A 115,343-nucleotide genomic window follows, 5' to 3' on the forward strand; every position below is an offset into this window, starting at 1 on the left:
GTTTACCTCGACATCGACACCCGCCGGGCCGACGGCGAAATGGATGTCGTGGAATACACCTACGAAGAGGGAGAATTGGCCCGACATAAGGACATGGCTGCATATCTCAAGAGCAATTACGACGAGGTGCGCGAGTGGATCAAGGACGAGAAGGGGGCGGACGCCGGTCCGGACCCCAAAGAGTAACCAGGGATTCCAGATGACGTCTCCCGCCCTCCTGACACTGCCTTCCCCCGGAGATCTCGACTCTCCCCTGCTGGAGATCGGGCTCGACCTCACTATCTATGCAGAACGCCTATCGGTACCTCAATGGGAGGCGGTTCTCGATATCTACCGAAAATACGCGCCGGCAGACGTCTGGACGAAGGTTAAGGCCTCTCCCGATATCGGCTTCAGCAGGCTGCCTGCCGGCAACTATATCAACGCTCCGCTTTCGGATGGCGCAACCTTTCCGTTCCTGCACCGGATCCGTCATCGGACCATCCGAGGATGGCGCACGGAATTTCGCATCTGGGACGGCAAGCTCTCGCAAAGCTGGAGCGCCTGCATATACCGCCTCGCGCATCAGGCCAACGAGCCGGAGCACGCCTTCTACCGGTTTCTCTTTCCCTGGGACACGGCACCGGCTCTGGTGGCAAGCCTGGCCAACGAAGTGGGAAAACACATCCAATATCTGTCCGGCCATGCCGGATTTTGTCACCTGTACGATCCCTACTTCAAGGCAGCCGCTTTCGCCCAGATTTTCCCGTGGGCGAAACGCTACTGGGCTGTCGATGTCGAGGATTTGAACGCGGCTTTGCCGTTCATGCACAACGGCATGAAGGCAATTTCCTGGCTCACATTCATCGGCGCCAAGTTCCTGGCCGATCCAAAACTCGCGCGCCAGCGACAGTCGTTGAAGACGATACCCGGCGCGGTGCTCAAGCCCTGCGGGTCCGGCGCACTGCTTCAGCTCGGGGAGAAGCCCATCCTGGGCGACCGACACCGCCGGGAACCTGAACTGGCCTCCTATTTCACGGCCGGGTCTCTCCTCGATCCGGTATTGCTGACGGACATCACCGAATTCGAAGGACCGTTCGCCGAGAGGGCCTGCACAGTGGACTGGATCCATCGATTTGCCGCGCCGAGCGCCTGGACGTCCGCATAACCTCGTAACCGTGACCCGGCTCAGTCAGCCAAGCAGGGCAGCCGCCCTTCCCCAGGCCTCCACCTTGTCGGCCACCGGCACATTCGGGCCGAAATCTCCGAAATGGTCCTCGAATGCCTGGCCGATTTCCGCGGGCTCGAGCGTGAAGAGATCCGCGTTGCGCGCCTCCGGAAAAAGCTCGAGCAACGCGCCGCCCGCCGCCACGGCGAGCGCAGGATTGCGCATCTGATGAATAAGCCAGTTCAGGATCGTGCGGTCACCCAGCATGCCGGCCCCGCGCACGGCAAGCGACGCGGTGTCAGGCGACTTCAGCAACCCGCCCATCCAGGCGCGGACATCCTTGTCCGGCCCGATCTTCACAATGGTGCGCAAGGCAATCAGCGCGTCGGGTCCGTTAGCCAGGACCTGTTTGTGCAGTTCGGGCTTTGCCAGAGCGGCGTGACCGAGTTCGTTCAGCGCCAGGGCGCTGGAAAGGCGTACCGCCTCATATTGCGATTCCAGGGCGGCAGCGATCTCGCGCACTAGGTCGGCGCGCCTCGCCTTGCCGGCAAGGCGCAGGCTTGTTGCGCACACGCGCATATCTGGATCGCGGACAAGGCGGACCAGGACGTCCTTGGGATCCACGCCGTGTTCCAGGCATGCGGCAACCGCGAGATAACGCTTGAACCCATCCTCGGACGCGATCCAGTTGCGCACCAGCGGTCCGATCGCCTTGGCGTCATGCCATGCAAGTGCGCCCACCAGCCCGTGCACTTCGTCGTCCCGTGTGCGGCCCAGCTCCACGGCTTCGAGAATACGTCGCCCATCCGTCTGTTCTATTGCCGTCCAGCCATAGACGAACAGTTCGCCCCTCTCGGGAAAGTCATCATAGGCTGCGGTGATGAATGGCCAAGCGGCAGCTCCGGCGACGCGCACACCGTCCAGATTAGCCTCCAGTCGCCGGTCGATACCCACGATGGCTTTCTCGTCCGGCGGCTTCTGGGCCGCCAGCATGTCGCGCTGCGCCCAGAGGAATGCGGCCTGCTCGACGTGCTGGCGTACGATATCGGGGACGATCTGCTCTTGCGCCGCGATAGGCGGCCGGTTCAATTTCGCCGCGCCCGCCATCTGACCTTCAATTCAGGCTGATCGACCCGCCGCGCATGCGGTTGGTCGCGCTCGCATGGCTGGCGACATAGGTGCCGCGGATAGTGATGCGGCCGTCCGCCTCCATCAGAATCGTGGCCTTGCCACAGCGCAGTTCAAGCCGCTCCTCGGCATGGATCCGCACGCGCTCGCCATCGCGAAAGACCTGAGCTCCTGTTGGCTTTTTGGCAGGCTCCACGATACGGCCGACGATCAGCGGCTTTTGCGGATTGCCGTCTTCGAACAGCAGCGCGACCTCCTGTCCGATCATGTCGGAACTCAAGGAGGCCAAGCTGCGTGCCGGCAACGCGGTTTCCCAGGGATTGCCGGGAAAAACGACCAGCGGCTTGTCGCCGTCAAAGCCAAGAAACTGGCCAATGACGACACCTTCGATGCGATTACGAAGCTTTGCCATGCGCCCTCCTAATTCTCCGCAATCTTCGAGCCCTTCATGGTGATGTCGCCCGATGCTTTAATAACGATCTTACCCGATCCCTTGACCGAGATATCCTTGCCCTCGATCGCGATCGAGCCGTCTTTCTTCATCATGATCTTGGCCGACCCGGTCTGGATAAGGATCTCGTCGCCGGCATTGATCACCAGCTTCTTGCCGACATTGATCGCGCTGTTTTGGCTAATGCCGATCGAACTGTCCTTTGCGACAGTCAGCGAATGGGCGCCACCGACATTCGTCGAGTCGTCGGCGCCGATGCTGGCGCTGCGCGCAGCACCGACATTGAACGACTGGGCGGTGCCTATGGTCACGTTCTGGTCGGCGCCGATGTTAACGGCCTGACCGGCTCCGACGTTCCAGCTGTCGCCGGCCCCGATGTCATGGCTCTGGCTGATACCGACGCTGACGGCGCGGGTCGCCCCAATCGTATTCGTCTGCGAGGCACCCACGGTCCTCGCTTCGGCGGCGCCCACCGTGTCGACGCGCGCGATACCCACCGTGACCGTCTGGTTCAGCCCCACCGTCTGCGAATGGTTGGCGTCGATGTTCTCCGTCGAGTTGGCGACGACGTGTATGGTCTCGTTTGCCATCACCGTCAGCGAACGATTCTTGCCCACCGTCTCGGTGTCGTTCGACCCGATATTCGTCGTCTGGTCGACGCCGATCTTGACGGTCTTGTTGTTGCCGACGTCCTCGTCGAGGTTGTGGCCGACGGAGTGCTTGGCGTCGTGGTCGATGCGATCGGACTGGTCGTGCTGGACCGTCTTGTTGCGGTCGTGCTTGATCAGCAGATGGTGGTCCTTCTGGGCCTGGAAGTTGACCAGCTCGGAGCCCGCCTTGTCCTCGAACATCAGCTCGTTGTAACCGCCGCCGCCTTTCGAGGAATTCGACTTCCAGCCCGATTGCGTGGCGTTGCCTGGCAGGCCATAGGGTGGCATCTGCGACGCGTTGTAGACGCGGCCGGTGATAATCGGCAGGTCCGGATCGCCTTCGATGAAATCGACGATGACCTCCTGGCCGATGCGCGGGATCTGGATGAAGCCCCAACCGCTGCCTGCCCAGGTTTGCGAGACGCGCACGAAGCATGAGGAGTTCTGGTCCTTCTTGCCGAGCCGGTCCCAGTGGAACTGCACTTTCACGCGCGCATATTTGTCGGTGAAGATTTCCTCGCCCGAAGGTCCGACGACGGTCGCCGTTTGCGGTCCGCGCATGATCGGGCGCGGCGTGATGCGCGGTGGGCGATAGGGCAATTTGGTGGGCGCCACACCGAGCACCACCTTGAAATTCTCGCTGTGGGCCTCGTTCTGGGTCCGGTAGCCCGGATCGAACAACCGGTATTCGGCGCTGACCACCAGATAGTCCTGGTTCTGGTCGTCGCGCGGAAAGCTCTCCAGCGTGAACTTGCACCCGGAAAAAAGGCCGCGCACCGTGCCAACCGCCGTGCTGTGCTGGTGCACCGCCTGGAGTTCCTCGCGGCGGATCCCGGCAATCTTGTCGCCGCGCCCGACATCGAGATGCGCGCCGGGCTGGCGGTAGTTCTCGCCCGAGGCTTCCTTATGAGCGAAGGGCTGGGCGGATTTCGCCATCAGATCGGCGCCGGGCTTCTCGAAATCATAATCCGTATGGACATAGGCGCCCGGCCGCACCGCGCTGCCAGGTATCCATTCGGTGATGTATTCGACATCGCGTCGTGAGGCTTGGCCCTCGAAGTTGTAAAGCACCTTCTCGTAACCGGGCGCCGGCTTAAGTTTGCTCATCGCATCGCAGAGAATGAGCGTGTGCTTGCCCTCGTCATGCTCGAAGAAATAGAAGATGCCTTCGTGCTCGAGCAGCCGCTGCACGAAATCGAGGTCGCTCTCGTCGTACTGGACGCAATATTCGCGCTGGGGATAGGACCCCTGCAGCCGCTTCTCGAATTTGGCGATGCCGTATTTCGAGAATATCTTCTCGACGATCTCCACCGCCGTCATGTTCTGGAAGATACGGCAATCGGTGGTGTTGCCGAGGAACCAGAGCCATGGCCTGACGGTCGCCTCGTAGAAGGCCAGCCGGTCCTCGATGCGGGTCAGCTTGAAATCCGACACGAGGCCGCTGAACCAGCGCTTCGGATCGGATTCGCCTTCGACCGAAACGACGACGCCCAGCATCTTCAACGGGTCGACGTCGCGATTCTTTGAGACGAAGCCGACCGTATAGGCAAAACAACGGCTGATCTCATCGCGGCCGATGAGATGGGTGAAGGTCAGGTCGGCGCCAGCCGGCGTCTGCACAACCGTGGCGCGTTCGTTCGGCATGGTCGTGCCCCTCCTGGACGCGGTCGCCAGTATGATGGATTGAAGCCCCCGCTATGTTAACCGCATCACGTTCGGGAACTTTTCACGCCCACCGCACCGGACCGCTTTCAGCCTAGCATATGTTTGGCGGCGGCCAAATAACAGCTGTGGCTAAACTGCCCATGCGCCGGTGTGAAACGCTCCTCTCCCGCCGCGCTCGCAAGCTGCTAGAATGCCAAGGCAATTCCAGGAAAGGTGCGTTGGCGTTTCCGCCTGGAATTGCGCGGAAAATAAGCATTTGTTGACCAAGTTGGGCGACGCTTCCGGATGTTCATCTCTCTCCAGATCAGCAATGTCGACAGGCTGCCGGCCGGCACCGCCGCCAGCTACGCCGCCCGCGACCGCAGTTTCGAGATCGGTCGCGAGAATTGCGACTGGACGCTGTCCGATCCGGACAAGTTCATCTCGGGCCGGCATTGCGAGGTCCGCTATCAGGCGGGCTCGTTCTGGCTCTACGATGTCTCGCGCAACGGCACTTTCATCAACGGTTCCAGCCAGCGCATGAGCGGGCCGCACCGGCTGGCCCAGGGCGACCGGCTGCTGATCGGCCGTTATGTCGTCGGCGTTTCGATCGAAGACGAACGAGCCGCGACCGGACATCCTCAGGCCAGTACAGGATCGACGCAACGTGAGCTGTCGTCCTCGACCGGCCGTCCCCTGGATCCCGGCCATGAGCCGTTCTTCAATCCGGCGGAGCAGCGACCAACCGGGGCAGCGCCCGTCTCGACATCCTCGGCGCTGCAGCCCGGCCCGGCGGTTCCAGCCAACCGGCCCGCGGAGGCGGACGCGATATTGCGGGAGATCGCCAAGGCGGCGGGCATCGCGCCGGAGTTGCTGCAGTCGCGTGATCCGCACGATGTCGCGGCCGAGATCGGCTCCGTGCTGAGGACAACTGTCGAGCAACTGTCCCTGCTGCTCAAGGCGCGCGCGGCGGCAAAGGTGCTCGCCAAGAGTTCGAACCGGACGATGATCGGCGCCGAGGACAACAATCCGTTGAAATTCGTGCCGGGCATCGACGACATATTGGAGATCATGTTCGCCAAGCGCAGGGCCGGCTATCTCGACGCCAGGCATAGTGTCGAAGACGCGTTTCGCGACCTGAAGGCGCATGAGATCGCGACCTACGCCGCCATGCAGGCCGCGCTGTCGCGGTTGCTCGACGACCTGTCGCCGGAGGCGATCGCCAGGAAAATTCCGCCGGCGTCCTTCTCGTCCAGGAAAAGCCAGGCCTGGGATGCGCTTGTCGCGACATGGCGGACGATGGAAGACAAGCACGAGAACGGCATGCTGGATGTCTTCCTCGCCTATTTCGCCGAAGCCTACGCCAAGGCCGACAAGCAGAAATAGACTGGATCGGCACGGACCGCGCCGGCTGTATGTGACGGTTCTCATAGAAGAAGCCGCCTCTTCGATCATCTTGCTTTCCGATTTCAATCGGCGGCCCCGTTTCAATTGAATGCCCGGGCGATTAGAATGGGCAGGGATGCTTGCCTGGCGGGCAACGCGGCGTGGCTTGGGGCGTGTGCAGCAATGTCATGTTTCGGCGAGATGTGCCTTTCCATGCGGCCCGCCGAGGCTCAGCCTGAAGCGCGCTTTGCCGGGCAAAGACATGCTCGTTGCAATTCGACGGCGGGTCGTCGCCGATGAGCTCGAAGGACGATCCCTCCAGGCCGCTGGACAAAACCGTCATCCGCGCGCCGCGGCCGAAGCAACGACCGCTCGCGGCTGCCGGGAGTTCCGGTCCGGAAGGCGTTCGGCCCGCTCCATCGCCTTCCCGCGAATCGACGGTGTTCGATCCCGGCGGCGGCCGGCAGATGCCCACCGGCTGGTCGTCTGGAACGGTGCTCTTTCAGGGACCTACCCCGGGAGCAGAGGCCAATGCGGCGCCGGGGGTGCAGCAGGATGCCCTGCTCGACGCCGCCGGCGGCGTGAGATACGCCGCGGCTAATCCGATCCTTGCCGCCGCGGCGCCGCTGCTGATGCTTCTCGGCCAATTGCGGCTGATGCCGGTCGAACGGCAAGCGGCGCCCTTGGCGGGGCATATAGCCGAAGCGATCGACACCTTCGAGCTTGCAATCGCGAAAGCCGGCGTAGCCGAGGAAGACGCGCGAATCGCGAAATTCGCCCTTTGCGGAACCGCCGACGACCTTGTCGGCAATCTGCCATGGCCGAGCAAGAACAGCTGGCTTCAGCACAGCCTTGTGGCGCAGTTCTTCCAGACCCAGCCGACGGGCGCCGGCTTCTACGAAGCGCTGAACAACGTCCTCGCCAGGCCGGAAGCGCATTACAACCTGCTCGAACTGATGCATGCATGCCTTTCGCTGGGTTTCGAGGGCCAGTATCGGGGGCTTGCGGGCGAGCGAAACACGCTCGAACGTGTCCGGCGCGACGTCTACGACACGCTGCGTTACTTCAAGCCGCGCGCCGCCGACGACGTCTCGCCCCGCTGGCAGGGCATGGCTGCGGCATTGCCGAAGCCAAGGGCGCGGCTGCCGCTCTGGGCGGTCGCGGCCGCCGCGGCGACGCTGGTGACGGCGGCCTTCTTCGGACTGCGGGTGCTGATCACCGATGAAGGCGATGCGACCGCCGGCGAGTTGCTGGCGCTCAACCCCTCGACGCCCGTCACCATAGAGCGCGCCAGCGTGGCGGCGCCCACTGAGCCGGCGCAAGCCAGCCCGCCGCCGCCCGTGGTTCCGGATGCCACCCAGATCGACCGCATCCGCGCCGCACTTGCCAAGGAGATCGCCGGCGGCGGACTGAGCGTCGGCGAGAAGGGCGAGTTCATCGTCGTCGAGATCAACAACCAGCTTCTGTTTGCTCCCGGCCAGGCGGAGCTGAAGCCGCAATTCCAGCCGATCGCGGCCGACATCGCCACGGCGCTCGACGCCGAACCCGGGCCGATCAAGATCGTCAGCCACACCGACAATGTGAAACCAAAGAAGTCGAGCACGTTCAAATCGAATTTCGATCTTTCCGTCGCCCGGGCGAAGGCCGTCAAGGCGCTGGTGGCCACGCAATTGAAGGACCCGTCGCGGCTCAGTGCCGACGGCAAGGGCGAGGACGAGCCGATCGCCGACAATGGCACGGCGGACGGCCGCGCCAAGAACCGCCGCGTCGCCATGATGATCCCGAAACAGGAGACCTTGCAGAACGACTCCGCGGAGAACGGCAACTGATGCGCTGGACGCCGCGGATCTTCAGCCTGCTTGCGCTTGCCGGTTTCTCGGCGGCGGTCTGGTATGCCGGGCCGCTGATCCGCTTCGCCGACACACGCCCGTTTGCGCCTGCGTGGCTCAGGGCCACGATCATCGGCGTCACCATCGTGGCGCTCGCGCTGTTCCACGGGGTCCGCTTCTGGCAGCGGCGCAAGGCGCAAAAGGCGCTCGAAAAGGCGATCGTGCGCAGCGACGAGCGCAACGACGATTCACAGGTGCTCGAAGCGCGCATGAGCGAAGCGATCGCGACGCTGAAGCGGACGAGCGGCAAGCGCAATTTCCTCTATGACATTCCCTGGTACATCGTCATCGGCCCGCCCGGCGCCGGCAAGACGACGGCGCTGGTCAATTCCGGACTGAAGTTTCCGCTTGCCGGCTCCGGCAGCGCGCAGCCGGTGGCCGGCGTCGGCGGCACGCGGTCCTGCGACTGGTGGTTCACCGACGAGGCGGTGCTGATCGACACGGCCGGCCGCTATACGACGCAGGAGACGGACCGCGAGCACGACAAGGCAAGCTGGCTCGCCTTCCTGGGATTGCTCAAGAAACACCGCACCAGGCAACCGATCAACGGCGTGATCCTTGCCATCAGCCTTGCCGACCTGATCGGCTTCGACGACCGGCAGCTCGACGCGCATGTCACCGAGATCCGAACCCGCCTGCGCGAACTGCACGAGACGCTGAAGATCCAATTCCCGGTCTATCTGCTCTTTACCAAGGCCGATCTCATCCGCGGCTTCATGGATTATTTCGGCGATTTCGACGAGGCGCGCAGGCGCAAGGTCTGGGGCGCGACATTCCAGACGGCCGACCGCACCAGGAACATGGCCGGCGAGGCGCCCGCAACCTTCGACGAACTGGCGAAGCGGCTCGCCGAAGAGATCGCCGACCGCCTGCAGGAAGAGGCCGACCCGGTGGCGCGGATCACGCTATTCGGCTTCCCGGCGCAGTTCGGCGCGCTGAAGAACCGGATAACACAGTTCGTCGGCAGCCTGTTCGACACCTCGCGGTCACAGGTCAATGTCAGCCTGCGCGGGCTCTATTTCTCCTCGGGCACCCAGGAAGGGACGCCTTTCGACCAGGTGCTGGGCGCGATCGGCCGCAGTTTCGGCAGTGCTTCGCAAGCGCATCTCTCCGGCGCCGGCAAGAGCTTCTTCCTGCATGATCTGCTGGTCAAAGTGATCTTCCCGGAATCGGGCTGGGTCTCGTTCGACAGGGCCTCCGAGCGGCGCGCCAAGCTCGCGAGGTTCGGCGGCCTCGCCGCGATCGCGCTGGCGGCTTTGGCGGCGCTCGGCGTGCTGGGCCTCAGCTTCTTCGCCAACAAGCAGCTGATCGCCTCCACAAGGCAGGCCATGGCGCATTATCGCGACAGCGCCGATACGCTGCTGAAGAGCACGACGGTGACCGACGTCGACCTCGAAAACGTCATCGGTCCGCTCGACCAGTTGCGCAACCTGCCGGCCGGCTTCGAAAACGGCGACCAGGCAAAGCCGATCGAGGAGACGTTCGGGCTCAGCCAACGCGAGAGGCTGTTGTCGGCCTCCAAGACCGCCTACCGGCAAGCGCTGGAGCGAACCTTCCGCTCGCGGCTGCTGGTGCAGGCGGAGCGGACGATCCAGGCCAGGATGGCCGACCCCGTCGCGCTCTACGAGCCTTTAAAGATCTACCTGATGCTGGGCGGCAAGGCGCCGAAGGTCGACGACGAACTGGTTGTCTCCTGGATGAAGCAGGATTGGGAGGAGAACCGCTACCCTGGCGAGAACAACCGCGAGGGCCGCGCGCAGCTCGAAAAGCACCTGCGCGCCATGCTTGCGCTCGACGACGCCTATGATCCGGTCTTCGAGCTCAACCAGCCGCTGGTGGAGGCCGCGCAGCGCTCGCTCGGACGCATGAGCCTCACCGACCGCGCCTGGGCGCAGATCAAGTCGGCGGTCTACGCCGCAAGGCTCAAGGACTTCTCCATCGCCGCGAGAGCCGGTCCGGAAGCGCAGTTGCTGTTCGAGCGCACGGACGGCAGCGAGCTTGCCGATCTTCAGGTCACCGGCCTCTATACGCGCGGCGGGTTCAATAGCTTCTTCCTGCCGCAGCTGTCGCGCATCGCGCAGATGCTCGTGGACGATCAATGGGTGCTTGGCGGCGGCGGCGAACAGGGCGGCATCGACCAGGACCTGCCCAAGCTCGGCCCCGAGCTCATCGACCGCTACGGCAAGGAATTCGCCGCCGCCTGGAACGGCGTGCTCGACCAGCTGAAGCTCAAGGCAATGCTGAAGGACAAGCCGCAATATCTGGCGCTCTCGGCCGTCGCCGCGCCGGACTCGCCTCTCGACCAGCTCTTCACCGCGATCGCCGATGAAACCGCATTGACGAAGGACAGCGCCGCCGAGGGCGATACCGGCACGGCGCAGCAGGACCCCGCCAGCATGGCCAAGGGCCTCGCCCGCATCGGCCTCCAGATCGCCGGCGGCAAGTCGCAAAGCCGCGCCGGCGCAAGCTCGGCCGTCGCGCAGAATGCCGGCGCGAGCGTCGAGGCGCAGTTCCGCTCGTTCCAGGCGCTGGTCGGCGGAGCCGCCGGACGCCGCCCGCTCGATGCGCTGACGCAGAACTTCCACGACATCTTCCAGAGCCTGAAGCTCGCGGCCGATGTCCCCACACAGACCGAGCGCGTCAACGCCAACCTGCAGCTGCAGATCTCGACATTGCGCGCCAATGTCTCGCGCCTGCCGAAGCCGCTGGCGCGCATGGTCAACGCAGCGGCGGACGAGTTCGAAGGCAATGTCGCCGAGACCTCCGTCGCCAACCTCAACCAGAACCTCGACCAGACGGTGACGCGCGCCTGCGAGGAGGCGGTCAATGGCCGCTATCCTTTCACCCGCGACGGCACAGACGAGATCTCGATGGCGGATTTCACCAAGCTGTTCGCGCCAGGCGGGCTGATGGACCGTTTCTTCGCGCAGAATCTTGCGCCGCTGATCGACATGACCGGCCAGGAATGGACCTGGAAACAGGACGCCCGCTCCAGCCGCGATCTTGCGAAGTCGACCTTGAAGGCGTTCCAGTCGGCCGCGGAAATCCGTAACGCCTTCTTCCCTTCCGGCGGCTCGGTGTCTTCGGTCTCGATCACCATCACCCCAACCTCGGTGAACAGCGAAGTCGACAGCGCTGTGCTCAACGTCGACGGGCAGACGGTCCAGAGCGCCCAGGCCGGCAACGCGCCGAGCATCGTGACATGGCCGAGCGGCGCCGCTTCCGGATCGGCGAGCCTCAGCCTCGTGCCGGAAATGCCCGGCCGCGAGTCCGCGCTCAAATTCGAAGGGCCGTGGGCGTTGAAGCGGCTTTTCGACAAGGCGACCATCACCGGCGACGGCGCCAACACGGAAGCCCGCTTCGTGATCGGCGGACGCGATGTCGCCTACACGATCCAGGCCGGCTCGGGCGCCAATCCCCTGCTGCTGCCGGCCTTGTCCGGCTTCAGCTGTCCGAAGGCGTTCTGACATGGCTGGAGCGAGCCTTCATTTCGGTACTCTAATGTATACGCTTGTGGCAGAGTGGCCTGGGCACGCGGCCCGTGGCTGGTCACAGAGGACGCCTGCTGAGCGCTTGGTGGCAAATTGAGCACTGTCGCCCTCCCCATCGAAAGCTTCGGCGTGAGCCACAAGGGCTGCGTGCGCGATCACAACGAGGACAATTACCTCATCGAACCGCAGACCGGGCTCTGGGTGGTGGCGGACGGCATGGGCGGGCATGAGGCCGGCGAAGTCGCCTCGGCCAGCATCGTCGACCATCTGGCAACGATCGGCATTGCGAGCTCCGCGCCGGACCTTCGCGCACGCTTCGAGGACCGGCTCAGCCGCGCCAATGCCGAGATCCGCGACATATCGCGCTCGCGCGGCATCACCATCGGCTCCACTTTCGCGGCCCTGCTTGCCATGGATGGACGTTTCGCCTGCCTGTGGGCCGGCGACAGCCGCATCTATCTCGTGCGCAACGGCTCGATCTTCCAGGTTTCGAAGGATCACACCGAGGTGCAGGAATTGCTCGACCGCGGCATGATCAGCGCGGAGGAAGCGCGCACCTGGCCGCGCCGCAACGTGATCACGCATGCGGTCGGCGTCAGCGACGAGCTCGAGATCGATTTCCAGCAGGGCGAGCTGATGGCGGGCGATGTTTTCGTCCTGGGCACCGACGGACTGACCGCGCATGTCAGCGACGCCGAAATCGAGGCCGCGGTCAAATCCGCCACGCCGCGGGCGGCCTGCCAGATCCTGCTGGACATGGTGCTGACGCGCGGCGGAACCGACAATGTGACCATCGTACTCGTGAAGATCGGCGGCGGGCGCAACGGCGCGCTCCATCCGGATCGGTCCGCAGTGGAGGGCCAGGCCAGATGAGCGACGACGACAAGACGCGGATTTCGACGAACGTCATCTATACCGGGGTGGGCACGCAGCTCAGCGGCATTTACGAGCTCGACGAGAGGATCGCCTCCGGCGGCATGGGCGAAGTCTATCGCGGCCACAACATCCAGACCGGCGACCACGTGGCGATCAAGATCGTGCTGCCAGAATTCGCGCGCGACCAGACGATCCTGTCGCTGTTCCGCAAGGAGGCGTCGATCCTCAACCATCTGTCGCATGACGCAGTGGTGCGCTACCACGTCTTCACCATCGATACGGGGATCGGCCGTCCCTATCTCGCGATGGAGTTCGTCGACGGCGAGTCACTGTTCGACGTCATGCGGCGCGGACCGATGCAGGGGAACGATGTGCGCCGGCTTTGCCATCGCCTCGCCTCCGGCTTGAGCGCCGTGCATCAAGCGGGCGCCGTGCACCGCGACCTCTCGCCGGACAACATCATCCTGCCCGGCGGCCGGGTGGAGCGCGCCAAGATCATCGATTTCGGCATCGCGCGCTCGGCGACGGTCGGCGGCGAAACGCTGATCGGCGGAAAATTCGCCGGCAAATACAACTATGTTTCGCCCGAGCAGCTCGGTCTCTATGGCGGCGATGTCAGCGAGCAATCCGATATCTACAGCCTTGGGCTGGTGCTGGCCGCGACACTGCGCGGAAAGCCGCTCGACATGAGCGGGTCGCAATACGAGGTCATCGAGAAGCGCCGGACCGTGCCGGACCTGTCGGATATCGATCCCGATTTCCACGACCTGATCTCGGCCATGCTGCAGCCGGATCCGCGCGACCGGCCGGCCAGCATGAGCGAGATCGCCCGGGCGACGCGCGGCGAGGATCTCGAGGCGACATTGCCGCCGCCGGTGTCGTTTGGAGCACGCGAACGCTCCGGTTTGCCGCGCGCCGGGTGGACGGCGCCGCCGGACTCCCAGCCCCAGCCGCCGATGCCTCCCGGCGAGCCGCGCTTCGTCGAGCATGTGCGCCCTGCATACCTGTCGGAGCAACGGCCCGCACCGGCTGCCGCTCCGGCGAGCGCACCTGCGACCGCACCGGCTGCGCCGCGAAAGGCTTCACGGATACCCGTCATCGCCGGCGGCGTTGCGGCGCTGGCTGTGCTGGCCGGGGGCGGCCTTTATTTCAGCGGCGTCCTCGCGCCCCCGCCGGTGACGGAAAAATCCACACCGCTGACACCGAAGCCGGTCGCCGAAGCCGCCAAACCAGTGGCCGAAGCGCAGCAGCCGGAAGCGCCGAAACCCCAACCGCAGACGCCGTCCGCGCCTCAGCTGGAATCGCCGAAAACTGACGGGGGCGCCACCGTCGAGAAGCCGACGCCACCTGCCGCTCAGCCGAAGAGCGAGGCAAAAAGCCAGACGCCTCAGGTCGGGACCAAACCCGTGCAACCCCTGGCGCAGCAGTCGCCGGCTCCCGCACCAACGGCCGCCGAAAGCCAGAAGCCGGCGCAGCCGACGAGCGAACCGGTGGTCAAGACGCCGGAACCGAGCCAGGCGGCTGAGAACAAGCCGGCGCAGGAGGCGAATCCGCCGGCAGCCAAGCCCAGCGTAAAAGACCTCGTTGACATGCTTTCCAAGCTGCCCAAGCCGAACGCTTCCCCGCCCCCCGCTCCGGAGAGTCCGGCGCCGGCGCAGCCGACCACCCCGCCGGCCGAGCCTAAGGCGCAGACCCCGACAGCCAACCCGCCGGAAACGCCGACAGCGCCAGCACAGCCGGCGCAGCAACCGCAGCCGCTGGCGACCAAGCAGCCGGACACTGACGTCGCCATCAATGTGCCAAAGCCGGCGCTTCCGTCACTGGAAGAGGACACGGCCAAGTGGAACGACCAGCGCTCCTGGGTTCGCGATTTCAGCGGCGGCAGCTGTTTTTACGCGAACGTGACATCGGGACCGGGCGCTTCCCCCGCGATCGAGGGATACGGGACGGCGGTCCAACCCTTCGAACAATTGCTCAGCGATTTCCAGACCAGGTTCCATATCGAGCCGCACATCAGCGTGCGCCTCATCACGCTCTCCCAGTGCGGAGTGCCCACCTTCCTTCGCTTCCTCGACCGAAGCTCGGCCGCGAGGCCGCAGCTTGTGCTGGACCGGACATCGGTCCCGGACGGCTCGCCGGTCAGCGGCGCGCTCTATACGGGCGGCGGGCTCGTCTCGAACATCATGCTGATCGACCACAAGGGCGTGGCGTTCAATCTCGACGACCGCATGGTGCCGCAAACCGACAAGGTGACCTTCAACATCCCGATCGGCCTCGCCGCCGCGGACAAGGCAGCCGGCAAGGCGGTGCCGCAGATCATGCTGGCGATCACCGGACCCAAGGACATCCAGGCCGCCATGTTCTCCAGGCCGACGCCGGCCTCGGAGCTTTTGCCCAGGATCCTCGAGGAGATCGAGGCCGACGGATCGCAGTTCTCCGCCACGGCCACCTATTTCCGGCTTGGCGGATAGCATGAACGCCGATGAACCTTCGCACCTTGCGTTCTTTGCACCAGCCCCCGCCACGCAAGCAGCGTAGCCGGCTCCGATTGCCGTTCCCGGGCCGCATGACGCTTGCCGCGCTTGGCGCGGCGCTGTTCTCGACCCTTTCGCCCGGCAAGGCGCATGCCGAATTCACCGTCTGCAACCAGACGCTCGACGTCGTCAATCTCGCCGTCGGACAGAAGGTCGACAATGCCGACCAGACGGACGGCTGGTGGACGATCGGCGCCAACCAGTGCGTCAACGTCATCCGCGAGGAACTGACCAACCGCTATATCTATCTCTACGCGACAGACGTCTTCGGCCACGCGATCCTCAACGGCTCGACCGAGATGTGCATCGACCGGCGGCGTTTCTCGATCCGCGGCATCGACGAATGCTGGCAGCGCGGCCATATCGCGGCACGCTTCGTCGAGGTCGACACGCTCGAGCAGGTGCGCTGGACCTATTTCCTGACCGGAAACAGCCCGTGACGCACTCGATCGACACGAGCTTCAGACAGAAGAAGCAGGCGCGCCTGGCCGCGCAACGGCGCAAGCTTTGGCGGCGGGCCCTTGCCGGCCTTGCCACGCTCGCAGTCGTCGCCTTAGCCACCGGCTTCTATCTGACCAGGGACTACTGGTCGTTCGGCGACGAGGACGAAGAGTTGCATCCCGTCGAGGGCATGGAAGACGTGCCGCCCGATGCCTCGATCTATGTGCCGGCGATCATCGATCTCGCCGGCGATCCGATGTGGATCACGCTGGCGCCCGATGCCGACACTGCGACAAAGGGCAAGACGGTAGCGCGTCCAGCCGAGCTCGACAGTTCCGGGGCTTCGCCGCAGATCGAAATCCTGTCCGACGTGATGCTGAGCGCCAGCGAAAAGTTCATGACGACGATCCCGTCGACGCAGGAGGATTTCGCCTTCTTCCAGGCACAGCGGCAGGCCGCTCCGAAGCCTTCGGCAACGGAGCCGGAAGATGCGCAACCGGCCCCACCCGCTCCGGCCGCGGCGCCGGACGATCAACAGGGCGATCCGCGAGGCGACCTGCAGAATGATCTCCAGGCGGCGCCGGACGAAAGCGATGCCGGCTCGGCGCCCAAGGCAGACGCCGACGATCCAGAGGCAGGCTGGGGCGAGACCATCGACCAGGGGGAGGCAGCACTCCCGGCTTTCACGAAAACCGCGATCGAGAACAACACGACCGTTGCGACCGTCGCCAGCGAATACCAGCGCTTCGAGGCGACCGAGGACACTTTCGTGAAGATCCTCAACGACCGCAGCCTGGACAGCGTGGCGCTCGACGCGCATTTCTCCGCCGACGACGCGAAGCTCGCTGGCGAAGCGCTGAAGACGCTGTTCAACCGCGACGGGCTGGAGCCCGGCTTTGTCGTGGCCATGCGCGGGTTCCGGCCGAATCGCGAGACGACGACCATGTCGCTGATGCAGGTCTCCATCTACGCGAGGAACGTCTATGTCGGCACGCTGACGCGCAATGCAGCCGGCGCCTTCGTGTCGGGCGTCGACCCCTGGGTGCGCGAGGACCTCTTCAACTATTCCGGCGCTTCCGACCAGGGCGGGCCCAAGCGGCAGTACCGCCTGCTCGACGCGATCTACTCGACCGCGGCGCGCAACAAGGTGCCGACCAGCGTCATCGGCGAGGCGATCATGTATCTGTCGCGGGGACAGGACCTCGACGCCTTCGCCAGCGAGGACCAGCGCCTGGTGCTGATCTATTCGCAGATGCCGCGCGGCCAGGGCGAGATTTCGGGACGGGTGCTCTATGTCGGCGTCCAGGGCACGGACAAGAGCCTCGACTGTTTCGTCTTCCAGCAGAGCGACGGCCAGTATGCCTGTGTGACCGGCGACGACCAGGTCCGCTCGCTGACCGTCACCAACGGCATGGTCACGCCGGTCGCCGGGGTGATGACCTCGACCTTCGGCCCGCGCAAGCATCCGATCCTGGGCACGGTTCGAATCCACAAGGGCGTCGACTGGGCGGCGCCGGTCGGCACGCCGATCATGGCCGCCTTCGACGGCGAGATCTCGTTCCAGGGCGATGGCGGCAGCTATGGCAATCTGGTGAAGATCACGCATGCCAACGGCCGCGAGACGCGCTACGCGCATATGCAGAAATTCGCCAGCGCCAGCGCCGTCGGCACCAAGGTGAAGGCCGGCGACGTCATCGGCTATATCGGCACTACGGGGCTTTCGACCGGCCCGCATCTGCATTTCGAGCTCTACCAGAACGGCGAGGCGATCGACCCGCTGGGCACGGTCACCTCGGTCGCTACCGCCGTGTCCGTCAGTTCCGGCGGCTCCGGCGATGCCGCGGTCGAGACGCTGACCGACCGGATCGTGCATGTCGAAAGCGGCGGCAGCGCGCGAGCCAAGAATCCGCTTTCCTCGGCAACCGGCGCCGGCCAGTTCATCTCCAAGACCTGGATCCGGATGATGAACACCTATCGGCCCGACCTCGCCCGCTCGCTGTCGACCGCCGATCTGCTTGCGCTTCGCTACGACGCCACGCTGTCGCGTGAAATGGTGCGCAACCTGGCGCGCGAAGGGGAAGCCTATCTGCGCGCCCGCGGCCACCAGATCACCGCCGGACGCCTCTATCTTTGCCATTTCCTCGGCATGGAAGGGGCGCATCAGGTGCTGGCGGCGCCGGGTTCGTCGCAATTGACTGCGGTTCTCGGATCAGCCGTCATCCAGGCCAACCCGTTCCTCACCGGCAAGACCGCCAGTTATGTCGTGGACTGGGCCGAGCGGAAAATGGGGCAGAAAGCGCCACGCGTGGTCACCGACCAGGGCCAGCCGACGACAACCACGACCGAGGTCCGGCAGACATCGCCGGAGTTCGAGAAATACAAGCAGGCGATCGCCGCGTTGATAGGTTCGATCCAGAATACGCTCGAGCCCGGCTAGTTCTCGGTTTACCAAGCAACAGCGTTTCGACGCGCGGTGACTAGTTTGACGAACCTGCGCATGGACGGAAACCGCGCTGCCTGCCTGAATTGCGCCGCACCATCCACAAAATCTCCATTAGAATTCACTCATGTTATGGTGATCCGCAGAGCAACAATGTCATTAACGGTTCGGGTAAGTGGCGAGGCTCACATCTGAGGCTGGAACATTTCAGCGAATTCGACGTTGCCCGCCATGGTCAAAAAGCAATCCAACGACAACGGTTCATACTTCGAATTCGACGTCATGCGCGAAGCGTTCAAGCGCTGGGTCGACGAAGACAAGGTTCCTGAAGATCAATGGCGGCCGCGCGCAACGAAGCTGGTCCGTATCGTGACCGGAGACGATTATGTCGACCCCAACATAGTCGAATGGATCATGCGTAAAAAGCCCCAGCGCTGAAGGATCGGCGCTAATGCATGTCGCGCAAAAGTGAACTCGGTTTTGCGACAACGACATGCATCAAGTAACGACCTAAAGCGCGTCGCGTGAATCCGTTTCGACGCGACGCGCTTTAGGGCTTTTGGCATGTACGCTGTACCAGCATGACCGAATATCAGGTTGCGCTAATATCGTGAATGAGTGGTAAATCGCTGCACGGTCCAATGCCGCGGAGGCTTCGGCTGTGCAAGACCGCCCGGCTATTGCGGTGGGCGGTGCACTCAAGAACCGATCGAAGATGAGAGCTAGCCTGTCGGCAGCGCCCGCATCGGCAATTCGCTATGAGCTGACTGGCCTGGGCCGGCCGCCCTATTGCGTCCTGATCCGCATTTCCACCCGGCGGTTGACCGGATCGTAGGGATTGGCGACGCGCGGATGCGACTTGCCCAGGCCGATCGGCTCGAGCCGGGTAGATTGAACGCCGTTCGCCGCCAGGAAGGCCGCCACCGATTGCGCCCTTCGCTGCGACAGGTCCTGGTTGTAGCGATCCGTACCGGTCGCGTCGGTGTGACCTTCGACGACGAAGCTGAACGTGCTCAGCCGGTTGTCCTTCAGCGCCTTGGCGAACTCGTCCAGTTCCGTGCGCGCGGTCTGGTCGAGCTGGGCCGAATCCAGGGCAAAATTGATCATCATGTCGAGGCCGGCCTTTTGAGGCGCCTCGTTCTTCTCGGCCTTGCTCTTGCACTCTTCCTCGGTGCCGACGCAGATGCCGCGTGACGCGCCAAGATTACCCTGGCCGGCGAAGTATTTTACGATGTCTTCCGATTTCTGAAGCGGATCGGCGTAAACGTGCGTTGAAAAAAGCACGGTCGCCAATGCCAAGGCTGAGCTGCCCCACCGCATGACCGTCTCTCCTGTTTGAGCGGGTTTCGCTGACGCGAACTATATCAAATCTTGAAACGATTGTCTGTGACCAAGCGCACGTTGCCGACGGCCGCCACCTGCTAGAAGCTAACGCTTGACCGGCTCTCGGCTAAAGGCTTGAGTGCTTGTCAGGTGGCTCTCGGGGTGTGGCAGCCATGGCCAACGAACTCGGATACAGAACCGCAAGGGATTTGTTTCTTGCCTGTCCCGCGATCGCCCGGGACATGAAATCGCCTGCCGCCAATCAACCCCCGCTGGAATTCTGCCGCGCCCTGCTCGCCGGACGCGTGCCGGAGGAGGCCGTCACGTTCTGCGCCTATCTCCTGCCCGATCGCGCCGCGGTCTGGTGGGGGCATGAATGCCTGAGCCATCTCTCAGAACTCCTTGCCGATAGGGAACTCGGATTGCTGGCGCTCGTCAACGATTGGGTCGGCGAGCCCGGCAATCCCCGCCATCGAGCGGCGCTCAGCAGTGCCGTCGATCCGTCGCCAGCGACGCCGGCTGCATGGATCGCGCTGTCGGCAGCGTGGCGTGACCCGGCCTTCGACATGCTATCGACCGGATTCCCCGCCGCTCACGCCGTCAACGCCGGGATCCTGGCGGGGCTGGCGCGCGTCTCGACCGCGGACCGCTTTGGCGTGCTTTCCGCCTTCGTCGAAATGGGCGTCCAGATGGTGGAGATGGAGGCGCAGCGGCAATCTGTCGACGCGTATTAGGGCTTTACGCCGGACAAGACTCGGAAAGTCCTTAACTCAGCATCATTTACAGCCGCCTTGCGCCCACCTGGCCAAAGCGACCTTGAAGCGGGTACCAAGCGGATGTTGCAGGCGCAGGACGGAGACGTCATTGGCGGCGAAATTCTTCGCCTGCTCGCAGAGGCGGGTCTCGTTCCACTCGTGGCAGCCGTCGCAGTGCTTGCCTTGCCAGACCGACTTGTCGAGCCCTTCGACCGGACTGAAAAGCGGCTCCCCCTTGATCAATTGGGCTATGCTCTTGCCGTCGATCGCCGGGTCGCCGAACTTGACCGGGCGATCGAAAAGGATCGGGCCGTCCGTCTCCAACTTCGGAATCTTTTCGCGCAGCGCATTGAGCGCAAGCTGGTCGTCGGTCTGGCCGGACGCGGCGCCGGTGTTGCGCGTCTCGGAGCCCGCTTCGGCCTGCGGCGCGCTTGCCTCGCCGACGATCAGCGGCGCATTGAGATCGACCCTGTGCAGGACGACCTCGGTGGTCAGCGAGACGTTGATCCAGGGGCGCTGCTTGCCGGCGGTGGCCTTGAAGACGTCGCTGGTCACCCTGTTCATCGCTTCGGTGATGGAGACGTTGGATTCGCCGACATGCTGGAGCAGCGCCGTGGTGAAGGGCGAGTGGTCGCCCGACCCGTCATAGGCAAGCTGGTTCGGGCTGGCGGCGAAGGCGACCAGCGTGCCGGCGCCGCCATTCTCGATCGGGATTTCGGCAAGGCCGCTGCTTGCGCCTTTGATGCCGGCGGCCTTCGCCAGCACCTCGGCAAGCGGGTTGTCCCGGCATGCGTCCAGGAAAACCAGTCTTATGCTCGTCTCGCGCGACATCTGGCGCAGGATGAAATCGACCGAGACGGCCTCGAAATCGAGCGAGGTCTCGTCCTCGAGCGCGGCATCGACGGGAAGCAAATAATTCTTGCCGGAGACCTGCAGGCCATGGCCGGCATAGAAGAAAAGCGCGATGTCGGCGCCCCGCACCTGCTTGGCGAACTGCGCGACCGTAGCCTGTGTCTGCTGCTTGGTGAGGTCGAAGCCGGAGACCACCTCGAAGCCGAGGTCCTTGAGCCGATCGGCCATGGCCTGCGCATCCCGCGCCGGATTGAGGAGCGGCGCCGCGTGCTGGTACTGCGAGTTGCCGAGCACCAACGCAATCCGCCGCTCGGCGTTCGCGGCCGTCAACGTCAGGAGCAAGGCCAGCGCCACAAGCCCGGCGGCGCGAAACACGTCACCGCAAAAGGCGATTGGAGCGGAATTCACCGCCACCTCAATTGGCGAGCTTGCTTGCGGAGAATTCGATCCGCCGGTTGAGCGCCTTGTTCTTGGGCGTATCGTTGGCGGCGACAGGCTTGTCCTCGCCATAGCCGGCCGAGCTGATCTGGTTGCGCGGGACGCCGTCCGCAACCAAAGCATCGGCGACCGCCTGGGCGCGCCGTTCAGAGAGCGCTTTGTTCGCCTCGGGCGATCCGTCGGAATCGGTGTAGCCGGACACCTCGACCTTGAGGGCCGGGCATTTGCCGACGACACCTTCCACCTCAGCCAGCAGCGGACGGCTCTTCGCGTCGAGCCTTGCGCTCGCCTGACGGAAATAGATGGCGCCGGTGCGCGAGAGCACGGCAAACCGGTTGAGGCACTCCTCGTCGCTGAAATTGGCTTTCGCGGCATCGGTGGCGACGGGGCCGACCTCGGCGGTGCTGGCCGCGACGGTCTGCACGGCGGCCGGCTTGCCGCCGTCGGCGGTGAAGACGAAATCGAACGACACCGAAGCGGTCGGCACGATGTTGGTCACGTTGGCGGCCTGCTGCAATTTGTCGATGTTGGGCAAGAGCCCGAAATCCTCGACATGGACCGCGACGGGCGCCTCCGAAGCGACGGAAACCTGGGTATCGCTGATCATGGTGACGACGACGCTTGCCTCTAGATCCTTGTCGACGCCATGCAGGCTGAGGCGGAATGGCAATGTCGTCTTCACCCGGCGCTTGGTCGGCAGGTCGGCGAACGCCGCCGGGTCCACCTTCGCTGTCACCTCGGCCGTCGGATAGGTGAAGGTCTCGAAAAATAGGAAGCGCATGCGGACATTGCGCAGGTCGACGCCCGTGTCGACGGAATTGAGGTCGAAGCTGATCTTGGCATCGCCGGCGGAACTCAGCGTGCCGGTGATGTTCCTGATCTTGTTGGTCTCGACGATCGTGTTCTTCTTGACCGACTGGTAGGTGAGCACCGAAGCGGACGGATCGAGCGTCCAGTTGTGCGCGGCGCTCGCAGCCTGCGATCCGAAGACCAGCAGCGCGACAACGATCAAGCCAAAAGCCGCAGCCTTGGTTAGCATTTTTCGCCAGAATGCGACGACTTCGAACATGGAACGCCCCCGCCAGGACAACCCGATCTCGATACCGGCACGTAACGGGAGCATAGAGCAATTGTCCGGGCTTGGCGAGCGGTTCAAGGTGAAGTGAGAGCGGGATCAACTATTCAGAGATCGGCTTGTCTCCATCGATCCTCGTCACCAACTGTGACCGCCTCCCGCGGAACCTCCACCTGTGCCACCTCCCCCCAAAGGCGCAATGACAGGCGGCGTTTCGTTCTGAACGGGTTCGATCGGTTTCTTAACAGTCACCTTTTTACGCTTGATGACCTTCGGTGCGGTCGTCGTACGAACGACCTTGGTTCGGTGTTTCGCTGTCGGTGCCGGCTCAATCTTAGGGGGTACGGTGGTGCACCCGGCGGTCGCCAAGACACCGGATAGCATCGTCGCGATGATTGCCTTTTTCAATGCCCTGCCCACCACCTTGTCTCCTTATTGATCAAAACAAGTCTCGACGCGGGTTGGCTTGCTCCCAGACAGCTCTCGCCGTCTTGATCAATTGGTCGTCGACCGAACCACCCGTTGGGATTTTCGATTTGAGCTCCGAGCGCAACTGCTTGAGGGCAGCAGCCTTCGGCTTTGCTCCAAATTGCGCTAGAGTTGTCTGGGCACTCGGCAGTTCGTCACGAAGATCAAGCCCCACCGCGAATGCTAGATACCGGACAGCCACAACCTGGTCGGCCTTGTTACCCTTCTGCATCTCAAGAGCTGCTCGGTCATAGGCACCGGAGTAGTCGCCGCGGGCAGTCGCCAATTCGAACAGCCTTTGGGCTTCGTCAAAATCCTGCGCCACACCAACACCGTCCCGGTACATACGTGCAAGGCTAGCAGGGGCATATGGCTGGCCAAGATCCATCGCCTTCTGGAAAAGCGCCTGCGCCTGTTTCGGATCCTTTTCAACGCCCCTTCCGGTGAGATAGTTGCGCCCCAAAAGATTCATCGAATACATGTCCTGCCGCTCTACACCCGCCTTGAGGAAGGCTACTGCGCGAGCATAATCCGCAGGCACACCATTGCGGCCATCCGTAAAAATCGAAGCAAGCTCGTTTATGGCATAGGTATGCCCCATAGCCGCGCCCTTGAGCAGCAGGTCCAATCCCTTGCTCGGGTCGCGCTGGACTCCGAAACCGTTGAACAGAGCGCGGCCCCATGCGGTCATCCCGTAAGGATCTCCCTTGTCGGATGCTGCGGAATAGAAGATGTTTGCTTTCGTGGGATCGACAGCTGTTCCTATTCCGGACGCGACGAGATAACCAAGCTCGAACACCGCGCGGACATGTCCCTTGTCGGCGGCCTCCTCGATCGCCTTCTTCGCCTCGTCGACCTTGCCGGCGGCGAGCAGAGCGCGCCCGAGCTCGTAATGGAAGCGCGCAACATCGGGATAAGCCTTCACCGCCGCCTGGCAGGCCTCCACGGCTCCTGCGCCGATCTCGTTCGGCAACAGGCCGGGGACGACGCCCTGCAGGTCCAAAGGTTCGCCGGCCCGCGTGTCGCAAGGATCGACGCTCGGCGACAGCTTCATCGTCGCCGGCTTTGACGGTGTGTTGTCGGCTATGATGTCGAAGCCAACGATCAACGGTTTTGCGGCGCCTATCTGCGGTTCGTAGCGCAGTTTATCGACTTCATCGGCCATCAGGCTCGATTGCGGCGACAAGGTGCGATCCGGCAGGGACAGCGTTCCGGTTGCCGGATAGCTCGCGAGCTTCAAGCTGACGCCGGGATCCTTGGTCGGGACATCCAGTTTCAGCGGCACAGGGCCGACGCCGACGGGTATCTTGACGTCGCGGTTGTCGATCGCTTCGGCGGCGCCGGCGATGTGGATGCCCCGCTCCATCACCTCCTGCTTCTGCTCGGACTCCAGCGAGGCCACAAGCTGCTTGCCCGCGGCGCCATCGCCATTCTTGACCCGGAACACCAGGATGCCCTGCGATCCACCGCCCCATTCGTCATGCGTCGCATAGGCCAGCATATCGACCTGGTCCTCGGCGTCGGCGCCCTTCGGCACATCCATCTGAAGCCGCGGCAGATCCTTGCCCTCTATCGGCTCGCCCGTCGCGACCGGCTTGCCGTCCAGGATCAGGCGCCCCAGCGCCGGCGGCCTTTCGATGCTGATGCTGACGGCGCCGCCGTCGACATCGACGGGCACCGGCAGGTCGAGCGCGACCGGTCCGACGCCGGACGGCACGGTCTTCTCCAGCACCGGCGGCAAAGCCGGCCGATTGGCGCGGCGCATCAGCACCACCTCGTCGATCAGCGAGGAGTTCTCCCACGGTACCTGCGCGCCCTTGGTGGCTTCGACCACATCGCGGCGGACGGCCGCCATGACCGAGCGTATCTCCTGGTTCGGCGCCAGGGCGCGGCGGGAGAAGGCGGATGAAAACGGGCTGAGATCGCCGGAGCCGTCATAGGCGACCGCGCCGGGCTCGGTGGCGAAGGCAATCAGCGTGTTCAGCGAACTTTTCACCTGCGCAAGGCCGGTGCCGCCGGCCGCGATCAACTGGTCGCGCAACCAATAATCCTTGCGCGGGAACGGGTTGTTGCGGCAGGCATCGAGGATGATCACCTGGATCTTCGATTTGGCGCGCAATTGCTGCAGGACATCGTCGAGCTTGACCGCCTGGACCTCGATGTCGGCCGCAGCCTTGAGCGACGCATCGACCGGGATCAGGAAGTTCTCGCCGCCAATCTGAAAGCCGTGTCCCGAATAGTAGACGACCGCAAGATCGGCGCCGTCCGCCGCCGCGAGATAATTGCGGAATTCCTTCTCGAACTGGAGCTTGGTCAGATCCTTGGCGACGAACACATCGAAGCCGGCCAGCCGGAACGTGCTCGACACGTCTTCCGCATCCTTGTCGGGATTCTTGAGGGCCGGGATTTCGCGGTATTCGGAATTGCCGATGACAAGCGCAACCCTTCGATCGGCATGCGCCTGCACCGTCGTGAGGCCCACGAGGATCAAGGCTGCAATCAGCGCGCAGCGTCGCAGCATGGCAAAATCCTTAACCGCTATGACCTGTCGGCCACAAGAACGCAGCTTGCGACGCGGAGGTCTGTTAAAGAGTTCACAATCCGCCCAGGCAGGATGGAACCCTTGCACTAACGACAGGATGCATGCGTATCGTCCAATCCGCCTGAGATTACCGCAGCGGCTTCGGCACCGCAACGGCAGAACGGATTCGCAACAACGAACCGGATCGCGATCATCGACGTGCTCCCAGCCCGACCATTGCCTCCGCGCCGCACTGCGCGTTTATTAAAAGCGCCGAAAGCAGCAACCGAGAACCAGATGCTGATAGAGACGAAGCTCCAGCCGCCTCATTTGCGCGACGCCCTGGTCCGGAGGCCGCGGCTGCTGCGCACGCTGGACGCCGCGACGGCGGGTAAGCTGACGTTGGTGACGTCGCCTGCCGGTTTCGGCAAATCGACCCTGCTCTCGCAATGGGCGGCCGGCATATCCGGCGGCATCGCCCAGGTCGCCTGGCTGTCGATCGACCGGCTGGACAATGATCTCGCCCGCTTCCTCAAATATCTTGCCGCCGCCTTCCACTGCGTCGACCCCGATATTGCCGGCAACGCGGAATCGCTGATCGACTCCAGCCCGGTGACGCCGGTCGATTCCATCCTCACCGCCATCATCAACCAATTGTCGCGCCGCGCCGCGCCGATCTACCTCGTTCTCGACGACGCCCATCTGATCGTCTCCAGCGAGATCGCCGCCTGCATCAACATGCTGGTCGCCTATGCGCCGCCGGCCTTGCGCATCGTGCTCGCGACCCGAGGCGAACTGCCGCTCGAGCTCGCCCATATGAAGATGAAGGGACATGTCGTCAGCCTCGGCGACAGCGACCTGCGCTTTTCGCTCGACGAGACCGAGGACTATCTTGCCAATGTCTGCGGCCTCGACCTCGCCGTCTCGGCCGTGGTGGCGCTCCACCACAAGACCGAAGGCTGGCCGGCCGGCCTGCAGCTGGCCGCATTGGCGCTGGCGCATGAGGGCTCACGAGAAGCCTTCATTGCCGAATTTTCCGGCAGCCAGCGCGACGTGGCGATGTTCCTGACCCACGACGTGCTCGCCCGGCAGGCGCCCGAAATCCAGGATTTCCTGCTCAGGACCTCGATCCTCGACCGCTTCTGCCTGGGCCTCGTCGAGGCGGTCTGTCCCGGACGTGACTGCGCCGCGGCACTGGCGACCATCGAGCACTCGAACCTTTTCCTGATCGCGCTCGATTCCACGGGACAATGGTTCCGCTATCACCACCTGTTCTCCGAATTCCTGCGCGACAGGCTGGATGCCTGGGCGCCGGAGGCACGCAAGGACCTGCATCGCGCCGCCGCTGCCTGGCTGGCGGCCCGGGGCCATATCTCCGACGCGGTCGACCACGCGCTTGCCAGCGGCGATGCCGACCATGCGGCGCGCCTGGTTGAGGAATGCGCCATGCCGCTCACCATGCAGGGCCACATCCCCAAGCTGACCGAGTGGCTGAACCAGCTTCCCCCGGACCTCATCACCGCCCGCCCTCGCCTGCTGCTTGCACGTGTCTGGGCGCAGTTCCACATGAGCCGGCCGCGCCAGGCGGTCCGCATGCTCAAACAGGCCAAGACCCTTGTCGGGCAGCTTTCCGAGCGCGGCGAGATCGACCGCGCGACCACCCGCTCGCTCAAGGCCGAATTGCAGACGCTGACGGCCGGCGTCGTCAGCGCCACCGACCGCTCCCGCACCGCAATCCGCGTCGCCTCGCGCTGGCTGGCGGACTTTCCCGAAGACGAGCCTTTCGCGCGCGGCACGCTCGCCAATATCTGCGCCTTCAGCCACTATTCGCTCGGCGAGCTGGACGCCGCGCGGCTGCGCAGCCTCGCGGCGCGCGACCATCACGCGGCCGCCAATTCCGTCTTCGGCATCGTCTATTGCGACCTGTTGCTGGGGCTGGTCGAGATTTCCGCCGGCAACCTCGCCGAGGCCCACCAATTGCTCGACCGCGCCTGCCGGCTGGCCCGCGAGCGCCTCGGGTCGGGTTCCTACACGGAAGCGATGACGGCGATCTTCCATGTCGAGCTCGCCTATGAATGGAACGACCTGCAGGGTGCCGAGCGCATCCTGCACCAGCACCGGCAGGTCATCGAGGAATGCGGGCTCGTCGTGCACGAGATGGCGTGCAAGCTGCATCTGGCGCGGCTCTCCGCCGCGCATGGGCGACATGACGAGGCCATCGTCTTCCTCGAACGCGCCGAACGGCTGGGCATCGAGAAGCGCTACCGCCGGCTGACGGCCGCCGCGCTGAACGAGCGGGTGCGGCTGCTGTTGTCGCGCGGCGACGTCCGTGCCGCGCGGCTGGCGTTGCGCTCGCGCGGCATCGAGCCTTCGGCCGAAAGCCGGCCCGCGCCGATCCATCCGCTCGACGAATATGCCCATATCGGCGCCGCGCGCGTGCTGATCGCCGAGGGCCACCCGGCGAAGGCCATCGCCGTGCTCGACCGTATTGCCGAACGCATGCGGCGCGATGGCCGCCTGCGTGGCTTCATGCAGGTGCGGGCACTTGTCGCGATCGCCGCGCACAGCGCGGGCGAAACGCTGCTGGCGCTGGCGGCGGCGGTCGACGTCGTCACCCTGGCGCTGCCACAGAACGCATTGCGCTCGCTGATCGATGAGGGCTTGCCGATGCGCGAGGTGCTCGAATTCGCCCGGGCACGAATTCCGGCCTGGTCGCGCAATTCCAGCACTGCCACCTTTGTCGACACGCTTCTGCGCGAGCTGGGCAAGACCGCGCCCGAACGCGTGCGCCCGATTGCAATCGCCGGCAGGAAGCAGATGCTGAGCAGCAAGGAAACCGATGTCGCCGCCCTGCTTCTGCGTGCCTACACAAACCGCCAGTTGGCCGAGACGCTGTCCATGGCGCCCGACACCGTGAAATGGCACCTGAAGAACATATTTGGCAAGCTCGGCGTCTCAAGCCGGACGGAAGCCGTCCTCAAGCTGAAGGAAATCGGGCTCGACGCCGCCACGGAGCGGCAATTGGCGGGATAGAGCGGTTCACCGTTTCACGGAAACGGTGAACCGCTCTATCTCTTTAATTTTACGCAATTCCGTACGGAAAACCGTCCACACTTTTCCTGGAATTGCTCTAACCACCCGAAAGGGTGGGCTCAAAAAGACCACCCATTACCCGAAGGTGTCGGGACAGCGCCAATGTAGCGGGCCATCATCCGGTCGAAATACGCTGGGTGGGAGCCGCATGGCGACGGGTTTCGTTTTCCACGAACTTTATCTTTGGCACAACACCTGGAACTGGAACCAGGTCTTTCCGCCGAGCCTGACGGTTCAGCCCGGCACCCATGCCGAAAATCCCGAGACCAAGCGGCGCCTGCGCAACCTGTTGGAAGTGAGCGGCATCCTTGACCATCTGGTCGCCATCAAGCCGCGGCGCGCCACTGTCGAGGAACTGTCGCGGGTCCACACGCCGGCGCATATCGCCAGGATCAGGGAGATCAGCGACCGTGGTTATGGCGACGCCAGCTCGCTGACGCCGCTCGGCGCCGGCAGCTATGAAATCGCACTCCTGGCAGCCGGCGGCGCCATCAAGGCGATGGAGGCCGTCATCACGGGCCAGGTGGACAACGCCTATGCACTGATCCGTCCGCCGGGCCATCACGCCACCGCCGATGTCGGCATGGGCTTCTGCCTGTTCTCGAATGCGGCGATCGCCATCCGCCATGCGCAGCAGCTGCACGGCCTCACCCGCATCGCCACCGTCGACTGGGACGTGCATCACGGCAACGGCACGCAGGCGATCTTCTACGACGATCCGAGCGTGCTTTCGATCTCGCTGCATCAGGACAATCTGTTCCCGGCCAATTCCGGTGCGATCGGCGAAAATGGCGAGGGCAAGGGCAAGGGCTTCAACATCAACGTCCCGCTGCCGCCGGGGTCTGGTCCCGGCGCTTACGCCGCGGCGTTCGAGCGCGTGGTGATCCCGGCGCTGACGCGCTTCAAGCCGGAGCTGATCGTGGTGCCCTCGGGCTTCGACGCTTCCGGCGTCGATCCGATGGGGCGCATGCTGATGAATTCCAGCGGCTACCGCAGGCTGGCGCGCATGCTGCTCGACGCGGCGCGCGAGTTGTGCGGCGGGCGCCTGGTGATGACGCATGAGGGCGGCTACTCCGAAATGTACGTGCCCTACTGCGGCCTGGCCGTGATCGAGGAGCTTTGCGGGCACCGCACGGGCGTCGAGGACCCGTGGGATCAACTGATGGGACAATGGGGTGGAATGTCGGCGCAGCCGCATCAGACGGCGATCATCGACCAGGCGGCCGAACTGGTCAAAAACATAAACTGACAAAAACCTATAAGGGGAATCGAGATGAAGCGCAGTTCGAAACTCACCACGCCGAATGTGGTTGCCGGCTCTCGCCGCAACTTCCTGATCAAGGGCGGACTTGCGACCGCCGCGACGCTGACCGGCATGCCGGCCATGCTGCTTGCGATGAACAACGAGGCGCGCGCCGAAGGCGACCCGATCCCGGTCGGCCAGTGCGGGCCGACCACCGACTTCGCCGCGCCCGACGGGATAGAGTTCAAGAACGGCCTGACGCTCGCCTGCGAGGAGATCAACGCGCTGGGCGGCATCCTTGGCCGGCCGCTCGAACCTTCCTTCGAGGACACCGGGCAGATGGGCGACGCCACCAACGTGCAGGCGGCGCAGCGCCTCGTCGACCGGCATGGCGTGCACGCCATCCTCAACGGCTACAATATCGGCTCGGGCGCCGCGATCCAGGAGGTCGCCGCCGACAACGGCATCATCTACGTCCACTACGACACCACGATCGGCCACAACAATCTGGTGAAGTCCAACCCGGACCGCTACTGGGGCTCGTTCCAGGGCGATCCGGCCGAATACTGGTACGGTCCCGGCTTCCTGAAGTTCCTGCAGGGACTGGAGGAGAACGGCGAGTGGAAGCGCAAGAACAACAAGATGGCGGTGATCCTGTCGGCCGGCGTCTATGCCTCCAACATCGCCAACGCCGTCAAGGAACAGGCCAAGAGCTATGGTTGGGACATAAGCCTGTTCGAGACCGTCAGCGTGCCCGCTTCGGAATGGGGACCGACGCTGGCCAAGATCCGCCAGGATCCGCCAGCGGTGATCTGCATCACCCACTTCCTGCCTGCCGATCTCGGGCAGTTCGCGCTGCAGTTCGCCTCCAACCCGACGCCGAGCCTGGTCTATATGCAATACGGCCCGTCGATCCCGGCCTTCCGCGATATCGCCAAGCAGGCGGCCAACGGCATCATCTACGCGACCGTCGTCGGCGCACTGCAGGACGAGATCGGCACCGCCTTCGAGAAGCGCTACAAGGAAAAGTTCGGCCCGAACGCAGGCCACAATTCCGGCGCGCAGCCCTATGACGGCGCCTATGTCTGGGCGACTGCCGCGGCGCTTGCCGGCGGCACGGGCGAACCCGGCAACAACGACCAGAACCGCAAGGTCGCGGCCCGGATGAGCACGATGATATGGCGCGGCGTCACCGGCACGACCCGTTTCATGCCGCTCGAAAACGCCGCCTACACCTATCCGACCCAGGTCAACGATTCATCGCTCGGCATGCCGCATCAATTCCTGCAGATCCAGGACTACACCAAGGGTCCCGGCCTGATCGCGCCGGCACCTTACGGCACGGCCAAGTTCATGATGCCGCCATGGATCAAGGCCTAGCCGGATGACGGGAGACGCCGCCGCGACGCCATTGCTGTCGTGCAGGCATGTCGGCAAGTCCTTCGGCGCGCTGGCGGCGGTCCGCGATCTGTCCTTCGATGTCGGGGCTGGAGAAATCCTCGGCATCGGCGGACCGAACGGCGCCGGCAAGACGACGCTGTTCGAGGTGATATCGGGGCTGAACCCGGCCACCACCGGCGCGATCGTGCTCGACGGCCAGGACATCACCGGGCATGCGCCCGAGCAGATCTGCCATGCCGGCGTTGCCCGAACCTTCCAGCTCAATGCCGGCTTCGACAGCATGACCGCGCGCGAGAACGTGCTGGTCGGCGCCTATTTCGGCCGCAGCAACCGGGCCGTGCCGACGCTGCGCGCCGGCCGCGCGGCGCATGAGGCCGCCGATGCCGCGCTTGAAATACTGGGCATCGCCGACTGCGCCGACAAGGTCACCGGCAAGCTGCCGGTGCTTGACCGCAAGCTCTTGATGATGGCGAGCGCCATGGCGACGAAGCCGAAACTGCTTCTCATGGACGAGCCCGTCGGCGGCCTGACCGCACGCGAGGTCGACCGTGTGATGGACGCAGTGCGCGCCATCAAGGCGGCGGGCGTCACCATCATCCTCATCGAGCATGTGATGCGCTTCCTGGTACGCCTCTCCGACCGCATCATGATCATGCATCACGGCGAAAAGATTTTCGAAGGCCTGCCGACAAAGCTTCTCGACGACCGCACCGTCGTCGACGTCTATCTCGGCCAGGGCGCCTCCGAGCGGCTGCGCTCCTTCATGGAAACCACGCATGGCTGAGGCGGCGCTCGAGATCGTCGACGCCAGCGCCGGCTATGCCGGCCGCATCGTGCTCGACGCCATCAAATTGTCGGCAAGGAAGGGCGAGCTCACCGCCATTGTCGGCCCCAACGGCCATGGCAAGAGCACCCTGCTCAAGGCGATTTCCGGACTGGTGCCGGTGACGTCGGGCGAGATCCGCCTCGACGGCCTGCGCATCGACCGCCTGCGCCCCGATCAGATCGTCGAACGCGGCGTCATCCAGGTTCCGCAGGGCGACCTGCTCTTTCCGGCGATGACCGTGCACGAGAACCTGCTGATGGGCGCCTACGCCAACAGCGGCGGACTGGCCGAGCGGCTCGACTTCGTCTTTGCGCTGCTGCCCAAGCTGAAGGAGCGTCGCAACCAGACCGCCGGCACGCTTTCAGGCGGGGAGCGGCGCATGTGCGGCATCGGCCGCGGCTTGATGGCGGGCGGCGAGGTGCTGATGCTTGACGAGCCCTCGCTGGGACTGGCGCCGATCGTCATCGAGCAGATCTACGAGGTCATCTTCAACCTAAGACGCGAGGGCCGCACCATTCTTCTGGTCGAGGAGAACGCCGAGCGGATCGCCGAGCATGCCGACATGATCCACCTGCTCGACAATGGCCGCATCGCCTGGTCGGGCCTGGGCGCGGAACTGATGGCGCGCCCGGAAATCGTCGAAACCTATCTCGGAGTGTGAGCGATGGACGTCCTGATCCAGATCGTCGCTTCCGGCCTGACGCTCGGCGCCATGTACGCGGTCGCCACCATCGGCCTGTCGCTGGTCTACGGCTCGCTCAACATGCTCAACATGGCGCACGGTGCCATCCTGACGCTCGGCGGCTATATCTGCTACGCGGCCATCGTCCATGCCGGCCTGCATCCGGTGCTCGCGCTTCTTGCCGCAGCATTCGTCTGCGCGCTGGTCGGGCTGCTGATCTATTTCAGCGCGGCGCTGCCGTTGCTCAGGGCCGAGAATTTCGAGACCAACATCTTCATCGCCACGATCGGCATCGGCAGCGTCATCGAGAACCTGATGCTGAAGGGTTTTGGACCCTATCCGATCCCGCAGCCGCTCGCGGTTGGCGGCCAGGTCGTCATCGGCAATGTGCACATACCGCTGCAGAACGTCTTCATCCTCGGCGTCGCCATCGTGCTGATGGTGGCGGTGGCAATCCTCCTGCAGCGCACCAGCGCCGGCCGCGCCATCCGCGCCACCTCGATGAACCGCGAAGCGGCGCAGCTTATGGGCGTCAGGGTCGGCCGCGTCTATGCGCAGGTGCTGGCGCTCTCCGGCGCGCTCGCCGCCGTTTCCGGCATCTTGATCAGCTCGATCGCCACGCTGACGCCGGTGATGGGCGGCGACCCGATGCTGAAAGCCTTCATCGTCTGCGTGGTCGCGGGGTTGGGCAATGTCTACGGCGCCGTGATCGCGGCGATCGCGCTTGGGCTGCTCGAGGCCGCCACCCAATATGTGCTCGGCGTGCGCTGGAGCTTCGCCACCTTGCTGCTTCTCGTCATCCTCGTGCTCATCTGGCGGCCCTACGGCCTGTTCGGCAAACAGCAGGTGGTGCGCCTATGACATCGATCCGCCGCGACATCCTGATCGGTATTATCTGCCTGGCTTTCGCCATCGCGCTGCCGCTCGCCATGCCCGGGCGCTACGTCATCACCCAGTCGACGCTGTTCTTCATCTGGGCGATCGTCGTGGTGCAGTGGAACCTCGTGCTCGGCATAGGCGGCATCTTCTCGCTGGCGCAGATGGCGCTGTTCGCCACCGGCGCCTACGCCACGGCGATGCTGGGCTTTTACTGGAAGGTGCCCATGCTTGCCGCCATCCCGATGGCGGGTGTCATTACCGTCGCGATGGGCCTGCTGATCGGCCTCGCCTGCCTGCGCCTGCGCGGCCCCTACGTGGCGCTGCTGACGCTGGCGATCGCGCAGGTCATGTATGTGCTCATCGTCAACGACACCGACTGCTTCACCACCGTCGGCGGCTGCATGCCGCTGTTCGGCGGCGTGCGCGGCATCGGCCAGTTCGGCGATATCGGCCTGCGCGCGCTGTTCCCGTCGAAATGGTACATCGCCCACTATTATGTCGGGCTCGCGCTGCTGGCGGTCGCGGTGACGATTTCGATCGTCGTCATCCGGGGACCGCTCGGCCTGGCATTCCGGGCCTTACGCGACAATCCGGGCTACGCCATGTCGCGCGGCATCAGCCGTTTCAAATACCAGCTGTGGATCTTCGCGGTCTCCGCCTTCTTCACCGGCATCGCCGGCGGCTTCTACGCCATCCATTTCCGCGTCGTCGGCCCGACGGTCTTTTCCTTCTCGACGCTGCTGTTCCTGATCGCGATGATCGTCATCGGCGGCCTCGGCTCGATATGGGGCCCCCTGCTCGGCGCCGCCGTGCTGATGCTGGCCGACGAAGGCATGCGGGAGTTGTCCGACTACCGCAACATCGGCCTTGGGCTGCTGCTGGCGGTCTTCGTCATCGCATGGCCGAACGGGTTGAACGGCTGGCTGCAGCGAAGCCGAACCAGCCGCAATTGACGACGGTTTTCATCGCCGCCATCGGCATTCGCGACGGCAAGTGCGCGTGATCCCGATGATAACACCCGGTCTGGACCGGGCATCCTCTGTCACGCTCACCCGCCTGGGCGGCATTTATTTCTCGGCGTAAGTCGGCTTGCCGTCCGCGCCCTTCTTCCATTCGTAGATGACATAGTCGGGGCGCGTGATATCGCCCTTCTCGTCATAGCCGATGTCGCCGATCGCCGTCTTCCACGGGCCGCCTGCCTTGATGGTCGCGGCGACCTTTTGCGCGTCGTCGGCCGAGCCCGCCTTGTCGATCGCGGCGGCGACGATCTGGACCGCCGCGTAGGAGTAGAGCGTGTAGGCTTCCGGCTCGAAACCCGAGGCACGGAACTTTTCGACGATGTCCTTGGCGGCGGGGTTTTTCCGCGGGTCCGGCGAGAAGGTGTTCAAGGTGCCGATAACCGAATCGCCGGCGATCGAGGCAAGCTCGTTCGAGACCATTCCGTCGCCCGAGAACAGCGTCGCCTTCAGACCCTGATCCGCCGACTGGCGCATGATCAGGCCCGCCTCGGTGTGGAGACCGCCGAAATAGATCAGCGTGACGCCGGCCGCCTTCATCTTGGCGATGAGCGCGGAGAAATCCTTGTCGCCGACATTGATGCCTTCATACATCACCTCGGTGATGCCGTCGGCGTTCAGATCCTTCTTCGCGACATCGACGAGGCCCTGGCCGTAGGGCGTCTTGTCGTGGACGATGGCGATCTTGGCGTCCTTGAAATTCGCGGCGATATAGTCGCCCGCGACCTTGCCCTGCTGGTCGTCGCGGCCGCAGGTGCGGAAGGTGTTCCAAAGGCCGCGCTCGGTATATTGCGGATTGGTCGATGCCGGCGATACCTCGAGCACGCCGTTTTCGGCATAGACTTCCGAGGCGGGGATCGACACGCCCGAGTTGAAGTGGCCGACCACATATTTCACGCCGTCCGCGACGAATTTGTTGGCGACCGAAATGCCCTGCTTCGGATCGGAGACATCGTCGCCGATCTCGATCTTGATTTTCTGGCCGAGCACGCCGCCGGCCGCGTTGATGTCGGCGGCCGCTTGTTCGGCGCCTTTCTGGAACTGCGCGCCGAAAGCCGCGTTCGGACCGGTGATCGGCCCGGCGACGCCGATGACGATGTCCGCCCAGGCGTTGCCCGCGAAGGCGACAAGCGCGGCCACTGCTACCGCCGACAAAAGATATTTTTTCATATGAGACTCCCATTTTCGTGGTGGGCACTGGTTGCGGCTTCGATGCGATGCCCACGTCCGACGCATCGAGCTGACTTGAATTGGGCGGGCCGGTTTTTGCCGTTGGGCAAGGTCAGGCCCAGGCGAGCGGGTCAGGACATGAGGCCGGAGCAGGCCCCGTCACCAGAGATGTCTTGCCTTCAATCCGCACCCAAAATGCCCCGTCTTCAGGGCATATTGGCTGCAAGCGAAGTGGCATACGATGACCGTAAGACCCAGATTTTGTGATCGATTTTGCAATGTTTCGGGAATGCGTCGCTCGCCTGCTAATTCGCGGACGCATTGTCGCGCGGATCGGCGTCGGACGAGGCCTCGCGGCGGAACAAGGCCGGGCTCTTGCCGGTCCATTTGTGGAACGCGCGGTGGAATGCGCTCGGCTCGGAAAAGCCGATGTCGGCGGCGAGATCGGCGACGCTGCGGCTGCCGTTGAGCAGGGCCTCCATCGCCAGGGCCCTGCGCATCTCGTCCTTGATCGAGCGATAGTTCTGACCCTCGGACTGAAGCCTACGACGCAAGGTCGGCGCCTGCATGCGCATGCCGGCGGCAAGCCGCTCGAAGCTCGGCCACGCCGCCGGCGCAGTGGCGTGCAGGCGTCCGCGTATGGCCGCCGAGAGCCCCTCGTCATGACGGTAGCGCACCAGAATGTTGGCCGGCGCCCTGCGCAGGAATTCGCGCAGCGCGCAGGCGTCGCGGATGACCGGCAGCTTCAGGAATTCGGCGTCGAAGACGAGGCGGCTTTCGGGCTGGTCGAAGCGCACCGGCGCGCCGAAGAACAGCCGGTAGTCGCTCCCCGTCGGCGGGATATCGCATTTGAAATCCACCCAGCGGATCGGGAGACGCCGGCCCACCAACCAGCAGTTCACGCCGTGGACGATGATCCAGAAGGTGCGATAGGCGAAGGCCGAGCGCAGCGGTCCGGAATCGCTCAGTCTGATTTCGGCGAGCCCGTTGCCGACGGTCAGCTCGCCATGCGGATCGTCGAGCACGGCGCGCAGGAAGCGCAGGCCCCTGCGCAAGGCATGCTCCAGCGTCTCGGTGGTGAGCAGCGCCTGGCAGAGCAGCGCGAAACTGCCGGCCCGCATCGGTCGGGCGCCTTCGCCGAAGAATTCGTCATCCATCTCCTGCGCGACGGCGTGCCAGAGCGCGCCATATTGTTCGGCCGAAATCGGCTCGGAAATCACCGGCGGCAGCCCGACGCGAGCCAGCAGAGGCTCCACCTCGACGTTGTGGCGGCGAAGGCATTCGAGCGTGTCGTCCATGAAACAGGGGGCGATCATCCGGCGCTGCATCGCGTAGGTCTCCGTCCTCCTTCTGCCTGCGTTCGACCTGGCTAGCGCTCGCCCCGATCGAATGTGGCGGCGCCGACACCCTGCTGGCGCAGCGCGGTCCTGGCGATCTTTTCCGTCGGCGTTCGCGGAAGCGGCGTGTCGGTGATCTCGATGTAACGCGGCACCATGTGGCGCGGCGCCATTGCCCTGAAATGGGCCAGCAGTTCGGCCGCCCCCAGCGTGGAGCCAGGCCGCCGCTGGGCCACGACCATGATGTCTTCCTCGGTGAACTCCGACGGGATGCCGAATGCGGCGCTTTCGACGATGTCGGGGTGCTTTTCGGCGACGGTCTCGACCTCGTAGGCGGAGATGTTCTCGCCGCGCCGCCTGATCGCCTCGTTCAGCCGGTGCTTGAAATAGAGCCAGCCATCCTCGTCCAGGCAGCCGGCGTCGCCGGAGTGATACCAGAGGTTCCGAAGCGTCTGCACCGTCTTGGCGTCCGCCCGGTAATAGCCGGAAAACATGCTCCAATTCTTGCGCGGGCGCGATACGATCTCGCCGACGGACCCATGCGGCAGGGGCCGGTCCCGCTCATCGACGATCGCCACCTCCCAATCGGGGTGCGGGCGGCCGCAGGAACCCGCTTTCGTATTCCCCACCGTGTCGAGGGTGACGAAACCTGTCTCCGTCTGCCCATAGCCGGTGACGAGTTGCATGCCGAAGCGCCGCTCGAACGCTTCCTTGTCCGGCACCATGGGAATGCACTGGCATATGCGCACCGGATTGGCGCCGTCGCCATCGGACGGCGGCTGGCGCGACAGGATGACCGCCATGGCGCCGAGCAGGTTCGTCGCCGTGGCGCCGCTTTCGCGTAGCTGATCCCAGAACCGCGAGGCGCTGAAACCGTCGACCAATGTCGTGCGGGTGCCGTAGATCAGCGGCAGGTAGACGCCGAACATCTGCGCGTCGGTGTGGAACAGCGGCAATGCCGAGAAATAGCTGTCGGCGGCCGTGTAGCCGAGATTGAGCGCCATCGCCGCCGCCCAGGAATAGCAGTGATGGTGGGACATCAATGCGCCCTTGGCCGGACCGGTGGTGCCCGAGGTGTAGAGGATCGCCATCGGGTCGGAGTAATGGATGTCGGCGAGGTCGAAATCCGGCTGCCCGGCCATGCATTCCTCGAAGCCGACGATGCGGCCGATCCGGATGCCGGCCGCCCGGGCTTCGCTCGGATCGACGCCGACCAGGATGAGGGTGCGCAGGTCCGGCAGGCGGTCCTGGACCCTGGCGAGCTCGTCAAGCGCGTTGGCGTCGGCGACCAGGACTTCGGCGCCGCAATTGTTCAGATTGTGGCAAAGCAGGTCGCCCTTCAGGCCCGGATTGCTGGGCACCTCGATGGCGCCCAGGCTCGACACCGCGAAACACATCGCGACCAGCTCGAAACAATTGGGCAACAGCATCGCCACACGATCGGACTTGCCGATGCCAAGGGCGCGAAGACCTCGCGCCAGCCGCCCTGAAGCGACCTGCATCTCCTCGAAGCTGGCGGAGCGTCCGCAAATGTCGATGAACGGGCTGTTGCCCAGGCGCTCGGCCTGCATGCGCAGGATTTTCGGCAGCACCCGGTTCTCCAGATCGTCGTCATGCTGGCCGGGGATGTAGAAAGAAGGGGCGCGTTCAAGCATGGTCATGGATCAAAAATTCTTTGCCCGCGCCTGCGCATCCGGGGAGAGGAAACCGCTCACGGTGGCCCTAGTCTCGAGCGCCATCGCATCGGCAAGGGAAGAGTGGAAGCCGTTGTTGATGGCATGCTTGATGTCTGCCACGGCGCTTTCCGGACGCTCCGCTATCGCCAAAGCGAGTTTTTCCGCCTCGTCCAGCAACTGCGCCTCGGGAACGAGTTTCCAGGCGATGCCGACCTCGAGCGCTTTCCTGGCATCGTGCTTCTCGCCCAGGATCATCAGTTCCTTGGCGACCTGCGGCCCGGTCTGCTTGGTCAACAGGGCGGTGACGCCACCTGTGACGAACAGCCCGTAGCTGACTTCGGGAAAGAACCAGCGCGCATTGTCGGCGAACAGCGTGAAGTCGCAATTCACCGCCCATTCGAGCGCACCGCCGACGCACCAGCCATGCACCGCGGCAATCACGACCTTGCGCGACTGCATGATCTGCAAAGTGATGTTCTGGATGGCGTCCACCCAGGCCTGCGTCGTGGCCTCGGAAGTGGTCTGGGAGTCGAGATCCTTGAGGTCGTCGCCGGAGCAGAAGGCGCGTCCTCCGCCGTGCAGGATGACGGCACGGATCGACGGGTCCGCTTCGGCTCGCGCCAGCGCCTCGGACAGGTCGTCGACGAGCTGCCTGTTCATGGCGTTGAGCCGTTCGGGACGGTTGAGCTTGACCCAGGCGATTGCGCCGTCGTGCCTGGAAATGACTGCGCCCATCTTGGCATCGCCCATCTTGGCGTTCCTCCTCAAACGATCATCGGTTCGGCGTAAGCGCCCCAGACCTCGCGCAGCGCGGCGCAGATCTCGCCAAGCGTCGCCTTCGCCTTCACGGCCTCGATGGTCTTCGGCAAAAGATTGACGTCGTCGGATCTCGCCTGCTCGGCGAGTTCCTTCAGCAGTTGCCGGACACGGGCGTTGTCACGGTCCGCCCGCGCCGCTTGGAGGCGATCGATCTGCAACTGCGTGCACGCTTCGTCATAAGGATGGATGTGCACTTCGGCCGATCGGCTGGTCTCGTCGACGTACCGGTTGACGCCGACCGAGATCTTTTCGCCGGCATCGATCTTCTGGAACGTGACGTAAGCCGAGTCCGCGAGCTTCTGCTGGAACCAGCCGTCCTCGACCAGTTTCACGGCGCCGCCGCGCTCGTCGACTTCGTCCAGCAGCTTCCAGATTTCCGTCTCCATGTCGCGGGTGAGGCGCTCGATGAAATAGGAGCCGCCGAGCGGATCGATCACGGAGGTCACGTTGATCTCGTCGCGGATGATCTGCTGGGTGCGGATGGCCAGCTTCATGGCCTCTTCGGTCGGGATGGCGAAGGCTTCGTCGAGACCGTTGGTGTGCATGCTCTGGCAGCCGCCCAGCACGGCGCCGAGCGCCTGGATGGCCGTGCGCATAAGATTGTTATGGTGCTCGACCTTGGTCAGGCTCATCGCCGCGGTCTGCACATGCACCCGCAGCCGCATGGACTCCGGCTTCCTAGCCTTGAAGCGCTGCGCCATGATCTTGGCGTAGACCCGCCTTGCCGCCCTGAACTTGCAGATCTGCTCGAAGAAGTCCTGGTGGCTGATGAAGAAGAAGGACAACCGAGGCGCGAAGTCGTCGATGTCCATGCCGGCGCCGGTGACCTCCTCGCAATAGGCGATGGTGAAGGCCATGATGAAGGCGATCTCCTGCAGCGCGTTGCCGCCGACATCCGAGAGGTGATAGCCGCTGAGGCTGATCGGATTGATCTTCGGCGTCGCCCTGGCGCTGTACATGATGAGGTCGCGCAACAGCCTCACCGCGGGACGTACCGGATAGATCCACTCCTTCTGCGCCACATACTCCTTCAGCGGGTCCGCCTGCAGCGTGCCCGCCAGCTTGTGGAGGTCATAGCCGCGCCGTTCAGCGACGGAGACATACATGGCGTAGACCACCCAGGCCGACGGATTGATGGTGAGCGAGACCGAGATCTTTTCGAGATCTATTCCGTCGAACAGCCGGTCGACATCATCGACGGTGTCGATGGCGACGCCGACGCGCCCGACTTCGCCGAAGGCCCTCGGATCGTCCGAGTCCAGGCCGAGCAGCGTCGGCAGGTCGAAATCGGTGGAGAGCCCGGTCTGACCGGTCTGGATCATGTATTTGTAGCGCTGGTTGGTGGCCTCGGGATTGCCGAAGCCGGCGACTTGCCGGATGGTCCAAGGCCGGCCGCGATACATCGTCGGATAGGCTCCGCGGGTGAAGGGATAGGCGCCGGGAAAACCCAACTCGTCGGCGGGAATGTCGGCGATGTCGGCGGCTGTGTAGACGCGCTTCAGCGGAATGCCGCATTCGGTCGCGTAGGCCGGCTTTTCCTCGGGCCTGCTGCCGAGCGCGGCGGCGAGTTCCTTTTCCTCCCACGCGGCCTGCTTTTCGCGGATGTCCTCGATCGCGGTTTGCGAGAACAGGTTCATGTCGCTTGCCCCTCGTTCGTCCAGCCGAGCAGAAGGCGGGCCGCGCCGGCGGGGTCCATGTCCCTGTTCACGACGGCCTGGATGTGCTCTCCGACCTCGCCGGCCCGCTCATCGAACTTGCGCTGGAAAAGATATTTGGCCGCGCCGAGAATCCGCGTCCGGCAAATGCCCCGCTGCCGCTCGGCCAGCTCGCCGCTGTCGCGCAGATGCGACCAGTGCCTGGAGATGGCGTCCTTCAGCTCGCCGATCCGCTCGCCCGAGACCGCGCTGACCGGCAGGACCGGCGGCGTCCATTTCGACCCCGTCCGTTCGGTACCGAGGGTCATCATGCCGCGCAGGGCCGAAACGGTCGCCGCCGCTTCCGGCTTGTCGGCCTTGCTGACGACATGGATATCCGCGATTTCGAGAATGCCGGCCTTGATCGCCTGTATGTCGTCGCCAAGGCCAGGCGCCGAAAGAACGACGATGCTGTGCGCCGCCGTCACGACTTCCACCTCGTCCTGGCCGACGCCGACGGTCTCGATGATGATGGGCGAGTAGCCGGCGGCGTCGAGGACGTCGACCGCCTGCAGCGTCGAACGGGCAAGGCCGCCCAGATGGCCGCGCGTCGCCATGCTGCGGACGAAGGCCTGCGAGGACGAGGCCGCCTCGCTCATGCGCACCCTGTCACCGAGGATCGCGCCGCCGGAGAACGGGCTGCTCGGATCGACGGCGACGACGCCGACCTTGCGCCCCTCCGACGCAAATGCCCGGATAAGGGAAGACACAAGCGTGGATTTGCCGGCTCCCGGAACGCCGGTGATGCCGACGACATGCGCCTTGCCGGTATGCCTGTAGATCTCCGCCAGCGCGGGCGCTGCTTCCGGATAGCCGGCCTCGGCGCGCGTGATCATGCGGGCGATGGCCGCAACGTTGCCCGCGAGGATTTCGGGCACGAGCTCGATCGAGGGCTTGTATGCCGCGCGCCTCACGGGTCTCGAGGGCGTGAAGACGGTCATACCCGGCCACGAGCGGCGATCAGGTCCCTGATCGTCGTCACGATCAGTTCGGCCCGCGCCTCCTGCGGCACGATCGCGTCGACGCCGCTGTCCCACAAAGCGGCATAATCCTGCTCGGGGATGACCCCGCCGGCGACGACGAAGATGTGGTCGGCCTTCTGCTCGCGCAGACAGCGCCCCAATTCACGAAAGAGCGGAACGTGGGAGCCGGAAAGGAGGCTGACGCCGACGACGTCGACGTCCTCCTGGACCGCCGCCGCCACGACCTCGTCCGGAGACTTGTAGAGGCCGGTGTAGACGACCTCCATGCCGGCATCGCGCAGGATCCGCGCGACCACCTTGGCGCCCCGATCGTGCCCGTCCAGCCCGAGCTTGGCGACAAGCACGCGGATGGTGCCGGTCATCGCGTCCCGGTCCGGCGCATCGCCCGGCGCCTGTTCGGTCATGTTCGCTTCGTTCATCGGTCGCTGCCCGTCACTCCGCAGCCATGCGGCCGCCGCTCGCAGACAGCACCGCTTCGATGGCGTCGCGGATCGTGCGCAATCCGAGGTCGAGCTCTTCTTCCGAAATCGTCAGCGGCGGGGCAATGCGGAACACGCCGCCCATGCCGGGGAGCTTGACGATGTTCATGCTCAGTCCGCGCTTGAATGCTTCCGCGGCAATTTTCGCGCCGAGCTCGTGATCGGGCTCGCGGCTCTCTCCGTTCTTGACGATCTCGACCCCCAGCATCAGGCCGCGGCCGCGTACGTCGCCGATGCACTCGAAGCGCTGCTTCAGGTCGGACAGGCCGTCGAAAAGCCTTCTTCCGAGATGGCGCGCGCGCTCGACAAGGCGCTCCTCTTCCACGACATCGAGCACGGTCACGCCAACGGCGGCCGGCAGCGGATCGGATACATGGGTGGTGTAGAACAGGAAGCCCCGCTCATGCGCCGCTTCCTCGATCTCGGCCGTCGTCATGACCGCCGCCAGCGGTAGGCCGGCGCCGATGGTCTTCGACAGAGTGAGGATGTCCGGCGTGACGCCGTCGCGCTGGAAGGCGAACATGTCGCCGGTGCGGCCGACGCCGGTCTGCGCTTCGTCGAGGATGAGCAGCATGCCGCGTTCGCGGCATTTCTGCTTCAGCGCCGCGAGATAGCCCTGCGGCAGCTCCAGCATGCCGCCGCTCGACAGGATCGGCTCGGCGATGAAGGCCGCGAGGTTGCCGGTCGACTGGCTGTCGACAAGGGCGAAGGCATCGTCGAGCTCGGTTGCCCAGTCGAGCGAGCCGTCGGCTTTCTTGAAGCGTGGGCGAAAGCTGTTCGGCGGGGGAATCGCGATCGAGCCGACCGCCGCGGGACCGTAGCCCTTGCGCCCGGCGCTGTAGGTGGCGGAAGCCGCAACGCCGGTCATGCCGTGCCAGCTTTTGGAGAACGCGACGATCTCGTGCTTGCCGGTCACCAGCTTCGCCATGCGGATGGCCGCCTCGTTCGACTCCGCCCCCGTCGAAAGCAGGAGCGCTCTGTCGAGGCCGGGCGCCAGCGCGGCGAGGCGCTCGGCAAGCTCGACAACAGGGCGGGACAGCATGCCGCTGAAGAGATGCGCGACCGTTTCGACCTGGCGGCGCACCGTCGCGACGATCCTTGGATGCGCATGCCCGAGCAGCGCGCTCATCTGGCCGGAGGTGAAGTCGAGTATGGCCCGGGCATCGGCGTCGTAGACGAACGAGCCTTCGGCCCGCTCGATGATGGCTGGCTCGAAGGCGCCGCCATATCGGATGAGGTGCTTTCGCGCCGACGACCAGAAGGCATTATCCAGATTTCTTGACATCTCGCAGCCTCGCCAAAACGCAGGCCCGAAGATTAGCGTCTGGCGCTACAGCAGTAAAATTGATAGATATCGGACTCCGATATCAATGGAATTGATATGCCCGCACCCCTCGATCTCAGATTGCTGGCGACCTTCGTCCGCGCGGCGCATTCGGGAACGCTCAGCGCCACCGCCCTGCAGGTCGGGCGGACGCAATCGGCGGTGACGATGCAGATACAGCGGCTCGAAGACGCGCTCGGCGGCCAGAGCCTGTTTCATCGAAGCGGCAGCGGCGTCCGCCTTACCGGCAGCGGCGAGCGCTTCCTTGCCTATGCCGAGCGTATCCTCAAAATCCACGATGAGGCGGTTTCGGCTTTCTCCGGCAAGGGCCTGCAGGGATCGATCATTTTCGGCAGCCCGGAAGACTATTTGAGCGCTTTCTTTCCCACGCTCTTGAGAAGCTTCGGGAGCCTTTATCCAGACATCGAGATCAAGGTCGTGTCGGCGCCGACTGTCGAACTGCACAATTTGCTGCATGCGCGCCAGGTCGATCTGGCGCTGGTCTCCATTCCGGACGCGAGCGCCTCCAGGGAAGTCGTGCGCACGGAAGCGATGGTCTGGGTCGGCAGCAAGCCGACATTGGAGCTGCACGAGTTCGGCGAGACCGTGCCGCTGGCGCTGCCGGCATCGAACGCGATGGACCACAAGGCTGCCTGCGATGCCATGTCGCGCGCCGGGCTGCGCTACAAGATATCCTATGCCAGCAACAGCCTCACCGGCCTGATAGCGGTGGCGCGGTCCGGCCTTGCGATAAGCGTGATGACGCAGAGGGCCGTCCCGTCGGATCTCTTCATCCTCAACGCGCCGCTTCCGAGATTGTCCCGGCTCGGCGTTCTGGTCGCCTTCGCCGAGACCACGAGGTCGCCGGCCGTCGAGGCGTTTGCCAGCCACATCCGGGGTGTCCTGCCGTCACTGTAATCGACTTGCCCCCGTCAAAATGGGGCGAGCAATGCTCCAACCATCAATTGGCTCTCCCAGAGATAACCAATCCCCGCTAGATAGCGGTCGCATCGGACGAGTTATCGGGAGCAAAAATGATCTTACTGACGAGAGCTGTGGTTCAGCCCTGGAATTGCGACATGATGGGCCACATGACGACGCGGTTCTACGTCGCCTTTTTCGACGACGCCATCAACATCCTGCTCGGCCAGGCGACCGGATGGGCGCCGACGACGCCCGAATGGGCCGACAGGGGATGGGCGGACGTCCGGCACGAGATCGACTTCGTCGGCGAGGTGGCGTCCGGGGTCATCGTGGAAATCTTCGGCACGATCCGCGCTATCGGCCGCACGTCCATCCAGACGGACTACGAGATGCGCAGGCTGCATGGCGGCGAGCTCGCGGCGAAGCTCACCGCCAAGACGGTCTTCTTCAACCTTGCGGAGCGGAAATCCACCCCGCTGACGGAGCCCATGCTTGAACGCCTGAAATCCTGGATGCCGACCACTGCTGTGCCTGGTCACAACGGCGCCTGACGCCGGCGGCGGCTCGACTGGCGGGGCGACCACGCCGGCCTCCTTCCCGGGTCAGGCGCCGCTCCACATCGCATCCGGCACCACCACCAGCTTGCCGACGAAGTCCTTGCCCATGAAGTCGGTCTGGGCGCGGTGGAAATCCGACAGCTTATAAACGCCGCCGACCAGCGGCTTGATCTTCTTTTCCTCGATGTAGCGCACGATGCGGCGGAAATCCGCCCGCGTGCCCTGGCTCGAACCGTGGAGTTGCAGCTGCTTCAGATACATGGTGCGCAGATCGAGCTGCACCACCGGTCCGGCAATGGCGCCCGCCGTGGTGTAGCGACCCTCAGGCCGCAGGATGCGCAGCAGGTCGTTGAAGATGGCGCCGCCGACCAGGTCGGCGACCACATCGATGGGCTGGCCATTCGTCGCTTCGTTGACGGCGGTGAGCAGGTCGGCCACGCCGCGCGTGATCACCTTCTCGGCGCCGATGTCGAGCACGGCCTGTTCCTTGCCCTTGCCGACGACAGCATAAGGGATGGCGCCGCGCGCCCTTGCCAGTTGCACGATACCGGAGCCGACGCCGCCGGAGGCGCCGGTGACCAGCACACGCTCGCCGGCCTTCAGCCCGGCGCGTTCCAGCATCTGCTCGCCGGTGAGATAGGCGCAGCAGAAGGTGGCAAGCTCGACATCGCTCAGATCAGTGTCGACAACATGCGCGTTCTCGGCCGGCAGCGCCTGGTATTCGGCATAACCGCCATCGCGGCCGTGGCCCATATAGTCGATGTCGGCGAGCGAATCGTCGTCGCGATTGTAGATCGAGAAGTCGACCATGACACGCTCGCCGATGCGGTCGGCAGGCACGCCGTCGCCGACTGCGACGATGGCGCCGACCGTGTCGGTGCCCTGGATGCGCGGGAAGGTGAGCGTGTTGCCCTGCCGGCGCCAGGTCGACACGGCAGCCGCATCCTCCTCCGTGCCATAGGCGCCCTGACGCACCCAGACATCGGTGTTGTTCATGCCGCAGGCGCTGACCTTGACCAGGACCTCGCCGGCGGCCGGCGCGGGCACCTTCACATCGGTGCGGTAGACGAGTTTCTCCAGGCCGCCATGGGCCGTAAGCTGCACGGCGGCCATCGTGGCGGGAACGGTTCTGGTCATGGCATTCATGTCACTTCTCAGATGTCGCTTCTCAGATACTGGCAAACACGCTGTTCACCGCGTCGGCGGTCTTTGCGACGATGATGTCGGCCTCCTCGCGCGTCAGGCAGAGCGGCGGGGCGAAGCCGAGGATGTCGCCCTGCGGCATGGCGCGGCCGATGACGCCACTTGCCGCGAGCGCCGTGGCGATCTGCGGTCCGACCTTGAGTGCCGGATCGAAGAAGACGCGGTCGTCGCGGTCCTTCACAAACTCGATCGCCGCCAGCATGCCGTCGCCGCGGACCTCGCCGACATTTTTGTGGCCACCGACGGCCTTGGCGAGCTCGGCGCGGAAGTAAGCGCCGGTCTCGCCCGCATTCTTCACCAGGTCCATCTCGTCGATCAGTTCGAGATTGGCGACACCGGCGGCAACGCAGATCGGATGCGCCGAATAGGTCCAGCCATGGCCCAGCGAACCGAGCTTGTCGGAGCCTTGCACCAGCACCTGCCACATCTTGTCGGCGACGATGACGCCCGACAGCGGCGCATAGGCCGAGGTCAGGCCCTTTGCGATGGTGATCAGGTCCGGCTTGATGCCGTAATGGTCGGAGCCGAACATCGTGCCAAGGCGACCGAAGCCGGTCACCACCTCGTCGGCGACGAGCAGAACGTCGTATTTGTTCAGCACGGCCTGGATCTTCTCCCAATAACCGGCCGGCGGCGGCACGATGCCGCCGGTGCCGAGGATCGGCTCGCCGATGAAGGCCGCGACCGTGTCCGGGCCTTCGGCGAGGATCATCTCCTCCAGTTTGTCGGCGCAATGTTGCGAGAACTGCTCCTCGCTCATCGAACGGTCGGCGCGGCGGAAATAATAGGGCGCTTCGGTGTGCAGGATCGGCGCGCGCGGCAGGTCGAAGGCGTTGTGGAACAGCTCGAGCCCGGTCAGCGATCCGGTCATCACGCCCGAGCCGTGATAGCCACGCCAGCGCGAGATGATCTTCTTCTTCTCGGGCCGGCCCAGCACATTGTTGTAGTACCAGATCAGCTTGATGTTGGTCTCATTGGCATCTGAGCCTGAGAGTCCGAAATAGACTCGGTTCATGCCCTTCGGCGCGCGGTCGATGATCATCTTGGCCAACGTGATCGAGGCTTCGGTGCCGTGCCCGACATAAGCGTGATAATAGGCGAGGTTCCTGGCCTGCTCGGCGATAGCATCGGCGATCTTCTGGCGGCCATAGCCGACATTGACGCAATAGAGGCCGGCGAAGGCATCGATGCTCTTCTTGCCGGTGTTGTCCCAGACGGTGACGCCTTCGCCGCCGGCCATGATGCGGGCCGGCGATTCACCGCGCGCATGCGTGCCCATATGCGTCGAGGGATGGAAGAAGTGGTCGCGGTCCCAGGCGGAGAGTTCGTTGGATTGTTCGAGCATTTTTTTGACTCCTTGTTCGGATCCTGTCGGCGCGCTCAGGCAACGTCCAGGCAAAGGTATTTCAGATCGGTGAAGGCTTCGAGCCCGTGGCGCGAGCCCTCGCGGCCGATGCCGGATTGCTTGACGCCGCCGAAGGGGATCGGCGCGCCGGTGATCTTGACCCGGTTGATCGCGACCATGCCGTAGTCCAGGGCGCGGGCCATGCGCGCCTGGCGACCACCGTTCTCGGTGACGACATAGGCGACCAGGCCATATTCCGTGGCATTGGCGCGGGCGACGACTTCCGCCTCGTCGTCGAACGGCGTCACCGCGGCGACCGGGCCAAAGGTCTCTTCGCGCATGATCAGCGCCTCGTCCGGCACGTCGACGAGCAGCGTCGGCTGGTAGAACAGCGGCCCGGCAGCGTGGCGCTTGCCGCCGGTCAGGCAGCGCACGCCGTGGTTAAGCGCATCGGCGACTTGCTCCTCCACTTTCTTGACGGCACGTTCGTGCATCAGAGGCCCGATATCGGCATCCGCGGATAGACCGTTACCTACATGGAGTTGCTCGACGCGGCGGGCAAAAGCGGCACAGAAGCGATCATAGATCGGCCGCTGGACATAGATGCGGTTGGCGGCAAGGCAATCCTGGCCGGACGTTGCAAATTTGGCATCCAGCGCAATCGTGACGGCCCTGTCGATATCGGCGTCGTCGAACACGATCAGCGGCGCATGGCCGCCGAGCTCCATCACCAGACGTTTCATAGTCGGCGCGCTCTGCGCGGCGATCAGACGGCCGACCTCGGTCGATCCGGTGAAGCTCATGGCGCGAACGCGGGCGTCGGCGCACATCGCCGCGACGATCGTGCGCGCATCGCCGGTGACGACGTTGAAGACGCCTGCCGGCAGCCCGGCGCGCTCACCGAGCTCGGCCAGCGCCAAAGCCGACAGCGGCGTTTCCGAGGACGGATGCGCCACGATGGTGCAGCCGGCGGCAAGCGCTGCGGCGGCCTTACGGGTGAGCATGGCCGACGGAAAATTCCACGGCGTCACGACGCCGACCACACCGAGCGGCTCGCGGCGCACCGACATCTCGGCATTCGGCAGATGGCTGGTTACACTTTCGGCGTTGAGGCGCTTCGCTTCCTCGGCATACCATTCGACGAAGGAGGCGGCGTAGTCGATCTCGCCGAGCGATTCCTTCAGCGGCTTGCCCTGTTCGAGCGTCATCAGCAGCGCCAGATCGTCCTTGGCCGCGACGATCAGATCGAACCATTTCCGCAGGATCTTCGAGCGCTCCTGCGGCAGTGCCGAGCGCCAGGCCGGCAACGCGCGGGACGCGGCGTCGATCGCCTTCATCGTCTGGGCGGCATCGAGCGCGGCCACGAAGGCGACGGTAGCGCCGGTCGCCGGATCGGTAACCTCAAAACTTGCCGCCGCATCGCTTGCCGTCCAGTGGCCGTCGACATAGGCCAGCGCACGCAACAGCCGGCGATCGGCGAGCCGGTCGAGCGCTTCATGGTGGTTGGTGCGGGCAAAATGCGCGGACATCAGTCGGGTCTCCCGGTGCCGAGGCGATGTGAAGAGACTAGTCGTGCAATCGGGACAAAGAGGCTGTTTCGACAGGCTGATAGAGAGAGATTATCTCTGTTGGCGTGCGGAAGCAGACGATCTCTCTAGCTTACCAGCCGCCGGATGCCACCAACCGGTGAAATTGGCCGCCTCCACAACTTCGTCATCCACGGGCGGAGCGGAAGCGAAGCGGACGCGTAGACCCGAGGATCCATTCCGTGACCTTGATCGAAGGGCGCAGCGGAGCAGAATTCTGCACCGTTGCAACGCCTTGGCGTTACGGAATGGATCCTCGGGTCTGCGCCGCGTCGCTTCGCTCCTTGCTCCGCCCGTGGATGACGAAGTGACGGACGTTTCGGCTAATCTCCACGCTGATCGTGAGACCGACTCACCCTTATTCCGGCAGCAGATCGGCCACCGGCAGCACGGTCTCGTCCTTGACCGTCTTGGTGACGATGTAGGTGAAGTAGCGGTCGATGCCGATCTCGCGCTCAAGCAGGCTGTCGACCAGCCGCTGATAGGCGTCGATGTCGCGCGCCATCACTTTCAGCACGTAGTCGACGCCGCCGCCCACCGACCAGCAGGCGACGATCTCCGGGATATCGCGCACCACCCGCTCGAAGCGGTCGAAGTCAGCCTGGCGATGATTGGCCAGGGTCACCTCCATCAGCACCGTCGCCACCGGCGCGATGACACGCATGGCGATCGCGGCGTGATAGCCGGAGACGATGCCGGCCTTCTCCAGCTTGCGCAGCCGCATCCAGCACGGCGTTGGCGACAGGCCGACCTTCTCGGCCAGCGCGAGCTTGGTGATACGCCCGTCGCGCTGGATGGCATCGAGAATCCTGAGGTCGATCGGGTCGAGTTTCGCTGCCGCCATGCGGGTCCGCCTTTCGTTGCGGACACCATGACGATGCATTATTTCGATTGTCAATTGCACTGATTTCGATCTCTAATAAGTCATGACATTTTGGCAGCCAGATCCTGCTCTCATCCGCCGGCCGGCCTATCTCTCGCTGGCCGACCAGTTCGCGCGCGCCATCCATGACGGGCGTCTGGCCAACGGCACGCGGCTGCCGACGCATCGCCGGCTGGCGGACGATCTGAAGCTTTCGGTGCAGACCGTCAGCCGCGCCTATGAGGAGTTGATTCGCCGGGGACTGATTTCCGGCGAGGTCGGCCGCGGCAGTTTCGTGCAGACGCAGCGCCGCGAGCCCGAGCCGCCCTACATCCCGGAGCGGCTAGGCGAGGTCATCGACCTCTCCATCCTGAAGCCGGTCTGCGAGCCGATGCATCTGGAGAAACTGAAGCAGGCGCTGGGCTGGCTGGCCGAGAACCTGCCGTCGAGTTCGGCGCTGTCGTTCCGGCCGAACATGGTTTTCCCGCGCCACCGCGCGGTCGCGGTCGAATGGCTGAAACTTTGCGGCCTTGAAGCCTCGCCGCAGAACATCAGCCTGACCAACGGCGCCACTGCCGGCATGACGGTGGCGCTGATGAGCGTCGCGCCGCCCGGCTCGACGGTCGCCACCGAGGCGATCGGCCACCACACGCTGATCCCGCTTGCGCGCTATCTCGGCTTCAACCTCGAGGGTCTGCCGATCGACGGCAACGGGCTGATCCCCGAAGCGCTCGACGAGGCCTGCCGCCTCTCGGACATTCGCGCTGTGTTCGTGCAGCCGTCGGTGATCAACCCGACGGCGACGCTGATGGACGCCACAAGGCGCGAGCAGATCGCGGCGGTCGCGCGCAAGCACGACATTGCCATCATCGAGAACGACGTGCTCGGGCCGCTGGTTGAAGGTAGGCCGCCGGCGGTTGCCGCCTTCGCGCCGGAACGGACGCTCTACGTCACCTCCTTCACCAAAATCGTCGTGCCAGGCCTGCGCATCGGCTATCTCGCGGTACCGGACCGCTATGTCGCGGCCGTCGCCAACCGCCACCTAGTCTCGAACTGGATGGCGACGCCGATGGTTGCAGAGATCGCTACGCGCTGGGTGACCGACGGCACAGCGATGGAGCTGGTCAACTGGCAGCGTGGCGCGCTGAGGCGCCGCCAGGAGATCGCCGCGGAAGTGCTCACGGGTGTCGACTATCGCTGTCATCGCGACGGGCTGCATCTGTGGCTCGAGCTGCCGGGCGACCGCGCCGAGGAGAGCTTTGTCGCGCAGGCGCGCCTGCGCGGAGTGGCGATCGCGCCAGGCACCTCGTTCCGCATCGCCGACACGCCCTGGCATCCGGCCGTGCGCATCTCGCTCGGATCGACCACCGAGGGGGAACTGCGGGCGGGCCTGAGCGTTGTCGCCAAACTGCTGCTCGGCGATCCGGAGCATCTCCTGCTCGCCATCTGATCACAAGCGGAGCGAAGATTGCCCTGAAATTGTGCTGTGCCGGAAATATTGTTATGATATTATTTTCCCAATTGACATGATTTGGCACGTTTCGCATCGTTAAGGACATAGGCTTCTCCAGAACGGGGACATGGATTGCCCGCGCCCATCATCAAGGTTGATGCGATTTCGAAGAGCTTCGGCGCCTTCAAGGTGCTGGACGGCCTGTCGATGCAGGTCATGCCGGGCGAGAAGCTGGCGCTGATCGGTCCGTCCGGCTCAGGCAAGACGACGATCCTGCGCATCCTGATGACGCTGGAGAAGATCGACGGCGGCCATATCCAGGTCGATGGCGAGCAGCTCTACCACATGGAGCGCAACGGCCAGCTGCTGCCGGCCGACGAGCGGCATCTGGCCAGGATGCGCCAGAAGATCGGCATGGTCTTCCAGCTCTTCAATCTCTTCCCGCACAAATGCGTCATGGACAATGTGACCCTGGCGCCGATGCTGACCAAGCGCGTCGCGCGCGCCGCCGCCGAGAAGCGGGCGATGGAACTGCTCGACATGGTCGGACTCGCCGACAAGGCGAAGGCGATGCCGGCGCAACTCTCCGGCGGCCAGAAGCAGCGCGTGGCGATCGCAAGGGCGCTGGCGCTGTCGCCCAAGATCATGCTGTTCGACGAGGTCACCTCGGCGCTCGACCCGGAGCTCGTCGAGGAAGTGCTCAACGTCATGCGCAAGCTCGCCGCCGAGACCGACATGACGATGCTGCTCGTCACCCATGAGATGGGCTTCGCCCACGACTTCGCCGACCGCGTGCTGTTCTTCGACCGCGGCAGGATCGTCGAGGAAGGCAAGCCCGATGAGATTTTCCGCCATCCCAAACAGGAAAGAACGCAGAGCTTCCTGAAGAAGATCATCGCGGCCGGACATCGCGTCTGACCGCAATGCAAACGGGCGGCGTAAGCCGCCCACGGTCGGCCAAAGGCCGTCCCGAACCAGGCAAACCAAGAAGACAAACAAGGAGTTGGGAACAATGAAGAAACTTGGCATTCTGGCTGGCGTCGCCGGCCTCGCGCTGACCTCCATGCTCGCCGCCACCAGCGCGGGTTCGGCCGACGACAGCAAGCTCGAGCAGTTGAAGGCGCAGGGCTTCGCCCGCCTCGCCATCGCCAACGAGCCGCCCTATACGGCGGTGGCCGCCGACGGCAAGGTTTCGGGCGCGGCTCCGGACGTTGCGCGCGAGATCTTCAAGCGGCTCGGCGTCGCGGATGTCGTGGCCTCCATCTCCGAATATGGCGCCATGATCCCCGGCCTGCAGGCGGGCCGCTTCGACGTCGTCACCGCGGGCCTGTTCATGAAGCCGGAGCGCTGCGCGGCGGTCGCCTATTCCGAGCCGGTGCTTTGCGATGCCGAGGCGCTCCTGGTGAAGAAGGGCAATCCGAAGGGCTTCAAGAGCTATGAGGACATTGCCAAGGATACGTCGGCGACCGTCGGCGCGCCTGGCGGCGGCACCGAGGAGAAGCTGGCGCTGAATGCCGGCGTGCCGCGCGACCGCGTCATCGTCGTGCCGGACGGCCAGAGCGGTCTGAAGATGGTGCAGGACGGCCGCATCGATGCCTATTCGCTGCCGGTGCTCTCGATCAACGACCTGGTCAAGAAGGCCAACGACCCGAACCTCGACGTCATCGCCCCGGTGGTCGGTGCGCCGGTCTATTGCGACGGCGCCGCCTTCAAGAAGGGCGACGAGGCGCTGCGCGACGCCTATGACGTCGAGCTCGCCAAGATGAAGAAGTCCGGCGAGTTCGCCAAGATCATCGAGCCCTACGGCTTTTCGGCCGCGGCCGCGATGTCGACGACGCGCGAGAAGCTCTGCTCGGCGAAATAAACGCTCTTTTGCCTTCTCCCCGCCTGCGGGGAGAAGGTGGCTCGAAGAGCCGGACGAGGGGCGGCGCAGCATTTCAAGGTTCGCGCTGCCCCTCATCTGCCTACCCGTCCTACGCAGCAGCTGCGCTGAAGCTACGGAGGGTAAACCGGCATCTTCTCCCCGTTAACGGGGAGAAGGAAGCTAACCGCAAACGTTGGAACCCCATGACCCAGTGGTCCGGCTATCTCGGCCTGATATTGCAAGGAGCGCTTGTCACCATCGAGCTGACGCTGATGGGGTCGGTGCTTGCGCTGATCATGGCCTTCCTTGCCGGCATGGGGCGCGTGTCGCGCTTCTTCATCGTGCGCGCGATCGCCACCGTTTACATCGAATTCTTCCGCGGCACCTCGATCTTCGTGCAGTTGTTCTGGGCCTATTTCGTGCTGCCTTTCGCCGGCCTGTCGCTGACGCCGCTGCAGGCCGGCGTGCTGGCGCTGGGCTTGAATGTCGGCGCCTATGCCGCGGAAGTCGTGCGCGGCGCCATACTGTCGGTCGGCCGCGAGCAATATGAGGCCTGCACGGCGCTCAATCTCGGCCGTTGGCAAGGCATGCGCCATGTGATCCTGCCGCAAGCGCTGCTGGTCATGCTGCCGACCTTCGGCAACAACGCGATCGAGCTGCTCAAGGCAACCTCGGTCGTGTCGCTTATCTCGCTCGCCGACCTGACCTTCCAGGCGCAGGTGGTGCGCTCGCAGACCGGCAGCACGCTGATGCCCTTCGTCTCCGTGCTGGTCATCTATTTCGCCCTCGCGCTGATCATCTCCTGGGGTATTCGCACGCTGGAGCGCCGCATGGCGCGCGGCCTCGACGGAGTGCGCGTCTGATGGAATGGGATTGGAACTTCGTCTGGGAGATTATGCCGACCCTTATCCAGGGGGTGAAGATCACCATCCTGGCGACGGTGCTCGGCTCGGTCCTGGCGGCGATCGTGGGGCTTGGGATCGCGCTGGCGCGACGCTCGGAGAACCGGTTCGTTTCGCGCAGCGTCGGCTGGTTCGCCGAGTTCATCCGCGGCACGCCGCTCCTGGTGCAGCTCTATTTCATCTTCTACGTGCTGCCCGATATCGGCATCCTGTTGCCACCGCTGGTGGCGGGCGTCATCGGGCTTGGCCTGCATTACTGCACCTACACGGCCGAAGTCTATCGCGCCGGCATCGACAATGTGCCGCGCGGCCAGTGGGAAGCGGCCAAGGCCTGCAATCTCAATGGCCGCCACACCTGGACGCATATCATTCTGCCGCAGGCGATCCCGCCGATGATCCCGGCCTTGGCCAACTATTTCATCGCCATGTTCAAGGAGACGCCGCTGCTTTCGGCGATCACGGTGCTGGAGCTGATGAACCAGGCCAAGAGCGTTGCCAACACCTATTACCGCTACATCGAACCGATGACGCTGGTCGGCGCCTTCTTCCTCGTCATCAGCCTCTGCTCCGTCGTGCTCTTGCGCTGGCTGGAGCATCGCTACGGCAGGATCGAGAGATGAAAGTCATGAAACCTTTGCCTGAGATCCACCTCGAAACGGCGCGCCCCGCGCTGGACGCGCGTCCGCTGCAAAAGCGCGTCGGGCTGATCGTCCTGGCCACCGACCACACCAGCGAGGTGGATCTCCGCCGCATGGTGGCGAGCGAGCGCGTCGGCGTCTATGTCGCGCGCATCCCCTACGCCAATCCGACGACGCCGGAGAATCTGCGCAAGATGCAGCCGTCGCTTTCGGCGGGCGCGGCGCTCATCCTGCCGGACGAGCCGCTCGATGCGATCTGCTACTCCTGCACCTCGGCCTCCGTGGTGATCGGCGATGCCGAGATCGAAGCTGCCATCAAGGCGGCCAAGCCAAGCGTTCCCGTCGTCACCCCGCCGATGGCCGGCATACGCGGCCTGAACGCTTTCGGCGTGAAGCGCATCAGCATCCTCACGCCCTACACCGTCGAGACCAGCCGGCCGATGGCAGCCTATTTCGCGTCACACGGCTTTGACATCCAGAGCTTCTCTTGCCTCGGCTTCGAGGACGACCGCGAGATGGCTCGGATCGCGCCGGTGTCCCTCGTCGAGATGGCGCGCAAGGTCATGCATCCCCAGGCCGATGCGCTGTTCGTCTCCTGCACCGCGCTGCGCGCCGCGCTCGCCGTTCCCGGCATGGAAGAGGCGATCGGGCGTCCGGTCGTCACCAGCAACCAGGCCAGCGCCTGGAACTGCCTGCGGCTGTGCGGTGACGACACGCCGCGACCGGAGTTCGGCCGGCTGTGGACCAAGCCTCTGGCGCAGTGATCGAAATGCCAGTTACGCTTCAGCATATTCGCGCAGCGCGCGAACGCATTGCCGGCAAGGTCGAGCGGACACCCTGCGTGCTGTCGCAAAGCCTGTCGGAGCGCACCGGCAGCCCGGTGCATCTCAAGCTGGAACACCACCAGACCACCGGCGCGTTCAAGCTGCGCGGCGCCTCCAACGCCATCGCCGCGTTGAGCGCAAAAGAAAGATCGCGCGGCGTCGTCGCCGCCTCGACCGGCAATCACGGCCGCGCGCTGGCGCATGCGGCGAAGCTTGAAGGCATCCGCGCGGTAATCTGCATGTCGAAGCTGGTGCCGCAAAACAAGCTCGACGCCATCCGTCGCCTTGGCGCGGATGTCCGCATCGTCGGCAACAGCCAGGACGATGCCCAGCAGGAGGTCGACCGCTTGGTGGCCGAGGAAGGGCTGGTCATGCTGCCGCCCTTCGACCATCCCGGCATCATAGCCGGCCAAGGCACGCTTGGCCTGGAGATCATGGAGCAGGTTCCAGATACCGCGGCGGTGCTGGTGCCGCTCTCCGGCGGCGGGCTGGCGTCCGGCGTCGCGGCGGCGGTCAAGGGGGTGAGCCCAGGCACCAAAGTCATCGGCATCTCGATGGCGCTGGGTGCCGCGATGAAAGCCAGCCTCGATGCCGGCCGGCCGGTGCAGGTCGAAGAACTGCCGACACTGGCGGATTCGCTCGGCGGCGGCATCGGCCTCGACAACCGGCTGACCTTCGCCATGTGCCGCGACCTGCTCGACGACGTCGTCCTGCTTGCCGAGCACGAAATCGCTGCCGGCATCCGCCATGCGTATGAAGAGGAGCGCGAGATCGTCGAAGGCGCCGGCGCGGTCGGCATCGGCGCGCTGCTTGCCGGCAAGGTCTCGACGAATGGCCCGATCGTCCTCATCCTCTCCGGCCGCAACATCGACATGGCTCTGCATCGTCGCATTGTCTGCGGCGAGGCGGCCACAGCAACGGAGCGCGCCGCATGAGCCGGATGACAATTCTCAGCGAAAGTGATCTGCGCAAGATCGTGACACTCGACCTCGACGCCGTTGCCTGCGTCGAGAACGCCTTTCGCGCCCTGGCCACGCTGCCGGTGGCGATGCCGCCGATTCTCAGGCTCGACATTCATGAACATCGCGGCGAGGTCGACGTGAAGTCCGCCTATGTGCCCGGCATAGACGGTTTCGCCGTCAAGATAAGCTCCGGCTTCTTCGACAATCCGACGCTGGGCCTGCCGAGCGGCGGCGGCATGATGGTGCTGCTTTCAGCAAAGACCGGGGTGGTCGAGGCGCTGCTGCTCGACAATGGCTATCTGACCGATATCCGCACCGCCGCCGCTGGTGCGGTCGCGGCCAAGCATCTGTCGCGCGAAGACTCCAAGGTCGCGGCGATCTTCGGCGCCGGTTTGCAAGCCGGCCTGCAATTGGAAGCCCTGCGGCTCGTGCGGCCGATCGAGGAAGCGCGCATCTGGGCGCGCGACGCCGCCAAGGCGGAGGCGACCGCCGCGCGCTTGCGCAAGAAACTGGGCATTGCCATTCGGGCCGAACCGGATGCAGCGAAGGCGGCAGCCGAAGCCGACATCATCACCACCACTACACCCTCGACCGAACCGCTGATCAAGGCCGGCTTCGTCTCCGCCGGCCAGCACATCACCGCCATGGGTTCGGACGCCGAGCACAAGAACGAGATCGCGCCGGCGATCCTGCGCATGGCCGACCTCTATGTCGCCGACAGCGCCAAGCAGACGCGACGCCTGGGCGAGCTTCACCACGCCATCGAGGCGGGCGTGATGACAGCCGACGCCGAGGTCACCGAACTCGGCCAGATCATTGCCGGCGAGAAACCCGGCCGGCGCTCAGCCAGCGACATCACCATCGCCGACCTCACCGGCACCGGCGTGCAGGACACCGCGATCGCCACTTTGGCTCGCGACCGTGCGCGCGCCACCAATGCCGGGCTCAATTTCGAAAGTTGATGCTGGCCGCCAGGCCCAACAAACGAGGACAACAAAATGCAGCCAAATTTGAAATTCTCGCGGAGCGAATTTGCCGATCGCCTCGCCAAGACGCGAAAAGCCATGGAGGCTAAAGGCGTTGATCTGCTGATCGTCAGCGATCCGTCCAACATGGCCTGGCTGACAGGCTATGACGGCTGGTCATTCTATGTGCATCAGGCGGTGGTGGTGCCGCCTTCGGGCGAGCCGGTCTGGTACGGCCGCGGCCAGGACGCCAATGGCGCCAAGCGCACCGCCTATCTCGCCCATGACAACATCGTCGGCTACGCCGACCACTACGTGCAGTCGACCGAGCGGCACCCGATGGACTACCTCGCCAGCGTGCTGGCCAAGCGTGGCTGGGACAAACTCACGATCGGCGTCGAGATGGACAATTACTGGTTCTCGGCCGCCGCTTTCGCGGCGCTGCAGAAGCACCTGCCCAATGCCCGTTTCGCCGATGCCACCGCGCTGGTGAACTGGCAGCGGGCGGTGAAAAGCCCGACCGAGATCGAGTACATGCGCAAGGCCGCCCGCATCGTCGAGGCGATGCACCAGCGCATCGTCGACAAAGTAGAAGTCGGCATGCGCAAATGCGATCTGGTCGCCGAGATATACGATGCCGGCACGCGCGGCGTCGCCGGCATCGGCGGCGACTATCCGGCGATCGTGCCGCTCTTGCCGTCGGGCGCCGATGCCTCGGCGCCGCATCTCACCTGGGACGACAAGCCGATGAAAGTGAACGAAGGCACGTTTTTCGAGATCGCCGGCTGCTACAACCGCTACCATTGTCCGCTGTCGCGCACCGTCTTCCTCGGCAAGCCGACGCAGGCCTTCCTCGATGCCGAGAAGGCGACGCTGGAAGGCATGGAGGCAGGCCTTGCCGCGGCAAAGCCGGGGAACGCTTGCGAAGACATCGCCAACGCCTTCTTCGCCGTGCTGAAGACGTACGGCATCGTCAAGGACAACCGCACCGGCTACTCGATCGGTCTGTCCTACCCGCCGGACTGGGGCGAGCGCACCATGAGCCTGCGCCCCGGCGACCGGACTGAGCTCAGGCCTGGCATGACCTTCCACTTCATGACGGGTCTCTGGCTGGAGACGATGGGGCTGGAGATCACCGAGTCGATCCTGATCACCGACACCGGCGTCGAGTGCCTGGCCAATGTGCCGCGCAAGCTCTTCGTGAAGGACTGAGCCGATGTCCGCTTTGCGTCCGTCGCCGATCGCGCCGACCGTCGACTTCGAGCGCGACGGCGTCCAGCATGGCTTCCTGCGCCTGCCCTACAGCCGCGACGATTCCGCCTGGGGCTCGGTGATGATCCCGGTCTGTGTCCTGCGCAACGGCAAGGGGTCGACAGCACTACTGACCGGCGGCAATCACGGCGACGAATACGAGGGGCCGTTGGCGCTTTACGAACTCGCGCGTACCCTCGATCCGAAAAATGTCTCCGGCACGGTCATCATCGTGCCGGCGATGAACTATCCGGCGTTCCGGGCCGGCACGCGCACCTCGCCGATCGACAAGGGCAATATGAACCGCTCCTTCCCCGGCCGCCCGGACGGCACGGCGACCGAGAAGATCGCCGACTATTTCCAGCGCGAGTTGCTTCCCCGCGCGGACATCGTCTTCGACTTCCATTCCGGCGGCAAGACGCTGGATTTCGTGCCCTTCTGCGCCGCGCATACGCTGCCGGACAAGGCGCAGGAGAAGAAGGCCTTCGCGGCGGTCGAGGCTTTCTCGGCGCCATTCTCGATGCGCATGACCGAGATCGACGCGGTCGGCATGTACGACACGGCCGCCGAGGAGATGGGCAAGGTCTTCGTCACCACCGAGCTCGGCGGCGGCGGGACCTCGCGCGCCGAGACGGTGCGGATTGCCAGGCGCGGCATCCTCAACGTTCTTCGCCATGCCGGCATCGTCGATGGTGCGGTCGAGAAGAGCAGAACCCAGTGGTTGGACATGCCTTCCGGCGATTGCTTCGCCTTCGCCGAGGAGGACGGCATGATCGAGACGATGGTCGATCTCGGCGAGCCCGTGGAGGACGGCCAGGTTGTGGCGCGCATCCATCCAGTCGGGCGCACCGGACAGGCGCCGCGGGAGATCAGGGCCAGGATGTCGGGGCTGCTCGCCGCGCGTCACTTCCCGGGCCTGGTCAAGGCGGGCGACTGCGTCTCGGTGCTCGGCGTGGCCGTTCGGGGATAATCTTGGCGCGGCGTCGGACGGGCGCCGTGCAGCGGATAGGCCGGCCCGGTTTAACCGGGCCGGCCGCGTGATCAGAATGCCGGTTCGACCGAGCCGACATTGTCCTTGGTGACGACCGTCAGCGGGATCGGCAGCCGGTCCTTGACCTCCTTGCCGTCGATGATCTCGGCCATGGTGTTGATCGCGAGGCGGCCGTCCTCGACCGGCGACTGCACGATGGTCGAGTACATCTCGCCGCTCTTGATCGACCCGAACGCATCCTTCTGACCGTTGATGCCGACGATCGGCGGCGTCGGCTTGGACGGATTGGCTTCCTTCCAGGCGTCGATGAAGCCGCGCGCCATGGTGTCGTCATTGGCGTAGACGCCGGTGATCTGGTCGCCGAAGCGGGTGATCAGGTCGCGGCTGACGACCAGCGCCTTCTGCTGGTCGAAGTCGGCGTTGACCGTATCGAGCACCTTGATGTCGGCGTTGGTTTCCTTGAGGCGGTCGGTGAAACCGTTGACGCGGCCGATGGTGGTGCCGTTGCCGGCCTGGCCGGCGATGATGACCACCGAGCCCTTGCCGCCCAGCGCCTTGCTCAGCGAATCCGCCGCCAGCTTGCCTTCCTCATAGACGTCCGGTCCGGTGAAGGACTTGATGAACGGCTTGGCATCGTCGCTCATCGGCGAGTTGATGAGGATCGCCGGGATGTTCGCCTGCTGCGCGCGGGCAAGGCCCGGGATGTAGGCCTGCGGGTCGAGCGGCCACAGGATGATGCCGTCGACCTTGCGCGCCACGCAGGTGTTGAGCTGCTCGGTGCCCTTCTGTACGTCGAAGTCCTGGCTGAGGCTGAGGATCTCGACGCCAAGCTCCTTGGCGCGGGCCTCGAGCGCCTTGTTGGCCGGCGTCGCGTAGGCATGCGAATCCGCCGCCGTGACGTAGCAGACGGTCTTGGCGCTGGCCCATCCGGTCGAGGACAAGAGCGCCACGGCGGCGATCTTGAGCATGCTTTTCTTGCCAATCATAGGTTTCCTCCCAATCATACGTTTCCTCCCGATCATACGTTTCCTCCTTGAGTGATTGGTTTGTCGCGAACGAGCGCAGGGCGCGTGCCCGGAGCCCTGCCCTTGGTGGTAACGGCCCGATCGAGCACGACGAGCAGGATCAGAATCAGCCCGGACACGACCTGCTGGACGTATGCGGGTATGGACTGGAACTCCATCGCGATGGTCAGCGAGCCGATCGTCAGCACGCCGCCCAGCGTGCCGAGCGCGGATCCCCTGCCGCCTTCGAGGCGGGTTCCGCCGACGACGACGGCGGCAATAACGGCGACCGTCAGTTCCGAGCCGAAGACGGGCGAACCGGTGTTGGTGACGAGGCTCTGGAGGACGCCCGCGAGGCCGGCCAGCGTGCCGGCGAAGACGAAGCCGAGAAAGACGATGCGGTCCGAGGCGATGCCGCTTTCCTTGGCGGCCGCAGGATTGGAGCCGACGGCAAAGACGTTGCGGCCCGGGATGGTGCGCGTCAGCCAGACATGCAGCAACACGATCAGGACGATGAACAGCGCGCTGCGGATGGTGAATATCTCAAGATAGATCTTGGCCAGCGCCAGCGACAGCATGATGTCGGTGCCGGTCACCGGCTGGCTGTTGGTGACCCAATGCGCGAGCGAGCGGAAGATCAGCATCGTGGCCAGGGTCAGCACCAGCGAATTGACCTTCAGCCCGACGACCAAGGCGCCGTTGATCGCGCCGGCGACGGCGCCGACAAGGATGCCGACGAGCACCGCGGGCAGAATGCCGATCTCGCGCTGCAGGATGACCGAGACGATGCCGGCCAGCGCGAACACCGCGCCGCCGGAGAGATCGATCTGACCCGCGATCAGAAGCAAGGTCAGGCCGATGGCGATCAGGCCGATGGTCGCGGCCCGGTCGAGGCCGAGGCCGAGCGTCGAAGGCGCCAGATAACCCGGCACGACCAGCGCCGAGACGACAAGCGTCAGACCGAGGATGATCAGAACGCGATATTGCGAGGCAAGGACCAGGAGGCGCATCATGCCACTCCCCGCTTGCGCAGCGCGGCGTCCATGCCGACCGCGCCGACGATCAGGGTGCCCAGCACAAAACCCTGGATCGGCGTGCGCACGCCCTGCAGCACCATGACATTGGTGAGGAGCTGCACGAAGACGAGCCCGGCGATGGCCCTCGGCACCGAGCCGAAGCCGCCGATGATCGAGACGCCGCCGACGACGACCGCCGTGATGGCGCTGAATTCGTAGCCGGAGCCGATCAGCGGCCGCGCGCTCTGCAGGGTCAGGCCAAGCAGGCCGCCGCTGATGCCGGACGCGAGCGCGGTGATCACGAAGGCGCCGGCCTTAACCGCCTTGACGGGCACGGCGCTGGCCTCGGCGGCGCTGTAATTGCCGCCGGTCGCCAGCGTCCAGCGTCCCCAGAAGGACCTGGAAAGCGCGAAATGGCCGATCAGCGCGACGGCCAGGAAGATCAGCACCACGACCGGGATGCCGAGCAGCCGGCCCTTGGCGAATTCGGCGGAGGCGGTGTTCGAGCCGTAGACGATGACGCCGCCGACCGCGGCCTGGACGATGCCGAGGCCGATGGTTCCCACGCCAAGCGTGGCGATGATCGGATTGATGCCGAGATAGCCGACGAGAACGCCGTTGAGCAGGCCGATCAGCCCGGCCAGCGCCACGGCAAGGACGAAGGCCGGCACGGGGCCGACCAGCGGCTGCAGCCCCAGCGAAAGGATCGCGCCGCAAGCGATGGTGGCGGGCACCGACAGGTCCGCCAGGCCGCCGACCACCAGCACGAAGGTCATGCCGACCACGACGATGCCGACGATCGACATCGACGTCAGCACGTTGAGCATATTGCCGGCGGTGAAGAAGGCCGGGCTGGCGAACGAGCCGTAGAGGATGACCGCGAGGATGGCCAGCACAAGGCCGGCCTTCGACAGCAGATCGACGAGCCTGCTGCCTCGCGTAAAACGGTCGTTGCGGTTCACGCCGCTGATCTCCATGGCCGCTTCCGTCACGCCGCTTCCTCGCCGGTCGCGAGCGCCATGATGCGCTCCTCGCTGAGCTCGGCGCGGGTCAGCGGTGACGATGCGCGGCCGTCCCGCATCACCACCACGCGATCGCACACGCCGAGGATTTCAGGCAGTTCCGACGAGATCATCACCACCGCCATGCCGTCGGCGACGAGCTGGCCGATGATGTGATGTATCTCCGCCTTGGCGCCGACGTCGACGCCGCGCGTCGGCTCGTCGAGCATCAGCACGGCGGGCTTTGCCGCGAGCCATTTGGCGATGACCGCCTTCTGCTGGTTGCCGCCCGACAGAAGATTGATGCGCCGCTCGCCATCCGGCGGTGAGATGGAGAATTGCTTGACGTAAAGGGCCGACAAGGAACGGTCGGCGCTGCCCCTGATGCGCCCGAAGCTGGTCAGGCGGCGCAGGATAGGCAGGCTTATGTTCTCGCGCACCGACATGCCGGGCACGATGCCGTCGCCCTTGCGGTCCTCCGGAACGTAGGCGATGCCGGCTCGCACCGCCTCGGACGGCGAGCTGATGACGACCTTGCGGCCATTGACGCTGACGCTTCCCTCGGCCAGACGCGACAGGCCGAAGATGGCGCGCGCGACTTCGCTGCGGCCGGCGCCGACGAGGCCGGTCAAGCCGAGGATCTCGCCTGCCCGCACGTCGAAGCTGATATCGCGGAAGCTCGCGCCGTCGCCGATGCGTTCGACACGCAGCACCGATGTGCCGATCTTGGCCGGGCTCTTGGGAAAGACGTTGCTCACCTCGCGGCCGACCATCAGCCGGATCATCTCGGCCGCGGTGATCCCCTCGATGGGACGCGTCTCGATCATCGAGCCGTCACGCAGCACGGTGACCTCGTCGGCGATCTCGAGCACCTCCTTCAGCCGGTGGCTGATGTAGACGATGGCGATGCCTTCGCCGCGCATCTTGCGCAGGATGCGGAAGAGCGCCGCCGTCTCATGCTCGCTTAGCGACGATGTCGGCTCGTCGAGGACGATGATGCGAGGCTGGGCGGCATAGGCCTTGGCGATCTCGACCAGTTGCTGCTGGCTGATCGAGAGGTTGCCCAGCCGTTCGCGCGGATTGATCGCTGCGCCCAGTTCCTTGAGAACCGCCGCGGCCTTCCTGGCCATCTCGCCCTTGCGCAGCCAGGTCCATTTGCCGGGCATGCGGCCGAGATAGACGTTCTCTGCTACAGTCAGGTCGGGGACCAGATTGATCTCCTGGTGAACCATGCGGATGCCGAGCGCCTGCGCGTCCGCCGGCTTGCGCATGCGCACCTCATTGCCGCCGACCTTGATCGTGCCGCTGGTCGGCGCGTATGAGCCGTTGAGCACTTTCATGAGGGTCGACTTGCCGGCGCCATTCTCGCCAACGACCGCGTGGACGGTGCCGAATTTCACGGCGAAATTGACGTTCGACAGCGCCTTCACGCCCGGAAACGTCTTGCTGATGCCTCGCATGTCCAGGGCACAATCCGCCACGGCAGTCATTTCTGGCTTGGTCCTCCCTGGCAAGACGGCCGGCGCTCCACGGCACGGGATCATCGGCCGTATCAAGCGCATGGCCGGTCCCTCAAACCGACCAAGAAGGCCTTCGCGCAACCACGCTTGGGCACCCTGAAACGCTTTCGCCACGACGCCGATAATCGCGACGGCGGGCACTATTGCACTAATATAACAGTTCTGGCAAGCTGGTTTTCAGAGCGCTTTTTGCAGGGAGGCAACCGGCTTCGCGCATACGTGCATTCCGGTTGGCATTCTAATATAATTTATCCATTGGCGTGGACGAGCGATGGGATTTTCCATGGATCTAGACCCTTCGACCCTCAATCGGGCCCTGCCGCTGCGCGACCAGATCTACAACAAGATCCGTAACCTGATCGTCGTCGGACAGCTGAAGCCGGGCGAGATCATCAATGAAGTTGCGATTGCCGAGGCGCTCGGCGTATCGCGCACGCCGGTGCGCGAGGCGGTCAAGCGCATCAGCGACGAAGGGCTGGTCAAGATCCTGGCGCAGAGCGGCACCTATGTGGCGCCGATCAGCCGCGCCGATCTCGAGGAAGCCTATGTCATCCGCCGGGCGCTGGAGATGGAAAGCGCCAGGCGTGCCGCGGCCAAGATGACGCCGCAGGCAGCCGAACTCCTTGAAGACAACATGGCCGCTCACAAGCTCGCCATTTCGCGTGGACGCTATGCCGTCGCGATCCAGCTCGACGACGTCTTCCACCGCACCATAGCCGAGATCTGCGGCCTACCGGCGATCTGGCGGGTGGTCGACATCTCCAAGGCGCAGATGGATCGTGGCCGCTATCTCGCGATCCCCAAGCCCGGCTATGGCGAGCAGACGATCGAGCAGCACGAGGCCATTCTCGACGCGCTCAAGCGTCAGGACGCCGAGGGCGCCGCGCAGGCGATGGAGAGCCACTTGGAGACATCCTTCCGCAACACGCTCGAAGTCGCCGCCGAGCTCTTCGGCTAGATCAGGGTGACGTTTCGTTCAATCGCCATCCTGATCCAGCTCTTTGTTGGAGCATGATCTTATCCGAAAACCGATTCCCACCTTTCGGGATCATGCTCTGCAATCCCAGGAAAGGTGTGACGCGGTTTTCCGTCCGGAATTGCGTGACGACAAAAGACGCGGCCAAACAAAGCGAGACCAGTTGATGAAGAGAATGGGGCTTTGCATCGGCCTGAAGGCCGAGGCGATCGAGGAATACAAGCGCGTCCATGCCGCGGTGTGGCCCGACGTGCTCGAGGTCATCAGCCGCGCCAACATAAGGAACTACTCCATCTTCCTGCGCGAGCCGGAGAACCTGCTGTTCGCCTGTTGGGAATATCACGGCGACGATTTCGCCTCCGATGCCGCGCGGATGGGGGAATCGGCCGCGATGCGCAAATGGTGGGAATTGTGCGACCCCATGCAGCAACCCTTGGCCACCCGCGCGCAAGGGGAGTGGTGGGCGGCGATGGAGGAAGTCTTCCACCTGGACTGAACCGCTCGCGACGCCAACCGGGTCGCGGGTGCGGGGACGGCGCGGGCATGTGAATGATGCCCCACGACAGCGGTTCCGACTGAGCCCAGTGGGTCGCAGCCTTGACCGCCGTCATTCTATTATATTAGTATTCCTAGTCGGTGATCTCGTGGCCGGCGCCGGCGAGAATTTTCTTCAGAGTCTTGGGCAATGGCACGCTTCATCAAGCTTTCGCATGCGGACAACATCCTGCTCACGGTCGATCCGCTAGCGACCGGCGAGAAGGCCGGCGACGTCGCGGCGCGGGCCCGAATCCCGCGCGGACATAAGATGGCCATACGCGACATCGCCGCGGACGAGCCAATCGTGAAGTACGGCCAGACCATCGGCTTCGCGCGCGGAGCGATCGCGGCCGGGGACTGGGTGCACGAGCACAATGTCTACCTGCGCGATTTCGAGCGGGACTACGGCTATGGCGCGGACGCCAGCCAAACGGCGATGCTTCCCGACGGCGAACGGGCGACCTTCATGGGGTATCGCAGGCCGAACGGCAAAGTCGGCACGCGCAACTATATCGCCACGCTGACCTCGGTGAACTGCTCGGCCAGCGTCGCGCGCTTCATCGCCGAGGAGGTCAACCGCTCCGGTATCTTGCGCGACTATCCCAATGTCGACGGCATCATCTCGCTCGTCCATGGCACCGGCTGCGGCATCGACACCAAGGGCCCGGCTTACGATCTCCTGAAGCGTACGCAATGGGGGTTCGCCACCAATCCCAATGTCGGCGGCGTGCTGATGGTCGGGTTGGGCTGCGAGGCCTTCCAGATCCCGCGCTGGATGCAGTCCTACGACATCGAGGAGAGCGCCACCTTCCGCACAATGACGATCCAGGAAACCGGCGGCACGCGCAAGACGGTCGATGCCGGCGTGAAGGCGATCGTCGAGATGCTGCCGATCGTCAACGCCGCGCGGCGCACGCCGCAACCGGCCTCCGAACTGGTGCTGGCGCTGCAATGCGGCGGCTCGGACGGCTATTCCGGCATCAGCGCCAATCCGGCGCTCGGCGCGGCGGTGGACCTGCTCGTCGCGCAGGGCGGGACCGCCGTCCTTTCGGAGACACCCGAGATCTACGGCGCGGAACATCTTCTGACCCGCCGCGCCGAAAGCCGGGCGGTCGGTGAAAAGCTGATCGAGCGCATCCGCTGGTGGGAGGATTACACCGCCAGGCACGACATGGAGATGAACAACAATCCCTCGCCCGGCAACAAGCTGGGGGGATTGACGACCATCCTGGAGAAGTCGCTCGGCGCGTCGGCCAAGGGCGGCACCACCAACCTGCGCGCGGTGCTGGAATATGCCGAGCCGATCAACGAGCGCGGCCTCGTCTTCATGGACACGCCAGGCTACGACCCGGTCTCGGCCACCGGCCAGGTCGCCGGCGGCGCCAACATATTGTGCTTCACCACCGGGCGCGGCTCGGCCTTCGGCTGCAAGCCGACACCTTCGATCAAGCTCGCCTCCAACTCGTTCATCTTCGAACAGATGCGCGACGACATGGACATCAACTGCGGCGACATACTGGACGGCGTGACGCTGGCACGGAAGGGCGAGGAAATCTTCGCGGAGATCCTGCGGGTGGCTTCCGGCGGACGCACCAGGTCCGAGGCGCTTGGCTATGGCGACAATGAATTCGTGCCGTGGAGCCTCGGCGCCACCATGTAACGTCGCGACGCCGGATCGGAGGTTCAGGCATTCCGGCTTGTTGCGACCGACTTCCGAAATATCCCCGATAAATCAGACTGGAGGAAACGCCCGATATGAACAGGATCGATCTGGACGGTCAGCACGCGGTGGTGACCGGCGGCGCCCAGGGCCTCGGCTTCGCCATGGCCAAGCGCTTCGTCGCCTCGGGCGCCACGGTCACGCTTTGGGATCTCGACGAGGCGCGCCTCGATGCCGCCAGACAGGAGCTCGGCAAGGCCGCCACGACGCTGGTGGTCGATATCGCCGACTGGGACGCGGTCGATGCAGCCCGCGCCAGGACCGAGGAGATCGCCGACAAGATCTCCATCGTGGTGAACTCCGCCGGCATCGCCGGCCCGGCGGCGCCGCTCGATGTCTATGACGTCGACGTCTGGAAGAAGATCATCGACATTAACGTCAACGGCACATTCTACGTCAACCGCGCCGTCGTGCCCGGCATGAAGGAGCGCAATTACGGCCGCATCGTCAACATCGCTTCGGTGGCCGGCAAGGAAGGCAACCCGAATGCCGCCGCCTATTCGGCCTCGAAGGCAGCTGTCATCGGCCTGACGAAGTCGCTCGGCAAGGAGCTGGCGCAATACGACATCGCCGTGAACTGCATTTCGCCGGCAACCGCGCAGACACGCATCCTCGACCAGCTGACGCCCGAGCATATCGAATACATGCGCTCGCGCATTCCGCGCGGCCGCCTGCTCGAAGTCGACGAAGCCGCCGCGATGGTCGCGTGGCTGGTCTCGAAGGAAAACAGCTTCACCACCGCCTCGACATTCGACCTGTCGGGCGGGCGCACCACCTACTGAGCAATTCCAGGAAAAGTTGCGCTACTGCACCACGCGCTTCTCGAGCTTGCGGGCAAGCGTGCGCCGGTGCAGGCCAAGCCGGCGCGCGGTTTCGGAGATGTTGAAGCCGGTCTCAACCAGCGTTTCGTGGATGCGCTCCCATTCGAGGTTCTTGATCGAGGTGGGGCGGCTGGTGAGCGGCACCGAAACGTCGCCCTCGGCGCGGCCGAAGGCGGCTTCGATGTCATCGGTGTTGGCGGGCTTGGCCAGATAATGGCACGCGCCGAGCTTGATCGCCTCGACAGCCGTGGCGATGCTGGCAAATCCCGTCAGCACGACGATCCGCATCGACGGATTGCGGGCGCTGAGCAACTTGACGCATTCGAGACCCGATCCCGCTCCAAGCTTGAGATCGACGACGGCGTAGGCCGGAACGGCCGTTTCCAGCGCGACGAGCAGCGCCTCGCGATCGTGGCAGACCACGACATCGTAATCGCGCTTTTCGAAGGAACGCTTGAGCGTCCGCGCGAAGGTCGCGTCGTCCTCCACGACAAACAAGGATCGATCAGATGTCACGATCGTCTCCATCGGTCAGCGCCGCCAGCGGCAGCGAAAGGGTAACGCGGGCGCCCTCGGCCATGTTGCGCGCCGAAACGTCGCCGCCGAGCTTGCGCACCACATTGAACACCAGGAAGAGCCCCAGGCCGCCGCCTGGCCGCCCCTTGCTCGACATATAGGGCTGGCCGAGCGCGGCCAGAATATCCTTGTCGAAACCCGGTCCGCGATCCTTGACGGAGAGCACCAGCTTCCCATCCTGCCGCTCGGCAGTGATGCCGACCCAATCGTGCGATGCTTCCAGCGCATTGTCGAGCACATTGAAGATCACTTGCTTCAGCGCCGTGTCGGATACGATCTGCTCGTCCGGCTCGAAACCGTTGCTGTAATCCAGCTTGAAAGGCTGGCGGCTGGAACGCCACTCCTGCACGAGATCGTCGAGGAAGCGGCGGATCGTGGTGCGGATCGTGCCCTCGCCCCGCGCCTGACCGGAGGACATGAGGATGCCCGTGACGATGCTTTTGCAGCGCTCGATCTGCGCCTGCATCTCGGCCACGTCCTCGGAAAGCTCGCGGTTGCGCTTGACGCCCTGCATCTGGCGCCAGTCGGACAGTATGACCGATATGGTCGAGAGCGGCGTACCGAGTTCATGCGCGGCGCCTGAGGCCAGCAGGCCCATGCGCACGATGTGGTCTTCCTCGGCCGAACGCTGGCGCAGGTCGGCGAGGTAGGCATCGCGTTCGCGCAGGTTGCGGTTGATGCGCGTCATGAAGATCACGATCAGGCCGGCCGCGAGCACGAAGCAGATGAACATACCGCGCAGATGCAGCGCCAGGAGGTCGCTGCCACCGTGATGCGGGAGCGCGATCGGCTGGAAAACGAAGATGAGGAAGACGAAACAGGCCGAGGCGGCCACCACCAGGATCCAGGTCGACCATGGCGCCAGCAGCGCGGCACCGAGCGTGATCTGCAGCAGATAGAGCGACACGAACGGGTTCGAGGCGCCGCCGCTCAGGTAAAGCTGCGTCGTCAACGCCGCCATGTCGAAGATCAGCGCGACGAAGAGCTGCGCGTTGGAGATGCGGCGATTGCCGCGCAGGGCGAGCAGGCTGAAGATGTTGAGCCCGACGAGGAAAAGCACCACGCCGGCCATCTCGGTGAGCGGCAGCGGGATCGCGAACCAGTATTGCGTCACCAGGATGGTCAGCACCTGCCCCGCCACCGCCAGCCAGCGCAACTGGATGAGGAGCAGCAGGTTCTTCCTGTTCGTCACGTCGGAATTCGAGGCGGCGCCTCCCTGTCCGGCGACCGGAACCGTCAGGATCGGTTTGTCGCGATGAAACCGCGCGATCGAGATGTTCATCTTGCCGCGTCCCGCTTCCGACGTCCGGCGAAGATCGGCCTGGCGAGGGCGATCGCCAGCATCACTGCCAGGGCAAACCAGGTCAAAGCATAGACCAGATGGCTGTTGCGGAAGGTGACGACGGTGAGCCCGCCGCGCGGCCAGCCAGCCGGCTTGGACGATCCGGCATCGATGAAATACGGCGCGGCATCCGCCAGGCCGCGCTCCTTTGCGATGGCGTCGACGTCGCGCGAATACCAGCGATTGGCCCCCGGATCGTTGCTGCGCAGGAAACCGCCGCGCGGTTCGCTGATGCGCAGCAGCCCGTCTACCGTCGCCGTCGCGGTGGACCCGCCACCCTCCCGCTCGAACTCGGCCTTGCGGTCCTGCGGGATGAAGCCGCGGTTGACGAGGACCGTGAAACCGCGGTCGCCGCGCATCGGCGTCAGCACCCAATAGCCGCCGCCAAGCTCAGTCACCGCCTGCACCAGCGTGTTGGCACCGCCCTCAAAGCGCCCAGTCAACCGCACATGGCGATATTCGTAGTCAGGCGCGCTCAACCCGCTCCAGTCCCGCGGACCAGGCGCATCGACGACGGGAGCATGGATGCGTTGGTCGACGCGGGCGATCAGGTCGAGCTTCCAGACCCGCCTTTCCAATTGCCAAATCCCGAGCCCGAGAAACACCAGGACGCCGAGAAGCCCAGCCAGCGCAAGCAAGAATCGCGACGCGGAGCCCTTCGGGGTGGCATGAGAGCCAGTACTTGTCCGGCCGATCATGTCCTTTGCCTCGACTTTGGCCCTCTCCACACCCGACACACTCACGCCCGAAACGGGGCTCATGGCATCTCCCGCATCTCGTGGAGCCCGGGCATCATGTTGGCGTTGAGGTGGTACATCACCCAGAGCGAGCCACTGAGCACGATGACGACGAGGATCACCGTGAAGATGAGCGCCAGCATCGACCATCCGCCTTCCGAGGCGGGGTTCATATGCAGGAAGAAGACCATGTGCACCACGATCTGCACCACCGCGAAGGCCATGACGATGATGGCCGTGGCCTGCTTGTTGTCGATGGCTCCGCTCATGACCATCCAGAACGGGATGGCGGTGAGGATCACCGACAGGACGAAGCCGATCAGGTAGCCCTTCAGCGATCCGTGCGCGGCGCCGCCATGCGTGTGGTCGTGATCGGCATGATCATGCGCGCTCATCTGAGCATCCCCATCAGATAGACGAAGGTGAAGACGCCGATCCAGACGACGTCGAGGAAGTGCCAGAACATCGAGAGGCACATCAGCCGGCGGCGGTTGGCCTCGATGAGGCCGTATCTGGCGACCTGTACCATCAGCGTCACCATCCACACGATGCCGAATGTCACGTGCAGGCCGTGCGTGCCGACCAGGGTGAAGAAGGACGACAGGAAGGCGCTGCGCTGCGGCGTCGCGCCCTCATGGATCATGTGCGCGAATTCGGATAGCTCGATGGAGAGGAACGCCATGCCGAACAGCATGGTCACCACGAGCCAGGCTTGCGTCGCGCCGACGCGGCCCTTGTCCATGGTCAGCATGGCAAAGCCGTAGGTGATCGAGGACAAGAGCAGCATGGTGGTGTTGACCGCCACCAGGCCGAGGTCGAACAGATCCTTCGGCGCCGGACCGGCCGCGTAATTGCCGCCGAGCACGCCATAGGCCGCGAACAGCATGGCGAAGATCAGGCAGTCGCTCATCAGATAGAGCCAGAAGCCGAGCATGGTGCTGCCGCCTTCGGCGTGCGCATGCTCCTCTTCCAGGTGGAAGACCGGTGCGGTATCGGCCGTGATCGCCGTCGATGCCATGCTTGAACCCTAGCCCTGGGCGGCGAGGAGCGTCGTCCTCGCCTCTTCCGTTTGCGCGACCTCGGCAGCCGGGATGTCGAAGTCGCGGTGATAGTTGAAGGTGTGGCCGATCGCGGTGGCGATGAGGCAGACGAAGCTCAGCGCCGCCAGCCACCACATGTACCAGATCAGGCCGAAGCCGAGCGCGACGCTGAAGACGGCGAGGATGAGGCCGGTGCCGGTGTTCTTCGGCATGTGGATCGGCTTGAAACCGGACAGCGGGCGCCGGTAGCCGGCCTTCTTCATGTCGAACCAGGCGTCGTTGTCGCGAATGACCGGCGTGAAGGCGAAGTTGTAGGCCGGCGGCGGCGAGGAGGTCGACCATTCGAGGGTGCGGCCATCCCAGGGATCGCCGGTGTGATCGGCCAGCGCTTCGCGCTTGCGGATGGAGACGAAGATCTGGACCAGGAAGGCGGCGATGCCGCAGGCGATCAGCACGGCGCCGAAGGCGGCGATGACGAACCATATCTGCAGCGAGGGATCGTCGAACACGCGCATGCGGCGCGTCACGCCCATCAGGCCGAGGATATAGAGCGGCATGAAGGCGAACCAGAAGCCGAGCACCCAGCACCAGAATGAGACCTTGCCCCAGAACGGATCGAGCTTGAAGCCGAAGGCCTTCGGCCACCAATAGGCGATGCCGGCGAACAGGCCGAACAGCACGCCGCCGATGATGACGTTGTGGAAATGCGCGATCAGGAACAGGCTGTTGTGCAGCACGAAGTCGGCCGGTGGCACGGCAAGCAGCACGCCGGTCATGCCGCCGACGGTGAAGGTGAGCATGAAGGCTACCGTCCACATCATCGGCAGTTCGAAGCGGATACGGCCGCGATACATGGTGAACAGCCAATTAAATATCTTCGCCCCGGTCGGGATCGAGATGATCATCGTGGTGATGCCGAAGAAGGAATTGACGCTGGCGCCGGAGCCCATGGTGAAGAAGTGGTGCAGCCAGACGAGATACGACAGGATGGTGATGACCACCGTGGCGTAGACCATGGAGGTGTAACCGAACAGGCGCTTGCCGGAGAAGGTCGAGGTGACCTCGGAGAAGACACCGAACAACGGCAGGATGAGGATGTAAACCTCCGGGTGACCCCATATCCAGATGAGGTTCACATACATCATCGGGTTGCCGCCGAAGTCGTTGGTGAAGAAGTTGGTGCCGACATAGCGGTCGAGCGCGAGCAGCGTCAGCACCGCCGTCAGCACCGGGAAGGACGCCACGATCAGCACGTTGGTGCAGAGCGAGGTCCAGGTGAAGACGGGCATGCGCATCATCGTCATGCCGGGGGCGCGCATCTTGATGATGGTGCAGATCAGGTTGATGCCGGACAACGTCGTGCCGACGCCGGCGACCTGCAGCGCCCAGATGTAGTAATCGACGCCGACGTCGGGACTGTAGTTGATGCCGGAGAGCGGCGGATAGGCCAGCCAGCCGGTGCGGGCGAATTCGCCGACGAACAGCGAGGCCATGACCAGGATGGCGCCGCCGACCGTCATCCAGAAGCTGAAATTGTTGAGGAAGGGGAAGGAGACGTCGCGCGCGCCGATCTGCAGCGGCACGACGAAGTTCATCAGCCCGGTGACGAAAGGCATCGCCACGAAGAAGATCATGATCACGCCATGGGCGGTGAAGATCTGATCGTAGTGATGGGCGTTGAGATAGCCCTCGGAACCGTTGAAGGCGATGGCCTGCTGCAGGCGCATCATGATGGCGTCGGAGAAGCCGCGCAGCAGCATGACGAGGCCGAGCGCCATGTACATGACGCCGATCTTCTTGTGGTCGACGCTGGTGAACCACTCGCGCCACAGATAGCCCCAGAGCTTGAAATAAGTGATGGCGCCAAGAACAGCGACACCGCCGAGCGCCACCACGATGAAGGTGCCGACGACGATCGGCTCGTGCAGCGGCAGCGACTCCAGGGTGAGGCGGCCGAAGATGAATTTGGTCAGCGTCTCAGGCATCCGCCATCCTCACAATTCGAAGCGCAGCAGGCCGAGCGACGGCGTCTCGGCGTCGGCGCGGCGGCTGCCTGCCCCTGGACTGAGCAGCCCCGCCCCGCGCAATGGCGAAAGATCGCGCACCGGCCAGTATTTCGCGTCGGCATCGCGGGCCGCGCGCGAGGCGGCGGCCGCTTCCTCCGCCGTGCAGATGCTTGCGACATAGGACGGATCGTTGCCGAACACCGCGCCGCGCCGGGCAAGCTTGTCATATTGCAGCGGCAGGGTGTTGCGCACGCCGGCGAGCCCCAGGCCGCCCTTGGCGTCGATCGACATCATCTCGTTCATGCACATCTTGCCGCGCTCGACGCACAAATTGAGGATGGCGCCGAAGAGGTCGGGATCGACGGAGGCGTAATGGCGGACCGGCTCGTTCTCGCTCGGACGTTCGAGCTCGAGATAACTGTCTCGGTTGAGCGTGGCCTGCGCGCTCTTGGTCTGCGTCACCCAATCGGCGAAGGCCTGGTCGGAGAGGCCGTGGAAGGCAAAGCGCATGCCGGAGAAGCCGGCGCCGCTGTAGTTGGCCGAGAAGCCGGTATAGGTTCCCGGACGGTTGATGACGGCGTGCAGCTTCGTTTCCATGGCGGGCATGGCGTAGATCTGCCCGGCAAGAGCTGGAATGTAGAAGGAGTTCATCACCGTCGAGGAGGTAATGCGGAAGTCGATCGGCTGGTTGACCGGCGCCGCCAGCTCGTTGACGGAGGCAATGCCGTAATCGGGATAGATGAAGAGCCATTTCCAATCCAGCGCGACGACCTCGACCTTGAGCGGCTTGTGGTTCTGGGTGACCGGCTGTCCTGGTTCGATCCGGTCGATGCGCCGGTAGGGATCGAGCAGATGCGTGCCGAGCCAGGTGAGCGCGCCCAGGCAGATGATGACGAGCAGGGGCGCCGCCCAGATCACCAGTTCCAGCTTGGTCGAATGGTCCCAGTCCGGCGTATAGGTCGCCGTGGTGCTGGATTGCCGGTAGCGCCAGGCAAACAGCACGGTCAGCGCCATGACGGGCACGATGATGAGCAGCATCAGCAGCGTCGAGACGACGAGCAGGTCGCGCTGCTGCACTGCCACGTCGCCCGCGGGCGCCAGCACGACCAGATCGCAGCCGCTCAGCAGCACCGCGAGCGGAAAAAGAAGCAAGGCTCCGGATCGTCTCATCAAACGCTGCCCTCGATGGCCCTGCAGCAGGATCTCTGCAGGTTGCGATGCGATATCGACCAACGGCTACTGCCGCAGGCACGGCGACGACATTGGACAATTTGTCCAATGCCCAGTCGGTATGGCTTTCGCGAAAGTGTGCACGCATAATTGGATGACGACAACATCGCATCGGGACGCCGACAATCGCGTTCCGAACTTGAGCTCGGTGGCGACGGAAACGATGGCTGAAACTTCGACTTCCGAAACGGACAGCAGGCTGATCGGCTCGCATCACGGCCAGGTCAGCGCGGGCGATATCGCGGTCGGCGTGATCATCGGCAGGACGTCGGAATTCTTCGATTTCTTCGTCTATGCGATCGCTTCCGTGATCGTGTTCCCCAAGCTGGTGTTCCCGACGCACGACCCGCTGGTCGGAACGCTCTACTCCTTCGCCATCTTCGCGCTGGCCTTCATCGCGCGCCCGTTCGGCACCGTGCTGTTCATGGCGATCGACCGCGCCTATGGCCGCGGCGCCAAGCTGACGATCGCGCTGTTCCTGCTCGGCACCTCGACGGTCGCCATGGCATTCCTGCCCTCCTATGAGGATGTCGGCGCGGTCGCCGCCTGGCTGCTGGCGCTCACCCGCTTCCTGCAGGGCCTGGCGCTCGGCGGGACATGGGACGGACTGCCCTCCCTCCTGGCGCTGAATGCGCCGCAGAACCGGCGCGGCATCTATGCGATGATCCCGCAGCTCGGCGCGCCGATCGGGCTCATCGTGGCAAGCTCGCTGTTTGCCTTCTTCGTCGCCAACCTCTCGGCCGACGATTTCTTTGCCTGGGGCTGGCGCTATCCCTTCTTCGTCGCCTTCGCCATCAACGTCGTGGCGCTGTTTGCCAGGCTGCGCATCGTGGTCACGCCCGAATTCTCGAAACTCTACGAGAGCGGCGACCTGCAGCCGACGCGCATCAGGGAGATGGTTCGGACTGAAGGACGCAACGTCGTGGTCGGCGCCTTCGCGCCGCTGGCGAGCTTTGCCCTGTTCCATATGGTGACGGTGTTCCCGCTATCCTGGGTGTTCCTGTTCACCAATGAGGGCCCGGAACGTTTCCTGGTCATCGAGGCGGTGAGCGCGCTGTTCGGCATCGCGGCCATCGTCGCATCGGGGCCGCTGGCCGACCGTGTCGGACGTCGTGCCTTGCTCGGCGGCGGCGCCGTCGCCATCGCCGCTTTCAGCGGCTTTGCCCCACAGCTTCTCAACGGCGGCACCGTCGGCGAGACGGTGTTCATGGTGCTCGGCTTCATCCTGCTGGGCTTGAGCTTCGGGCAGTCCTCGGGCGTCGTGGCATCGAGCTTCTCGCGCCAGCACCGCTATACCGGCTCGGCGGTGACATCGGATCTGGCCTGGATGTTCGGCGCCGGCTTCGCGCCGCTTGCCGCGCTGCTCCTGGCCGGCAATTTCGGCCTTATCGCCGCCGGCGCCTACCTGCTTTCGGGCGCCGCCTGCACGCTGATCGCGCTCTGGATCGACAGGCAAGCGTCCACAACCGACCGCTAAAGCGCGTCGCGCTGAAGCGGATTCAGGCGACGCGCTTTTAAGGCTTTGTTTTCATGCAGGTCGTTATCGCAAAACCGCTGCACACTTTTGCGCGACACGCATTAGTACATTGTCGCGGCGGGCAGGCGCCGAATCAGACCTGGTAGAAATCCCGGTACCATTCCACGAAGCGCGGGACGCCGATCTCGATCGGGATCCTGGGCTTGAAGCCGGTCACCTCTTCGAACGAGGTGACATCGGCGAAGGTCGCCAGAACGTCGCCCGGCTGGAGCGGCATCATGTTGCGGATCGCCTTGCGCCCAAGCGCGTCTTCCAGCACGTCGATGAGCCGGCTGAGCTCGACGGGTGAACTGTCGCCGATGTTGTGGATCCTGAACGGCGCGGTGCTCGTCGCCGGGTCCGGCGCAGCGCTTTTCCAATCGGGGTTGGGTGTCGCGGGATGCCGCATGACGCGGACCACCCCCTCGACGATGTCGTCGATATAGGTGAAATCCCGCTGCATGTTGCCATGGTTGAAAACGTCGATCGGCTGGCCGGCGAGGATGGCCTTGGTGAAGATGAACAAGGCCATGTCGGGCCGTCCCCATGGACCGTAGACGGTGAAGAAACGCAAGCCCGTCGTCGGCAGCCCGAACAGATGGCTGTAGGTGTGGGCCATCAGCTCGTTCGCCTTTTTGCTGGCGGCATAGAGGCTGAGGGGATGGTCGGCGGAATCATGCACCGAGAACGGCATGCGCGTGCTACCGCCGTAGATCGAGCTCGACGAAGCGTAGACGAGATGGCCGACCGATGCCTGCCGGCACCCTTCCAGGATGTTGAGGAAGCCGTTGAGATTGCTTTGCGCATAGACGTGCGGATTGACCAGCGAATAGCGGACGCCCGCCTGTGCGGCGAGGTTGACGACGATCTCCGGCGCGACCGACGCAAAGACCCTCGAGATGCCATCGCGGTCGATGAGATCGACATGCTCGAAACGAAAATTCGGGAACGCCTTCAGCCGCTCGAGCCGCGCCTGCTTCAGCGCGACGTCGTAATACTCGTTCATGGAGTCGAGGCCGACAACCTGCCGGCCTTCGGCAAGCAGCCTCTGGCAAAGGTGAAAACCTATGAAGCCGGCTGCGCCGGTGATCAGGATCGGCCTGCTCGACGTCAATGCATACCCCTAACGCTGTAGCCAGACCATTTACCGACCAATCGCCCGCGGACAGTCTGCGGATCAACGCAGCCCAGGCCGATCTTGGCGACAGGTTCGGGCACGCCTTGAATTCCTCAGGCTGGTCGAGACTTGCGCCTTTTATGGCAGGCCGCCGTCGAATTCAACGATACGCTGTCTTCTGCCATTTCCCAGGCAGCTCCCTGTCATCGCGCCGGCGGTAGAGCCAGCGGCTGCAGCGTCTTCAACATGGCGAGCAGTTGGCTCTGTTGACGGGCGCCGGTTTTCTGAAAGGCGCGCTCGAGATAGGTGCGGGCGGATTTTGACCGTGATGCCGCCCCCGCGCGGCCGTTTCCGCCAAAGTGAGGCCTGCGGCAAGATCGGCTGCCAGCCGTGCCTCCGCCGGCGTCGAAGACCTGAGCGCTGGCCGAGTTCGACAGGCCGCTCGCCTTCTGGAGCACCGAGTTCCATCGCTCCGGGACGAAGGCCGCCTTGCATATGGTTTCGATCAGATCGATCATGGCCGCCATGGGAACGATGCGGGCCGGACGGGCCAGAAACCATCAGTATCCGACACAGGAAGCTCAATCTCAAGCCAACGCTTATATGGGGACGTGGACATGGGTCAAACCCGCCCGCATGGAATGAGATTGCGCACACGGCCCCGATTGGGGATTTGCTTTTCTTGGTGATCCCCCTTCACTGGGGCAAACTGCCAGCGGGCTGTCAGGAGGAGAAATGAGAGCACGCGCGGCGACGGTCGGAGACCTGGAAGATGTCTTCCACGGCCTGTCCAAGCGAATGTCGGACGAGTATGTGGCGGCCGGCAAGGACAGCAAAAGCGCCTATGACAATCTGATGATGAACCTGAAGGAAGGCCGGGCGCATGCGCTCGTCCAGGACGACAGGACGGTGGCGATCATCGCCTGGCACGAGCATGCGGACGCCGCCGATACGCTCTTTGCCGCGCAGGAGGATTTCTTCAACGCCTCGACGGTCCGCTTCTGCAAGCGCCACATCCGCCATGTCCAGGCGCTCGCCGGCAACCTTCCCATACATTCGCGCAGCTGGCTGGACAGGCCCGACGTAGCGAAATGGTTCCGCGTGATCGGCTATGTCGACCGCGGGCGGGAGAACGGCGCCACCCTGTTCGAGCTGCCCCCGGCCGCCAATAGCTGAAAGGCCGCGAACGATGCCTGCGCCCGCCGAGGCCCCTCTCGTCAGAGGCCGAACCAGCGCGACCTCCTGCTCGCGCCGAACATCTCCTTGTCGGCACGGAGTGTGACCGAGGGCTCATAGTAGTTGCCGGTCGGCGAGGGCCCCGAGAAGAAGTCGACCTCGACCTTGCCGATGCGCCCGCCGCCAAACTCGATATAGCAGGTCCCGAACCCATCATAGAGGGTCCCACCGCCTCTGTGGCGCAACTTTGCGACGAGGGCGCTGGCCACCGCCCGCGCGGCGCCCTCGGCGAAGACGCCGGCCTTGGGCGTGCCGGTGTTAGCGCCGTCGCCGACGGCGTAGACATTCTCGTATTTCGTTTCGAGCGTACGCGGATTGACCGGAATCCAGCCGTTTTCAGACATGCCGCTTTCGAGCACGACCGGCGGCACCCTGTGCTTGGGCACGCCAAGGAAAAGCTCGAAAGGCATTTCCGAGCCGTCGTCGAGGACGGTCACGTTTCGCGTGTTGTCGACGGAGGCGACACGGCGCCCCGGGATGAATTTGATGCCGCGCTCGGCGAAGGCGGCAAGCAAGGCGAGCGAGGTGTCGGGCGAAGGCGGCACCGGGCTGCCCAACGGCAGCACCAGCGATATCTCGCAAGCCTCGCGCACGCCTTGCCGCACCAGATAGTCATGCAGCATCAGCACGCATTCGCTGGGTGCCGGCGGGCATTTGTAGGGCGCGCCGCAGACCCCCACCATCGCCCTGCCCTTCTTGAAACCTGGCAGCATGTGGCGCAGCCGTTCCGCGCCGGGCACCGAATAGAACTCGTTGGTTCCGGAAAGACCAGGCGTTGCGTCGAAATCATATTCGGCGCCAAGTGCCACGATCAGATGGTCGGCGTCGAACACGCCGTCATCGGTGACGACACGGCGGCTTTGCGGATCGATCGCTGTGATGGTGCGCTTCAGCATGCGCACGCCGGGCTTGGCGAAGCTGGCATAAGGCAGGCGAACCGCTTCCGGCTGCTTCAGGCCGAACATGACGTCGAGCTTGGAGAAGCCGAAAATGAAGTTATCGCTCTTGTCGATCAGGGTCACGTCGATGGCGTCGCCCATCGCTTCGGAAAGCAGCGTCGTGAGTTCAAGGCCGCCGAAGCCTGCCCCAAGGACGACGATGCGCGGTTTGTTTGCCGTGTTCATCTCAGTTCCCCACCCTGTCTCTGGCGCCAAGCGCCGGTTGATCTTCATTTCCTGAAGTGGCGGCGAGGACTCCATCTCCTCGCCGTCGATGCCTTACCGCCAAGGCCTAGCGGGCTTGCCGCTTGCACTCGTCAGGTGAGGACGGGCTGCGGCACGATGCGAATGTAGGGCTTAGGTTCCTTCCAGCCCTGCGGATAGAGCTGCCTGGCCTCGTCGTTCGACACCGAGCCAGCGATGATGACGTCGTCGCCGGGCTTCCAGTTGACGGGGGTCGCCAGGCGGTGCTTGGCCGTCAGCTGCAGGGAGTCGATGACGCGCAGCACCTCATCGAAGTTGCGGCCAGTCGTCATCGGATAGGAAATGACCAGCTTGATCTTCTTGTCGGGGCCGATGACGTAGACATTGCGCACCGTCTGGTTGTCGGCTGCGGTGCGGCCGTCGGCCGTGTTGCCGGCCGAGGCCGGCAGCATGTCGTAAAGCTGGGAGACGGCCAGCGTCGGATCGCCGATCATCGGGAAGTTGGGGGCCGTCCCCTGCGTTTCGGCGATGTCCTTTGCCCAGCCTGCATGCTTCTCGACGGGGTCGACGGAGAGGCCGATGATTTTCACGCCGCGCTTGTCGAACTCGGGCTTCAGACGCGCCATGTAGCCGAGCTCGGTCGTGCAGACCGGCGTGTAGTCCTTCGGATGCGAGAAGAGGATGCCCCAATCCTTGCCCAGCCATTCATGGAAGGAAATCGGACCCTCGGTGGTGTCGGCCATGAAGTCGGGGGCGATGTCTGCGATACGGAGTGACATGGTTGTGTTCCTTTCCGGTTGGAATTCGATTGCGGCGCTAAATTAGGAAATCTATGTTCCGCCAGCGTTCCCCGACGACGGCCGCCCGGTGACGGCTTCGGCGGCGGTGCCCTTTCTTCCGGACGGTGAATGCATGCGCGTTTCGATCCACCTCCTCGGCCGGTTCGCCGTCAGCGTCGATGACCGGGTGGTCCCGGCGGCCGAGTGGCGGCGCGACCGCGCCGCGGCTTTGGTCAAGCTGCTTGCCTTGCGGCCTGGACATCGCGCCCACCGCGAGCAGATCATGGAGACCTTCTGGCCAGACGCGGACCCCGACGCCGCCGGCGCCAGCCTGCGCAAGGCTGTCCATTTCGCGCGTCGCGCACTGGGCGGCCGCGACCTGATCGACGTGAGCAACGATATCGTGGCGCTCGCCCCGGATGTCGAACTGGCGATCGACACGGAGAGCTTCGAGACCGCCGCGAAGGCCGCCCTGCGAGGCGACGACAGCAAGGCCTTCGCACACGCCGCCGACCTCTACGGAGGCAGGCTCCTGCCCGACGATCTGTTCGTCGAATGGCTGGACGCCCCGCGCGCGCAACTGCAGCAGCGCTATAGCGACCTCCTGCGCGCCGGCAATCTCTGGCAGCGACTGATCGCGCTCGACCCGGCCGACGAGCAGGCGCAATGCGCGCTGATGCAGGTAGCACTCGATGCGGGCAACCGCGTGGAAGCGATCCGCCAATTCAATCAGCTTCGCGACAATCTGCATGCCGAACTCGGCGTCGGGCCGAGCGCCGCCACCATCGCGCTCTACGAGAAGGCCCTGGCGCTGTCCGGCACGGAGACCGTCAGCCCGGTGGAGCAGATACGCACGTCGCTCGCCTGGGGGCTGGTGCATCTGCAAAGCGGCGAATTCGACAAGGCAAGCGAAATCGCCCGGCGCACGCGTGACCTTGCACTCGGCGCCGACCTGCCGCGCGAGGTCGGCGAGTCCAGCGCCTTGCTGGGCATCGCATCGATGATGCAAGCCCGGTGGCCGCAACTGTTCCGGTCCGAATTCATCGAATGGGTCCGCGCCAAACCCGCCTTCGTTCAGCATGTGTTCGACGGTCATCTGTGCCTTTCCGAATTCTGTCTGTGCAGCGCGAAGGGCCATGCCGAGGTCGCGGGACTTGCGCGGGAATTGCTAACCGTGGCCGAAGAGGCCGGATCGAGCGCGGGCCGCGGTCTCGCTTGCCTCCTGCTTGGAGAGGCCTCGCTTTTCTCGGGCGATCTCGACGGCGCCGAAGGCTTCCTTGCTGCGGCGGAACAATTGCTTCAGGAAGCGGATGCCGTGGCAGGCCGCGTGCTTGCAATCGAGCGGCTGGCCGAGATCGCGCTGGAACGCGGCCAAAGGTGGCGAGCTGGCCGTCTCATCCGCCGCGGCCTGGCGGATGCGGAACGATCCTGGCTTTCCCCACACCTGATCATGCGCATGCAGGCATTGGCCGTACGCGCCGCCTCCACGCCCAAGATGGTAGCCGAGGAAATCCTCGCCGGCGACCGGCTGCTGATCCCCGGCGCCTGCCAGCCCTGTTCGATGGCGCTGCGCACCGCGTCGGCGATAGCCCTTGCAGAAGCCGGCGACCTGGAACAGGTCGATCGCCGCCTGAACGATGCCGAGCGCATCGCCGGCATGTGGCAAGGCGGCCCCTGGGCCGCGGCGCTCTGGGAGGCGCGCGGCGTGCAGCGGCGGGCGCAGAACAAGGAAATGCGCGCGCTGGCGGCCTTCGAGGAGGCGGCAGGCCGCTACGAGGAACTCGGGCGGCCACGCGACCAGGCCCGCTGCCTCGCACGAATGAACCCCGCCGGCTGATTGCCCGATTTTGGCTCGCGCGTAGCCCAGGGCTCCGCATGAAAGGCGTCTTCCCCGGCAACGGCGACTTGCACAGAGCATTGTTTGGCGGAATTGTAGTAAACGCAGCCGGGGCAAACCGGCACGCCGGATCGGTATGGCTGCTGGAAATCGGGATGCTGCGCGTCTGCCTGGCCCTTGTCGCCATCGCTGCCCTGACGAGACCGTCAGGGGCGGAGACACGCGCCTCCCATCTTTTCGATCGTCCCGAGCTGTCGGCGGCATATTCGGGCCAATCCGATCTCGTCACCGCGTACACGACCGGCATGGCGCGCTATCGGCTTCAATATTCGGGCCATACGGACCAGGCCGGTTTGGCCGCCCCGCTCGAGCCTCGGCTGCTGCGGCCTGAATTCCAACAACGGACATGGCGTTCCTCGGATGGCAGTCTGCTGCAGGGCTTTGCCGGCAAGGGTGGCTTCCGGCTGACCGCAGGCAACTGCGTGACCCGCATCTGCATGGCCAGCGAATGCAGCGAGGCCGGCTGGCCGCTTTACGCCTGCAGCGACGGGCGCAAGCGCAAAATGTCGGTCAAAAGCTTCGTGACGGCAACATTCGACGGCATCTCCTACCGGCGGTTGAGCGCGCCGCAGGAGTGAAATCGGCGACCCGAACCGGGTTATGGAGCCGCTTGCGCCCATCTCGCCAGGCGTGGCATCGGTTGCAGCGTTTTGAGCAAGTCCGAAGACAGAGACAGTGGCACGCCAACCCGACCGACGATCAGCAACCCCAAAGGTCAGCCTCGCCCGAGCGCTTTCCAAGCTTGGCTTCTGCTCGCGCACGCAGGCCGAGCGTTTCGTCGCCGAGGGGCGGGTACAGGTCGGCGGCAAGACGGTGCGCGATGCCTTGCTGCGCATCGATCCCGACCGCGACCGCATCACCGTCGACGGCGAGCGCGTCGTTGCCGAGCGCAAGGTCTATCTGATGCTCAACAAGCCGCGCGGGCTGGTCACGACCCGCGACGACCCCGAAGGCCGCGGCACCGTCTATGACTGCCTGGAAGGGCTCGACCTGCCCTTCGTGTCACCCGTTGGCCGCCTCGACAAGGCGAGCGAAGGGCTGCTTTTGATGAGCAACGACACGCGCTGGGCGAACGGTCTGCTCGACCCCGCCTCGCATGTCGCCAAGACCTATCACGTGCAGATCGCGGCCGTGCCCGACGAAGCGATGCTGGAGCGCTTTCGCCAAGGGGCGGTCGTCGACGGCGCGTTGCTCACCGCAAGCTCGATCGCGCTGTTGCGCAGCGGCGGGCGGACGGCGTGGCTGGAGATCGTGCTCGACGAGGGACGCAACCGGCAGATCCGCAGGCTGCTCGGCGCTTTCGACATCGAGGTGCTGCGGCTGATCAGGGTGGCGATCGGCGGATTGCAGCTCGGCGAGCTTGCCAAGGGCAAGGCGCGGCATTTGACCGCGGAGGAACTGGCGATGGTGGGAGTCTAGCCGAAACGTCTCAGCTTCGTCATCCACGGGCCAGAGGCACCTGGGCTGCCATCCAGCGGGGCTACTTCTGGTTCCAGCGGCGGATGACCGGCTCGGTCAGGCCGTGCTCGTAGCCGAGGATGCTGAGGCTGGCGGTGTCGAGCACGAAATGCTCGCCGCCTTCCGGCGGCAGGCCGACCCAGCGCGACGCGAACACACGCAGGAAATGCGAGCTGGAGAAGATGAGCACATTACCGGCAACCGCGCGCAGCTCGGCGATGATGGTATCGGCGCGGGCGCCGACATCGGCCGCCGTCTCGCCCTGCGGACAGCCATCGCGAAACAATTGCCAGCCGGGTCGCTTGGACAGGATCTCCTTGGTCGTCACCGCTTCATAGGCGCCATAGTCCCATTCCTGCAGGTCGACCTTTTTCACCGCGCGCTCGCCGAAACCGGCGAGCCGGCAGGTGTCGAAGGCGCGCTGCGACGGGCTCGACCAGACCGCCTGGAAAGTCAGGCCCTTGAGCCGGTCGGCGACGCCGCGCGCGGCCTCCTCGCCTTTCGCGGTCAGGGGGATGTCGGTGCGGCCGGTATGCCTGCCCGAGAGACTCCACTCCGTCTGGCCATGACGGACAAGATAGATCTCGGGATACGCACTGCTCATCGACCGCCCTCTCGGCTGAATGTTTCGCCAGGAATCCGGCTCGCGCAGCCTATGCGGCGGCCGACAAAAAGAACAGGCCGCGGCGATTGCCGCGACCTGTTCGGCATCGGGAGGATGCTGGTTGGCTAGGCAGGCTGCAGGCCGCCCGACAACGCGAGGTCGGCTTCTTCCGACAACTGGCCGGCCATGGCGGCGGCGAACCTGGTCTGGTCGAGCTCACCTTCCCAGCGCGCCACGACGATGGTCGCGACCGCGTTGCCGACGAAGTTGGTGAGCGCGCGGCATTCCGACATGAAGCGGTCGACGCCGAGGATCAGCGCCATGCCGGCGACCGGCACGGAGGGCACTACCGAGAGCGTCGCGGCCAGTGTGATGAAGCCGGCGCCGGTGATGCCAGCCGCACCCTTCGAGCTTAGCATGGCGACGAGCAAGAGCAGGATCTGGTCGCCGAAGGTGAGCGGCGTGTCGGTCGCCTGGGCGATGAAAAGTGCTGCCAGCGTCATGTAGATGTTGGTGCCGTCAAGATTGAAGGAATAGCCGGTCGGGATGACCAGGCCGACCACCGAGCGGTTGCAGCCGGCGCGCTCCATCTTGGCCATCAGACCGGGAAGTGCCGCTTCCGACGACGAGGTGCCGAGCACCAGGAGCAATTCTTCCTTGATGTAGCGGATCAGCGCCAGGATGGAGAAGCCGTTGTACCATGCCACAGTGCCGAGCACGACGAGCACGAAGAGCAGCGATGTCAGATAGAAGGTGCCGATCAGCATGGCGAGGTTGGCGATCGCGCCGATGCCGTATTTGCCGACGGTGAAGGCCATGGCGCCGAAGGCGCCGATGGGCGCCGCCTTCATCAGGATGGCGACGAGGCGGAAGACCGGCGAGGTCAGCGCCTGCAGGAAATCGACCACGGGGCGGCCGCGCTCGCCGACCAGCGCCAGCGCTATGCCGAACAGCACCGAGAAGAACAGCACCTGCAGGATGTCGCCCTGCGCGAAGGCGCCGGTGATGGTGTCGGGGATGATGTTCATCAGGAAGCCGACGATGGAAGAGTCATGCGCCTTCTCGGTGAAGGTCGCCACCTTCGATGGGTCGAGGGTCGCGGGATTGATGTGCATGCCGGCGCCGGGCTGGATGACGTTCGACACGACGAGGCCGACGATGAGCGCCAATGTCGAGAAGACGAGGAAATAGATCATCGCCTTGCCGGCGACGCGGCCGACCTTGTGCAGGTCGGAGACACCGGCAATGCCGGTTGCCACGGTGAGGAAGATCACCGGCGCGATCACCATCTTGACCAGCTTGATGAAGGCGTCGCCAAGCGGTTTCAGCGATGCGCCCAGCTCGGGGTAGAAATGGCCAAGCAGGATACCGGCGGCAATCGCCACCAGGACCTGTACGTAGAGATGCCGGTAAAAGGGAACCTTGCCGCGCGGTTCGGCGGCAGCGATTGCTGTCTGCATGATGTCCTCCGTTCGGCCCCCGATCGAGACGCTCGACCTCCCAGGGGGCTGTTGACCTCCACAGCCTCGCGGCTGCTGCGGATGCATTTGCAACCCCCGTGCCAGATGATGTCCGGAATCTCGCTCTGTTGATTTTGTTGGATTTTTCGATCCGGCGACAAGCGTATTGGCGAACACTAGTGCGGTTATCCGCATAGGTCGAATTGCGCTTTGTGCGAAATCATGCACAGATGCGGCATGCTGCAACGCCCGGCCGCTGCCCTCGCCCCAACGCCCGAACTGCTTGCCGGGCGGGCGCGGCGCACCTGGCTGCTGTTTACGGCGGTGGCGCTGCTGATCGTGCTCGCGGCGCTCTACGGCGCCGGGCTTTATGGTCGCTCGGCCGAGATCGAGACTCTAGCCGCGCAAGGGCGCACGGACGCCAACCTCAAAGTCGCACTGCTGCGCGCGGTGCTGGAAAATCCGCGCGCGCTGCCGCTGCTCCTGTCGGAAGACCAGCAGGTGCATGATGCGCTGGCCGAGCGCAACCCCGCATCGATCGACGTGCTCAACCGCAAGCTCGAAGGGCTGGTCTCGGGCACCAAGGCCTCGGTGCTTTATGTCACCGGCACGGACGGCCTGGCGATCGCCTCCAGCAATTGGCGCGAGCCGGTGAGCTTCGTCGGAAACGACTATGGTTTTCGCGCCTATTTCTCGGGCGCGATGGAAACCGGCACGGCCGAATATTTCGCGCTCGGCAATGTCAGCAAACGTCCGGGCCTCTACATCTCGCGCCGCGTCGACGGCGCTGCGGGGCCGCTCGGCGTCGTCGTGGTCAAGATGGAGTTCGACCAGCTCGAGTCCGACTGGCGCGAGGCGAACCGCCCGGCCTATGTCAGCGATGCGCATGGCGTGGTGCTGATCACGAGCGTGCCCTCCTGGCGTTTCATGACGACGGCGCCGCTGGCCGCTCCGGTTACGGCCGACATCCGCGCCAGCCAGCAATTCGGCGATGCGCCGCTGGTGCCCTTGCCGATCACGAAACCGCAACCGCTCAGCCCCGATGTCGCGCTCGTCCAGGCCATCACGCCCGGCGGCAGCGATGCGGAATATCTGCGGCTTTCCACCGCCGTGCCGTCGACACCCTGGCGCCTCGACTATCTCCTTCCTGCCGAAGCAGCGGTCGCGGCGGCGCAGCGCGAGATGCGGCTCCTGGCGCTCGGTGTCCTCGTGCCGCTCATTGCCTTTGCCGCCTATCTGTTGTGGCGCCGGCAATCCGGCCAGATGCGGATTGCCGCCGAACAGGCCGCGCGCGCCGAGCTCGAGCGCCGGGTCGTCGAGCGCACGCAGGATCTGAGTCTGGCGCGCGACCGGCTGCAAGCCGAGATCGCCGACCATCGCAGCACCGAAGCCAGGCTGCAGGTGATGCAGCAGGAACTGGTGCAGGCCAACCGGCTTGCCACGCTTGGCCAGGTCGCCGCCGGGGTCGCGCATGAGATCAACCAGCCGGTGGCGACGATCCGCGCCTATGCCGACAATGCGCGCGTCTTCCTCGAACGCAAGCAGAGCACCTCAGCCGAGGAGAACCTTGGCGCCATCGCCGCGCTGACCGAGCGGATCGGTTCCATCACCGAAGAGCTGAAAGCTTTCGCCCGCAAGGGCCGCACCGCCGCCGAGCCGGTGGAACTGCGCGGCGTGATCGAAGGCGCCGTCGTGCTGCTCAGGAGCCGCTTCGCCGGCCGGCTGGATGCGCTGGCGATCACGCTGCCGCCGCCGGCGCTGAAGGTTATGGGCAACCGGCTGCGGCTGGAGCAGGTACTGATCAACCTGTTCCAGAACGCGCTGGAGGCACTCGATGGCCGCGACGACGCGAAAGTCGAGGTTTCGGCGGCCGAGACCGGCGATGACGTCGCGCTCATGGTCTCGGACAACGGCCCGGGCATTCCGCCCGCGATCCTGAAGTCGCTGTTCACGCCCTTCAACACCTCCAAGGAAAAGGGCCTCGGGCTCGGACTCGTCATCTCCAAGGATATCGTCACCGACTATGGCGGGCGCATCGAGGTTTCGAGCAGCGGCCAGGGAACACGCTTCACCATCCATCTGTCGAAAGCCGGCGCTGCATGACGAAGCACGATCCAGCCCCGGTGATCCTGATCGATGACGACAGCGATCTGCTCAAGGCGACGAGACAGACGCTGGAGCTTGCCGGCTTTGCGGTGTCGGCCCATTCGGTGGCGAGCGAAGCGCTGGCGGCACTCGACAGGAATTTCGCCGGCGTGGTGGTGTCGGATATCCGCATGCCGGAGATCGACGGGCTGCAGCTTTTCGATCGCGTGCTGCTACTCGACCCCGATATCCCCGTCATCCTGGTCACCGGCCATGGCGATATCGCGATGGCCGTGAAGGCGATCAAGGACGGCGCCTACGACTTCATCACCAAGCCTTTCGCCGCCGACAGGCTGGCGCAGAGCGTGGCCCGCGCCACCGAAAAGCGGCGCCTGGTGATGGAAAACCGCGCCTTGCGCGAGGCGGCCGAGCAGGCGCGGGAGGGATTGCCGCTGATCGGCCAGACGCCGGCCATGGAGCGGCTGCGCCGGACATTGCGGCAGATCGCCGACACCGATGTCGACGTTCTGGTGACCGGCGAGACCGGTTCGGGCAAGGAGGTGGTGGCGAGCCTGCTGCACCGCTGGAGCCGCCGCGCCAAGGGCAATTTCGTCGCGTTGAACTGCGGCACGCTGCCGGAGACGGTCATCGAGAGCGAATTGTTCGGACACGAGGCCGGCGCCTTCACCGGCGCGCAGAAGAAGCGCGTCGGCCGCATCGAGCATTCGAGCGGCGGCACGCTGTTCCTCGACGAGATCGAAAGCATGCCGGCCTCGACACAGGTGCAGATGCTGCGCGTCTTGGAAATGCGCGAGGTGACGCCGCTCGGCACCAATGAGGTGCGGCCGGTCGACCTGAGGGTGGTCGCGGCTGCCAAGGTCGATCTCGGCGATGCCAGCCAGCGCGGCGCTTTCCGTGAGGATCTCTATTACCGGCTCAATGTGGTGACGCTTTCGATCCCGCCGCTGCGCGAGCGGCGGGACGACGTGCCGCTGTTGTTCGGTTATTTCGCCGATCGCGCCGCCGCCCGTTTTCGGCGCGCCGTGCCGGCGATCTCCGCCGCGGTTCAGCGCCATCTCGGCGAACATGACTGGCCCGGCAATGTGCGCGAACTCGCCCACTTCGCCGAACGCTTCGTGCTCGGGCTGGACGACGTTGCTCCAGCGTCTTCCCCGGCGGCAACGGAGATCGGCACCCCCATGCCCTTGCCGGAACGGCTCGATCGTTACGAAGCCGAAATTATCCGCGAGACACTTGGTCGCAATGACGGCGACGTCCGCCGCACCATCGAGGCCCTCGGCATTCCGCGCAAGACCTTCTACGACAAGCTGCAGCGGCACGGCATCGTGCGCAGCGATTTTTCCAGGTAGATCAATTAATGCATGTCGCGCAAAAGTGTGCAGCGGTTTTGCGATAACGACATGCATGAAAACAAAGCCTTAAAAGCGCGTCGCCTGAATCCGCTTCAGCGCGACGCGCTTTAGGTGGAACCGCAACGCCGCTACCTCGTTGAAACCAACCGGGAAACCGTGGCGCTCGGGCATCAGCGGGACGGCGAATGCATCGCCGTGCCGGCTTTGCCGGGTTGCGCTCGGCAGGCGTTGATGGTTTGTTGCCGCCCAGCGGAGAACGAATGATGCGCGAATCCCTCGGTCAAGACGAATATGGCTCGACCAGCCCCTTCGACCCTGACGACCTGCCCAATCTCAATGCGATGGGGCCGGCGATGGGTGGCGGCAACGATTTCGAGAAATACGCGGTTGCCGTCATAATCGTCTTCGGCGCGCTGATCATCGGCGGCCTGATGGCCGCCTCCATGTCCTTCGGCCACCGCAACGGCTTCCTGTTCGCGCTTGGCGGCGCCACGGCGGCCTGGATCTCGGGCAATGCGCTGCTGCTCGACCGGCCGCGCATCTATGCCCTCTTCGTCGCTATCGCCGCCGTGATGCTGATCGCCTCGACCATCACGCTGGTCACCTGATCAATTAATATCCCAGCGCCTCACCGGCGGCAGCGCGGCTGTCGATGGCGCCGTTGTAGCGCGAGCCGCCGCCTTTCTCGATCTGTGCCAGGCTCTTGCCACCGACCAGGATGCCAGCCGCCTGCCCCCAGGTTTGGTCGCTGAGATCGAGGTGATAGCCCATGGCGGCAAGCAGCTTCTCCGTGTCCGGCGAAAGCCCGAACGGTTCGACATAGATGGTGTCCGGCAGCCATTGATGATGGATGCGCGGCGCGTCGATCGCCTGCTGGATGTCCATGCCGTGGTCGATGACGTTGACGATCGCCTCGAGCGTGATGGTGATGATGCGCGAACCGCCCGGACTGCCGATGACCATGAACGGCTTGCCGTCCCTGGTCACGATCGTTGGGCTCATCGAGGATAAAGGCGTCTTCTTCGGCTGGATGGCATTCGCCTCGCCCTGGACCAGGCCGTAGAGGTTGGGCACGCCGGGCTTCTGGGTGAAATCGTCCATCTCGTTGTTGAGCAGGATGCCGGTGCCATCGGCGACGACCCCGGCGCCGAAGGAGCCGTTCAGCGTATAGGTGACCGCAACCGCATTGCCGTCCTTGTCGATGATCGAATAGTGAGTGGTTTCCTTCGACTCGCCGAAACCCTTGGGCATCAGGTCCTTCGACACGCCGGCGCGGAACGGATCGATCTTGTCGCGGATGTCCTTTGCATAGTTCTTGTCGAGCAATTTGGAGACCGGATTGTCGACGAAATCCGGATCGCCGAGCGCCGAATTGCGGTCGACATAGGCATGGCGCATGGCTTCGACCATCACGTGGACCGTCTCGGCCGAGCCGGCGCCGAGATAGGACAGCGGATAGCCTTCGAGCACGTTCAATATTTCGCAGATGATGACGCCGCCCGAGCTTGGCGGCGGCGAGGAGATGATTTCGTAGCCGCGATAGGTGCAGGTCACCGGCTTCAGCTCGCGCACGGCATATTGCTCGAAATCGGCCTTGGCGAGGACGCCGCCCTTGGCGCCGCTCGCCTTGACGATGGCGTCGGCGATAGCACCCTTGTAGAAGGCGTCCGGCCCCTTTTCCGAAATCGCCGACAGCGAGGCGGCGAGGTCCGGCTGAACGAGCTTCTCGCCAATCCCGTAAGGCTTGCCATCCGGTTTCAGGAAGATGGCGGCGGCCGCCGGATCCTTTGCCAGACGATCGGCGCCGCCTGCGAACGACGCGGCATCGCCCTGGTTGAGCACGAAGCCATCCTTGGCGTAGGCAATGGCCGGCGCCATCAGATCCTGCCTGGTGAGCGTGCCGTATTTCTCGCGCGCCATCTCGAAGCCGGCGACCGAGCCCGGCACGCCGACCGCCAGATAGCCGTCGAGGCTGGCGCCTTTCACCGGATTGCCGTCCTTGTCGAGATACATGGTCTTGGTCGCGGCGAGCGGCGCGCGCTCGCGGAAATCGAGGAAGGTCGTGCGGCCGTCCTTCATGCGCACGGTCATGAACCCGCCGCCGCCGATGTTGCCGGCATTGGGATAGACGACGGCGAGCGCATAGCCGACGGCAACAGCGGCATCGACTGCATTGCCGCCCTTTTTCAGCACGTCGACGCCGATCTCGGTCGCCAGATGCTGGGCCGTCACCACCATGCCGTGCTCGCCCTTGGCCGGTTGCGGCGAGGCGGCGAGGACGATGGTCGGCGGTGCGAGGGCAATTGCGAGCGAAAGGGTGACGCCGATCAGCGTCCGACGGGTCAAGGGCATGGCGGTGCTCCTGGCGTTGGGGACGCCTAGGAAAAACCCTGCCGGCGGACCTGTCCACCGCCAATGGCGCTGGACCAGATCAAATCCGATATCTGCCTGTCAGACGATGCCGCCGCCACCGCCAGCGACTGCCGGCCGCTCGACCGCGACCTTGGCCCGGTAGCCGGCCTCGCGATAGGCGGCGACCGGATCGATCGCGCCGCCAGTGCGCAGTCTGGCCATCGCCAAGATCGGTTCGACATCGGTGCGGTAGGCGCTTTTAAGTGTCTGCGTCGCCATCAGCGCGTCGTTCTCCTCCTGGAAGCCATCCAGCGCCTTGCGGTCGACCAGCAGCGCCTGCGCATAGGCGCGCTGCACCTCAACCGCTGACAGCATCAGGCTCTCGATCGGATCGGTGACGTTGTGGCTCTGGTCGAGCATATGGGCGGGATTGAACCCCTCGGCGCCCGAGAGTTCTGCATCGACCAATTCGTTGAAGACCAGGAACAGCCGGTAGGGATCGATCGAGCCGGCATCGAGATCGTCGTCGCCATACTTGGAATCGTTGAAGTGGAAGCCGCCGAGCTTGCCGAACTGGATCAGCCGCGACACGATCATCTCGATGTTGACGTTGGGCGCGTGATGGCCAAGGTCGACCAGGCAGAAGGCCTTGTCGCCGAGCTCCCTGGCAATGATGTAATTGGTGCCCCAATCCTGCACCACTGTCGAATAGAAGGCCGGCTCATACATCTTGTGCTCGGTGAACAGCCGCCAGTCGGCCGGCAGGCCGGCATAAATCTCGCGCATGGCGTCGAGATAGCGCTCGAACGCCTTGGCGAAATTGACCTGGCCGGGGAAATTCGAGCCGTCGCCGATCCACACCGTCAGCGCCTTGGAGCCGAGCGTCCTGCCGATCTCGATGCATTCGAGATTGTGCTCGACCGCCTGGCGGCGCGTTCCGGCATCGGCATGCGAGAGCGAGCCGAATTTGTAGGAAAGCTTCTGGTCCTTCGCGTCGGAGAAGGTGTTGGAATTCATCGCGTCGAAGCCGAGGCCGAAGCGGGACGCCGCCTGCTTCAGCCGGTTCGCATCGGCCTTGTCCCACGGGATGTGCAGCGAGACGGTCGGCGTCGCCTGCGTCAGCTGGCTGATGACGGCGCAGTCCTCGATCTTGTCGAAGATGTCGCGCGGCTCGCCGGCACCCGGAAAGCGGGCGAAACGCGTGCCGCCGGTGCCGACGCCCCAGGATGGGATCGCCACGGCGAATTTTTCTACCTTGTCACGGATGGCGTCGATGGCGATGCCGCGCCGGTCGAGACGCTCGCCTAGCGCGGCGTAGTCGCGGTCGAGGTCGGGTTTGCGCGCGGCGTTGTCCTTTTCGACGACGTCGGCCGAGATGATCTGTTCGGACACTGCACTTCCTCCCAAAACGTGTTCGGCCGGCGCTGCCCCTCATCCGCCTGCCGGCACCTTCTCCCCGTTGAACGGGGAGAAGGAAGCTTATCGCGTAAAACTTTGCGCGTTGCCGGCGTCGACGTTGACGATATTGCCGGTCGATTTGGCCGACATGTCGGAGGCGAAGAAGTAGATCGCCTCGGCAATGTCTTCCGGGAAGACCGAGCGCTTCAGCATCGAGCGCGAGCGGTAATGCTCCTCGAGGTCGTCGGTCGACATCTTGTAGGCGGCGGCGCGCTGTTCCTTCCACTCACCGGTCCAGATTTTCGAACCGCGCAGCACGGCGTCCGGATTGACGACATTGACCCTGATCTGGGCTTCCGCGCCCTCCAGCGCCAGGCAGCGGGCAAGATGGATCTCAGCCGCCTTGGCCGTGCAATAGGCGGACGCATTTGGCGATGCGGCGAGGCCGTTCTTGGAGGCGACGAAGACGACGTTGCCGCCGATCTTCTGGGCGCGGAACAGGCGGAAAGCCTCGCGCGAGACGAGGAAATAGCCGGTGGACAGGATGTCCATATTCTTGTTCCACAACGCCAGCGTCGTCTCCTCGATCGGTGCCGAAGAGGCCAGGCCGGCATTCGAGACCAGGATGTCGACACCGCCGAATTCGACCGCAGTTTCGGCGAAGCCGGAAAGCACTTGATCCTCGGAGGTGACATCGATGCGCACCGGACGGACGACGTCTTTTCCGTAGGCCTTCGAAAGTTCGTCATTGGCGCTGGCCAACGCGGCTTCGTCGATGTCGGCCAGCATTACGCAAGCGCCTTCGCGCAGCAGCCGGTTGGCGGTGGCACGGCCGATGCCGCCGGCGCCGCCGGTGACCAGCGCGATCTGGCCGGCCAGCGCCTTCGGCTTCGGCAGGCGCTGGAGCTTGGCTTCCTCGAGCTGCCAGTATTCGATGTCGAAGGCTTCCTGCGCCGGCAGGCCGACATAGGACGAGACCGTCGAGGCGCCGCGCATGACGTTGATGGCGTTGACGTAGAACTCGCCGGATATGCGCGCCGTCGCCTTGTCGCCGGCGAAGGTGAACATGCCGACGCCGGGCATCAGATAGACCACGGCATTGGGATCGCGGATGGCCGGCGAGTCCGGATGCTTGCAGCCGTCGTAATAGGCCTGATAGCCGACGCGATAGGCGGCGATGTCGTCGGCGAGCCGCGCAATGACGGCGTCGATATCGGGCTTGGCCGGATCGAACTCGATGACCAGCGGCCGGATCTTGGTGCGCAGGAAGTGATCGGGACATGATGTGCCGAGCGCCGCCAGCGGCCGCAGGTCCCTCGAATTGACGAATTCGAGCACGGCCGGCTGATCGTCGAAATGGCCGAGCTTGTGGCTCGTTTCGGAGATCAGGCCGCGGATCCTCGGCATCAGCTTGGCGGCGATGGCGCGGCGTGCCGGCACGTCGAGCGACTGGACCGCCTCGCCGCCGAAGATCGCCTTGCCCTCGGATTTCCGCTCGAACCAGTCGATCGCCTGGTTGATCACCGAGATCGTCGTCTCGTAGCACTCCTTCGGCGTGTCCCCCCAGGTGAACAGGCCGTGGCTTTCCAGCACGACACCCTTGGCCTCGGGGTTTTCGAGGCAGAATTTCTCCAGCCACAGGCCCAGCTCGAAGCCCGGCCGCTTCCACGGCAGCCAGCCGATGGCGTCGCCGAAGATTTCCTTGGTGATCGCCTTGGAGTCCTTGGCCGCGGCAATGGCGATGATGGCGTCGGGATGCATGTGGTCGACGCAGACCTTCGGCACGTAAGCGTGCAGCGGCGTATCGATCGAGGCCGCGCGCGGATTGAGGTTGAAGGTGCAGTGGGGCAGGTAGCCCACCATCTCGTCCTCGTGCTCGACGCCGCGATAAAGACCTTTGATGGCACGCAGCTTGTCCATGTAAAGCGTGGCGAAACCGTCAAGCTTGATCGAGGCGCTGTCGCCACCAGAGCCCTTGACCCAGAGGACTTCCGCCTCCTCGCCGGTGAGCGGGTCCTTCTGCCGGACCTTGGACGAGGTGTTGCCGCCGCCGTAATTGGTGACGCGCTTGTCGGAACCCAACGTGTTCGAGCGATAGACCAGGAGCTCGGGACCGCTCATCCCTTCGGCTTTTGCATCGTCCCAAAGGTTGGCGAGGCGCGAGCCGGAGCGCTTGTCGAGCATAGGTATCCTCCCTTGGAGCGCGAACGCCGCACCCCTCATTTCTCGCCGGGAATGTCTACGCAAGCGCCTCGCTTGTCAATCATAAACGATCAATATCGCTCATATTGCACTGCACAATGAAAATATTTGATCGGAAATGATTGACACTGCGCGTTTTCTAAGGCCTGATGCTTGGGCAGGGAGGAACCATGCACGAGAAAGAGCGCCACAGGATCATTCTGTCCGCCGTCCAGGAAAAGCCTGTGGTGACGGTGCAGGAAATGGTCGAGCTGACGGACTCCTCCGAGGCGACGATCCGGCGCGACATCGCGGCCCTCCATGTCCAGAAACGCTTGCGCCGGGTGCGCGGCGGCGCCGAGGCGATCTCGCCGCCGCAGTTCATCGGCCTTGCCGGCCGGCCCTTCTCGGTCAACGAAACGCTGAACGCCGCGCAAAAGCGGGCGATCGCGCGGGAAGCGGTGAACCTGTGCACGGACGGCGAGCCGATCATCATCAATGGCGGCACCACAACCTTCCAGATGGTGCATTTCCTGACCGGCCGCCGGATGCCGATCTTCACCAACTCCTTCCCGATCGCGGAGCATCTGCTCAAGCACTCGAAGAACACGGTGATGCTGTCCGGTGGCACGATCTACCGCGAGCAGAACATCATCCTGTCGCCTTTCGACAATGACGTGACGCGCAACTTCTATGCGCGGCGCATGTTCATGGGTGCGCAGGGGCTGGGGCCGCTCGGACTGATGGAAGGCGATCCGCTGCTGATCCAGGCGGAACAGAAGCTGATCGACCAGGCCGATGAATTGGTGGTGCTGGTCGATTCCTCGAAATTCCGCATGCGCTCCAGCCTGATCCTGTGCGGGCTGTCGCGCATCGCGACCGTGATCACCGACGACGGCATCGAGGACCGCGAGGCCAAGATGCTGGAAACGGCGGGCGTGGCGCTGATCGTCGCCCGCAGACAGTCAAGCGACAAGGAAGAATCTTCACTGCAGGCCTGAGGGAAACTCACGCCCGCAGCGGCGATGGAATGCAACGCTCAAGGGAGGATATTCGATGAGCTTTTTGAAGAAACTGCTGGTTACGGCGGCCTTTTCCGCCGCCATGTTCGTGAATGCCGCCTATGCCGAGAACGTCAAGATCGCGCTGGTGGTGAAGTCGCTCGGCAACGGCTTCTTCGACGCCGCCAACAAGGGCGCCGAGGAAGCGGCCAAGGAACTGGGCGATGTCGATGTCATCTACACCGGCCCGACCAAGGCGACCGCCGAAGCGCAGATCGAAGTGATCAATTCGCTGATCGCGCAGAAGGTCAACGCGATCGCCGTTTCGGCCAATGACGCCGACGCCCTGGTGCCTGTGCTGAAGAAGGCGATGGAGCGCGGCATCACCGTCATTTCATGGGATTCCGGCGTCGCCAAGGAAGGCCGCCAGCTTCACCTCAACCCGTCCGACACCGGCCTGATCGGCGAGACGATCATCAAGCTCGCCGCCGACTACCTGCCGGAAGGCGGCGACGTCGCGATCCTCTCGGCGTCCTCGACGGCGACCAACCAGAATGCCTGGATCGAGGCGGCCAAGAAGGTGCTGCCGGAGAAGTTCCCGAAGATCAAGCTGGTCGCCACCGTCTATGGCGATGACGACTCGGCCAAGAGCACCGATGAAGCCAAGGGCCTCTTGAAGTCTTATCCGAACCTCAAGGCAATCATCGCGCCGACCACCGTCGGCGTCGTCGCCGCCGCGCAGGTCGTCACCGACGGGAACCTGATCGGCAAGGTCAACGTCACCGGCCTGGCGCTGCCGTCCGAGTTCAAGAAGTTCATCGACAACGGCGCTTCGCAGGCTGTCGCGCTGTGGAACCCCATCGATCTCGGCTACTCGGCGATCTACCTCGCCCATGACCTGGCGGTGAAGAAGGAAGAAGCCAAGCCCGGCGCTACGCTATCGATCGGCCGCGTCGGCAAGGTGACGCTCGACGACACCAACTCGGCCGCGATGGCTCCGCCCTTCCAGTTCGACAAGACCAACATCGACAAGTTCTCCAAGATCTACTGATTCCGGTCGACTTCAAGTTCCTGCGGCGGGACAATTGTCCCGCCGCATCTTCAAACGGACCTTCTCTCGGGGCCTGATACGGATATGGACACGACAGCCCAGCGCAAAATAGAGACGGAGCGGCCCGGGCCTTCAGGCCCGGCCCAAAGCGCCTCTCCTCGCCTGACGCTCTCAGGCATCTCGAAAAGCTTCCCGGGCGTGCGTGCCCTGCATAATGTCAGCCTGTCGCTCTATCCTGGACAGGTGACGGCGCTGATCGGCGAGAACGGCGCCGGCAAGTCGACATTGGTCAAGATCATGACCGGCATCTACCAGCCCGACTCCGGCGAGATCGGCATCGACGGCCAGGCCACGACGCTGCCGAGCGCGCATGCCGCCTTCGGCCACGGCATCACCGCCATCCATCAGGAAACCGTGCTGTTCGACGATCTGTCGGTCGCCGAGAACATCTTCCTTGGCCACGCGCCGCGCACCCGTTTCGGCACCATCGACTGGCGCACCATGCGCAAGAACGCGCGCGAGGTGCTGGAGACGATGCGCGCCGGCCATATCGACGCCGATGCACGACTGAGAGATCTCGGCATCGCCAACAAGCACCTTGTGGCAGTCGCCCGCGCCATGTCGATCGATGCGCGCATCGTCATCATGGACGAACCGACCGCAGCGCTTTCGATGAAGGAGATCGAGGAGCTTTTCCTGCTGATCGAATTCCTGAAAAGCGATGGCAAGGCGGTGCTGTTCATCAGCCACAAATTCGACGAGATCTACCGCATCGCCGATCGCTATACGGTGTTTCGCGACGGCGAGATGGTCGGCGAAGGCCTGCTCAAGGACGCCAGCCAGAACGAGATCGTACGCATGATGGTCGGCCGCAATGTCGACCACATCTTTCCGCAGCGCGAGCCGAAGATCGGCGCGCCGGTGCTGTCCGTCTCCGGCCTGTCGCATCCGACCGAGTTCGACGATATCGGCTTCGAATTGCGCAAGGGCGAGATCCTCGGCTTCTACGGGCTGGTCGGCGCCGGGCGCAGCGAGGTGATGCAGGCGATCGCCGGCATCACCCGCACGAGCCGGGGCGCGATTTCACTCGACGGCCGGACGATCGCACCGAAATCGGCTGCGGATTCGATCGAGGCCGGCATCGTCTATGTGCCCGAAGAACGCGGCAAGCAAGGCGTGGTGATCGGCCTGCCAATCTTCCAGAATGTTTCTCTCCCTTCACTGGCGCGCACCTCGAAATCCGGCGTGCTGAGGCTGGCGGAAGAGTTCTCGCTCGCCCGCTCCTATACCGAGCGGCTCGACCTGCGCGCCTCATCGCTGAGCCAGGATGTCGGCACGCTTTCCGGCGGCAACCAGCAGAAAGTCGTTATCGCCAAATGGCTGGCCACAGCGCCCAAGGTGATCATCCTCGACGAGCCGACCAAGGGCATCGACATCGGCTCCAAGGCCGCCGTGCACGGCTTCATGGCCGAGCTGGTCGCGCAAGGCCTGTCGGTGATCATGGTGTCGTCCGAGCTGCCCGAAATCCTCGGCATGTCGGACCGCGTCGTGGTCATGCGCGAAGGCCGTATCGCGGCGACCTACGACAACAAGGGTCTCGACGCCGAAACGCTGGTTCGGACGGCAGCGGGGATCGCGGCATGAAGAGCTTCCTCAAATATCGCGAGATCTGGCTGCTTGCCGGCATCGTCGTGCTGATCGGCCTGATCTCGACGCGCTTCCCCGGCTTCGCCGACCCCGCCAATCTGCGCCAGGTGTTCAACGACACCTCGATCCTGATGATCCTGGCGCTGGGGCAGATGGTGGTGATCCTGACGCGCTCGATCGATCTGTCGATGGCCTCCAACCTCTGCTTCACCGGCATGGTGGTGGCCATGCTGAACGCCGCGCATCCGGCGATCCCGATCCCGATGCTGATCGTGATCGCGCTTCTCGTCGGCCTGGTGCTCGGCGCCATCAACGGCCTTCTGGTGTGGCGGCTGAACATCCCGTCGATCGTGGTGACGTTGGGCACGCTCACCATCTATCGGGGCGCCACCTTCGTCGTCTCCGGCGGCGCTTGGGTCAATGCCGACCAGATGAGCCCGGACTTCATCAACTTCCAGCGCGTTGCCTTCCTCGGCCTGCCGGTGCTGTCCTGGATCGCGATCGTCGTGATCGCGCTGTTCTTCCTGGTGATGACGCGGACCGCGATCGGCCGCTCGATCTACGCCATTGGCGTCAATCCGACCGCCTCGGTCTATGCCGGCATCGATGTCGGCCGCACCAAATTCATCGTCTTTTGCATTTCCGGCATGATCGGCGGGCTTGCCGGCTATCTGTGGATCTCGCGCTATGTGATCGCCTCGGTCGAGGTCGCCAACGGCTATGAGCTCAACATCATCGCCGCCTGCGTCATCGGCGGCATCTCGATCGCCGGCGGCATCGGCTCGGTCGGCGGCGCGGTGCTGGGGGCGCTGTTCCTCGGCATCATCTCCAACGCGCTGCCGGTCATCAACATCTCGCCCTTCTGGCAGATGGCGATCTCGGGCAGCGCCATCATCCTGGCCGTGGTGCTCAACGCGCGCGGCGAGCGCCGGCAGGGCCGCATCATCCTGAGAAAGGCGGAAGCGGCATGACCGACACCCCTGCCCCGCGCCATATCCCCGACCGGCTCGACAAGCCGCTGTCCTCGGCGATCTTCTCCTGGGAAGCGCTGCTGGTCGTCATCGCGGTCGCCATCTTTGCGGTCAACAGCTTCGCTTCGCCCTATTTCCTCGATCCGTGGTCGCTGTCGGACCTGACCTTCAACTTCACCGAAAAGGGGCTGATCGCTCTAGCCATGGCGCTGCTGATCATCTCCGGCGAGATCGATCTCTCGGTTGCCGCGATCGTGGCTTTAGCCTCGACGATGATGGGCATGGCGGTGCAAGCCGGTGCGGGCACCCCAGTGCTGGTGGCGATCGGCATCGTCGTCGGCCTTGGCTGCGGCTCCTTCAATGGGTTGCTGGTCACCCGCCTCGGCCTGCCTTCCATCGTCGTCACCATCGGCACGATGAGCCTGTTCCGCGGCATCGCCTTCATCATCCTCGGCGACCAGGCCTACAAAGGCTATCCGGAAAGCTTCGCCTTCTTCGGCCAAGGCTATGTCTGGTGGGTCTTCTCGTTCGAGCTGGCGCTGTTCCTGATCGCGGCGCTGATCTACTGGTTCGTCCTGCACCGCACGAGCTTCGGCCGCCGGGTCTTCGCCATCGGCAACAACCCGGTGGCCTGCCAATTCTCCGGCGTGCGCGTCAACCGCATCAAGTTCATCCTGTTCTGCCTGACCGGGCTGATGTCGGGCATCGCCTCCGTGCTGATCACCTCGCGGCTCGGCTCGACGCGGCCGTCTATCGCGCAGGGCTACGAGCTTGAGGCGATCACCATGGTGGTGCTGGGCGGCGTCTCGATTCTCGGCGGCGCCGGCAGCATTCTGGGCGTCGTGCTCGCCGCCTTCATCATGGGGCTGGTGACGTTCGGCCTCGGACTGCTCAACGTGCCCGGCATCGTCATGTCGATCTTCATCGGCCTGTTGCTGATCATCGTCATCGCGCTGCCCATTATCTGGCGCCGCCTGCGCGTGGGACGCTTCGCCTGATGGAGAAATACGCCTTCAAGATGAAGCTCAATCCCGGCATGAAGGCCGAGTACCAGCGGCGCCATGACGAGATCTGGCCCGAGCTAGTTGATCTGCTGAAGCTGGCCGGCGTCTCCGATTATTCGATCCATCTCGACGAGGAAACCAACATCCTGTTCGGGGTGCTGCGGCGGCGTGACGACCACGGCATGGCGGACCTTCCGAAGCACCCCGTGATGCAGCGCTGGTGGGCGCATATGGCCGACCTCATGGAAACCAAAACCGACAACGAGCCGGTGGCGGTGCCGCTGGAAACCGTGTTCCATATGGCATGATCGTCGCCGTCATCGATATCGGCAAGACCAACGCCAAGGTAGCGCTGGTCGATCTCGCGACGCTGAGCGAGATTGCACTGCGCCGTATCGCCAATGCTCCTGTGCGGCAGGCGCCCTACCCGCATCACGATGTCGAGGCGCTGTGGACGTTCATCCTCGACAGCCTGGCCGATCTCAACCGCGAACAGCGGATCGATGCGATATCGATCACCACGCATGGCGCGACCGGCGCGCTGGTCGACCGCTCCGGCGAACTGGTACTGCCGGTGCTCGACTATGAATTCGACGGCCCCGACCAGCTTGCGGCCGACTACGACGCCGTGCGTCCGCCCTTCGCCGAAACCGGTACGCCGCGGTTGCCGATCGGCCTCAATCTCGGCGCGCAATTCTTCTGGCAGCAGAGACAATTCCCGGCGGAATTCGCCAAGGCCGCCGCGATGCTGATGTATCCGCAGTACTGGGCGCTGCGGCTGACCGGTGTCGCTGCCAATGAAGGCACGTCGCTCGGCTGCCACACCGATCTGTGGAACCCCTGGACGTCCGATTACTCCTCGCTGGCCGACAGGATGGGCTGGCGCCGGTTGATGGCGCCGGTGCGGCCAGCAAAGGATCGGCTTGGCCCGATCCTGCCGGAGCTGGCGCAACGCACAGGGCTCGACCCGCAGACGCCCGTATTCTGCGGACTGCACGATTCCAACGCCTCGCTGCTGCCGCATCTGTTGTCCGACGCACCGCCCTTCTCGGTCGTTTCGACCGGCACATGGGTGGTGTCGATGGCGGTGGGCGGCCGGAAGGTCGAGTTGGACGCGGCGCGCGACACGCTGGTCAACGTCAATGCGCTCGGCGATCCTGTGCCGTCGGCGCGGTTCATGGGCGGACGCGAGTTTTCGCTGTTGACCGACGGCCAGCCACAGGAATGGAGTGAAGACGACGTTGCCGCCGTGCTGGCGCAGAAAGCTCTGCTGCTGCCGTCCACTCAGCAGGGCTCCGGACCGTTTCCGCAGCGCGCCGCGCAATGGTGTAACGCCGACGACCTGAGCTCCGGCCAGCGCTTCGCCGCCATCTCATTCTACCTGGCGCTGATGACCGTGACCTGCCTGGAGCTGATTGGCGGCGACGGGCCGACAACCGTCGAGGGACCGTTCGCGCAGAACCCGCTTTTCATCCGCATGCTGGCGGCAGCGACGGGAAGGCCCGTCATTGCATCGGAGGCCTCGACCGGCACCAGCATCGGCGCCGCGCTGCTGGCGTCGGATGGCGCTACGGTCACGAGCAAAGGCGAACGCACCGCACCGCCAATCGAGCGCGCTTGGCGCGAATACGCGTTGGCCTGGCAGCAGGCGTGAAGCTCTAAGCCGGCTCAGCGCGCCGTCCCGTAGAGCAATCCCTGCGGATCGATCTGCGGCTTGCGGCCGGCAACGACGTCGGCGAGGAACTGTCCCGAGCCGCAGGCCATAGTCCAGCCGACATGGCCGTGGCCGGTATCGAGATAGAGATTGCGGTATTTCGCCTGGCCGATAACCGGCACCGAGTTCGGCATCATCGGCCGCAGGCCTGCCCACAGCACGGCCTTCTTCTCGTCGAAGGCGCCCGGGAAAAGGTCCTTTCCGGTTTCCAGGATGGTTCTGAAATCGCCGGGCTTGAAGCTGCGGTCGAAGCCGGTGAATTCGGCCGTCGAGGACATGCGCAGGCGGTTGCCGAGCCTCGAATAGCCGATCAGCCGGTCCTCGTCGGCGCCGCCCATGGTCGGCCCCTTGCTTTCGTCTTCGAGGGGAATCGTCGCGGTGTAGCCTTTCACCGGATAGACCGGCAGGTCGATGCCGTAGCGGCGGCCGAGCAGGCCGCTTTCCGGCCCCATGGAGATGACGATGGCGTCGCCGGCGAGCGGGCCGGCCGAAGTCATGACGGCGCGCACCCGGTCGCCCTCGATGTCGAGGCCCTGGACCGTCGTGCCGAACAGGAATTTGACGCCGAGCTTCTCGGCGGCATAGGCCGCGAGCCTGTCGGTGAACTGCTTGGAATCGCCGGTCTGGTCGATCGGCGAATAGATGCCGCCGGCGATCTTTTCCTTCACGCCGGCAAGGCCCGGTTCCAGCTCGACCAGGCGCTCGCGGCCGACGATCTCGATCGGCAGGCCGTGCTCGCCGAGATAGCGGTAATTGTCGGTGCCGGTGTCGACGCTCTTTTGCGATCGGAAGAAGTAGAGAATGCCCTTCCTGCGCTCGTCGTAATGGATGCCGGTTTCCTCCGAGAGCGCGTTGATGCAATCGCGGGAGTGGAGTGCCAGCCTGAGCTTGATATCGGTGTTGGCGCGCAGGCGCTTCACCGTGCATTCGCGCAGGAAACGCAGGCTCCAGGCATAGAAATAGGGATCGAGGCGCAGCCTGACCTTGATGCCGAGGTCGTGGTTCCAGAGCGCGCGCAGGAAGGTCTTCAGCGCGGCCGGCGAGGCCCAGGCGGTTGCGTCGCCCGGCGAGACCAGGCCGGCATTCGACTGGCTGGTGCCGCGCGCCGCCGCTTCGTGGCGCTCGATCACCGTCACCTCATGACCGTCCTTTGCCAAATAATAGGCGGCCGCCGTGCCAACCACCCCGGCGCCGAGAACCAAGACCTTCATGCTGTCCCCTCAGGATCGAACAGGGCAGCGCGCCTCGACGCACCGCTGCATGAGGCTCAATACCGCGTCTAAAGACGCCGGACGAGCCCTTGGCCCAACAGCTCAGTTTCATTACGCAATTCCGGAGGGAAGGCTACGGCGAAGTCGCCGAACCCAACCGCTACACACTTTTCCCGGAATTGCTCAGGTTCGAACGGAGTTCTTGGTCGTCAGAATGCGTTCCCAGGCCAGCGCATCGTTGACGATCAAGTCGAGATCGTCACGCTGCGGCGTCCAGCCGAGTTCGTTGCGGGCAAGCTCGGAATTGGCGACCACGGCGGCGGCGTCGCCCGGCCGGCGGTCCCCCATGCGCACATCGAAGTCATGGCCGAAGGCGCGGCGCACGCTGTCTATCACCTCGAGCACGGAATAGCCGTGGCTGTAGCCGCAATTGGCGACGAGGCTCTCGCCACCGGCGCGCAGCCGCTGCAGCGCCAGCCGGTGCGCGGCGGCGAGATCGCTGACATGGATGTAGTCGCGCATGCAGGTGCCGTCCGGCGTCGGATAGTCATTGCCGAAGACCTGCATGAAGGGGCGCTTGCCGAGCGCGGTCTCGCAGGCGACCTTGATCAGATGCGTGGCGCCTGGCGTCGACTGTCCGGTGCGGCCCTTTGGATCGGCGCCGGCGACGTTGAAATAGCGCAGCGCCGTGTAGCGGATGTCGTGCGCCAGGGCGGCATCGCGCAGCATCCACTCGCTCATCAGCTTGGAAAGGCCATAGGGCGATTCCGGCGCAAGGCGGGCATCCTCGCGCACCGGCTCCAGCCCGGCGCCGCCATAGACGGCGGCGGTGGAGGAGAAGATGAAATGCGGCACGCCTTCGCGCACCGCGGTTTCGATCAGCGTGCGGGTCTTGCAGGTGTTGTTCTCGTAGTAACCGAGCGGGTCGGCGACCGATTCCGGCACGACGATCGAACCGGCGAAGTGGATGATGGCATCGACCTTGTTGTCGCGGATGATCCGGCCGACCAGGTCACGATCGGCGACATCGCCGACGACCAACCTAGCTTCCGGGGCCACCGCCCATTCGAAGCCGGTGGAAAGCCGGTCGAGCACCACGACGCTCTCGCCGGCGTCCAGCAGTTCCCAGACCATGTGGCTGCCGATATAACCGGCACCGCCCGTCACCAAAACCGTCATCATCTACCTCGCTGATCAAGATTTATCGGAAACTGTCTCAACAGCCACCGTGCTGGAAACCCCGCCGCAAGCCCGTCAAAGCCTATGTCGTTCGCCCAAACCGCTGTGCACTTTTGGGCGATATGCATTGGCCTCCCTACAATGTTAAGTCCGTAACAGTTCCTCCCGCCCGAGGCATCGTACTGAAACAAAGCTGCTTCAAACAGCCAGGAATAGGCCACGATCCGGCATCGTTAGGAACAGGGTAAAGGCGTGGCATTTTGACCGGTTGGGTCCGGTGGACGTGGCATGGGGCAGTGACTATGATCCGCCGCAAAATTGGGAAGCCGACATGAATTACCAGCGGTTCTTCGAAGATGCGATCGACCAGCTCCACGCCGAGCGTCGCTATCGCGTTTTCGCCGACCTCGAGCGCATGGTGGGCAAGTTCCCGCGCGCCATCTGGCGTTCCAACGGCCGTGCCCAAGAAATCACCGTTTGGTGCTCCAACGACTATCTCGGCATGGGCCAGAACGAAGATGTCATCGCCGCCTTCCAGAGCGCGGCCGGCAGGATGGGTTCGGGCGCCGGTGGCACCCGCAACATCTCCGGCACGTCCAACCCGCTGGTCGAGCTGGAGCATGAGCTCGCCGACCTGCACGACAAGGAAGCAGCCCTTGTCTTCACCTCAGGCTTCGTCTCCAACGAGGCCTCGATCTCGACCATCGCGCGGCTGCTCCCCAACTGCCTGATCATCTCGGACGAGCTGAACCATGCCTCGATGATCGAAGGCGTGCGGCGCTCGGGCGCGGAAAAGAAGATCTTCCGCCACAACGACGTCGCGCATCTGGAAAGCCTGCTGCAGGCGGCCGGGCGCGAACGCGCCAAGCTGATCGTCTTCGAAAGCGTCTATTCGATGGACGGCGACATCGCGCCGATCAAGCAGATCGTCGAGCTCGCCGAACGCTACAACGCCATGACCTATATCGACGAGGTCCATGCCGTCGGCATGTACGGACCGCGCGGCGGCGGCATCACCGAGCGCGAAGGCCTGGCCGACCGCATCGACATCATCCAGGGCACGCTGGCCAAGGCCTTCGGCACGCTGGGCGGCTACATCACCGGCACCAGCGCGGTGATCGACGCCGTGCGTTCCTATGCGCCGGGCTTCATCTTCACCACCGCGCTGCCGCCGGCCATCGCCGCCGCCACCACCGCCTCTATCCGCCACCTCAAACGCTCGCAGGTCGAGCGCGACGCACAGCAACGCCAGGCGGCGCGCACCAAGCAGGTGCTTGCGGCGGCCGGCTTGCCGGTGATGGAATCGGCCACCCATATCGTGCCGGTGCTGGTCGGCGACCCCGAGCTTTGCAAGATGGCCAGCGACCGCCTGCTCGGCGTGCACGGCATCTACATCCAGCCGATCAACTATCCGACGGTGCCGCGCGGCACCGAGCGGCTGCGCATCACGCCGACGCCGTTCCATTCGGACGCGCTGATCGCCGAATTGCAGGACGCGCTGGTCGAGACCTGGGATGCGCTGGGCATTCCCTATGCCAGCTCCGGCCGTCCCGCCGTCGCCAAGACCGATCGGATCATTCCGCTCCTGGTGCCGAAGTCAGGCGGCTGACGTCACGTCTGCCCAAGAACGAAGCGGTGCAGAAAAAGGGTTCGCAAACAAACACTTCCCGCCCGACTTCGACCTCACACCGTCTTCATCCACCTCGCCAAACGATGCGCCGCTTCCTCGAGCTGATCGAGGCGGCGGTGGAAGCATAGTCTGAGGAAGGCTTCGCCGCCGGGGCCGAAGGCAGTGCCGGGCGCCAGGCCGACATTGGCGTTGTCGACGATGTCGAAGGCGGCTTTTCGGGCATCGGTGAGGCCGTCGACCCTGAAGAACAGGTAGAAGGCGCCCTGCGGCACGGTGAAGCGCGCCTTGCCGGTTTCGCCCAGAATGCCGCAGACGAGATCGCGGGCGGCCCGAGCGCGCTCCACCTGTTCGGCGATGAAGCCGTCGCCCTCGTCAAGGGCGGCGACCGCGCCGCGTTGCATGAACTGGGCGACGCCCGAGGTCGAGTACTGGATCAGGTTTTCGAACACCTGCTGCAAGGCGGGATGGGTCTTGATCCAGCCGACGCGCCAGCCGGTCATCGCCCAATTCTTGGAGAAACTGTTGACGAACAGGATGCGGTCCTCGGGCGTGGCCACGTCAAGGAAAGACGGCGCGCGGCCATGGCCGTAGTGGAACAACGAATAGATCTCGTCGGCAATGATCCACAGGCCCTTTTGGCGGGCGAGATCGAGAATCGCCTGGAGCGTCTCCTTGTCGGCCGTCCAGCCGGTCGGGTTGGACGGCGTGTTGATGAACAACAGCTTCGTGCGCGGCGTGATCGCGGAGGCGATCTTGTCGACATCGCAGAACCAGCCATTGCCGGACTGGTCGAGGGTGACCGGCACCGGCACGGCGCCCGCCACGCCGGCGGCCGCGGCGAAGTTCGGCCAGGCGGGCGAGAGATAGATCACCTCGTCGCCGCTGCCAGCGATCGCGTCGATGGCCAGCTGGATGGCATGCATGCCGGATCCGGTGACGATGAACTCTTCCTCGGCGAAGGTCCCGCCGAAATGCCTGGCGTAGTAGCGGGCGAGCGCCTGCCTGAGCGCGGGAATACCCTTCTGCCAGGTGTAGAACGTCTCGCCGTCGGCCAGCCCTTTGGCGGCGGCATCGCTGATGAAGGAAGGAGTCGGCAGATCGCCCTCACCGGCCCAGAGCGGGATCAGGCCTTCGCGCAGGCGGCCGTGATTGACGACGGCGACTATGCCGCTTTCGGGTGCGGCTCGGGCTTCGGTGCGCAAGGTCTGGATCAGGGTCATGCAAGAATCCGTCCGGTTTTTCGTGACTGCTAGCCTCTTTTACGACAGCCGCAAACAGAAAACCCCGGCCGCAAGCGGCCGGGGTTTTGGTCCAGGGCGCTCGTTGCGGAGTTACCGTTTCGCGAGCAGGTCGCGGATTTCGGTCAGCAACTGCACGTCGGCCGGCGGTGGCGCAGCGGCAGGCGCGGGCTTTTCGCGCTCCAGACGCTTGCGCATATTGTTCACGGCCTTGACCATCAGGAAGATAATAAAGGCAAGGATCAGGAAGTTCAGCACCACGGTGATGAAGCTGCCATAGGCGAAGACCGCGCCCTCTTTCTTGGCATCGACCAGCGCGGTCGAATGAACGTTCGAGGACAGTCCGAAGAAGTAATTGTTGAAGTCCAGCCCGCCGAAAATCGCGCCGACGATCGGCATGATGATGTCGTTGACCAAGGAATCGACGATCTTGCCGAAGGCGGCGCCGATGATGACGCCCACGGCCAAGTCCATCACATTGCCCTTGGAAATGAATTCCTGGAATTCTTTCAGCATTCGACCCTCCGTGACGGACCGCGCTGCCGCCTCACCAATGTCCTTCGGCGCCGGCCCCAGGCCACCTTAACAAAAACCCCCAGTTGCAAAACCGGAAAATAGGCCAAAGCACCGCTTTGTGTTTACGCAACGTCATCAAGCACATATGCGCCGAAAGCCGCGATGGACTCAGGCGCCAGGCTGTGGTTGCGTCGTGATTGCCGGAGGAGGCAAACGGCCAGGGAGGAAGTGCGGACCGTGTTAGGCTGGTTCGTCGTCATCATCGCGATCGCCTATGTGACGCTGCTTTTCGCCATCGCCAGCGTCGGCGACCGGCGTGCGGCTACTATCGGCCTGGGCCGGGCACGGCCCTTCATCTATGCGCTCAGCCTCGCCATCTATTGCACGTCCTGGACCTTTTTCGGCTCGGTCGGCCTTTCCTCCGAGCGCGGCCTCGAATTCCTCGGCATCTATACAGGCCCGGTGCTGGTCTTCGTGTTCGGCTTCCCGCTGCTCAGCCGCATGATCCGGCTGGCAAAAAGCGAGAAGATCACCTCGATCGCCGACTTCCTCGGCGCCCGCTACGGCAAGAGCTTCACCGTCGCGGCGATCGCGACGCTGATCGCGACCATCGGCGCGGTGCCCTATATCGCGCTGCAGCTGAAGGCGATCTCGGGCTCCGTCAGCCTGATGGTCGAGCACTATACCGGCTCTCCGCCCTCCTTCGATCCGTTCGTCAGCGATATCTCGCTCGTGGTGGCGATGCTTTTGGCGCTGTTCGCTGTGCTGTTCGGCACCCGCCATGCCGACGCCACGGAACATCAGGACGGCCTGGTGCTCGCGGTGGCGGTCGAGACCGTGGTCAAGCTCGCCGCCTTTCTCGCCATCGGCCTGATGGTGACGTTCCTGATCTTCGGCGGGCCCGGCGACATGTTCGCCAAGCTCGCCGGAAACGGCCAGGTGCGCCAGGCCATGAGCTACAGCACCTCTTTGGCCACCTGGCTGGTGCTGACCGGCCTGAGCGGCTTTGCCGTGCTGATGCTGCCACGACAGTTCTACGTCACCATCGTTGAGAACCGCAGCGAGGCGGAGTTGCGCACGGCGACCTGGGTGTTCCCGCTCTACCTGGTGGCGATCAACCTCTTCGTGCTGCCGATCGCCTTTGCCGGCCTGTCGCTGGTCGGCGCCAGGACCAGCAGCGACCTTTACGTGCTGTCGCTGCCGCTGCTCAGCGGGCATGACCTGCTGGCGATGGCCGCCTTTGTCGGCGGCCTGTCGGCGGCGACCGCCATGGTGATCGTCGAGAGCGTCGCGCTGTCGATCATGATCTCCAACGATCTCGTCATCCCGCTGTTCGTGCGGCGCGTGCTCAAGACCAGTTCCTCGGAGAACGAGGACTGGTCGACGCTCATCCTCAATGTGCGCCGCGCCTCGATCTTCATCATGCTGTTCATCGCCTTCCTCTATTATCGCGAGAGCACCAACAGCGCGCGGCTGTCCTCGATCGGCCTGATGTCTTTTGCCGCGATCGCCCAATTCTCGCCCGCGCTGATCGGCGGCCTGATCTGGCGCCGCGCCAATGGCCGGGGCGCCGCGCTCGGCATGGTCGCCGGCATCGCCGTCTGGGGTTACACGCTGCTGCTCCCCTCGCTCGTCGGTCCCGCTTCCGACATCGTCGTCCACGGCCTGTTCGGCTTCGAGGCGCTGAGGCCGCAGGCGCTGTTCGGCACCGTCGGCGAGCCGCTGAACCATGGCGTGCTGTGGAGCCTCTCGGTCAACGCGCTGTTTTTTGTCCTCGGCTCCCTCTCCCGCGCATCCGTGCCGCTGGAGCGCATCCAGGCGGCGATCTTCGTGCCGCGCGAGGCCGGCCCGATGCCGAGCCTCAGGCGCTTCCGCACTGCCGTCACCGTCAACGACCTGAAGGATACGATCTCGCGCTATCTCGGCGTCGAGCGCACGGAGCGCTCGTTCCAATCCTTCGAAAGGGACGCGAAAGTCTCCCTGCACGGTACCGAACAGGCCAGCATGGATGTCATCCGCTTCTCGGAGCAACTGCTGGCAAGCGCCGTCGGCTCTTCCTCGGCGCGGCTGATCCTGTCGCTGCTCTTCCGCCGCAACGACCGCGACTCCAAGGATGCCTTCAAGCTGCTCGACGACGCCACCGAAGCGCTGCAGCACAATCGCGACTTGCTTCAGATCGCGCTCGACCAGATGGAGCAAGGCATCACCGTCTTCGATCGCGATTTCCGGTTGATCTGCTGGAACCGGCAATACCGGCTGCTGTTCGACCTGCCGGACGAGATGGGCCAGGTCGGCGTCTCGCTCGACCGGATCCTGCGCCATCTCGCCGAGCGCGGCGACATTCCCGCCGACCAGCGCGTGACGACGCTCAACCGGCTGACCAGTTTCGCCGGCCCGTGGCAAATGGAGCTGAAGACCAGCGGCCGCATCCTGGAGTTGCGCTCCAACCCGATGCCCGACGGCGGCATCGTCGCCACCTATGCCGACATTTCCGGCCGCGTCGAGCAGGACCTGGCGCTGAAGCGGGCCAATGAATCGCTGGAGCAGCGGGTCAAGACCCGCACCATCGAGCTCACGCGCGTCAACGAGGAGCTGGCGCAGGCGCAGATGCTGGCCGAGGAAGCCAATCTCGGCAAGACGCGCTTCCTGGCCGCCGCCGGTCACGACATCCTGCAGCCGCTCAACGCCGCCCGGCTCTATTGCTCGTCGCTGATCGAGAAGGCGGGCAAGGGACCGGCCGGCAAGGCCGCGGTCAATATCGAATCCTCGCTGGAATCGGTCGAGACTATCCTCGGCGCCGTGCTCGACATCTCGCGGCTCGACGCCGGCGCCATGAAGCCCGAGAACGGCGCCTTCAACCTCGGCGGACTGCTCGGCCAGATCGGCAATGATTTCCGCCCGCTTGCCGCTGAGAAGAAGCTCGAGCTCACGATCATCCCATCCTCGCTCGGCGTCATGACCGACCGCAACCTGCTGCGCCGGCTGATCCAGAACCTCGTTTCCAACGCCATCAAATACACGCGCCAGGGCCGCATCCTGGTTGGAGTGCGGCGACGCGGCGAACTGGCCGAGATCCAGGTGATCGACACCGGCATCGGCATTGCCGGCGACAAGCTCAACACGGTCTTCCACGAGTTCACGCGCCTCGACGAGGGCGTGCGCGAGGCCGAAGGCCTTGGCCTGGGGCTCTCCATCGTCGACCGTATCGCCAGGGTGCTGAGGCTCGAGATCCGCATCTACTCCAACCCCGGCAGGGGCACGCGTTTTTCCGTCATTCTGCCGGTCGCGGCGGTCGCCGCGCCGCCGCGCGAGGCCGGCAAAGCGCCGGCCCGCTCCGCCTCGACGCTTGCCGGGCTCAATGTGCTGTGCATCGACAATGACGCGCGCATCCTCGACGGCATGCGGCTGCTGCTCGAAGGCTGGGGATGCCATGTCGAGACGGCTTCGGGATCAGGCGATCTCTTGAAGCCTGGCGCGCCGAAGCCGGACCTGGTGCTTGCCGACTATCATCTCGACGGCGGCACCGGGCTCGATGCGATCGCCACATTGCGCACCGCCTACGGACGGGACCTTGCCTGCGTGCTGGTCACCGCCGACCGCTCCAGCGAGGTGCGCGCGGCTGCCGGCCGGCTCGACATTCCGCTCGTCAACAAGCCGCTGAAGCCGGCGGTGCTGCGCTCGATGATGGCGCGCGTCAGGCCGCTGGCGCCGGCGGCGGAATGATCAGCCAACCGGCTGCAGCGGGTCGCCGCCGATCTTCGAAAGCTGGATGACGGCCTGGGTGCGGCTATCGACGCCGAGCTTCTGCAGGATGGCCGAGACATGCGCCTTGATGGTGGCTTCGGAAACGCCGAGCTCATAGGCGATCTGCTTGTTGAGCAGGCCCTCCGCCAGCATGCCGAGCACCCGCGTCTGCTGTGGCGTCAGCGCCTGCAGCCGCTTGATCAGGTCGGAGATTTCCGGATCGCGCTCGACGCCCAGCTCGACGCCGGTGGGCGCGGCGATATCGCCGGCAAGCACCGCCTGCACGGCGCCGCGTATCTCTTCCATGCTCGCCGATTTGGAGATGAAGCCGGAAGCGCCGAGATCGAGCGCGCGGCGGATGGTGACGGGATCGTCATGCGCCGATACCACCACCAGCGGCACCGCCGGATGGATGCCGCGCAGCGCAATCAGGCCGGACAGGCCGCTGGCGCCCGGCATCGACAGGTCGAGCAGCACCATGTCGACATCCTCGTTGGCGAGCACCAGCGCCTTGGCGCTTTCGAAATCGCCGGCCTCATGGATGGCGGCAACGTCGCCGATGCCGGCCAGCGCCTCCTTCAGCGCGCCGCGAAAAAGCGGATGGTCGTCGGCAATGACGAAAGTGTGGCCCGACGGCAAATATTCCTCCCCCGATCCCATCATCATTGTGTGCTTCTTGCGGGGACCGGACCGATTATGCGGCGACGCGGCGCGTTTTCAAGCGGCAAAGGCCGCGCGCGGGGTTTTTCCCAGGACGGCTCGGCCGCGCGCCCCGTTCAGGTCTTCTGATTCAGCTTGGTGCCGCCGTCGCCATCGTCCTTGTCCATGTCCTTGACGATGTCCTTGAAGGTCCGGAAGAACTGCTCCATGTAGCCGAGCGACTTGTTGAAATCCTCCTGACTGGGCAGGTTGGATTCCAGCCGGGCGGAGAGCGAATTCTCGAGCTTGGCGACGCGCGCGTCGAGCGCCTTGACCGAATTGTCCAGCCGGTCGATCTCGTCCTGGTAGGCGGCGCGTTCGTCGGCGGCCATCTTGCAGACGAGCTGGCCGGAGCGCTCCTCGCAGATCGACATGGCGCCGGTTCGGGTGTCCATGCGGACATAACCGTCGGCGGACTTCTCCAAGCGGTAGTGGTCGGTCTCCTCGGAATAGGCGGAAGCGGCAACCAGCGAGCAAAGCGCCGCGGGGATCAGGATGTGCTGCAGACGCATGTTGTTCCTCCATGAGCCAGTGAAGGCGCCATATCACAGGTTTGCGCCGGAAATGGGGAAGAGTCGAGCTTGAGCCTTCCCCCTACCTTCGGTTCGGATTATAGCGCGACAATGTCTCAGATTATCTACAAGATCGCCCCCGAGGCGCTTTGGCGCGAAGCCGAGAGGAACGGGCGCTTCACCGGCGCGCCGATCGACATCGCCGACGGCTTCATCCATTTCTCCACCGCCGGCCAGGTGCGCGAGACGGCGGCCAAGCATTTCGCCGGACAGACGGACCTGCTGTTGATCGCCATCGACGGGACCAAACTGGGCGAGGCGCTGAAATACGAGGTGTCGCGCGGCGGTGCCTTGTTCCCGCATCTCTACGCCGCGTTCGCTCTCGATGCTGTTCTCTGGGTGAAACCGCTGCCGCACGGCGCCGGCGGCCACGAATTCCCGGCGCTGGAGGGCGAATGAGCGTGCTCGACCGGATCGGCCAGAAACTGCTTTTCTCCTTCGATCCGGAAACCGCTCACGGCCTGTCGATCGCGGCGCTGCGCTGCGGGCTTCCGGTTGGGGCGACGACGCCGCGCGACGCGCGGCTCAAGCTGAGCCTTTGCGGCCTCGATTTCCCGAACCCGCTCGGCATGGCCGCCGGCTAC

General features: G+C 64.5%; 98 protein-coding genes (2 of these 98 only partly in view). 53 read left to right on the forward strand and 45 right to left on the reverse strand.

What is annotated here, in order from left to right:
* Together FJ417_RS00570 and FJ417_RS00575 are read left to right on the forward strand one after the other, a co-directional pair.
* Positions 1-186, forward strand: the final stretch of a protein-coding gene (locus FJ417_RS00570; RefSeq protein WP_181175419.1) for an SMI1/KNR4 family protein. The gene continues 372 nt to the left of window position 1, outside the view; the window shows 186 of its 558 coding nt (coding positions 373-558); its start codon lies beyond the left edge, outside the window; its stop codon occupies positions 184-186.
* Positions 187-199: 13 nt separating this feature from the next.
* Entirely contained in the window at positions 200-1,147 is a 948-nt protein-coding gene (locus tag FJ417_RS00575) for a type VI immunity family protein (RefSeq protein WP_181183122.1), read from the forward strand.
* A 24-nt stretch (positions 1,148-1,171) separates the two neighbouring features.
* On the opposite strand, the gene FJ417_RS00580 is transcribed toward FJ417_RS00575, so the two are convergent.
* The 3 genes from FJ417_RS00580 to tssI are packed head-to-tail and all read right to left on the reverse strand — an operon-like array spanning position 1,172 to position 5,020.
* A complete protein-coding gene (locus FJ417_RS00580) occupies positions 1,172-2,254 on the reverse strand; it encodes a hypothetical protein (protein WP_140706186.1) in 1,083 nt (360 codons plus the stop codon).
* A 7-nt stretch (positions 2,255-2,261) separates the two neighbouring features.
* A complete protein-coding gene (locus FJ417_RS00585) occupies positions 2,262-2,687 on the reverse strand; it encodes a DUF6484 domain-containing protein (protein ID WP_140706188.1) in 426 nt (141 codons plus the stop codon).
* Positions 2,688-2,695: 8 nt separating this feature from the next.
* The gene (tssI, locus tag FJ417_RS00590; protein ID WP_140782109.1) at positions 2,696-5,020 is read right to left on the reverse strand and encodes a type VI secretion system tip protein TssI/VgrG; all 2,325 of its coding nucleotides are present in this window, start codon (positions 5,018-5,020) and stop codon (positions 2,696-2,698) included.
* Positions 5,021-5,326: 306 nt separating this feature from the next.
* Here tssI and tagH point away from each other — a divergent pair, with 306 nt between their 5' ends.
* The 8 genes from tagH to FJ417_RS00630 all read left to right on the forward strand — a co-directional run bounded on the left by tagH (position 5,327) and on the right by FJ417_RS00630 (position 18,515).
* Positions 5,327-6,406 carry a type VI secretion system-associated FHA domain protein TagH gene (gene tagH, locus FJ417_RS00595; protein WP_140782110.1) on the forward strand — a complete coding sequence of 360 codons (1,080 nt, stop codon included), beginning with the start codon at positions 5,327-5,329 and terminating at the stop codon, positions 6,404-6,406.
* 296 nt (positions 6,407-6,702) lie between these two features.
* Positions 6,703-8,235, forward strand: a complete 1,533-nt coding sequence (tssL, locus tag FJ417_RS00600) for a type VI secretion system protein TssL, long form (protein WP_140782111.1) — start codon at positions 6,703-6,705, stop codon at positions 8,233-8,235.
* Complete coding sequence (gene tssM / locus FJ417_RS00605; protein ID WP_181183123.1) at positions 8,235-11,762, forward strand: type VI secretion system membrane subunit TssM; 3,528 nt, start codon at positions 8,235-8,237, stop codon at positions 11,760-11,762. The genes tssL and tssM overlap by 1 nt, the downstream gene beginning before the upstream one ends.
* A 117-nt stretch (positions 11,763-11,879) precedes the next feature.
* Positions 11,880-12,659, forward strand: coding sequence for a PP2C family serine/threonine-protein phosphatase (locus FJ417_RS00610; protein WP_140654721.1), 780 nt, complete (start codon positions 11,880-11,882; stop codon positions 12,657-12,659).
* On the forward strand, positions 12,656-15,133 hold the full coding sequence (locus tag FJ417_RS00615) for a serine/threonine-protein kinase (protein ID WP_140782113.1): 2,478 nt from the start codon (positions 12,656-12,658) through the stop codon (positions 15,131-15,133). The genes FJ417_RS00610 and FJ417_RS00615 overlap by 4 nt, the downstream gene beginning before the upstream one ends.
* 11 nt (positions 15,134-15,144) lie before the next feature.
* A complete protein-coding gene (locus FJ417_RS00620) occupies positions 15,145-15,636 on the forward strand; it encodes a DUF1036 domain-containing protein (RefSeq protein ID WP_140782114.1) in 492 nt (163 codons plus the stop codon).
* A complete protein-coding gene (locus tag FJ417_RS00625) occupies positions 15,633-18,074 on the forward strand; it encodes a M23 family metallopeptidase (protein WP_140782115.1) in 2,442 nt (813 codons plus the stop codon). The genes FJ417_RS00620 and FJ417_RS00625 overlap by 4 nt, the downstream gene beginning before the upstream one ends.
* Positions 18,075-18,299: 225 nt before the next feature.
* Positions 18,300-18,515, forward strand: coding sequence for a hypothetical protein (locus FJ417_RS00630; RefSeq protein WP_140643195.1), 216 nt, complete (start codon positions 18,300-18,302; stop codon positions 18,513-18,515).
* A 348-nt stretch (positions 18,516-18,863) separates the two neighbouring features.
* On the opposite strand, the gene FJ417_RS00635 is transcribed toward FJ417_RS00630, so the two are convergent.
* Positions 18,864-19,397 carry an OmpA family protein gene (locus FJ417_RS00635; protein ID WP_181183124.1) on the reverse strand — a complete coding sequence of 178 codons (534 nt, stop codon included), beginning with the start codon at positions 19,395-19,397 and terminating at the stop codon, positions 18,864-18,866.
* A 176-nt stretch (positions 19,398-19,573) separates the two neighbouring features.
* Here FJ417_RS00635 and FJ417_RS00640 point away from each other — a divergent pair, with 176 nt between their 5' ends.
* On the forward strand, positions 19,574-20,134 hold the full coding sequence (locus FJ417_RS00640) for a hypothetical protein (RefSeq protein WP_246687368.1): 561 nt from the start codon (positions 19,574-19,576) through the stop codon (positions 20,132-20,134).
* Positions 20,135-20,176: 42 nt separating this feature from the next.
* Here the strand turns inward: FJ417_RS00640 and FJ417_RS00645 are convergent, their stop codons facing one another.
* From FJ417_RS00645 to FJ417_RS00660, 3 genes are all read right to left on the reverse strand, one after another.
* Positions 20,177-21,415 (reverse strand): caspase domain-containing protein, encoded by a 1,239-nt coding sequence (locus FJ417_RS00645; RefSeq protein ID WP_246680635.1) that lies wholly within the window; start codon positions 21,413-21,415, stop codon positions 20,177-20,179.
* Between the two features lie 7 nt (positions 21,416-21,422).
* Positions 21,423-22,514: an OmpA family protein gene (locus FJ417_RS00650; RefSeq protein ID WP_140782118.1), complete on the reverse strand. Its 1,092-nt coding sequence runs from the start codon at positions 22,512-22,514 to the stop codon at positions 21,423-21,425.
* 445 nt (positions 22,515-22,959) lie between these two features.
* Positions 22,960-25,509 carry a caspase family protein gene (locus tag FJ417_RS00660; protein ID WP_140782120.1) on the reverse strand — a complete coding sequence of 850 codons (2,550 nt, stop codon included), beginning with the start codon at positions 25,507-25,509 and terminating at the stop codon, positions 22,960-22,962.
* Between the two features lie 297 nt (positions 25,510-25,806).
* Here FJ417_RS00660 and FJ417_RS00665 point away from each other — a divergent pair, with 297 nt between their 5' ends.
* The 7 genes from FJ417_RS00665 to FJ417_RS00695 all read left to right on the forward strand — a co-directional run bounded on the left by FJ417_RS00665 (position 25,807) and on the right by FJ417_RS00695 (position 34,586).
* Positions 25,807-28,542: a LuxR C-terminal-related transcriptional regulator gene (locus tag FJ417_RS00665; RefSeq protein ID WP_140782121.1), complete on the forward strand. Its 2,736-nt coding sequence runs from the start codon at positions 25,807-25,809 to the stop codon at positions 28,540-28,542.
* Between the two features lie 208 nt (positions 28,543-28,750).
* Entirely contained in the window at positions 28,751-29,851 is a 1,101-nt protein-coding gene (locus FJ417_RS00670; RefSeq protein WP_140782122.1) for a class II histone deacetylase, read from the forward strand.
* Positions 29,852-29,875: 24 nt separating this feature from the next.
* The gene (locus tag FJ417_RS00675; protein WP_246680633.1) at positions 29,876-31,225 is read left to right on the forward strand and encodes an ABC transporter substrate-binding protein; all 1,350 of its coding nucleotides are present in this window, start codon (positions 29,876-29,878) and stop codon (positions 31,223-31,225) included.
* A gap of 4 nt (positions 31,226-31,229) precedes the next feature.
* Positions 31,230-32,030 (forward strand): ABC transporter ATP-binding protein, encoded by an 801-nt coding sequence (locus FJ417_RS00680; RefSeq protein ID WP_140706213.1) that lies wholly within the window; start codon positions 31,230-31,232, stop codon positions 32,028-32,030.
* Complete coding sequence (locus FJ417_RS00685) at positions 32,023-32,733, forward strand: ABC transporter ATP-binding protein (RefSeq protein WP_140654700.1); 711 nt, start codon at positions 32,023-32,025, stop codon at positions 32,731-32,733. The genes FJ417_RS00680 and FJ417_RS00685 overlap by 8 nt, the downstream gene beginning before the upstream one ends.
* A gap of 3 nt (positions 32,734-32,736) precedes the next feature.
* Positions 32,737-33,615 (forward strand): branched-chain amino acid ABC transporter permease, encoded by an 879-nt coding sequence (locus tag FJ417_RS00690; protein ID WP_140706215.1) that lies wholly within the window; start codon positions 32,737-32,739, stop codon positions 33,613-33,615.
* Positions 33,612-34,586, forward strand: a complete 975-nt coding sequence (locus tag FJ417_RS00695) for a branched-chain amino acid ABC transporter permease (protein ID WP_140643218.1) — start codon at positions 33,612-33,614, stop codon at positions 34,584-34,586. The genes FJ417_RS00690 and FJ417_RS00695 overlap by 4 nt, the downstream gene beginning before the upstream one ends.
* 114 nt (positions 34,587-34,700) lie before the next feature.
* Here FJ417_RS00695 and FJ417_RS00700 read toward each other — a convergent pair whose 3' ends face one another.
* The 8 genes from FJ417_RS00700 to FJ417_RS00735 all read right to left on the reverse strand — a co-directional run bounded on the left by FJ417_RS00700 (position 34,701) and on the right by FJ417_RS00735 (position 44,092).
* Complete coding sequence (locus tag FJ417_RS00700; RefSeq protein WP_140706217.1) at positions 34,701-35,819, reverse strand: branched-chain amino acid ABC transporter substrate-binding protein; 1,119 nt, start codon at positions 35,817-35,819, stop codon at positions 34,701-34,703.
* Positions 35,820-36,124: 305 nt separating this feature from the next.
* Entirely contained in the window at positions 36,125-37,147 is a 1,023-nt protein-coding gene (locus FJ417_RS00705) for an AraC family transcriptional regulator (RefSeq protein WP_140654692.1), read from the reverse strand.
* A 41-nt stretch (positions 37,148-37,188) separates the two neighbouring features.
* Positions 37,189-38,817 (reverse strand): AMP-binding protein, encoded by a 1,629-nt coding sequence (locus tag FJ417_RS00710; RefSeq protein ID WP_140782123.1) that lies wholly within the window; start codon positions 38,815-38,817, stop codon positions 37,189-37,191.
* A 3-nt stretch (positions 38,818-38,820) separates the two neighbouring features.
* On the reverse strand, positions 38,821-39,582 hold the full coding sequence (locus tag FJ417_RS00715; RefSeq protein WP_246687369.1) for an enoyl-CoA hydratase/isomerase family protein: 762 nt from the start codon (positions 39,580-39,582) through the stop codon (positions 38,821-38,823).
* Between the two features lie 14 nt (positions 39,583-39,596).
* The gene (locus FJ417_RS00720) at positions 39,597-41,288 is read right to left on the reverse strand and encodes a methylmalonyl-CoA mutase family protein (RefSeq protein WP_140782124.1); all 1,692 of its coding nucleotides are present in this window, start codon (positions 41,286-41,288) and stop codon (positions 39,597-39,599) included.
* A complete protein-coding gene (gene meaB, locus FJ417_RS00725; protein WP_246687370.1) occupies positions 41,285-42,259 on the reverse strand; it encodes a methylmalonyl Co-A mutase-associated GTPase MeaB in 975 nt (324 codons plus the stop codon). Before meaB ends, FJ417_RS00720 begins: the two co-directional genes overlap by 4 nt.
* 23 nt (positions 42,260-42,282) lie before the next feature.
* Positions 42,283-42,690, reverse strand: a complete 408-nt coding sequence (locus tag FJ417_RS00730; RefSeq protein WP_181183132.1) for a cobalamin B12-binding domain-containing protein — start codon at positions 42,688-42,690, stop codon at positions 42,283-42,285.
* Between the two features lie 70 nt (positions 42,691-42,760).
* Positions 42,761-44,092, reverse strand: a complete 1,332-nt coding sequence (locus FJ417_RS00735; RefSeq protein WP_140782126.1) for an aspartate aminotransferase family protein — start codon at positions 44,090-44,092, stop codon at positions 42,761-42,763.
* Positions 44,093-44,188: 96 nt separating this feature from the next.
* On the opposite strand from FJ417_RS00735, the gene FJ417_RS00740 reads away from it, so the two are divergent.
* Both FJ417_RS00740 and FJ417_RS00745 read left to right on the forward strand, forming a co-directional pair.
* Entirely contained in the window at positions 44,189-45,049 is an 861-nt protein-coding gene (locus tag FJ417_RS00740) for a LysR family transcriptional regulator (RefSeq protein ID WP_140782127.1), read from the forward strand.
* Positions 45,050-45,165: 116 nt separating this feature from the next.
* Entirely contained in the window at positions 45,166-45,606 is a 441-nt protein-coding gene (locus tag FJ417_RS00745) for an acyl-CoA thioesterase (protein WP_140782128.1), read from the forward strand.
* Positions 45,607-45,657: 51 nt separating this feature from the next.
* Here the strand turns inward: FJ417_RS00745 and FJ417_RS00750 are convergent, their stop codons facing one another.
* The 4 genes from FJ417_RS00750 to FJ417_RS00765 all read right to left on the reverse strand — a co-directional run bounded on the left by FJ417_RS00750 (position 45,658) and on the right by FJ417_RS00765 (position 50,590).
* Positions 45,658-46,758, reverse strand: coding sequence for an alcohol dehydrogenase family protein (locus FJ417_RS00750; protein ID WP_140782129.1), 1,101 nt, complete (start codon positions 46,756-46,758; stop codon positions 45,658-45,660).
* 22 nt (positions 46,759-46,780) lie between these two features.
* Entirely contained in the window at positions 46,781-48,160 is a 1,380-nt protein-coding gene (locus FJ417_RS00755; protein WP_140782130.1) for an aspartate aminotransferase family protein, read from the reverse strand.
* A 35-nt stretch (positions 48,161-48,195) separates the two neighbouring features.
* Positions 48,196-49,689 carry an NAD-dependent succinate-semialdehyde dehydrogenase gene (locus tag FJ417_RS00760; RefSeq protein WP_140782131.1) on the reverse strand — a complete coding sequence of 498 codons (1,494 nt, stop codon included), beginning with the start codon at positions 49,687-49,689 and terminating at the stop codon, positions 48,196-48,198.
* 415 nt (positions 49,690-50,104) lie between these two features.
* Positions 50,105-50,590, reverse strand: coding sequence for an Lrp/AsnC family transcriptional regulator (locus FJ417_RS00765; protein ID WP_140782132.1), 486 nt, complete (start codon positions 50,588-50,590; stop codon positions 50,105-50,107).
* A gap of 82 nt (positions 50,591-50,672) precedes the next feature.
* Between FJ417_RS00765 and FJ417_RS00770 the strand changes: the two genes are divergently transcribed.
* The 10 genes from FJ417_RS00770 (at position 50,673) to doeB (ending at position 60,437) form a co-directional block, all read left to right on the forward strand.
* Positions 50,673-52,058 (forward strand): PLP-dependent aminotransferase family protein, encoded by a 1,386-nt coding sequence (locus tag FJ417_RS00770; protein ID WP_140782133.1) that lies wholly within the window; start codon positions 50,673-50,675, stop codon positions 52,056-52,058.
* Positions 52,059-52,193: 135 nt separating this feature from the next.
* Positions 52,194-52,979: an ectoine/hydroxyectoine ABC transporter ATP-binding protein EhuA gene (ehuA, locus tag FJ417_RS00775; RefSeq protein WP_140654674.1), complete on the forward strand. Its 786-nt coding sequence runs from the start codon at positions 52,194-52,196 to the stop codon at positions 52,977-52,979.
* A gap of 94 nt (positions 52,980-53,073) precedes the next feature.
* Positions 53,074-53,925, forward strand: a complete 852-nt coding sequence (gene ehuB, locus FJ417_RS00780; RefSeq protein ID WP_140643249.1) for an ectoine/hydroxyectoine ABC transporter substrate-binding protein EhuB — start codon at positions 53,074-53,076, stop codon at positions 53,923-53,925.
* A gap of 203 nt (positions 53,926-54,128) precedes the next feature.
* On the forward strand, positions 54,129-54,788 hold the full coding sequence (gene ehuC, locus FJ417_RS00785) for an ectoine/hydroxyectoine ABC transporter permease subunit EhuC (protein WP_140782134.1): 660 nt from the start codon (positions 54,129-54,131) through the stop codon (positions 54,786-54,788).
* Positions 54,788-55,447, forward strand: a complete 660-nt coding sequence (ehuD, locus tag FJ417_RS00790; protein WP_140782135.1) for an ectoine/hydroxyectoine ABC transporter permease subunit EhuD — start codon at positions 54,788-54,790, stop codon at positions 55,445-55,447. The genes ehuC and ehuD overlap by 1 nt, the downstream gene beginning before the upstream one ends.
* A gap of 5 nt (positions 55,448-55,452) precedes the next feature.
* A complete protein-coding gene (eutA, locus tag FJ417_RS00795) occupies positions 55,453-56,229 on the forward strand; it encodes an ectoine utilization protein EutA (RefSeq protein WP_140782257.1) in 777 nt (258 codons plus the stop codon).
* A 5-nt stretch (positions 56,230-56,234) separates the two neighbouring features.
* Positions 56,235-57,224, forward strand: coding sequence for a hydroxyectoine utilization dehydratase EutB (eutB, locus tag FJ417_RS00800; RefSeq protein ID WP_181183125.1), 990 nt, complete (start codon positions 56,235-56,237; stop codon positions 57,222-57,224).
* Positions 57,221-58,213, forward strand: coding sequence for a cyclodeaminase (locus tag FJ417_RS00805; RefSeq protein WP_140782136.1), 993 nt, complete (start codon positions 57,221-57,223; stop codon positions 58,211-58,213). The genes eutB and FJ417_RS00805 overlap by 4 nt, the downstream gene beginning before the upstream one ends.
* A gap of 36 nt (positions 58,214-58,249) precedes the next feature.
* A complete protein-coding gene (doeA, locus tag FJ417_RS00810; RefSeq protein ID WP_140782137.1) occupies positions 58,250-59,428 on the forward strand; it encodes an ectoine hydrolase DoeA in 1,179 nt (392 codons plus the stop codon).
* Positions 59,429-59,432: 4 nt separating this feature from the next.
* Positions 59,433-60,437, forward strand: a complete 1,005-nt coding sequence (gene doeB / locus FJ417_RS00815) for a N(2)-acetyl-L-2,4-diaminobutanoate deacetylase DoeB (protein ID WP_140782138.1) — start codon at positions 59,433-59,435, stop codon at positions 60,435-60,437.
* Positions 60,438-60,508: 71 nt separating this feature from the next.
* Here the strand turns inward: doeB and FJ417_RS00820 are convergent, their stop codons facing one another.
* Genes FJ417_RS00820 through FJ417_RS00835 form a run of 4 tightly spaced genes read right to left on the reverse strand, consistent with a single transcriptional unit; the run spans position 60,509 to position 64,939 of the window.
* Positions 60,509-61,444, reverse strand: coding sequence for a sugar ABC transporter substrate-binding protein (locus FJ417_RS00820; protein ID WP_140782139.1), 936 nt, complete (start codon positions 61,442-61,444; stop codon positions 60,509-60,511).
* Positions 61,445-61,476: 32 nt separating this feature from the next.
* Positions 61,477-62,475, reverse strand: coding sequence for an ABC transporter permease (locus FJ417_RS00825; protein ID WP_246687371.1), 999 nt, complete (start codon positions 62,473-62,475; stop codon positions 61,477-61,479).
* On the reverse strand, positions 62,472-63,470 hold the full coding sequence (locus FJ417_RS00830) for an ABC transporter permease (protein ID WP_246680628.1): 999 nt from the start codon (positions 63,468-63,470) through the stop codon (positions 62,472-62,474). The genes FJ417_RS00825 and FJ417_RS00830 overlap by 4 nt, the downstream gene beginning before the upstream one ends.
* Positions 63,467-64,939 (reverse strand): sugar ABC transporter ATP-binding protein, encoded by a 1,473-nt coding sequence (locus FJ417_RS00835; RefSeq protein ID WP_246687372.1) that lies wholly within the window; start codon positions 64,937-64,939, stop codon positions 63,467-63,469. The genes FJ417_RS00830 and FJ417_RS00835 overlap by 4 nt, the downstream gene beginning before the upstream one ends.
* A 343-nt stretch (positions 64,940-65,282) precedes the next feature.
* Here FJ417_RS00835 and FJ417_RS00840 point away from each other — a divergent pair, with 343 nt between their 5' ends.
* The 4 genes from FJ417_RS00840 (at position 65,283) to FJ417_RS00855 (ending at position 69,014) form a co-directional block, all read left to right on the forward strand.
* Positions 65,283-65,957 (forward strand): GntR family transcriptional regulator, encoded by a 675-nt coding sequence (locus FJ417_RS00840; RefSeq protein ID WP_140782141.1) that lies wholly within the window; start codon positions 65,283-65,285, stop codon positions 65,955-65,957.
* Positions 65,958-66,141: 184 nt separating this feature from the next.
* A complete protein-coding gene (locus FJ417_RS00845; RefSeq protein WP_140654659.1) occupies positions 66,142-66,471 on the forward strand; it encodes an L-rhamnose mutarotase in 330 nt (109 codons plus the stop codon).
* A 189-nt stretch (positions 66,472-66,660) separates the two neighbouring features.
* Positions 66,661-68,172 (forward strand): altronate dehydratase family protein, encoded by a 1,512-nt coding sequence (locus FJ417_RS00850; RefSeq protein ID WP_140654657.1) that lies wholly within the window; start codon positions 66,661-66,663, stop codon positions 68,170-68,172.
* Positions 68,173-68,267: 95 nt separating this feature from the next.
* Complete coding sequence (locus tag FJ417_RS00855) at positions 68,268-69,014, forward strand: SDR family NAD(P)-dependent oxidoreductase (protein ID WP_140654656.1); 747 nt, start codon at positions 68,268-68,270, stop codon at positions 69,012-69,014.
* Between the two features lie 21 nt (positions 69,015-69,035).
* On the opposite strand, the gene FJ417_RS00860 is transcribed toward FJ417_RS00855, so the two are convergent.
* The 7 genes from FJ417_RS00860 to cyoA are packed head-to-tail and all read right to left on the reverse strand — an operon-like array spanning position 69,036 to position 75,924.
* Positions 69,036-69,569: a response regulator transcription factor gene (locus FJ417_RS00860; protein WP_181180616.1), complete on the reverse strand. Its 534-nt coding sequence runs from the start codon at positions 69,567-69,569 to the stop codon at positions 69,036-69,038.
* Positions 69,559-70,911, reverse strand: a complete 1,353-nt coding sequence (locus FJ417_RS00865; RefSeq protein ID WP_140782143.1) for an ATP-binding protein — start codon at positions 70,909-70,911, stop codon at positions 69,559-69,561. The genes FJ417_RS00860 and FJ417_RS00865 overlap by 11 nt, the downstream gene beginning before the upstream one ends.
* Positions 70,908-71,669 carry an SURF1 family protein gene (locus tag FJ417_RS00870; RefSeq protein WP_140782261.1) on the reverse strand — a complete coding sequence of 254 codons (762 nt, stop codon included), beginning with the start codon at positions 71,667-71,669 and terminating at the stop codon, positions 70,908-70,910. The genes FJ417_RS00865 and FJ417_RS00870 overlap by 4 nt, the downstream gene beginning before the upstream one ends.
* A gap of 59 nt (positions 71,670-71,728) precedes the next feature.
* The gene (gene cyoD / locus FJ417_RS00875) at positions 71,729-72,103 is read right to left on the reverse strand and encodes a cytochrome o ubiquinol oxidase subunit IV (RefSeq protein WP_140643280.1); all 375 of its coding nucleotides are present in this window, start codon (positions 72,101-72,103) and stop codon (positions 71,729-71,731) included.
* Complete coding sequence (gene cyoC, locus FJ417_RS00880; protein WP_140782144.1) at positions 72,100-72,726, reverse strand: cytochrome o ubiquinol oxidase subunit III; 627 nt, start codon at positions 72,724-72,726, stop codon at positions 72,100-72,102. The genes cyoD and cyoC overlap by 4 nt, the downstream gene beginning before the upstream one ends.
* A 9-nt stretch (positions 72,727-72,735) precedes the next feature.
* Positions 72,736-74,733: a cytochrome o ubiquinol oxidase subunit I gene (gene cyoB, locus FJ417_RS00885; RefSeq protein WP_140782145.1), complete on the reverse strand. Its 1,998-nt coding sequence runs from the start codon at positions 74,731-74,733 to the stop codon at positions 72,736-72,738.
* 9 nt (positions 74,734-74,742) lie between these two features.
* Positions 74,743-75,924 carry a ubiquinol oxidase subunit II gene (gene cyoA, locus FJ417_RS00890; protein ID WP_140782146.1) on the reverse strand — a complete coding sequence of 394 codons (1,182 nt, stop codon included), beginning with the start codon at positions 75,922-75,924 and terminating at the stop codon, positions 74,743-74,745.
* 223 nt (positions 75,925-76,147) lie between these two features.
* Here cyoA and FJ417_RS00895 point away from each other — a divergent pair, with 223 nt between their 5' ends.
* Positions 76,148-77,461, forward strand: coding sequence for an MFS transporter (locus FJ417_RS00895; RefSeq protein ID WP_140643290.1), 1,314 nt, complete (start codon positions 76,148-76,150; stop codon positions 77,459-77,461).
* Between the two features lie 133 nt (positions 77,462-77,594).
* On the opposite strand, the gene FJ417_RS00900 is transcribed toward FJ417_RS00895, so the two are convergent.
* Together FJ417_RS00900 and FJ417_RS00905 are read right to left on the reverse strand one after the other, a co-directional pair.
* Positions 77,595-78,614 carry an NAD-dependent epimerase gene (locus tag FJ417_RS00900; RefSeq protein WP_140782147.1) on the reverse strand — a complete coding sequence of 340 codons (1,020 nt, stop codon included), beginning with the start codon at positions 78,612-78,614 and terminating at the stop codon, positions 77,595-77,597.
* A gap of 206 nt (positions 78,615-78,820) precedes the next feature.
* Positions 78,821-79,144 (reverse strand): hypothetical protein, encoded by a 324-nt coding sequence (locus FJ417_RS00905; RefSeq protein WP_181183126.1) that lies wholly within the window; start codon positions 79,142-79,144, stop codon positions 78,821-78,823.
* Positions 79,145-79,352: 208 nt separating this feature from the next.
* Between FJ417_RS00905 and FJ417_RS00910 the strand changes: the two genes are divergently transcribed.
* The gene (locus FJ417_RS00910) at positions 79,353-79,793 is read left to right on the forward strand and encodes a hypothetical protein (RefSeq protein ID WP_140706263.1); all 441 of its coding nucleotides are present in this window, start codon (positions 79,353-79,355) and stop codon (positions 79,791-79,793) included.
* Between the two features lie 41 nt (positions 79,794-79,834).
* Here the strand turns inward: FJ417_RS00910 and FJ417_RS00915 are convergent, their stop codons facing one another.
* The gene (locus FJ417_RS00915) at positions 79,835-80,977 is read right to left on the reverse strand and encodes an FAD-dependent oxidoreductase (protein ID WP_140782149.1); all 1,143 of its coding nucleotides are present in this window, start codon (positions 80,975-80,977) and stop codon (positions 79,835-79,837) included.
* A gap of 131 nt (positions 80,978-81,108) precedes the next feature.
* The gene (locus FJ417_RS00920; protein WP_140647410.1) at positions 81,109-81,774 is read right to left on the reverse strand and encodes a peroxiredoxin; all 666 of its coding nucleotides are present in this window, start codon (positions 81,772-81,774) and stop codon (positions 81,109-81,111) included.
* Positions 81,775-81,907: 133 nt separating this feature from the next.
* Between FJ417_RS00920 and FJ417_RS00925 the strand changes: the two genes are divergently transcribed.
* From FJ417_RS00925 to FJ417_RS00935, 3 genes are all read left to right on the forward strand, one after another.
* Positions 81,908-83,611, forward strand: coding sequence for a BTAD domain-containing putative transcriptional regulator (locus FJ417_RS00925; protein WP_140782150.1), 1,704 nt, complete (start codon positions 81,908-81,910; stop codon positions 83,609-83,611).
* 38 nt (positions 83,612-83,649) lie between these two features.
* Positions 83,650-84,249 carry a hypothetical protein gene (locus FJ417_RS00930; protein WP_246682931.1) on the forward strand — a complete coding sequence of 200 codons (600 nt, stop codon included), beginning with the start codon at positions 83,650-83,652 and terminating at the stop codon, positions 84,247-84,249.
* A gap of 97 nt (positions 84,250-84,346) precedes the next feature.
* The gene (locus FJ417_RS00935) at positions 84,347-85,090 is read left to right on the forward strand and encodes a pseudouridine synthase (RefSeq protein ID WP_140782151.1); all 744 of its coding nucleotides are present in this window, start codon (positions 84,347-84,349) and stop codon (positions 85,088-85,090) included.
* Positions 85,091-85,151: 61 nt separating this feature from the next.
* Here the strand turns inward: FJ417_RS00935 and FJ417_RS00940 are convergent, their stop codons facing one another.
* Positions 85,152-85,733, reverse strand: coding sequence for a histidine phosphatase family protein (locus FJ417_RS00940; protein WP_140782152.1), 582 nt, complete (start codon positions 85,731-85,733; stop codon positions 85,152-85,154).
* A gap of 125 nt (positions 85,734-85,858) precedes the next feature.
* Positions 85,859-87,193 carry a dicarboxylate/amino acid:cation symporter gene (locus tag FJ417_RS00945; protein ID WP_140654634.1) on the reverse strand — a complete coding sequence of 445 codons (1,335 nt, stop codon included), beginning with the start codon at positions 87,191-87,193 and terminating at the stop codon, positions 85,859-85,861.
* 237 nt (positions 87,194-87,430) lie between these two features.
* Here FJ417_RS00945 and FJ417_RS00950 point away from each other — a divergent pair, with 237 nt between their 5' ends.
* From FJ417_RS00950 to FJ417_RS00960, 3 genes are all read left to right on the forward strand, one after another.
* Complete coding sequence (locus FJ417_RS00950) at positions 87,431-89,296, forward strand: sensor histidine kinase (protein WP_140782153.1); 1,866 nt, start codon at positions 87,431-87,433, stop codon at positions 89,294-89,296.
* Complete coding sequence (locus tag FJ417_RS00955; protein WP_140782154.1) at positions 89,293-90,648, forward strand: sigma-54 dependent transcriptional regulator; 1,356 nt, start codon at positions 89,293-89,295, stop codon at positions 90,646-90,648. Before FJ417_RS00950 ends, FJ417_RS00955 begins: the two co-directional genes overlap by 4 nt.
* Positions 90,649-90,911: 263 nt before the next feature.
* Complete coding sequence (locus tag FJ417_RS00960; RefSeq protein WP_224608676.1) at positions 90,912-91,259, forward strand: hypothetical protein; 348 nt, start codon at positions 90,912-90,914, stop codon at positions 91,257-91,259.
* 4 nt (positions 91,260-91,263) lie between these two features.
* Here FJ417_RS00960 and ggt read toward each other — a convergent pair whose 3' ends face one another.
* The 3 genes from ggt to FJ417_RS00975 form a co-directional block, all read right to left on the reverse strand.
* Positions 91,264-93,003 carry a gamma-glutamyltransferase gene (ggt, locus tag FJ417_RS00965; protein ID WP_140782155.1) on the reverse strand — a complete coding sequence of 580 codons (1,740 nt, stop codon included), beginning with the start codon at positions 93,001-93,003 and terminating at the stop codon, positions 91,264-91,266.
* A 99-nt stretch (positions 93,004-93,102) separates the two neighbouring features.
* Entirely contained in the window at positions 93,103-94,395 is a 1,293-nt protein-coding gene (gene rhaI, locus FJ417_RS00970) for an L-rhamnose catabolism isomerase (protein ID WP_140782156.1), read from the reverse strand.
* Positions 94,396-94,482: 87 nt separating this feature from the next.
* Positions 94,483-96,585, reverse strand: a complete 2,103-nt coding sequence (locus FJ417_RS00975; protein WP_140782157.1) for a bifunctional rhamnulose-1-phosphate aldolase/short-chain dehydrogenase — start codon at positions 96,583-96,585, stop codon at positions 94,483-94,485.
* A 188-nt stretch (positions 96,586-96,773) separates the two neighbouring features.
* Between FJ417_RS00975 and FJ417_RS00980 the strand changes: the two genes are divergently transcribed.
* From FJ417_RS00980 to FJ417_RS01010, 7 genes are all read left to right on the forward strand, one after another.
* On the forward strand, positions 96,774-97,583 hold the full coding sequence (locus FJ417_RS00980; protein WP_128259638.1) for a DeoR/GlpR family DNA-binding transcription regulator: 810 nt from the start codon (positions 96,774-96,776) through the stop codon (positions 97,581-97,583).
* A 55-nt stretch (positions 97,584-97,638) separates the two neighbouring features.
* Complete coding sequence (rhaS, locus tag FJ417_RS00985; RefSeq protein ID WP_140782158.1) at positions 97,639-98,634, forward strand: rhamnose ABC transporter substrate-binding protein; 996 nt, start codon at positions 97,639-97,641, stop codon at positions 98,632-98,634.
* Between the two features lie 84 nt (positions 98,635-98,718).
* Positions 98,719-100,278 carry a sugar ABC transporter ATP-binding protein gene (locus FJ417_RS00990; RefSeq protein ID WP_140782159.1) on the forward strand — a complete coding sequence of 520 codons (1,560 nt, stop codon included), beginning with the start codon at positions 98,719-98,721 and terminating at the stop codon, positions 100,276-100,278.
* Entirely contained in the window at positions 100,275-101,252 is a 978-nt protein-coding gene (locus FJ417_RS00995) for an ABC transporter permease (RefSeq protein WP_140706291.1), read from the forward strand. Before FJ417_RS00990 ends, FJ417_RS00995 begins: the two co-directional genes overlap by 4 nt.
* Positions 101,249-102,250 (forward strand): ABC transporter permease, encoded by a 1,002-nt coding sequence (locus tag FJ417_RS01000; RefSeq protein ID WP_140782160.1) that lies wholly within the window; start codon positions 101,249-101,251, stop codon positions 102,248-102,250. Before FJ417_RS00995 ends, FJ417_RS01000 begins: the two co-directional genes overlap by 4 nt.
* Positions 102,250-102,564 carry an L-rhamnose mutarotase gene (gene rhaM, locus FJ417_RS01005; RefSeq protein WP_181175432.1) on the forward strand — a complete coding sequence of 105 codons (315 nt, stop codon included), beginning with the start codon at positions 102,250-102,252 and terminating at the stop codon, positions 102,562-102,564. The genes FJ417_RS01000 and rhaM overlap by 1 nt, the downstream gene beginning before the upstream one ends.
* The gene (locus FJ417_RS01010) at positions 102,561-103,910 is read left to right on the forward strand and encodes an FGGY-family carbohydrate kinase (RefSeq protein WP_140706297.1); all 1,350 of its coding nucleotides are present in this window, start codon (positions 102,561-102,563) and stop codon (positions 103,908-103,910) included. The genes rhaM and FJ417_RS01010 overlap by 4 nt, the downstream gene beginning before the upstream one ends.
* A gap of 14 nt (positions 103,911-103,924) precedes the next feature.
* Here FJ417_RS01010 and FJ417_RS01015 read toward each other — a convergent pair whose 3' ends face one another.
* Together FJ417_RS01015 and galE are read right to left on the reverse strand one after the other, a co-directional pair.
* Positions 103,925-105,181 (reverse strand): D-amino acid dehydrogenase, encoded by a 1,257-nt coding sequence (locus tag FJ417_RS01015; RefSeq protein ID WP_140706299.1) that lies wholly within the window; start codon positions 105,179-105,181, stop codon positions 103,925-103,927.
* A 183-nt stretch (positions 105,182-105,364) separates the two neighbouring features.
* The gene (gene galE / locus FJ417_RS01020) at positions 105,365-106,360 is read right to left on the reverse strand and encodes a UDP-glucose 4-epimerase GalE (protein WP_140706301.1); all 996 of its coding nucleotides are present in this window, start codon (positions 106,358-106,360) and stop codon (positions 105,365-105,367) included.
* Positions 106,361-106,691: 331 nt separating this feature from the next.
* Between galE and hemA the strand changes: the two genes are divergently transcribed.
* Complete coding sequence (gene hemA / locus FJ417_RS01025) at positions 106,692-107,969, forward strand: 5-aminolevulinate synthase (protein ID WP_140782161.1); 1,278 nt, start codon at positions 106,692-106,694, stop codon at positions 107,967-107,969.
* 74 nt (positions 107,970-108,043) lie between these two features.
* Here the strand turns inward: hemA and FJ417_RS01030 are convergent, their stop codons facing one another.
* Positions 108,044-109,210, reverse strand: coding sequence for a pyridoxal phosphate-dependent aminotransferase (locus tag FJ417_RS01030; RefSeq protein WP_140782162.1), 1,167 nt, complete (start codon positions 109,208-109,210; stop codon positions 108,044-108,046).
* A gap of 111 nt (positions 109,211-109,321) precedes the next feature.
* The gene (gene mscL / locus FJ417_RS01035) at positions 109,322-109,744 is read right to left on the reverse strand and encodes a large conductance mechanosensitive channel protein MscL (protein WP_140647391.1); all 423 of its coding nucleotides are present in this window, start codon (positions 109,742-109,744) and stop codon (positions 109,322-109,324) included.
* Positions 109,745-109,981: 237 nt separating this feature from the next.
* On the opposite strand from mscL, the gene FJ417_RS01040 reads away from it, so the two are divergent.
* Positions 109,982-113,467 (forward strand): PAS-domain containing protein, encoded by a 3,486-nt coding sequence (locus FJ417_RS01040; protein ID WP_181183128.1) that lies wholly within the window; start codon positions 109,982-109,984, stop codon positions 113,465-113,467.
* On the opposite strand, the gene FJ417_RS01045 is transcribed toward FJ417_RS01040, so the two are convergent.
* Together FJ417_RS01045 and FJ417_RS01050 are read right to left on the reverse strand one after the other, a co-directional pair.
* Positions 113,468-114,127 (reverse strand): response regulator transcription factor, encoded by a 660-nt coding sequence (locus FJ417_RS01045; RefSeq protein ID WP_140647413.1) that lies wholly within the window; start codon positions 114,125-114,127, stop codon positions 113,468-113,470.
* 137 nt (positions 114,128-114,264) lie between these two features.
* Entirely contained in the window at positions 114,265-114,699 is a 435-nt protein-coding gene (locus FJ417_RS01050; RefSeq protein WP_140647389.1) for a hypothetical protein, read from the reverse strand.
* Positions 114,700-114,810: 111 nt separating this feature from the next.
* Here FJ417_RS01050 and FJ417_RS01055 point away from each other — a divergent pair, with 111 nt between their 5' ends.
* Both FJ417_RS01055 and FJ417_RS01060 read left to right on the forward strand, forming a co-directional pair.
* Complete coding sequence (locus tag FJ417_RS01055) at positions 114,811-115,158, forward strand: DUF952 domain-containing protein (RefSeq protein ID WP_140782164.1); 348 nt, start codon at positions 114,811-114,813, stop codon at positions 115,156-115,158.
* Positions 115,155-115,343: the 5' end (the start) of a quinone-dependent dihydroorotate dehydrogenase gene (locus FJ417_RS01060; RefSeq protein WP_140782165.1), read on the forward strand. Its footprint extends 885 nt past the window's final position; only the first 189 of its 1,074 coding nucleotides appear in the window; the start codon lies at positions 115,155-115,157; its stop codon lies off the right edge, out of view. The genes FJ417_RS01055 and FJ417_RS01060 overlap by 4 nt, the downstream gene beginning before the upstream one ends.

The sequence above is a fragment of the Mesorhizobium sp. B3-1-7 genome (assembly GCF_006439385.1).
In the GTDB taxonomy this organism is placed as follows: domain Bacteria; phylum Pseudomonadota; class Alphaproteobacteria; order Rhizobiales; family Rhizobiaceae; genus Mesorhizobium.

Coding starts and splice junctions, on each gene's coding strand:
- FJ417_RS00575 (WP_181183122.1), top strand. CDS start 200: ATGACGTCTCCCGCCCTCCTGACACTGCCTTCCCCCGGAGATCTCGAC.
- FJ417_RS00580 (WP_140706186.1), bottom strand. CDS start 2,254: ATGGCGGGCGCGGCGAAATTGAACCGGCCGCCTATCGCGGCGCAAGAG.
- FJ417_RS00585 (WP_140706188.1), bottom strand. CDS start 2,687: ATGGCAAAGCTTCGTAATCGCATCGAAGGTGTCGTCATTGGCCAGTTT.
- tssI (WP_140782109.1), bottom strand. CDS start 5,020: ATGCCGAACGAACGCGCCACGGTTGTGCAGACGCCGGCTGGCGCCGAC.
- tagH (WP_140782110.1), top strand. CDS start 5,327: ATGTTCATCTCTCTCCAGATCAGCAATGTCGACAGGCTGCCGGCCGGC.
- tssL (WP_140782111.1), top strand. CDS start 6,703: ATGAGCTCGAAGGACGATCCCTCCAGGCCGCTGGACAAAACCGTCATC.
- tssM (WP_181183123.1), top strand. CDS start 8,235: ATGCGCTGGACGCCGCGGATCTTCAGCCTGCTTGCGCTTGCCGGTTTC.
- FJ417_RS00615 (WP_140782113.1), top strand. CDS start 12,656: ATGAGCGACGACGACAAGACGCGGATTTCGACGAACGTCATCTATACC.
- FJ417_RS00620 (WP_140782114.1), top strand. CDS start 15,145: ATGAACCTTCGCACCTTGCGTTCTTTGCACCAGCCCCCGCCACGCAAG.
- FJ417_RS00635 (WP_181183124.1), bottom strand. CDS start 19,397: ATGCGGTGGGGCAGCTCAGCCTTGGCATTGGCGACCGTGCTTTTTTCA.
- FJ417_RS00640 (WP_246687368.1), top strand. CDS start 19,574: ATGGCCAACGAACTCGGATACAGAACCGCAAGGGATTTGTTTCTTGCC.
- FJ417_RS00650 (WP_140782118.1), bottom strand. CDS start 22,514: ATGTTCGAAGTCGTCGCATTCTGGCGAAAAATGCTAACCAAGGCTGCG.
- FJ417_RS00660 (WP_140782120.1), bottom strand. CDS start 25,509: ATGCTGCGACGCTGCGCGCTGATTGCAGCCTTGATCCTCGTGGGCCTC.
- FJ417_RS00665 (WP_140782121.1), top strand. CDS start 25,807: ATGCTGATAGAGACGAAGCTCCAGCCGCCTCATTTGCGCGACGCCCTG.
- FJ417_RS00670 (WP_140782122.1), top strand. CDS start 28,751: ATGGCGACGGGTTTCGTTTTCCACGAACTTTATCTTTGGCACAACACC.
- FJ417_RS00675 (WP_246680633.1), top strand. CDS start 29,876: ATGAAGCGCAGTTCGAAACTCACCACGCCGAATGTGGTTGCCGGCTCT.
- FJ417_RS00680 (WP_140706213.1), top strand. CDS start 31,230: ATGACGGGAGACGCCGCCGCGACGCCATTGCTGTCGTGCAGGCATGTC.
- FJ417_RS00685 (WP_140654700.1), top strand. CDS start 32,023: ATGGCTGAGGCGGCGCTCGAGATCGTCGACGCCAGCGCCGGCTATGCC.
- FJ417_RS00690 (WP_140706215.1), top strand. CDS start 32,737: ATGGACGTCCTGATCCAGATCGTCGCTTCCGGCCTGACGCTCGGCGCC.
- FJ417_RS00695 (WP_140643218.1), top strand. CDS start 33,612: ATGACATCGATCCGCCGCGACATCCTGATCGGTATTATCTGCCTGGCT.
- FJ417_RS00700 (WP_140706217.1), bottom strand. CDS start 35,819: ATGAAAAAATATCTTTTGTCGGCGGTAGCAGTGGCCGCGCTTGTCGCC.
- FJ417_RS00705 (WP_140654692.1), bottom strand. CDS start 37,147: ATGCAGCGCCGGATGATCGCCCCCTGTTTCATGGACGACACGCTCGAA.
- FJ417_RS00710 (WP_140782123.1), bottom strand. CDS start 38,817: ATGACCATGCTTGAACGCGCCCCTTCTTTCTACATCCCCGGCCAGCAT.
- FJ417_RS00715 (WP_246687369.1), bottom strand. CDS start 39,582: ATGGGCGATGCCAAGATGGGCGCAGTCATTTCCAGGCACGACGGCGCA.
- FJ417_RS00720 (WP_140782124.1), bottom strand. CDS start 41,288: ATGAACCTGTTCTCGCAAACCGCGATCGAGGACATCCGCGAAAAGCAG.
- FJ417_RS00730 (WP_181183132.1), bottom strand. CDS start 42,690: ATGACCGGCACCATCCGCGTGCTTGTCGCCAAGCTCGGGCTGGACGGG.
- FJ417_RS00735 (WP_140782126.1), bottom strand. CDS start 44,092: ATGTCAAGAAATCTGGATAATGCCTTCTGGTCGTCGGCGCGAAAGCAC.
- FJ417_RS00740 (WP_140782127.1), top strand. CDS start 44,189: ATGCCCGCACCCCTCGATCTCAGATTGCTGGCGACCTTCGTCCGCGCG.
- FJ417_RS00745 (WP_140782128.1), top strand. CDS start 45,166: ATGATCTTACTGACGAGAGCTGTGGTTCAGCCCTGGAATTGCGACATG.
- FJ417_RS00750 (WP_140782129.1), bottom strand. CDS start 46,758: ATGAATGCCATGACCAGAACCGTTCCCGCCACGATGGCCGCCGTGCAG.
- FJ417_RS00755 (WP_140782130.1), bottom strand. CDS start 48,160: ATGCTCGAACAATCCAACGAACTCTCCGCCTGGGACCGCGACCACTTC.
- FJ417_RS00760 (WP_140782131.1), bottom strand. CDS start 49,689: ATGTCCGCGCATTTTGCCCGCACCAACCACCATGAAGCGCTCGACCGG.
- FJ417_RS00765 (WP_140782132.1), bottom strand. CDS start 50,590: ATGGCGGCAGCGAAACTCGACCCGATCGACCTCAGGATTCTCGATGCC.
- FJ417_RS00770 (WP_140782133.1), top strand. CDS start 50,673: ATGACATTTTGGCAGCCAGATCCTGCTCTCATCCGCCGGCCGGCCTAT.
- ehuB (WP_140643249.1), top strand. CDS start 53,074: ATGAAGAAACTTGGCATTCTGGCTGGCGTCGCCGGCCTCGCGCTGACC.
- ehuC (WP_140782134.1), top strand. CDS start 54,129: ATGACCCAGTGGTCCGGCTATCTCGGCCTGATATTGCAAGGAGCGCTT.
- ehuD (WP_140782135.1), top strand. CDS start 54,788: ATGGAATGGGATTGGAACTTCGTCTGGGAGATTATGCCGACCCTTATC.
- eutA (WP_140782257.1), top strand. CDS start 55,453: ATGAAACCTTTGCCTGAGATCCACCTCGAAACGGCGCGCCCCGCGCTG.
- eutB (WP_181183125.1), top strand. CDS start 56,235: ATGCCAGTTACGCTTCAGCATATTCGCGCAGCGCGCGAACGCATTGCC.
- FJ417_RS00805 (WP_140782136.1), top strand. CDS start 57,221: ATGAGCCGGATGACAATTCTCAGCGAAAGTGATCTGCGCAAGATCGTG.
- doeA (WP_140782137.1), top strand. CDS start 58,250: ATGCAGCCAAATTTGAAATTCTCGCGGAGCGAATTTGCCGATCGCCTC.
- doeB (WP_140782138.1), top strand. CDS start 59,433: ATGTCCGCTTTGCGTCCGTCGCCGATCGCGCCGACCGTCGACTTCGAG.
- FJ417_RS00820 (WP_140782139.1), bottom strand. CDS start 61,444: ATGATTGGCAAGAAAAGCATGCTCAAGATCGCCGCCGTGGCGCTCTTG.
- FJ417_RS00825 (WP_246687371.1), bottom strand. CDS start 62,475: ATGATGCGCCTCCTGGTCCTTGCCTCGCAATATCGCGTTCTGATCATC.
- FJ417_RS00835 (WP_246687372.1), bottom strand. CDS start 64,939: ATGCGAGGCATCAGCAAGACGTTTCCGGGCGTGAAGGCGCTGTCGAAC.
- FJ417_RS00840 (WP_140782141.1), top strand. CDS start 65,283: ATGGATCTAGACCCTTCGACCCTCAATCGGGCCCTGCCGCTGCGCGAC.
- FJ417_RS00845 (WP_140654659.1), top strand. CDS start 66,142: ATGAAGAGAATGGGGCTTTGCATCGGCCTGAAGGCCGAGGCGATCGAG.
- FJ417_RS00850 (WP_140654657.1), top strand. CDS start 66,661: ATGGCACGCTTCATCAAGCTTTCGCATGCGGACAACATCCTGCTCACG.
- FJ417_RS00855 (WP_140654656.1), top strand. CDS start 68,268: ATGAACAGGATCGATCTGGACGGTCAGCACGCGGTGGTGACCGGCGGC.
- FJ417_RS00865 (WP_140782143.1), bottom strand. CDS start 70,911: ATGAACATCTCGATCGCGCGGTTTCATCGCGACAAACCGATCCTGACG.
- FJ417_RS00870 (WP_140782261.1), bottom strand. CDS start 71,669: ATGATCGGCCGGACAAGTACTGGCTCTCATGCCACCCCGAAGGGCTCC.
- cyoD (WP_140643280.1), bottom strand. CDS start 72,103: ATGAGCGCGCATGATCATGCCGATCACGACCACACGCATGGCGGCGCC.
- cyoC (WP_140782144.1), bottom strand. CDS start 72,726: ATGGCATCGACGGCGATCACGGCCGATACCGCACCGGTCTTCCACCTG.
- cyoB (WP_140782145.1), bottom strand. CDS start 74,733: ATGCCTGAGACGCTGACCAAATTCATCTTCGGCCGCCTCACCCTGGAG.
- cyoA (WP_140782146.1), bottom strand. CDS start 75,924: ATGAGACGATCCGGAGCCTTGCTTCTTTTTCCGCTCGCGGTGCTGCTG.
- FJ417_RS00895 (WP_140643290.1), top strand. CDS start 76,148: ATGGCTGAAACTTCGACTTCCGAAACGGACAGCAGGCTGATCGGCTCG.
- FJ417_RS00905 (WP_181183126.1), bottom strand. CDS start 79,144: ATGGCGGCCATGATCGATCTGATCGAAACCATATGCAAGGCGGCCTTC.
- FJ417_RS00910 (WP_140706263.1), top strand. CDS start 79,353: ATGAGAGCACGCGCGGCGACGGTCGGAGACCTGGAAGATGTCTTCCAC.
- FJ417_RS00915 (WP_140782149.1), bottom strand. CDS start 80,977: ATGAACACGGCAAACAAACCGCGCATCGTCGTCCTTGGGGCAGGCTTC.
- FJ417_RS00920 (WP_140647410.1), bottom strand. CDS start 81,774: ATGTCACTCCGTATCGCAGACATCGCCCCCGACTTCATGGCCGACACC.
- FJ417_RS00925 (WP_140782150.1), top strand. CDS start 81,908: ATGCGCGTTTCGATCCACCTCCTCGGCCGGTTCGCCGTCAGCGTCGAT.
- FJ417_RS00930 (WP_246682931.1), top strand. CDS start 83,650: ATGAAAGGCGTCTTCCCCGGCAACGGCGACTTGCACAGAGCATTGTTT.
- FJ417_RS00940 (WP_140782152.1), bottom strand. CDS start 85,733: ATGAGCAGTGCGTATCCCGAGATCTATCTTGTCCGTCATGGCCAGACG.
- FJ417_RS00945 (WP_140654634.1), bottom strand. CDS start 87,193: ATGCAGACAGCAATCGCTGCCGCCGAACCGCGCGGCAAGGTTCCCTTT.
- FJ417_RS00950 (WP_140782153.1), top strand. CDS start 87,431: ATGCTGCAACGCCCGGCCGCTGCCCTCGCCCCAACGCCCGAACTGCTT.
- FJ417_RS00955 (WP_140782154.1), top strand. CDS start 89,293: ATGACGAAGCACGATCCAGCCCCGGTGATCCTGATCGATGACGACAGC.
- FJ417_RS00960 (WP_224608676.1), top strand. CDS start 90,912: ATGATGCGCGAATCCCTCGGTCAAGACGAATATGGCTCGACCAGCCCC.
- ggt (WP_140782155.1), bottom strand. CDS start 93,003: ATGCCCTTGACCCGTCGGACGCTGATCGGCGTCACCCTTTCGCTCGCA.
- FJ417_RS00975 (WP_140782157.1), bottom strand. CDS start 96,585: ATGCTCGACAAGCGCTCCGGCTCGCGCCTCGCCAACCTTTGGGACGAT.
- FJ417_RS00980 (WP_128259638.1), top strand. CDS start 96,774: ATGCACGAGAAAGAGCGCCACAGGATCATTCTGTCCGCCGTCCAGGAA.
- rhaS (WP_140782158.1), top strand. CDS start 97,639: ATGAGCTTTTTGAAGAAACTGCTGGTTACGGCGGCCTTTTCCGCCGCC.
- FJ417_RS00990 (WP_140782159.1), top strand. CDS start 98,719: ATGGACACGACAGCCCAGCGCAAAATAGAGACGGAGCGGCCCGGGCCT.
- FJ417_RS00995 (WP_140706291.1), top strand. CDS start 100,275: ATGAAGAGCTTCCTCAAATATCGCGAGATCTGGCTGCTTGCCGGCATC.
- FJ417_RS01000 (WP_140782160.1), top strand. CDS start 101,249: ATGACCGACACCCCTGCCCCGCGCCATATCCCCGACCGGCTCGACAAG.
- rhaM (WP_181175432.1), top strand. CDS start 102,250: ATGGAGAAATACGCCTTCAAGATGAAGCTCAATCCCGGCATGAAGGCC.
- FJ417_RS01010 (WP_140706297.1), top strand. CDS start 102,561: ATGATCGTCGCCGTCATCGATATCGGCAAGACCAACGCCAAGGTAGCG.
- FJ417_RS01015 (WP_140706299.1), bottom strand. CDS start 105,181: ATGAAGGTCTTGGTTCTCGGCGCCGGGGTGGTTGGCACGGCGGCCGCC.
- galE (WP_140706301.1), bottom strand. CDS start 106,360: ATGACGGTTTTGGTGACGGGCGGTGCCGGTTATATCGGCAGCCACATG.
- hemA (WP_140782161.1), top strand. CDS start 106,692: ATGAATTACCAGCGGTTCTTCGAAGATGCGATCGACCAGCTCCACGCC.
- FJ417_RS01030 (WP_140782162.1), bottom strand. CDS start 109,210: ATGACCCTGATCCAGACCTTGCGCACCGAAGCCCGAGCCGCACCCGAA.
- mscL (WP_140647391.1), bottom strand. CDS start 109,744: ATGCTGAAAGAATTCCAGGAATTCATTTCCAAGGGCAATGTGATGGAC.
- FJ417_RS01050 (WP_140647389.1), bottom strand. CDS start 114,699: ATGCGTCTGCAGCACATCCTGATCCCCGCGGCGCTTTGCTCGCTGGTT.
- FJ417_RS01055 (WP_140782164.1), top strand. CDS start 114,811: ATGTCTCAGATTATCTACAAGATCGCCCCCGAGGCGCTTTGGCGCGAA.